The organism is Nitrosomonas mobilis, from assembly GCF_900103035.1.
In the GTDB taxonomy this organism is placed as follows: Bacteria; Pseudomonadota; Gammaproteobacteria; order Burkholderiales; family Nitrosomonadaceae; genus Nitrosomonas; species Nitrosomonas mobilis.
In genome coordinates this window covers 1-95,350 of sequence record NZ_FMWO01000092.1, presented here as the reverse complement: position 1 = coordinate 95,350, position 95,350 = coordinate 1, and the positions used below count along the sequence as shown (strand labels likewise).

78 protein-coding genes, 1 tRNA gene and 7 pseudogenes are annotated in these 95,350 nt (G+C 47.1%); 43 read left to right on the top strand and 43 right to left on the bottom strand.

From position 1 onward, the window contains the following. Positions 1-1,041 (top strand): hypothetical protein (locus tag NSMM_RS13400; protein WP_342671796.1); only part of this gene is annotated, 1,041 nt, incomplete at its 5' end. A 696-nt stretch (positions 1,042-1,737) separates the two neighbouring features. On the opposite strand, the gene NSMM_RS13395 is transcribed toward NSMM_RS13400, so the two are convergent. The 4 genes from NSMM_RS13395 to hemC all read right to left on the bottom strand — a co-directional run bounded on the left by NSMM_RS13395 (position 1,738) and on the right by hemC (position 5,686). Beyond that, positions 1,738-2,904, bottom strand: coding sequence for a heme biosynthesis protein HemY (locus NSMM_RS13395; protein ID WP_090288199.1), 1,167 nt, complete (start codon positions 2,902-2,904; stop codon positions 1,738-1,740). Further along, entirely contained in the window at positions 2,901-3,938 is a 1,038-nt protein-coding gene (locus tag NSMM_RS13390) for a uroporphyrinogen-III C-methyltransferase (RefSeq protein WP_143001954.1), read from the bottom strand. The genes NSMM_RS13395 and NSMM_RS13390 overlap by 4 nt, the downstream gene beginning before the upstream one ends. 20 nt (positions 3,939-3,958) lie before the next feature. Continuing rightward, positions 3,959-4,663 carry a uroporphyrinogen-III synthase gene (locus NSMM_RS13385; protein ID WP_090288195.1) on the bottom strand — a complete coding sequence of 235 codons (705 nt, stop codon included), beginning with the start codon at positions 4,661-4,663 and terminating at the stop codon, positions 3,959-3,961. 84 nt (positions 4,664-4,747) lie between these two features. Then, positions 4,748-5,686 (bottom strand): hydroxymethylbilane synthase, encoded by a 939-nt coding sequence (gene hemC / locus NSMM_RS13380; RefSeq protein ID WP_090288193.1) that lies wholly within the window; start codon positions 5,684-5,686, stop codon positions 4,748-4,750. Positions 5,687-5,825: 139 nt separating this feature from the next. Between hemC and ppc the strand changes: the two genes are divergently transcribed. Both ppc and NSMM_RS13370 read left to right on the top strand, forming a co-directional pair. Continuing rightward, on the top strand, positions 5,826-8,636 hold the full coding sequence (ppc, locus tag NSMM_RS13375; protein ID WP_090288191.1) for a phosphoenolpyruvate carboxylase: 2,811 nt from the start codon (positions 5,826-5,828) through the stop codon (positions 8,634-8,636). 75 nt (positions 8,637-8,711) lie between these two features. Beyond that, positions 8,712-10,619: a GumC family protein gene (locus NSMM_RS13370; RefSeq protein ID WP_176753978.1), complete on the top strand. Its 1,908-nt coding sequence runs from the start codon at positions 8,712-8,714 to the stop codon at positions 10,617-10,619. Between the two features lie 207 nt (positions 10,620-10,826). On the opposite strand, the gene NSMM_RS13365 is transcribed toward NSMM_RS13370, so the two are convergent. From NSMM_RS13365 to NSMM_RS13355, 3 genes are read right to left on the bottom strand one after another with little or no spacing between them, the layout of a single operon-like run. Continuing rightward, on the bottom strand, positions 10,827-11,099 hold the full coding sequence (locus NSMM_RS13365; RefSeq protein ID WP_090288189.1) for a GNVR domain-containing protein: 273 nt from the start codon (positions 11,097-11,099) through the stop codon (positions 10,827-10,829). Beyond that, on the bottom strand, positions 11,092-11,400 hold the full coding sequence (locus NSMM_RS13360; protein ID WP_218121137.1) for a hypothetical protein: 309 nt from the start codon (positions 11,398-11,400) through the stop codon (positions 11,092-11,094). Before NSMM_RS13360 ends, NSMM_RS13365 begins: the two co-directional genes overlap by 8 nt. 30 nt (positions 11,401-11,430) lie before the next feature. Next, entirely contained in the window at positions 11,431-11,979 is a 549-nt protein-coding gene (locus NSMM_RS13355) for a hypothetical protein (RefSeq protein ID WP_090288186.1), read from the bottom strand. A 15-nt stretch (positions 11,980-11,994) separates the two neighbouring features. Between NSMM_RS13355 and NSMM_RS15800 the strand changes: the two genes are divergently transcribed. After that, positions 11,995-12,216 (top strand): hypothetical protein, encoded by a 222-nt coding sequence (locus NSMM_RS15800; protein WP_090288185.1) that lies wholly within the window; start codon positions 11,995-11,997, stop codon positions 12,214-12,216. Between the two features lie 450 nt (positions 12,217-12,666). On the opposite strand, the gene galE is transcribed toward NSMM_RS15800, so the two are convergent. From galE to trhP, 5 genes and pseudogenes are all read right to left on the bottom strand, one after another. Beyond that, entirely contained in the window at positions 12,667-13,677 is a 1,011-nt protein-coding gene (gene galE / locus NSMM_RS13345; protein ID WP_176753979.1) for a UDP-glucose 4-epimerase GalE, read from the bottom strand. 966 nt (positions 13,678-14,643) lie between these two features. Further along, positions 14,644-14,814, bottom strand: a pseudogene (locus tag NSMM_RS16635) (IS21 family transposase); the annotation flags it as partial. A 92-nt stretch (positions 14,815-14,906) separates the two neighbouring features. After that, positions 14,907-15,500, bottom strand: coding sequence for a shikimate kinase (locus NSMM_RS13335; protein ID WP_090288179.1), 594 nt, complete (start codon positions 15,498-15,500; stop codon positions 14,907-14,909). Positions 15,501-15,579: 79 nt separating this feature from the next. Then, positions 15,580-16,107: an MliC family protein gene (locus NSMM_RS13330; protein ID WP_090288177.1), complete on the bottom strand. Its 528-nt coding sequence runs from the start codon at positions 16,105-16,107 to the stop codon at positions 15,580-15,582. A 14-nt stretch (positions 16,108-16,121) separates the two neighbouring features. Continuing rightward, complete coding sequence (gene trhP / locus NSMM_RS13325; protein WP_090288175.1) at positions 16,122-17,486, bottom strand: prephenate-dependent tRNA uridine(34) hydroxylase TrhP; 1,365 nt, start codon at positions 17,484-17,486, stop codon at positions 16,122-16,124. Positions 17,487-17,615: 129 nt separating this feature from the next. Between trhP and dnaE the strand changes: the two genes are divergently transcribed. After that, a complete protein-coding gene (gene dnaE, locus NSMM_RS13320; RefSeq protein WP_090288173.1) occupies positions 17,616-21,104 on the top strand; it encodes a DNA polymerase III subunit alpha in 3,489 nt (1,162 codons plus the stop codon). A 56-nt stretch (positions 21,105-21,160) separates the two neighbouring features. Then, the gene (locus NSMM_RS13315) at positions 21,161-21,529 is read left to right on the top strand and encodes a YajD family HNH nuclease (protein ID WP_090288171.1); all 369 of its coding nucleotides are present in this window, start codon (positions 21,161-21,163) and stop codon (positions 21,527-21,529) included. A 387-nt stretch (positions 21,530-21,916) separates the two neighbouring features. Here the strand turns inward: NSMM_RS13315 and NSMM_RS13310 are convergent, their stop codons facing one another. After that, on the bottom strand, positions 21,917-22,699 hold the full coding sequence (locus tag NSMM_RS13310) for a hypothetical protein (protein WP_143001952.1): 783 nt from the start codon (positions 22,697-22,699) through the stop codon (positions 21,917-21,919). A gap of 378 nt (positions 22,700-23,077) precedes the next feature. On the opposite strand from NSMM_RS13310, the pseudogene NSMM_RS13305 reads away from it, so the two are divergent. The 15 genes and pseudogenes from NSMM_RS13305 to NSMM_RS13235 form a co-directional block, all read left to right on the top strand. Further along, positions 23,078-23,399: pseudogene (locus NSMM_RS13305) on the top strand (transposase); the annotation flags it as partial. A 30-nt stretch (positions 23,400-23,429) separates the two neighbouring features. Further along, positions 23,430-24,914: a sensor histidine kinase gene (locus NSMM_RS13300; RefSeq protein ID WP_090288165.1), complete on the top strand. Its 1,485-nt coding sequence runs from the start codon at positions 23,430-23,432 to the stop codon at positions 24,912-24,914. Beyond that, positions 24,914-25,585, top strand: coding sequence for a response regulator transcription factor (locus NSMM_RS13295; RefSeq protein ID WP_090288163.1), 672 nt, complete (start codon positions 24,914-24,916; stop codon positions 25,583-25,585). The genes NSMM_RS13300 and NSMM_RS13295 overlap by 1 nt, the downstream gene beginning before the upstream one ends. 144 nt (positions 25,586-25,729) lie before the next feature. After that, entirely contained in the window at positions 25,730-26,170 is a 441-nt protein-coding gene (locus NSMM_RS13290) for a hypothetical protein (protein ID WP_143001951.1), read from the top strand. 526 nt (positions 26,171-26,696) lie between these two features. Next, positions 26,697-26,784, top strand: a tRNA-Ser gene (locus NSMM_RS13285). Positions 26,785-26,932: 148 nt separating this feature from the next. Next, on the top strand, positions 26,933-28,096 hold the full coding sequence (hpnH, locus tag NSMM_RS13280) for an adenosyl-hopene transferase HpnH (protein ID WP_090288159.1): 1,164 nt from the start codon (positions 26,933-26,935) through the stop codon (positions 28,094-28,096). Positions 28,097-28,164: 68 nt separating this feature from the next. Next, entirely contained in the window at positions 28,165-29,283 is a 1,119-nt protein-coding gene (locus tag NSMM_RS13275) for a glycosyltransferase (RefSeq protein ID WP_245654812.1), read from the top strand. After that, positions 29,276-29,911, top strand: coding sequence for an ABC transporter substrate-binding protein (locus NSMM_RS13270; protein ID WP_090288156.1), 636 nt, complete (start codon positions 29,276-29,278; stop codon positions 29,909-29,911). The genes NSMM_RS13275 and NSMM_RS13270 overlap by 8 nt, the downstream gene beginning before the upstream one ends. Positions 29,912-29,983: 72 nt before the next feature. Next, positions 29,984-32,641, top strand: coding sequence for an MMPL family transporter (locus NSMM_RS13265; protein ID WP_090288212.1), 2,658 nt, complete (start codon positions 29,984-29,986; stop codon positions 32,639-32,641). 209 nt (positions 32,642-32,850) lie between these two features. Next, positions 32,851-35,391, top strand: coding sequence for a DNA gyrase subunit A (gene gyrA / locus NSMM_RS13260; RefSeq protein WP_090288154.1), 2,541 nt, complete (start codon positions 32,851-32,853; stop codon positions 35,389-35,391). 167 nt (positions 35,392-35,558) lie between these two features. Further along, complete coding sequence (gene serC / locus NSMM_RS13255) at positions 35,559-36,665, top strand: 3-phosphoserine/phosphohydroxythreonine transaminase (RefSeq protein WP_090288153.1); 1,107 nt, start codon at positions 35,559-35,561, stop codon at positions 36,663-36,665. Further along, entirely contained in the window at positions 36,658-37,869 is a 1,212-nt protein-coding gene (locus tag NSMM_RS13250) for a 3-phosphoglycerate dehydrogenase family protein (RefSeq protein ID WP_090288151.1), read from the top strand. The genes serC and NSMM_RS13250 overlap by 8 nt, the downstream gene beginning before the upstream one ends. A 48-nt stretch (positions 37,870-37,917) precedes the next feature. Then, positions 37,918-38,985, top strand: a complete 1,068-nt coding sequence (pheA, locus tag NSMM_RS13245) for a prephenate dehydratase (RefSeq protein ID WP_090288149.1) — start codon at positions 37,918-37,920, stop codon at positions 38,983-38,985. Between the two features lie 37 nt (positions 38,986-39,022). Then, positions 39,023-40,141, top strand: a complete 1,119-nt coding sequence (gene hisC / locus NSMM_RS13240; RefSeq protein ID WP_090288147.1) for a histidinol-phosphate transaminase — start codon at positions 39,023-39,025, stop codon at positions 40,139-40,141. A gap of 156 nt (positions 40,142-40,297) precedes the next feature. Continuing rightward, entirely contained in the window at positions 40,298-41,191 is an 894-nt protein-coding gene (locus NSMM_RS13235) for a prephenate dehydrogenase (RefSeq protein WP_090288144.1), read from the top strand. A gap of 124 nt (positions 41,192-41,315) precedes the next feature. On the opposite strand, the gene NSMM_RS15795 is transcribed toward NSMM_RS13235, so the two are convergent. Next, complete coding sequence (locus NSMM_RS15795) at positions 41,316-41,522, bottom strand: hypothetical protein (protein WP_090288142.1); 207 nt, start codon at positions 41,520-41,522, stop codon at positions 41,316-41,318. Between the two features lie 140 nt (positions 41,523-41,662). Here NSMM_RS15795 and NSMM_RS13225 point away from each other — a divergent pair, with 140 nt between their 5' ends. Continuing rightward, the gene (locus tag NSMM_RS13225; protein WP_090288140.1) at positions 41,663-43,237 is read left to right on the top strand and encodes a fused MFS/spermidine synthase; all 1,575 of its coding nucleotides are present in this window, start codon (positions 41,663-41,665) and stop codon (positions 43,235-43,237) included. 18 nt (positions 43,238-43,255) lie between these two features. On the opposite strand, the gene NSMM_RS13220 is transcribed toward NSMM_RS13225, so the two are convergent. Genes NSMM_RS13220 through NSMM_RS13180 form a run of 9 tightly spaced genes read right to left on the bottom strand, consistent with a single transcriptional unit; the run spans position 43,256 to position 49,823 of the window. Next, positions 43,256-43,510 carry a BolA family protein gene (locus NSMM_RS13220; protein WP_090288138.1) on the bottom strand — a complete coding sequence of 85 codons (255 nt, stop codon included), beginning with the start codon at positions 43,508-43,510 and terminating at the stop codon, positions 43,256-43,258. A gap of 44 nt (positions 43,511-43,554) precedes the next feature. Next, positions 43,555-44,310: an ABC transporter permease gene (locus NSMM_RS13215; protein WP_090288136.1), complete on the bottom strand. Its 756-nt coding sequence runs from the start codon at positions 44,308-44,310 to the stop codon at positions 43,555-43,557. After that, positions 44,307-45,227 (bottom strand): ABC transporter ATP-binding protein, encoded by a 921-nt coding sequence (locus NSMM_RS13210; protein WP_090288134.1) that lies wholly within the window; start codon positions 45,225-45,227, stop codon positions 44,307-44,309. The genes NSMM_RS13215 and NSMM_RS13210 overlap by 4 nt, the downstream gene beginning before the upstream one ends. Before the next feature lie 58 nt (positions 45,228-45,285). Beyond that, complete coding sequence (locus tag NSMM_RS13205) at positions 45,286-45,576, bottom strand: STAS domain-containing protein (RefSeq protein WP_090288132.1); 291 nt, start codon at positions 45,574-45,576, stop codon at positions 45,286-45,288. A gap of 16 nt (positions 45,577-45,592) precedes the next feature. Further along, positions 45,593-46,207 carry an MlaC/ttg2D family ABC transporter substrate-binding protein gene (locus tag NSMM_RS13200; protein WP_090288130.1) on the bottom strand — a complete coding sequence of 205 codons (615 nt, stop codon included), beginning with the start codon at positions 46,205-46,207 and terminating at the stop codon, positions 45,593-45,595. Between the two features lie 33 nt (positions 46,208-46,240). Then, positions 46,241-46,699 (bottom strand): outer membrane lipid asymmetry maintenance protein MlaD, encoded by a 459-nt coding sequence (gene mlaD, locus NSMM_RS13195; protein WP_090288128.1) that lies wholly within the window; start codon positions 46,697-46,699, stop codon positions 46,241-46,243. Next, entirely contained in the window at positions 46,699-47,499 is an 801-nt protein-coding gene (gene mlaE / locus NSMM_RS13190; RefSeq protein ID WP_425412384.1) for a lipid asymmetry maintenance ABC transporter permease subunit MlaE, read from the bottom strand. Before mlaE ends, mlaD begins: the two co-directional genes overlap by 1 nt. Before the next feature lie 12 nt (positions 47,500-47,511). Next, a complete protein-coding gene (locus NSMM_RS13185; protein WP_090288126.1) occupies positions 47,512-48,333 on the bottom strand; it encodes an ABC transporter ATP-binding protein in 822 nt (273 codons plus the stop codon). Positions 48,334-48,371: 38 nt separating this feature from the next. Beyond that, positions 48,372-49,823, bottom strand: a complete 1,452-nt coding sequence (locus tag NSMM_RS13180; protein ID WP_090288124.1) for an alanine/glycine:cation symporter family protein — start codon at positions 49,821-49,823, stop codon at positions 48,372-48,374. 49 nt (positions 49,824-49,872) lie between these two features. On the opposite strand from NSMM_RS13180, the gene NSMM_RS13175 reads away from it, so the two are divergent. Beyond that, a complete protein-coding gene (locus NSMM_RS13175) occupies positions 49,873-50,754 on the top strand; it encodes a thermonuclease family protein (protein ID WP_090288122.1) in 882 nt (293 codons plus the stop codon). A gap of 14 nt (positions 50,755-50,768) precedes the next feature. Here the strand turns inward: NSMM_RS13175 and NSMM_RS13170 are convergent, their stop codons facing one another. Together NSMM_RS13170 and NSMM_RS16235 are read right to left on the bottom strand one after the other, a co-directional pair. Continuing rightward, the gene (locus NSMM_RS13170) at positions 50,769-51,461 is read right to left on the bottom strand and encodes a TIGR04211 family SH3 domain-containing protein (RefSeq protein ID WP_090288120.1); all 693 of its coding nucleotides are present in this window, start codon (positions 51,459-51,461) and stop codon (positions 50,769-50,771) included. 48 nt (positions 51,462-51,509) lie between these two features. Further along, positions 51,510-51,701, bottom strand: a complete 192-nt coding sequence (locus NSMM_RS16235; protein WP_090288118.1) for a hypothetical protein — start codon at positions 51,699-51,701, stop codon at positions 51,510-51,512. Positions 51,702-51,857: 156 nt separating this feature from the next. Here NSMM_RS16235 and cutA point away from each other — a divergent pair, with 156 nt between their 5' ends. The 3 genes from cutA to NSMM_RS13150 are packed head-to-tail and all read left to right on the top strand — an operon-like array spanning position 51,858 to position 54,757. Then, on the top strand, positions 51,858-52,199 hold the full coding sequence (cutA, locus tag NSMM_RS13160) for a divalent-cation tolerance protein CutA (RefSeq protein WP_090288117.1): 342 nt from the start codon (positions 51,858-51,860) through the stop codon (positions 52,197-52,199). 16 nt (positions 52,200-52,215) lie between these two features. Next, complete coding sequence (dsbD, locus tag NSMM_RS13155; protein ID WP_090288207.1) at positions 52,216-54,159, top strand: protein-disulfide reductase DsbD; 1,944 nt, start codon at positions 52,216-52,218, stop codon at positions 54,157-54,159. Between the two features lie 52 nt (positions 54,160-54,211). Next, complete coding sequence (locus tag NSMM_RS13150; RefSeq protein WP_090288115.1) at positions 54,212-54,757, top strand: TlpA family protein disulfide reductase; 546 nt, start codon at positions 54,212-54,214, stop codon at positions 54,755-54,757. 9 nt (positions 54,758-54,766) lie between these two features. Here NSMM_RS13150 and NSMM_RS13145 read toward each other — a convergent pair whose 3' ends face one another. From NSMM_RS13145 to NSMM_RS13130, 3 genes are all read right to left on the bottom strand, one after another. After that, the gene (locus tag NSMM_RS13145) at positions 54,767-55,954 is read right to left on the bottom strand and encodes a MalY/PatB family protein (protein WP_245654811.1); all 1,188 of its coding nucleotides are present in this window, start codon (positions 55,952-55,954) and stop codon (positions 54,767-54,769) included. Further along, complete coding sequence (ovoA, locus tag NSMM_RS13140) at positions 55,951-58,068, bottom strand: 5-histidylcysteine sulfoxide synthase (RefSeq protein ID WP_090288111.1); 2,118 nt, start codon at positions 58,066-58,068, stop codon at positions 55,951-55,953. Before ovoA ends, NSMM_RS13145 begins: the two co-directional genes overlap by 4 nt. A 419-nt stretch (positions 58,069-58,487) precedes the next feature. After that, positions 58,488-59,963 carry a sensor domain-containing diguanylate cyclase gene (locus tag NSMM_RS13130; RefSeq protein ID WP_090288107.1) on the bottom strand — a complete coding sequence of 492 codons (1,476 nt, stop codon included), beginning with the start codon at positions 59,961-59,963 and terminating at the stop codon, positions 58,488-58,490. Positions 59,964-60,237: 274 nt separating this feature from the next. On the opposite strand from NSMM_RS13130, the gene NSMM_RS13125 reads away from it, so the two are divergent. The 7 genes from NSMM_RS13125 to NSMM_RS13095 all read left to right on the top strand — a co-directional run bounded on the left by NSMM_RS13125 (position 60,238) and on the right by NSMM_RS13095 (position 71,114). Further along, entirely contained in the window at positions 60,238-61,734 is a 1,497-nt protein-coding gene (locus NSMM_RS13125) for a leucyl aminopeptidase (RefSeq protein ID WP_090288105.1), read from the top strand. A gap of 11 nt (positions 61,735-61,745) precedes the next feature. Next, positions 61,746-62,168, top strand: coding sequence for a DNA polymerase III subunit chi (locus NSMM_RS13120; protein ID WP_245654810.1), 423 nt, complete (start codon positions 61,746-61,748; stop codon positions 62,166-62,168). A gap of 11 nt (positions 62,169-62,179) precedes the next feature. Next, on the top strand, positions 62,180-62,569 hold the full coding sequence (locus NSMM_RS13115) for a hypothetical protein (protein WP_090288103.1): 390 nt from the start codon (positions 62,180-62,182) through the stop codon (positions 62,567-62,569). Positions 62,570-62,651: 82 nt separating this feature from the next. Further along, positions 62,652-65,417, top strand: coding sequence for a valine--tRNA ligase (locus tag NSMM_RS13110; protein ID WP_090288101.1), 2,766 nt, complete (start codon positions 62,652-62,654; stop codon positions 65,415-65,417). A 39-nt stretch (positions 65,418-65,456) separates the two neighbouring features. Further along, on the top strand, positions 65,457-66,527 hold the full coding sequence (hemE, locus tag NSMM_RS13105) for a uroporphyrinogen decarboxylase (protein WP_090288099.1): 1,071 nt from the start codon (positions 65,457-65,459) through the stop codon (positions 66,525-66,527). A gap of 469 nt (positions 66,528-66,996) precedes the next feature. Next, positions 66,997-68,052: an efflux RND transporter periplasmic adaptor subunit gene (locus tag NSMM_RS13100; protein WP_218121136.1), complete on the top strand. Its 1,056-nt coding sequence runs from the start codon at positions 66,997-66,999 to the stop codon at positions 68,050-68,052. Then, entirely contained in the window at positions 68,049-71,114 is a 3,066-nt protein-coding gene (locus tag NSMM_RS13095) for an efflux RND transporter permease subunit (protein ID WP_090288095.1), read from the top strand. The genes NSMM_RS13100 and NSMM_RS13095 overlap by 4 nt, the downstream gene beginning before the upstream one ends. 139 nt (positions 71,115-71,253) lie before the next feature. Here NSMM_RS13095 and NSMM_RS13090 read toward each other — a convergent pair whose 3' ends face one another. Both NSMM_RS13090 and NSMM_RS15790 read right to left on the bottom strand, forming a co-directional pair. After that, positions 71,254-71,775 carry a CAP domain-containing protein gene (locus NSMM_RS13090; protein WP_245654809.1) on the bottom strand — a complete coding sequence of 174 codons (522 nt, stop codon included), beginning with the start codon at positions 71,773-71,775 and terminating at the stop codon, positions 71,254-71,256. A 645-nt stretch (positions 71,776-72,420) separates the two neighbouring features. Next, positions 72,421-72,567 (bottom strand): hypothetical protein, encoded by a 147-nt coding sequence (locus NSMM_RS15790; RefSeq protein ID WP_176753976.1) that lies wholly within the window; start codon positions 72,565-72,567, stop codon positions 72,421-72,423. Between NSMM_RS15790 and NSMM_RS17215 the strand changes: the two are divergent. From NSMM_RS17215 to epsL, 3 genes and pseudogenes are all read left to right on the top strand, one after another. Next, positions 72,550-72,867, top strand: a pseudogene (locus NSMM_RS17215) (integrase core domain-containing protein); the annotation flags it as partial. The gene NSMM_RS15790 and the pseudogene NSMM_RS17215 overlap by 18 nt on opposite strands. Before the next feature lie 271 nt (positions 72,868-73,138). After that, entirely contained in the window at positions 73,139-73,972 is an 834-nt protein-coding gene (gene epsG, locus NSMM_RS13085) for a chain length determinant protein tyrosine kinase EpsG (RefSeq protein WP_090288093.1), read from the top strand. 188 nt (positions 73,973-74,160) lie between these two features. Beyond that, positions 74,161-75,324: an XrtB/PEP-CTERM-associated polysaccharide biosynthesis outer membrane protein EpsL gene (gene epsL, locus NSMM_RS13080; protein WP_090288091.1), complete on the top strand. Its 1,164-nt coding sequence runs from the start codon at positions 74,161-74,163 to the stop codon at positions 75,322-75,324. Between the two features lie 35 nt (positions 75,325-75,359). On the opposite strand, the pseudogene NSMM_RS13075 reads toward epsL, so the two are convergent. Next, positions 75,360-76,021 (bottom strand): annotated as a pseudogene (locus NSMM_RS13075) (IS256 family transposase); the annotation flags it as partial. A gap of 4 nt (positions 76,022-76,025) precedes the next feature. Continuing rightward, positions 76,026-76,979 carry an IS1595 family transposase gene (locus NSMM_RS13070; RefSeq protein ID WP_090288089.1) on the bottom strand — a complete coding sequence of 318 codons (954 nt, stop codon included), beginning with the start codon at positions 76,977-76,979 and terminating at the stop codon, positions 76,026-76,028. Positions 76,980-77,322: 343 nt separating this feature from the next. On the opposite strand from NSMM_RS13070, the gene NSMM_RS16625 reads away from it, so the two are divergent. Continuing rightward, on the top strand, positions 77,323-77,424 hold the full coding sequence (locus NSMM_RS16625; RefSeq protein WP_245654808.1) for a type II toxin-antitoxin system RelE/ParE family toxin: 102 nt from the start codon (positions 77,323-77,325) through the stop codon (positions 77,422-77,424). Then, positions 77,421-77,702: a helix-turn-helix domain-containing protein gene (locus NSMM_RS13060; protein ID WP_090288087.1), complete on the top strand. Its 282-nt coding sequence runs from the start codon at positions 77,421-77,423 to the stop codon at positions 77,700-77,702. Before NSMM_RS16625 ends, NSMM_RS13060 begins: the two co-directional genes overlap by 4 nt. A 258-nt stretch (positions 77,703-77,960) precedes the next feature. Here the strand turns inward: NSMM_RS13060 and nadS are convergent, their stop codons facing one another. The 7 genes and pseudogenes from nadS to NSMM_RS13025 all read right to left on the bottom strand — a co-directional run bounded on the left by nadS (position 77,961) and on the right by NSMM_RS13025 (position 81,712). Continuing rightward, the gene (gene nadS / locus NSMM_RS13055; protein ID WP_090288086.1) at positions 77,961-78,251 is read right to left on the bottom strand and encodes a NadS family protein; all 291 of its coding nucleotides are present in this window, start codon (positions 78,249-78,251) and stop codon (positions 77,961-77,963) included. 1 nt (position 78,252) lies between these two features. Beyond that, a complete protein-coding gene (locus NSMM_RS13050; RefSeq protein WP_218121135.1) occupies positions 78,253-78,624 on the bottom strand; it encodes a type II toxin-antitoxin system RelE/ParE family toxin in 372 nt (123 codons plus the stop codon). A gap of 590 nt (positions 78,625-79,214) precedes the next feature. Further along, a pseudogene (locus tag NSMM_RS13045) lies at positions 79,215-79,364 on the bottom strand (transposase); the annotation flags it as partial. A gap of 159 nt (positions 79,365-79,523) precedes the next feature. After that, the gene (locus tag NSMM_RS13040; protein ID WP_090288082.1) at positions 79,524-80,177 is read right to left on the bottom strand and encodes a recombinase family protein; all 654 of its coding nucleotides are present in this window, start codon (positions 80,175-80,177) and stop codon (positions 79,524-79,526) included. After that, positions 80,165-80,539 carry a type II toxin-antitoxin system VapC family toxin gene (locus tag NSMM_RS13035; protein WP_090288080.1) on the bottom strand — a complete coding sequence of 125 codons (375 nt, stop codon included), beginning with the start codon at positions 80,537-80,539 and terminating at the stop codon, positions 80,165-80,167. The genes NSMM_RS13040 and NSMM_RS13035 overlap by 13 nt, the downstream gene beginning before the upstream one ends. Positions 80,540-80,541: 2 nt before the next feature. Beyond that, on the bottom strand, positions 80,542-80,796 hold the full coding sequence (locus NSMM_RS13030; protein ID WP_176753975.1) for a ribbon-helix-helix domain-containing protein: 255 nt from the start codon (positions 80,794-80,796) through the stop codon (positions 80,542-80,544). A gap of 238 nt (positions 80,797-81,034) precedes the next feature. Continuing rightward, a pseudogene (locus tag NSMM_RS13025) lies at positions 81,035-81,712 on the bottom strand (IS6 family transposase). A 184-nt stretch (positions 81,713-81,896) separates the two neighbouring features. Here NSMM_RS13025 and NSMM_RS16620 point away from each other — a divergent pair. Both NSMM_RS16620 and NSMM_RS13010 read left to right on the top strand, forming a co-directional pair. Then, positions 81,897-82,391: pseudogene (locus NSMM_RS16620) on the top strand (IS6 family transposase); the annotation flags it as partial. Further along, on the top strand, positions 82,360-82,794 hold the full coding sequence (locus tag NSMM_RS13010; protein ID WP_218121134.1) for a DDE-type integrase/transposase/recombinase: 435 nt from the start codon (positions 82,360-82,362) through the stop codon (positions 82,792-82,794). The pseudogene NSMM_RS16620 and the gene NSMM_RS13010, both read left to right, overlap by 32 nt. 90 nt (positions 82,795-82,884) lie before the next feature. On the opposite strand, the gene NSMM_RS13005 is transcribed toward NSMM_RS13010, so the two are convergent. From NSMM_RS13005 to NSMM_RS12995, 3 genes are all read right to left on the bottom strand, one after another. Continuing rightward, positions 82,885-84,453: a chymotrypsin family serine protease gene (locus NSMM_RS13005; protein ID WP_090288075.1), complete on the bottom strand. Its 1,569-nt coding sequence runs from the start codon at positions 84,451-84,453 to the stop codon at positions 82,885-82,887. A 340-nt stretch (positions 84,454-84,793) separates the two neighbouring features. After that, positions 84,794-91,054: an nSTAND1 domain-containing NTPase gene (locus tag NSMM_RS13000; protein ID WP_090288074.1), complete on the bottom strand. Its 6,261-nt coding sequence runs from the start codon at positions 91,052-91,054 to the stop codon at positions 84,794-84,796. A gap of 157 nt (positions 91,055-91,211) precedes the next feature. Continuing rightward, complete coding sequence (locus NSMM_RS12995) at positions 91,212-91,889, bottom strand: IS6 family transposase (protein ID WP_090288071.1); 678 nt, start codon at positions 91,887-91,889, stop codon at positions 91,212-91,214. 160 nt (positions 91,890-92,049) lie between these two features. Between NSMM_RS12995 and NSMM_RS12990 the strand changes: the two genes are divergently transcribed. The 3 genes from NSMM_RS12990 to NSMM_RS12980 all read left to right on the top strand — a co-directional run bounded on the left by NSMM_RS12990 (position 92,050) and on the right by NSMM_RS12980 (position 94,616). Continuing rightward, the gene (locus tag NSMM_RS12990) at positions 92,050-92,334 is read left to right on the top strand and encodes a ribbon-helix-helix domain-containing protein (RefSeq protein ID WP_090288069.1); all 285 of its coding nucleotides are present in this window, start codon (positions 92,050-92,052) and stop codon (positions 92,332-92,334) included. Next, positions 92,318-92,623: a type II toxin-antitoxin system RelE/ParE family toxin gene (locus NSMM_RS12985; protein ID WP_090288068.1), complete on the top strand. Its 306-nt coding sequence runs from the start codon at positions 92,318-92,320 to the stop codon at positions 92,621-92,623. Before NSMM_RS12990 ends, NSMM_RS12985 begins: the two co-directional genes overlap by 17 nt. 217 nt (positions 92,624-92,840) lie before the next feature. Next, complete coding sequence (locus NSMM_RS12980; protein ID WP_090288066.1) at positions 92,841-94,616, top strand: hypothetical protein; 1,776 nt, start codon at positions 92,841-92,843, stop codon at positions 94,614-94,616. 39 nt (positions 94,617-94,655) lie between these two features. Here the strand turns inward: NSMM_RS12980 and NSMM_RS12975 are convergent. Continuing rightward, positions 94,656-95,350: IS1595 family transposase (locus NSMM_RS12975; RefSeq protein WP_090285594.1), on the bottom strand; the 695-nt coding region annotated here is incomplete at its 5' end.

The following is a 95,350-nucleotide window of genomic DNA, read 5'->3' as shown; positions in this document are numbered from 1 at the left end:
CATTTCACAAGGGTTTCAAATATTGCAGCCACTTTCAGTTTTAGTGCGAATGCAGGGGCAACTCCTGCGCTGACAGGAGATAGTGGTAGTCTGTTGGCACCAATATTTGGAGGGGGCGTTTCAGAAAATCCTACTTTCAGCATTGATCCAATTTCAGGAGAAGAATTTACGAAACGACTCCTGACCCCATTCAGTCAACATAAACTGACTTTGTTGCTTCGTCAGCACTTTGATGTTGACCTTATGTTGCGGATGATGGCGCAGGAACTGCGCTTGTATCACACGGAACAAAAAACTGCTATTCGCAATAATCCAGGATCTGGGGAGCGAGGTCACCAGCGGCGCTTGCGCCATGGCTCAAAACAGAGAACTGTTTCTCCAAATATCTTGGATACAAAAAACCAGGATATCTATTATCAACTTCCCGGCATTCAATTGACCCAAGAGCAGAAGCATCGCCAACGCAACCGGCAGCGCGCACATTTGCAACAAATCACCTATCATAATAGCCCATCAGATCAAGATGGTTACGAGATGTTTCGTCGTGTCGCGCTCCATCTCTCAGCCATTCAAGATCAGAAAAAACTGTATGCTGAGCCGTTGACACTTGAGCGCAACTGGACTATACCTGCTGGTGCGGTTTCGGCGGAAGGACTGTTTCAGGCCATAGAAAAAGATTTTAGTGTGACTTACGACCAGCAAAAAGGCACGTATACGCTAAGCAAACAATTGTTGGGCCCTATTCTCATCACAAACTACGATCCAGATATACTCTGTTGTGAAGAGCGCGCAGAGTTATACGACTTGATCAATCCCTGGATAGAAAATGATGTCGCTTTCGATATCAGACCAGGCTATCCTGGTGGTGAATGGCCAATAAGAGGCTCTTTCCGACTCAGAAGTTTCCATACAATTCTCAACTTTATCTCTCATTCTCTGAGTGAAGAAGCAGAATATTACGTTGAGAAAGATCCGCGTACACCACCCATTGCCAGAGATGAGAATCCCAGCCATACCTTAGGGCTTTATCATCGCAGATAAACTCCCGCCCGATGTTAATCTGTCCACTTATTTACATGGAAAATATTACGCAGTGGATACAACAGGGTCGCATTCCCACTGGAATCTCAATGCATTTCAACTGCTCTACATCTTATTCAGATTGACGATCACTGACGCAAAATCTCTCGGTTTACCTATTACCATTTCCAAGTAATTTTTTCAAAACGCCGCCGAATTTAGCATTGACGGAAAAATCACCAAACTGAGCCGCGCAGAAGAACAATAGAATTTACTGTTCTAGGAAAAATCAAATGAACTCAATTGAAATAATCACAGCAAGGTCTATAGCGTCGGTGCGTCCGCTGTGCAGATTGCGTAACGTCGACCGGAATACCGGCCGGCGAGCTTGCGGTGTTGCTAGGTCCCTCCCGGCAAGTCGACATTGCTGAATATCATCGTTCCGAGATAGCGAAAGCCGGGGGTTTTGTGGCGAGGGACGGTGTCGCAATCCTACAGTAAATCAATATTGGCCGAAACAACGGTGTCGAAGCCCAAGTTCTTGGTGGAATAGAAGTAGGTGAAAATGTTGTTCTTTATCTTTCTTCGCAGTTAACCGACGGCGCAAAAGTCACGCAGAGAACACTTGAATGATCAGCGCTATCAAATACGGGGCGGAATTAACTAGATATCAGTTTTCTTTCGCTAATGCGACAGAGCCAAAATAAGAGCTCTAATTCAGCCGTCGATCTGTTTCAGCGCAAACTGTAAACCCTGACGATAATGTTCATTGGCAGATGCCTGTTCACCAAGTTGCTCATTTAACTGTGCAAGCGCAAGATGCGCAGGATAGCTTGGTTCGATTGAAAGACTGGCTTCCAAATAATTCTGCGCTTTTCCCCATAGCTCTCCGTAAGCGCATAATTTTCCCAGTGTAAGCAGCAGTTCTGCATTATTGGGATACTTGATCAACCATTTCTCTGCATGCTGTATCTGCCAGCTAACGCTGCCGCTGCGGCAATCAGCATATAGCCTGAACAATGTAGTATCAGGTTGTTTATCCAGATTATGCTCGATAATTTTTTGTGCCCAAGCGTGATCACCCAGCGCCATAAAGCTGCTGGCGGCAGCGGCGGCAAACTGGCTGTCCTGTTTATCCTCCGAGGAAAATTCCTGCCAGTATTTTTTGAGTAGCTCAAAATCTGTGCTGTATTTTTTAATATTCTGCAAATGGGCGGTATGTCGTAATGAACTAATCAGCGATTGATTAGCCGATCTGCGCTTGGAGAGTATATCTACCAGATCGAGCACTGCATCCCAATTTTGCAGCATTTCCTGTATCTTTAACTCAAGCTGCAGCACCGCAGTACTTTGCCAGCCACCAGTAGAATATAAAGCCTGCAAGGCAGTCAAAGCTTCTGTATAGCGCCCATCTTCCAGCTTTAACTCTGCTTCTGTTATCAACCTTAGCGCATCTGTGTCCGCTCTCTGTCCGGCAATAGCGGCTAATAATTGATCACGCTGCGCCACTTTTCCTTGCCTATGCGCGGAACGTGCCGCAATGACGGCATTTATTGCTTTGATATCCGGTGCATCTGCCAGACGAAATGCCTTCTCAGCCGCTTTTTGTGCCTGATCGAAACGCGTTTCCAGGAAAGCATTCAAGCCAGAAAGCATGAACTGCTGGGCTTTACTGGCTCGTACATTTAACAAGCCAATCATGACTCGCACCATATAATAAAATACGATGAAAGCAAGCAATGATCCAATGATAAAGATGTTGAATGCCAACTCGACGGTATAGGGCGGTACGGTAAACAGAACCGTTCCATTATTATAGTAAGCAGCCAGAACAACTGCTGCAGAAATGGCAAATAATACCAGTGCCCATAACATCAGCCTCATTCATTCCCCCGTTCTAGTTTCATTTGCACAGACTGCAGCGCCTGCAGCGACGCCAGTAAATCAGGATAGACCATTTCTTCCGCCATCTCCTTATACTGTTTCAATTTAACCTGCGTTTCAATAACATTGGATTGTTGCGTATCAAAATACCTATTGATCAAACCAAGCGCCGTTTCCAGTCCCCGCACAAAAGTATCATGATCTCGAGTAAGCAGGGCTAGCTGTGCCTGTTTCAGTTGCAATTTTACATTACTATGCAAAAGCTGTACTTGAGATGGGGACAGAAGCACCATTGTTTCACTGTCCAGCTTTTTTATTTGAACCAGCTGACACAGATCCTGCCAGATCTCCACAAAAAAATGTGACCAGAATCCTGAATCGGCTGTTTCTGTTTGTGTTTTTGAAAGGTTGATCGTCTGCAGATGTGCATTCATGATGAGTGGCAGCTGATCAATTTGTTCAGCATGGCGACTAATTTCCTGGTAAATATCTGCCCTATTAAAATGACTGACTTCTGCAAGTTGCTGTATATCTTCAGCTAGCGCAGTCTCGATTTCTGTATTCATCAATTGTTTACTCGATTGTACCCATGCCAACGCCTGCTCGAGCACGGCCTGCGTATTTTCAGTGTCTCCGGTCAGCTGCAAAAATTGGTTCGCGGAATAAATCAAATAGGTTACAGCATCTAAAATTTTTTCATCCTGGCCGTTACTGTCAATCGCTCTAATGTTATTTTGTGCAATGGCATGTCGTTGACTATCAATTGATAACAAACTTGCCGCAAGTTGATCCAACCTTTGATTGGTTTCGAATTGAGTAGAATCAATTTGTGCAATCATTGTTCTGGTGCGACTGCCAAAAATATCTGCATCAGTCAGATACTGAATGACGGCCTGTTGTAAATTGGCAACATAACCTTGATTTTTTGCCCAATTCCATCCCATGACAGCAATGGCGATTAGCAATAGCATCAATAACCAACGTGCAAAACGGCGAGCAGATCTTGAGGAAGAATACTGGACGTTTGTGTTCATGAGAAAGTCGTTAGTCAGAATCAAGAGTGATTGAAATAGCTCAGCAAACCTTGAATAATTCCGTTATCACCGCCTGGTGTACAGCATACTGTTGCGATGCCAAGTTCTCTCGCCTTTTGAGCAATGCGTTCGTGCGCAGTAAATAGCGGTGTGATCCTCAGCAATTGTTGACCAGTTTCACCAAGCATGTCAAACAAATTATTCAGTCCTTCACTGCTGGTAATAACGACTGCATGAATCTTGTGATCACGCCAGCCCGCCAGTAATGGTGCAACATCAGCCGCTGGCTTAGAACGCCGGTAACAAGCGATATATTCAACATCCGCTCCACGCTCGCTTAATGTATCTCCGAGCAGTTTGCGGCCTTCTTCTCCCCGAAAAATGACAACACGCTTGTCTGCCACCTGTTGAAAGAGTGGCATACCCAGCAATGCTTCGCTATCCGATCCGTCATTTGGCGTAACAATTGTTTCAACACCGTACGATTTGAGCATATTTGCGCTCCCCTGCCCAACCGTTGCCGCTATCAGCAGTGGCGGCCAGGTACCACACTGTTTGATAAGCAGCATGGCTTTATCAACTGCATTTGGGCTGACGAAGATTGCTATATCAAAACTGCTTAGCCGCGCAATCAAGTCAAGCAATGGCTGCTTATCATCGATATCAGTAATGGCCAGCACAGGAAATAACCAGGGAGCACCGCCAAGCTCAGCAATTTTATTCATCAGGTAGTCTGCTTGATGTTCTGGACGGGTAATCAGCACCCCTACCTTATTTAATTGATACTGAAATGTCACTACTTTTTTGTCTCAATTCGGATCAAGATCCAGCGAATCGAGAATCGCCTGCGCGCCTTGCTGCTTCAAGTTTTCTGCAAGCTGTTCTCCGATTATTTCACCGGCCTCCGGTTTGCCACTCGATTTGTCCGCCACGATTCTGCTTCCATCCGGTGTGGCAACGAAACCACGCAACGTCAGAATATCTTCACTGATTTCAGCATAACCACCTAGTGGTACCTGACAACTGCCACCCAGCACCCGGCTCATAGCACGCTCTGCTTTCACGCAGGCGCTGGTCACCGGGTCATGCAGAGGTTGCATCCATTCGACCAGATCGGAGCGGTTGTCACGACATTCTATTCCCAGTGCGCCCTGTCCTACAGCGGGCAGACTGGATTCCGGGGATAGTACTGCGCTGATACGGTAGCCTAGGCCCAGTCGAATCAACCCTGCTGCCGCCAGAATTATGGCACTGTATTCACCTTCATCCAGCTTGCGCAAACGGGTCTGTACATTTCCACGTAGCGGACGTACTTCAAGGAGTGGAAAATTTGCTCGTATCTGTGATTCCCGACGCAGACTGGATGTGCCAACAATGCTACCCTCTGGCAAATCTTTTAATCGGTTGAAATTATTGGAAACGAATGCGTCACGAGGATCCTCTCGCTCGGTGATCGCTGCCAATATAAATCCCCGGGGCAGATTCATGGGAATATCCTTCATCGAATGTACCGCAATATCAGCACGCCCATCTTCCAGTGCTTGCTCAAGTTCTTTGATAAACAAACCTTTCCCTCCGATTTTCGATAGGGAAGTATCAAGTATCTGGTCTCCTTTCGTTGTCATGCCGAGTATGGCGATTTCGGTTTGCGGGTATAATTGGACTAAACGATCGCGAATGAAATGCGCTTGCCACATGGCAAGCTGGCTTTCGCGTGAAGCAATAATAATTTTCTCAGGATTGGGCATGGTTGCACATAGAATTTAAAGAACACGGTAATTCTAGCACGGCCAGCCAACAGCAAATGATGGCCTGCTGTTATCCATTATCTGCGCCACTATCATCGAGCAATACCAAAAATTACATGCTGACAGGAGAACCACACTGATGAGTACGCCTACTCAAGCCAATACCGCCGAACAGAGTCTACCCAACGAAAAAGATCATCCATTGCGGGAAGATATCCGCCTACTTGGCCGCATGCTGGGCGATACCATACGCGATATCGAGGGGGAAAGAATCTTTGACCTGGTTGAAAACATTCGCCAGACAGCGGTTCGTTTTCGTCGCGAACAGGATCAGGAGGCACGTTGGGAGCTCGAGACAACTCTCCATCATTTAAGCCATAAGGAAACCGTCGCGGTTGTTCGTGCATTCAGTTATTTTTCGCTGCTTTCCAATATTGCTGAAGATCTGCATCATAATCGCCGTCGTCGCGCGCATCTACGTGCCGGCTCCGCGCCGCAGGCAGGCAGTGTAACGCTTGCGCTGGAGCGGGTTATTGCCAAGGGAATCAGTGCTGAAGCACTGGAAAATTTTTTTGCCGGCGCACAAATTTCACCGGTTTTGACTGCGCATCCGACCGAAGTGCAGCGCCGGAGTATTCTTGATTATCAGCTCAAAATACAGCTGTTACTGAAGGCACGTGACCGCACCCAGCTCACGCCTAACGAACTGCGCCACAATGAAAACAGTTTACGTGCTGCCATCCAGACCCTTTGGCAAACGCGCATGCTGCGTTCGGTCAGGCTTACTGTACAGGACGAGATTGAAAATGGCCTGATTTATTATCATTACACTTTTCTAAGCCAGATTCCTTATGTTTACGCCAAGATCGAAGATCTGCTGGAAAGGCATATGGGTAAGTCCGCTCCCAATGTAGCGTCCTTCATGCGTATTGGCAGCTGGATTGGTGGTGATCGAGATGGCAATCCATTCGTGACGCATCAGATCATGCTGCATGCTGCTGAGCGACACTCCGCATTGATTCTGGATTTTTATATCAAGGAAACCGCAAAGATCGGACAAACAATGAGTTTGACCAGTCGCCTGGTCAAAGTTACCAATGAGCTGGAAGGGCTGGTTTCGATTGCGCCTGATTTGCCTGCCAGCAGAATTGATGAACCCTACCGACGCGCATTTCTTGGCATCAACGAACGTTTGATTGCTACCAGCATAAAACTTGGCCATTTTCCCGATACCAGTGGCCGCTTGTCCCGTGTCATTGAACCCTATGCTGATAGCGCTGAATTCGTGCATGACCTCGATATTGTTATCAACTCACTCAATCAGCATTATTCATCCTGGCTGGTTAAGGATGCTTTACGTGATTTACGGCGGGCGGTAGATGTGTTTGGTTTTCATCTCGCTCCTCTGGATATGCGCCAACACAGCAAAGTGCACGAAGAAGTAGTCGCGGAACTTCATGATCGCAGTTTAGTTAAGGAATCACAAAGTGGGCTGCGTTACCTGGCGCTTTCCCATCAGGAACGACTGCAGTGGTTGCTTGCGCAGATCAACAGCGCCCGTCCGCTGATTTCACCTCACGTCCACTATTCTGATAATACACAAAGTGAACTACGTATTCTGCGAATGGCAGCTGAAGTTCAACGCCGCTTCGGTCACGCCGCCTTGCCAAATTATGTAATTTCCATGACTAGCAGTGCCTTAAACATACTGGAAGTTGCGTTACTACTAAAAGAAACCGGTTTGCTACAAACTGGGACTCATCCGCAGTTGGGTTTGAACATTATTCCACTTTTTGAAACTATTGATGATTTACGCGGTTGTACCACTATCATGGAAGAATTGTTTTCGCTGACTGATTATCGCAAGATGCTCCAGTCTCGTGGAAATGTTCAGGAAGTGATGCTGGGCTATTCTGATAGCAACAAGGATGGTGGGTTTGTGACATCCAACTGGGAAATTTACAAGGCTGAAATAGAACTTACCCGCGTTTTTGATCGGCATGGTATTCGCCTGCGACTGTTTCATGGACGCGGGGGTACGGTTGGACGTGGCGGTGGGCCGAGTTATCAGGGCATTCTGGCACAACCTCCTGGCAGCGTGAATGGTCAAATCCGGTTAACCGAACAGGGAGAAGTGATTGCCAGTAAGTATACCGACCCTGAGATCGGTCGGCGTAATCTGGAAACGCTCGTAGCGGCAACTATTGAATCTACTCTATTGAATCAGCAAGCGGACCAGTCGCAGATGTCACGCTTTCACGAGGCATTTGAGCACCTGTCTGCTTATGCATTTTCTGCTTATCGCAATTTGGTGTACGAAACACCAGGCTTCAAGCGGTATTTTCAGGAATCAACGCCCATCCGTGAAATTGCCGGACTACACATAGGTAGTCGCCCTACTTCACGCAAACCATCCGATGCTATTGAAGATCTACGGGCTATTCCCTGGGTATTCAGCTGGAGCCTTAACCGCTCAATCATCCCAGGATGGTACGGATTTGGCTCCGCTGTAGAGAAGTTTTCCCATGAATCTGGACAGGAAAAGACCCTCCTCTTGCTGCAGGAGATGTATCAGAATTGGCCATTCATGCAGGCGTTGCTCTCCAATATGGATATGGTGCTGGCAAAAAGTGATCTGGGAATTTCTTCGCGCTATGCCGAATTGGTCACGGATATGGACGTGCGTCAACAGATTTTTTCTCGTATCGAAGCAGAATGGAAGTTATGTATCAAGTGGCTGTTTGCGATTACCGGGCACACGGAACTACTGCAGGAAAACCCAACACTGGCGCGCAGTATTCGTATCCGTACTCCTTATATCGATCCACTTAATCATTTACAGGTCGAACTGTTGCGACGCTACCGTTCCGGAGATGACGACGATTCGGTTCGCCGTGCAATTCATATGACGATTAACGGTGTTGCTACCGGACTTAGAAATAGCGGATAATGAAAGCGTAAATAAACAGAAAAGAATAATGATACAGGCCAAGGCTATGCAACCGACAGGAAGGGAGGTAATTCCATGCTTAGATTCTTGGATTGGCTTAAACCTAATAGACTGACGATTTTTCTGGTCACGTTTCTGGTCGTGCTTGTGATCTCGATGAGTTATGTTTTTTCACGGCCTGCAATTTATCAAAGTTACGCTACGCTGTTGACTGTTCCAAGAACAGCGATTGATCAAATCAGTCGGGAAGCGGATATCCAGCACGTCACTATCCAGCGCCAGGTATTGCTCGGTTCCGAATTACTGACTGGTACTGCGCGCAAGTTGCAGGATACAGACAGCGAGTACCCGGCTAATTTAACTCCTGCCGCGATTCGGGCCATGCTTGATGTGCGTCCAGTGGCTGACACCAATCTAGTGGAAATGATTGCCGAAGGAGCAGAACCTGCGTTGCTACCCGTACTGATCAATGCTTGGATCGATGTTTATTTGGCTGCGCGCGCCGAGGAAGTCGCCAATTCTACTGGAACAACCAAACAGGCTGTTCAGGATGAATTATCCGGCCTGAATGAAAAGATCGAGCAAAAGCGAATGGAGTTGGCACAGTTCAGACAGCAGTATGCAATCATTTCGACGGGACGGGAGGAAAATGAAGCACTGGCTAGACTTAAGGGCCTCAATGACGCACTCAATACCGCCAGTGAAGAAGAAGTAAAGGCAAAATCCAGACTAGATGCCATTCGCAAAGCAATCGAGCGAGGAGAAACCGTTGTTCCGCAAAATGATTCACGAACCTTGAGTACACTGGAAAAACGGGCACAGGAATTGCGGGAGGAACTGGAAGAGCTTGATCGGCAATATACCCGAGAATTCATGGCGCTAACGCCTTCACTTAAGGTTATTCCAGAAAAACTGGCAGCGCTGGAAAAAGAAATTCTCACTATGCGCCAAAAAGGTCAGGCGACCGTTCTGACTGATGCTCAGCAGGAATATGCCGCTGCCCGGCAAACCGCAAGCGTCATTCAGCAACAACTAAAAGACCATCGCCAACAGGCAGCGGAATTCACCTCTCGTTTTACCGAGCATGATGCTCTGAAAAATGACCTGGAAGCGCTGGAACAGCTTTATCGGGATACGCAGGATCGCCTGGCGCAGATTGAAACGCGGCACACAGGGAAATACCCTTACGTAGATGTCATTGAGCGCGCTTTTCTTCCCCTTGTTCCAATCAAACCGGATTATCAGCGTGATGCGCTGATCGCTCTGATGGTCTCGCTATTTCTCGGATTGGCTGCTGTATGGCTGGTTAGGTTTTTAACACGCGAGGAGCAGGAAAGAATTGCCATTCATCTATCTGATGTACACATGCATGATGAGGAAAACCTACCTCGCCCTATTCTTGACGCGCTGCGCGCGCCACAAAATGTGCTTGCGAAGAAGGCACAAACGATACAGGCCATCACGCAGCAACCAGTAGTTGCCGCACTACCCGATGACCAGATCAATAAGCTTTTTCAGGCAGCAAATGTTAAGGAGAAGCAATTATTGCTGCTATTGCTCAGCGGCTTGAGCCTCAACGAAATTACCGAACTACGGGCAGGTAGTTTCGATCTCGAGCAAAACTATCTGATCATTCAGGGCGATTCACCCAGAAAGGTACCGCTGCATCCCGTCTTAAAGCGTTTACATGGCGCGCATGGATACAGCCTGACTGATTCAGCGGGCAAAAACCTGAATGTTGCGGATTTGCAAGCATTGCTGGATTGCTTACAAATCGACGCCGGCTTTTCTCCCATCAGCCTCTCTGAAAAATTACGCCAAACATACATTCTTTATCTGGTAAGGCAAGGCGTTCGTTTGAGTGAACTGGGGTCAGTAATAGGTTATGTTCCACCTGCTGAGTTATCTGCTTACGGTGCTTATGCGCCAATGGGAGAAAAGAAACCACTTGCAGCAATCAACCTGATATATCCCCAAACTTAGACACTCATCTGCGCTAGAGATTTGGCACCTAGCGGCTAGAGCATTTTTAATTTACTTGAAGTGATTAAATTTGGCGCTGTGTGTTGTTAGAATTAGACAATTTGCCGACAATTCAGCGTCCAGAGGCGGAAGCTACAACGAAAACAGGAATATCCAACGTTTCAGAAACATCAAAGGCAGATCACACTCTACGATCCATCAATTCTGCTAATAATGCAGAGCCCACACTAGCATAGTTCCAAGGAAAATCGATGAAATCATATTCAGTAGTAATCTTGGCTTAGTGTGTTTTGAGGGTGGTAAAGCAGAATTCAGGACAGAGATATTCGTTTGATTCATTTCGCTTTCCATTCTGGTTTGTCCCGCACGCTGCATGGCAACATCGTATGCCCGCTGAGCGTTTTCGACCTCACGCTTATACATCGCTATTTCATCATACTGTTCTTTTAGCTTCAATACTTTGGCTTTCTGTTCAGCCAATGCTTATTGCCAATAAACTGTCACGCTGAATAGAAGAGGTGGCTTCACTGTTGATGCTGCTTAGCACCATTTTGATTTCTGACCGAAGTTTCTGTTGAAGGCTGTTAACTTCAGCTTTAGCTTGCTTATATAGTGGATGATTTTTACCAACTCGCTTGGCTAATTCAGCAAAACTAGCGTCTGCGCGTGCTAATTTCGACTTTAACGACTGGATCAAATAACTACTCAACACCTCCTGTAAAGATTGAGTTTCTCCCACTTTATCATCCATGGTTGCCAGCAGATTTTTTCTGGATTGCAATTCGCTAGTGCGTCTCTGGCTATCCACCAACTACCTCGATAGATCAGACAGACGAGTATTTTCTATATCAAAATGATTATTATCAGTCGCGACGATACCATGTAGTTGTTCATAGGTAGAAAGCACGGATTGCGCTCGCTCCAGATGCTCTCGCAATGAGGCTATTTGCAAGTCGAGCCAGTCGACACTCAGTTTTGCTGGCTGGACACGCATTTCGATACTGGTATCTATATATGCATCAATGAAGGCATTAGCTGCAATCGTGGCAAATTGTGGGTCAATAAACGTAAAGTTGACTTCCACTAGACTGGTTCCATGTAAATGTCTAACATCCAAATGTTTCTCCAAAAACAAGTCTGCAGCCCAGTCACTGAAGTTTCCAGATTGTTTGGTTTTTTCAAAGTCTTTTGTCAGGAGCGAACCTTCGTCGAGTCTTAGTTTTTCTACCACCTTGAGAGCGACATGATGACTGGCAATCACATCGCTCTGAGTTGCCACATATTCCAGCATCAGCTTCAAAGGCACATAGCCTGGTATCGCATTCAGCTCAAGGTCTTGTGCAACCAACGGTACAATCATTCTCGCGGATTAAGGTTGTGGTCCCATCCAGATGGCGTTGTACAACGCGTCAATAAAAAAGAATTTCACGCGGTTCCTGCTGAATTGTTCAGAATCAACTGGCAGCGTCAAATGGCAAGTAAGTTTTCACATAATATAGTTGCTTTTAGTATTCCGAATTACATGATGCCCATAGCTGGCAGTTCAGGTAATGCTCTCTATAACAAGTATTTGGAGGATATTGAAAAAGAGAACTAATCCCCTATAAGAACTGGGGCTATAAAGAAAATCATCCATATTTTTATTTCAAGGGGCTGTAGTAGACCAGCTGCACGTCGTCAAATCTATAGAGTCTAATGGGGTGTTTGAAATTAAAGATGGTCTGTTAGTCAAATTTTTGCAGTTATATTCTTTATTTCTCAATAAATACAAATGTTCGTGTCACATAGAAACCAAAATTTGAAGTGCGGTGGGTATATAACGGAGATTTGGTTGTGAGGTATTAAATTAAATTTTTCTCGCCCAAAAACCTGCCAAGTGTTTTTTTTTAAATATTTTGGAAGGTGAATAAATACAGTTATTTGATAGAAATACAACAAAAACCGTTAGTCTAAAAAGTCCAGAGAATTGAATCATCGGTTCATAGAAAAAGAGCGTGAAACTTTAGTACATAGATACTTTTGGTGTAGCGTTTAGCACACGCCGAAATTAATTGCCGTAGCCATTGGGATTGCTGCTTTGCCAACGCCAAGCATCTTGGCACATAGTTTGTAGATCTCTCTTAGCTTGCCAACCGAGTAGGGCTTTGGAATGTGCTGGGTCGGCGTAGCAGGCCGCTACATCACCAGGACGCCTAGGTAAAATCCTGAAGGCTACCTGTTTGCCACTAGCCTGCTCAAAGGCTCGCACCATGTCCAGCACACTGTAGCCTACGCCAGTTCCCAAGTTGACTGCGACGCATTGCGTCCCGGTTTGCAGGTGCTTGAGAGCTGCTAAGTGACCCAATGCCAAATCGACTACGTGAACATAATCACGCACCCCGGTGCCGTCAGGCGTGGCATAGTCTCTGCCCCATACGTTTAGAAACTCACGTTTTCCCGCCGCTACCTGCGCTACAAATGGCATCAGGTTGTTGGGCACACCTTGTGGACTTTCACCAATCAGCCCGCTGGCGTGCGCACCCACCGGGTTGAAATAGCGCAAGATGCTAATGTGCCAGGTTGGATCGCTGGTGTAGAGGTCGCGCAGCATGTTCTCGATCACCAGCTTGGTTTGCCCATAGGGGTTAGTCGCTGACAGCGGATGGTCTTCGGTTAGTGGCAAGTACTGCGGGTCACCATACACCGTGGCAGATGAACTAAATACCAGCGTCTTCAGGCCGTGTTCCGTCATGGCTTCCAGCAAGCGTATGGTTCCCACCACATTGTGGTCATAGTAGGCCAGCGGCTGTACAACTGATTCGCCCACCGCCTTTAAACCGGCAAAGTGAATCACGGCACTAGCATCACTTTGGCGTAAAACGGCGCTCAAGGCAGCACGGTCGCGTATGTCGCCTTCAAACAGCTGCATTTGTTTGCCGGTGATGCGCTCTACCCGTGCCAGCACCTCGGGCTGGCTATTGCTGAAATTATCAAATACCGTAACTTGATGCCCCTCATTTAGCAGCTCAACGCATGTGTGTGAGCCAATGTAGCCCGCCCCACCTGTAACCAAAATCATCATGTTACGGAATCCCTTGTAGTTTGCAGGGTATATTTAGAAATTTGAATTTCGTTACAGTTACAATATCTCATAGAAAACAAAATCTTTTACTTATATATCATCAATATAAATACGGTCTCAACAATTTCTATTCATGTTGCATCTTGTTTAGAATGTGCTTGTCCGGCTGTTACACCCACCCACTACCGGTAGTATATCGAGTATCTGCATCAACCTGAGGTGATCAAGGCGATTGAAGTCGTCGAAGCCACTGGAACAAGGTGCTTACCCAAGGGCGTACAGGTTTGGTGGTGCCTGCCGGAGATGTAAGAAGTTTGATGATTGCGCTAGCTGATTTGATAGATGGCAAGTACAATTGGCGCAGTATGCGAGAGGAAGCCTACAGGGCTACAGGGTGCAAGTGGGGCGTTTCTCGGACCGCAGTATGGCGAAGAGAGTAGCCCACGTTTACGATGAAACGCTTGGGATATGACTGTTGCTACGTGCCTCGCTCCCAATTATAGGTAACCGCCCAACGCCATCATCTGAGCAATCGTAATTCCTTACGTTATCATCTTCAGCATTACATTACAGGGTTCTGCCGCATTAAACGAGATCATTGATACATCGTATAGACTGCCGATTTTGAAAAAGTGGGAGGCTACATGCTGGTTGTAAAAGGAATGCGCTTTCCGATTAGGGTGATTCTAGTGTCTTGATTGCTGGGAGGCCCGCCAACCGGTTGAGCATGTTTTGTTTTCTTACGCTGCGCCCTGCCTGCCGCCTCAGTCCGGAGTAGCCCTTCCAGGAAGTCGCTATAGGCTGTTTTCCTGCTGCGCGGCTTCCTGTGTGGCCATCGGAATGCCTGCGCCACGCACGGCAGGTTGAGCGTCTCACATAGCAACAGTATTCTTTCGTGTTGGAGATTTTATGTCGGCACCCCTTGCTCATCGCAGATTTGCTCAAGGAGTTGCTCGTATATCGCCAGGTAGCGGGTAGCGGTTGCAAGTATTCATCGGGCATCCGTTCGGTAAGCCACACTTGCGTCGTACCACGAATACGTTCGTTGGCGATGTCTTTGAGTCAAATACGCACATGGATATTGACGGTTACTGCACCCAGTGTCAGCCCGGCTTGCTTGAGTTGTACCACCAGCCGATAAAACAGGTGGTCGCCCCTAAAGATTCATATTCCGATACGATAACATTTCGCTACTCACAAAAAATGTTTCCTTACATATCAATAATTTAATCATTAGATGGCATAATAGGCCGTGATAAATGGTACGCCTCCAATTTTTTTATTAGAGTCTGCACCAACACACGTACACTTTGCCGGCCACTATCGAGAATGATGTGGGCGGTTTGCTGATAGAGTGGATCGCGCTGATTGAACAACTCAACCAATCTTGCCTGGGGATTAGCGGTTTGCAGCAAGGGGCGGTTTTTATCGAAACGGGTACGGCGTTTCAATTCATTGACAGGTACACGCAAATAAATGACGGTTCCACTTTTTCGTAACAATTCACGATTCTCTTCACGCAAAACTGCACCTCCGCCGGTTGCCAGTACAATATTGGACAACCGTGCTACGTCCTGCAGTACTTCCACCTCTCGTTTACGAAAACCTGCTTCCCCTTCAAATTCAAAGATCAATGGAATATCTACGCCGGTACGCCGCTGGATTTCGTGATCTGAATCAATAAAGATTTTGCCCATGCTGTTTGCGAGCAATTTACCGATCGTCGTCTTGCCAGCTCCCATCAGGCCAATTAGAATGATGTTATCAACGTACGGCCTATTGTTATGCTCAGCACGATTAGAGAAGTTGCCGCGTTGCATGTCTTGACCTAAAGAGAAACGGCAGGGGAAGACATTCTACTCAATAAATTTGCAATAGTTATACAATTATGACGGGCTCTTAGCGACATTCCTCAGCACCCTCAAAAATCTTTTTACCTTGTTTCCAGTAGGTAGCTGCCCTGCCCTTCACCCAGAAAATTTCATTCTCATCCTGATTGAATCGTACGCCTGAAGCAGCAACCGATTGAGGTAACATGACTTTACGACCAGCGAAAATAATGGTGGCGACTGTGGAGGATTTATCAAAGAAAACCGCTAGACGTTCACCATCAATAGAAATATAAACTTTATCTGCTGTGGCAAGTAACTGCCTATTAAAAACTTTGTAGTGCAGCGCGTTGATCCATTCATTCGATCCAAGGTCTGGCCCATGGCCATCCCCGTCGACGAGTCCATACTGATGACCAATTGCCTGCATCCACTCATGGCTGCCAATTTCGGTACCGACGGTATTATTGTCCTGTATCTTTGCAGCAATATCAACCTGTTCCAGCCAGTCAGCAGAACCCGGAATTGGAATTCCTCGTTCTTTTACACTGGCACAACCAGTCAAAAGGAAAAACAGTAACAAGAGAGTAAAACGCATTTCGAGAAACCCCCTCAAAGAAAACGGGCAACGAATGCTTTGTTGACTTTGCCCGTCAGCGGAATTCTGACCCTATGCCCGCTTCCGGGAGCAGCCGTGATTGGGTTACCATGTAGATCCTCCATGGTTTTCAGCTGGATGATACGATTCCCATCCGGATGCACGATTTCAAGACGATCGCCAACCACAAAACGATTTTTGACCGCCACTTCAACCATGCCATTGGCCGCATCAATCTGCTCAATATCACCCACATACTGACTGCGGGCGGATTCTGAATGACCACGCAGGTAGTTCTGCGTTTCCTGGCTATGATGGCGCTGGTAAAAACCGTCTGTGTAGCCGCGATTGGCCAGCCCTTCCAGTTGCGCCAGCAGTGATGGGTCAAACGGACGTTGCTGAATGGCATCATCGATTGCCTGACGGTAGACCTGTGCAGTGCGTGCAACGTAATAAGCCGATTTGGTGCGCCCCTCCACTTTGAGTGAATCAATACCGATTTCAGTCAGTTGTGCAACATGCTCCACTGCACGCAAATCCTTGGAATTCATGATGTAGGTGCCGTGCTCATCCTCCATGATTGGCATCAACTGGCCGGACCGTTGTCCTTCTTCAATCAGATAGACTTTGTCTGCCGCGGGATGCCGGGGAATGGAGAGGTTACCATCCATTAAAGCTGAGTTTGCAGTCGACAGCGCCTGATTGAAATCAAAATCGATCTGCTCAACTGGTTCAATGTCACCACTGGCACTTTCCACGGCATTCTTGACCTTGTAATCCCAGCGACACGAATTGGTGCAGGTTCCCTGGTTGGGGTCACGGTGATTGAAATAACCAGAGAGCAGGCAACGCCCGGAATACGCAATACACAAGGCGCCATGCACGAATACTTCCAGCTCCATATCCGGACAAAGTTCACGGATTTCACGAATTTCTTCGAGCGATAACTCGCGCGATAGAATCACGCGGGTTAATCCTATTGATTGCCAGAATTTTACTGCTGCATAGTTGACCGTATTGGCTTGAACCGACAGATGAATGGGTATTTCCGGCCATTTCTCTCTGACCAACATGATCAACCCGGGATCCGCCATGATCAACGCATCAGGTTGTAAGGCAATCACGGTCTCCATGTCAGCCAGATAAGTCTTAACCTTGGCGTTATGCGGCATCAGGTTACTGGTGACAAAGAATTTTTTGCCCAACTGGTGTGCTTCGGCGATACCGGCATGAATCTGCGGTAATGTAAATTCGTTATTACGTGCACGCAGGGAATAGCGTGGCTGCCCTGCGTACACCGCATCGGCGCCAAACGCATAAGCGGCGCGCATTTTTTCCAGTGAGCCGGCAGGCAAGAGCAATTCAGGAGTTTTCATCATGATGTAAAATGTAGAGGTTAACTACGGGGTAGTTCAGAATCAGAAGCCATCCTCGAATCCATCAGGTTTCCTGCCCCGGTGTGCTCGACGTATTATCCTTATCTGTCAAATTCTCGGAATTGTATCATCATGGCAGTAAACCCGGCCTTTGTTCACTTGCGCTTGCATAGCGAATATTCCATCGTAGACGGCATCGTGCGTATTGATGAAGCGGTGGCTGCTGCGTGTGAAAACGTTATGCCTGCACTGGCATTGACTGATTTATCCAATATGTTCGGGCTGGTCAAGTTTTACCAGACAGCTTGTCGAACCGGTATCAAGCCGATTGCCGGCTGCGATGTTTGGATCAGCAATGATCACGAGCCGGACAAACCTTATCGTACCCTACTATTGTGTCAGTCATTATCTGGTTATCTTCGTCTGTGCCGGTTGTTATCGCAAGCTTATCGTCTGAATAACCACCATGGTCGCGCAGTACTCAAAAAATGCTGGCTTGAGACCGAAGCTATCGGCAGCGAAGGCTTGATCGCTTTATCCGGAGGAATATCGGGAGAAATTACTCGGTATCTTTTACTGGCAGATATCGTAGCAGCAGAAGCAGCTGCACGCGATTGGGCACGCTTATTTCCAGACAGATTTTATTTGGAAATTCAACGTTGTGGTCAACCCAATGAGGAAACCTGGGTACGGGCAACTCTTCACCTGGCTTCCAGACTGGAATTACCGGTGGTGGCGACACATCCGGTGCAATTCATGCAGCCTGATGATTACAAGGCGCATGATGCGCGCGTTTGTATCGCGCAAGGCTATGTTCTTGGTGATCGGCGCCGCCCAAAGGAATTTACCTCAGAGCAATATTTTAAAACCCAATCACAAATGGCTGAATTGTTCAGCGATGTTCCCGCTGCCCTGGCCAATAGCGTAGAGATTGCACGACGCTGCTCGCTGCTGCTGGATCTGAATATTACCCGGCTACCCACTTTCCCTACACCGGCAGGCGTCAGTATTGAACAATACTTGCACGAGCAGGCGCAGACAGGTCTGGAGGCTCGTCTTAAACAACTTTTTCCCCAGCCGGAGATTCTTGACAGCAAAAGGCCGCTCTATCAGTCACGTTTAAATTTTGAAGTGGATACAATCATCCAGATGGGATTCCCAGGCTATTTCTTAATTGTGGCAGATTTCATCAACTGGGCAAAGCGTCACGATGTACCAGTCGGCCCGGGACGTGGTTCCGGAGCAGGTTCCCTGGTAGCTTATTCGCTAGGTATTACTGATCTGGATCCGTTACGTTACGATTTGCTGTTTGAACGTTTTCTCAATCCGGAGCGCGTATCCATGCCGGATTTCGATATTGATTTCTGTCAGGATCGGCGTGAACGAGTAATCGAATATGTGCGTAATCGCTACGGCGCTGACAGCGTGGCGCAAATCGTTACCTTTGGCACGATGGCAGCCAAGGCAGTCGTACGTGATGTTGGTCGAGTACTGGATCTGCCGTATAACTTTGTCGATCAGTTGGCAAAACTGATTCCATTTGAGCTCGGCATGACACTGCATAAGGCTCGTGAGCTCGAACCCATGCTGAATCAGCGTGCCGCAGCTGAAGAAGACGTGCGTAATTTGCTCGAACTCGCAGAGCGCCTAGAAGGTTTGACGCGTAACGTCGGCATGCATGCTGGCGGCGTCCTAATCGCGCCTGGAGAGATCACCGATTTCTGCCCGATTTATTGCGCAAATGCCGGTGACGCAGTGGTCAGCCAGCTCGACAAAGATGATGTCGAAAAAATCGGGCTCGTCAAATTTGATTTCCTGGGATTACGCACACTGACGATTCTGGATCGGGCGGTTGATGACATTCGCCGAAATTGGAAAGAAACTGCCGAAAGTTCTTCCTCTTCTCAATTCTCGCTGGATACTATTTCTCTGCAAGATATGGCTACGTTCAGCCTGATGGCCAAAGGCAATACCGTTGGTATCTTCCAGTTTGAATCACGCGGCATGAAAGATCTGTTGCAGAAAGCAAAACCCGACCGATTCGAAGATCTGATTGCCCTGGTGGCACTTTACCGGCCCGGCCCAATGGACCTGATCCCTGATTTTATTGAACGCAAACACGGTAAACGCGTCGATTATCTCGACCCGAGGCTGGAGCCGATACTGAGCGCAACCTATGGCATCATGATCTATCAGGAGCAGGTCATGCAGATTGCCCAGGTTATCGGTGGCTACAGCCTGGGTAGCGCTGATCTACTCCGGCGTGCCATGGGCAAAAAGAAAGTCGAGGAAATGGCACAGCAACGGGCTATTTTCGTCAAGGGTGCCATCAAGAACAACGTCAGCGAACAGAGCGCCATCCTGCTGTTCAATCTGATGGAAAAATTTGCTGGATATGGATTCAACAAGTCCCATGCTGCCGCCTACGCTCTGATTGCCTATCAGACCGCCTATCTCAAGGCACATTACCCTGCTGAACTGCTGGCTGCCTGTCTTTCGGGAGACATGGATGATACCGACAAGGTCAACGTGTTTTATGAGGATTGCAGATTAAACGACATCACGCTGCTGCCGCCGGACATCAATCAGTCCATTTATCATTTTGTACCAGTTGATGCCCGAACGATACGCTATGGTCTCGGTGCGATCAAGGGAACCGGAGAAGCGGCGATCAATACAATTGTGCAGGCACGGCAAAGCAAGGGAGCTTTCACCGACCTGTTCGATTTATGCCTGCACGTTGATCGGCGCATCGTCAATCGTCGCGTGATGGAAGCGATGATTCGCGCTGGCGCACTCGACTGTCTCGACACCAATCGGGCAGCACTGATGGCTTCTGTTGGTATCGCAATCGAATATGCCGAACAACGAAGTCAGGCTGCCAGGCAATTGAGCTTATTTGGTGATGATCAGACTGTCAACCAGTTACCCGGACTGACTGCCGCGCCTATCTGGCCGGAAAGAGTGCGTCTGCAACATGAAAAAACTGCTCTGGGATTCTATCTGAGCGGCCATCCATTCAACAGCTATGCAGCAGAGCTCAAACGGTTTATTTCAACCCGACTCAATCAACTCAATCCGGGACGCGAGCTTCAGCTCATCGCCGGTATTATTTTTGCTATCCGCATTCAGATGACGCGGCGCGGAAAAATCGCAATCGCCCTACTGGATGATGGTCTGGCACGAGTGGAAGTCGTGATTTACAACGATCTATTGAATGAACACACTACTCGCCTGAAAACAGATGAACTATTTATTGCCAGAGTAGTGGTCAGCCAGAATGGGCGCGATGGTGGTGGAGAATCACGTGTCGTAGTAAAAGAAATTATGGATTTTGCTGATGCGCGCTCCAGTTATGCAAAGAAATTGAAACTTACCATCAATAGATCAGGATTACCAGATGGTACAAAATTGAGGGAAATACTCATCGCTCACCGCCCACCCGCAACCACACCCGGCATGGCTGGTATGCCAGCTTGCCCGGTTACGATTCAATTTCGCAATTCTCAGGCAAGCTGCGAAATCAACCTGGGGGACCAATGGCGTGTTCGTCTGCAGGAAACTCTGATTGACATGCTTGCGGAAATTTTGGAAATGAAGAATGTAGAAATCATCTATTAGGAATTTTTTTCGGATCCATCCAAGATCGCAAACCGTTTCTCTTAAAGGAGTCCGTGATGACCAAAAAAGAAATCAGTAAGCTGGATAGCGCCCTTCTTGCCGCACGTCAACATGCGGAGAAACGCGCTCAAGGTTACCGGGAGCAAGCATTGAAATTATTTCCCTGGATATGTGGTCGTTGTGCGCGAACGTTTGATCACAAAAACCTGCAATTACTCGAAGTGCATCACAAGAATGGCAACCATGACGACAATCCTCCGGATGGCAGTAACTGGGAGTTACTGTGTACCTACTGTCATGAGAATGAGCACTCAAAGATCAAAGATTCGATGGGGCGCGCTGACAACCACTCCACTGCGCCCACTTCCACTTTTAATCCCTTTGCCAATCTGAAAGATATGCTCAAGCAGAAAAATCAGTCGTAATCAGTCATTAATACAACTGAGACACTAAGAAACCACCGATCAAAGCAGGTGGTTTGAACCTTGTGATGGACAATAAAATACAGTGTTCCATTTCACATTATGCGGCACGGTAACAATCATCAAGCTTGTTTCTTTGTTGAAAAGGACTACCGTTTTTATCTAGTCGAAAGCATTTCGGAATCCCACTGTCAAAGCGAATCCGGCAACAGGAAGTACCGTAATTACATTCGGAAAAGCACTGAATTGCATAATACTAAATGGCGCCTCAAACAAAAAATAAACCGTGCAAGCGGCTGCCGGGAAAAATACGCAGCGCGCAGGATGCGGGGCATATGACGGTTTCTTGAGACGCCAGCAATGAACGATATCAGCTGCTGAATCTGCCGATTAAGGCGCTGGCCAGACTTGGAGGCCGTCAAACTTGACCGGGAGGTCACGATTAAGTTGCTCGGCCGATGGATAAATCCGCACTGCAACGCCCTCGCCACAGCTGGCGGGCAACGGATTGCTATCAAGATTACGCGTCACAGTTATTGGCGCAGGGAAGTTCCAGGCTGGCGCATCAAAATTTGGATGGCCAGCATCTGGTGCAGTCCAGAAATCAACGTCAAGCCGATCAGAATCCTTCCCATTAATTTCAGCCAGACTGGTTAGCTGGCAGACATTGGCAATGGCGGGTACAAGTATCACCTTGCTGGCGCAGGATTCGGGCACGATATTAACAGCCGAGATCCGTACTGGCAATTTCGCCACCCAGTTGCTTGGCGGTATCGATCCGCCCGCTGACCAGACACCAACCGGGTTACCGTTGCCATCGCGGATCAGTTCGCTTACACTGAAAGTATCCCTGCTCTGGATACCGGCTATGCTAATACCCTGTACGAAGTTAGTGGCGAGCTGCTCAGAGCGAGCGAAAGTCTCGGCGCCAACAGCGGCATTGGCATCATCTGAAATATCGACAAGTGACATGCCGACATCTGGAAAAACGGTGATTGCACCAATTACCGGTTGATCGGCACAGCCATGCGGGATCATCACATTGTTATCGGATCTTGCGCCTTCTGGAATAGTCGCGATTTCAAAACGGGTGTGTGCCTGCGCATTACCCCATGCAACGGCCAATACAGCAGCCATTGCCGACAGCGATAAAATTTTATTTTTAATAATCATAGCAATAATATTCCTGTTAAATTGAAATAGCGATTTTATGTTCAGGGAAGTCAGGTTTGATTGCATGCTCATCCCCCTCCCTTTCAGTTATCAGATTGTTTTGTCTCTATATATGGAAAACAAAGAATCAAGTTCCAAAAACAATCTGTCGACATTATCAAGTAGTTGATATTAAATTACAATGCGACAAATTGTCGCACCCCTCTCCTTTAAGCTCTGGCATTTTCTCTACTGATGTGCGGTAAAATGAAGACAGGCTAGGAAAAGGCGGTACGTACAGACGGTCATTTGTATGGAGAATTAAAGCGCCTGAAGAAAGAAAATGCTCGCTTAACCGAGGAGTGTGGTTTATTAAGGCTATGAACTAGCTCATCGACGGCTATCTGGCAGAGAAGGCCGTTGAATGGTTTATTGCGGCATAGTGACTGCGGTAGTCAATATGCATCGGAAAGCCATCAGGCGGCATTAAAACAACGCGGCGCCCGGCAGAGCATGAGTCGCAAAGGTAACTGCTGGGATAATACAGTGTCGGAAAGCTTCTTCCACACCTTGAAAATGGGGCTGACGCATCATCAGATTTATCAGAATCAAGATCAGGCCAAACGAGCTGTATTTGAGTGCATTGAAATCTTCTACAGACTGTACAGCCGATGGCTATTTGTCGCCGGTAGACTTCGAATTGCAGCACAAAACTGCTTGATGTTATATCCAGAAAAGCGTGACACATAAAATGAGAGAAAAATCTGAGCAATTTCCAAAAGAATTGATTCATACGGAAATCGAGTTACGTGAGCAACTCAAGGAAATCACTTCTCTCTATGAAATATGTCGTAGCTTGACACCTGATTTATCATTGGGCACTATTTGTCAGAACATTTTCAAATACTTGATACCTGCGATGCGGTATCCGGAGAGCACGACTGTCGTGATCGAGATTGATGGAAAACGAATTGCCTCTGCGCATAGCAATTCAAGCACCACACATGAGTTGAAATCAATTATTCATGTGAATAGCAAGCCCCATGGACACTTAAGTGTTTGCTACCCTAAAGAAAAATCGTTTCTGATGCCAGACGAACAGCGATTTATCGACACAATTGCGAGTTATCTTGCAACCTGGCTTGAGCGCAAACAGATCGATCAATTATTACACGAGCGGTTGAAGGAAATCACCTGTCTCTATGAAATTCGCAGCGGCATGGAGCGGGAATTGGTAGTAGATAAAGCCTGCCAGAATATTTTTGGACATCTTATACCAGCAATGCAATTTCCAGAAATTGCCACTGTAGTGATCGAACTAGACGGGTGGAAATTTACTTCCGGAAAATGTAGCTCAGGTATTGTTGAAGTGCCATATGCAAAATCCAGAATCAGCCATAAAGTGCGTGATTATTGGCGTGCAGAACGAGACCCGGCCTGTACAATTCAAGCTGAAATCATTGTTAATAGCAAGATTAGTGGGCAATTGCGGGTATTCTATGAAGGGGGCAACATACCGATGATGCCTGAAGAGCAAAAGCTCGTTAGCGCTATCGCAAGGGATTTGGGGAGCTGGGTTGAGCACAAGCACCTAGAGCAGACGCTTGTTTCCATAGCAGAGCAGCAGCAGCGCGCTATCGGTCAAGAGCTACATGATAATCTGGGGCAACAGATAGCTGCGATTGGTTATCAAGCCAGTGCATTATCAAAAAAATGTATTGCTATCGGGGACGAGAGCATGACAGTAGTAGCTGATTCAATTGCGGCACAAGCACAAACTGCTGTAATACAAGTTAAGCAGCTCGCACAAGGATTGCTGCCGTTTGAACTGGAAACTAATGGCCTGGTAGCGTCGTTACGTGCATTAGTATCAAGAATATCAAATATATATACTGTTTCTTTAGATTTTTTATGTGCAAATGATCTCGATATCAATGATACTGGCAAGGCGCTTGATCTTTATCGAATTGTCCAGGAAGCTATTAATAATGCAATACGTCACGGCGGTGCGAAGCATATAACAATTTTCTTAGCTATTGAAGGGAAAACACTTCACCTATCCATATACGATGATGGCTGCGGATTTGTTGGAAGTGGCACGAATCATACTTCGGTAGAGGGGGGGATGGGCATAAGAATTATGCAATATCGTGCCAAACGACTCGAAGCAAAATTACAATTTATATCGCGTACCGTAGGTGGTACGGAAGTGCGCTTAAAGATGCAGATGGCTTAATGGCTACATTAAAAAAACAAGTTATGTTGGTGGACGATCACCCTCTAATGCGGCATGGCATGGTGATGCTCATCAATATGGAACCTGATCTACAAGTATCTCTCGAAGCCAATGACGGTAATGAAGCACTGGCATTACTCAAGAAGAACGAACATATCGATATTGTTTTATTGGATATAACACTCAAAACAATTTCCGGGTTTGAGGTTATCAAAAGTATACATGCCATTATTCCCAAGCTGCCTGTGCTTTTTGTTTCCATGCACGATGAGAATGTATATGCCGAACGAGCGTTACGAGCCGGTGCACGCGGCTATGTCATGAAACAAGAACCAGGTGAAGTGCTTGTTTCAGCTATTCGCGATGTATTAAAGGGCAATATTTATTTAAGCAAGCAAATGCATGCCAAGTTGCTGAATAGAATTGTGACGGGACACTCGGATAGTGAGCAACTCATCAACAATCTAACGTCCAGTGAGTTCGAAGTGCTGCGTTTGATCGGATTAGGGCACAGTAGCCGTGAAATAGCCAATTTGTTACGTCGAAGCATTAAAACAATCGAGACCCATCGCTTCAATATACGCACCAAACTCAAGCTGAAAGATAGCGCTGATCTGATACGTTATGCCACGCTCTGGGTTTCTGATGAGCATCAGCAGACTTTAGTGTAAATCCACTGCACAGTAATCTCCAAACAAGCCTTCTCAAGAAACCGTCTAATGGTTTCCCTTACCCAAAAACAATGGTTACCCCAATATACTTTAGATTGCTGAAAACTTATGCTAAGTCATACCATTTTATGGAGAATGACCGAAATGAGAACAAAAGCCGATAAATATTTTTTTGAAACTTTGTTGATATTCTTTTTGTTAATCGCCATTCTGCCAGTAAAAACCTCTGCATCTTCCCAAGATGAAGAAGTATATTTTTCCGCTCAGTCAAGCGAAAGGAATTCTGAGCATAAAATTTTGGCAAGACAATATGAGAATTTAGCTCGGAAAGCGGAATCTAAAATTCATGAATTAGAAGAAACAATTAATCACAAACCACGCTCAAGTTTTTATGGTTTACATGGCCAGCATGTAAAATCGAGAGTACGATCTAAAATCATAAGCTATAAAAAGGCTATGGAGGAAAATCAGGAAAAGGCTGAATATCATAGAAAAATGGCAGTTAGTCAGAATCATCAAACATCAGATATAAGCTTGAAACAAAGCGTTCACATTAAGCATATGCCGAATATATCGGATAATTAATGCTGAGTGAGGGAAAAGCCTTTGTTTTTACTGCCGCTCGGTGTCGAATCTTAACGAACTCGCTGAAGTTGAGGATAGTAAATTAACTCTGATTGAGCTGCTTGAATGCTTCAGGTGGCTTACTCATACGAATACCTCGACACCGCGTCTTGAAGAAATTATATGGCGCGGTGCATATCTATACTATCTGACCAAAATAGTAGAAAATCAGATGTCATAAAATTGTTAGAATTTATGGCTTGTCTGCAAATTCATACCGGGTCTTATCCCGAAAAACTGACTATTCACTGAAAAATTACATTAGGGCACCTCTAAACTATATTGCTTATAAAAAACATTCCCTTGCATATCTCATGCATGCCTCGCCAGCATTTTTTATTCACGCCTGGTTTTGTTTAGAATTTTTAAAGGCACCCTTTATTTGAATTAAGTTATGCTGTAGTACACCATGATGTTTTATGGAAAATTCTTTTACAAAAAGGTATGATACCGCTTTGCTCCTGAAAAAAAGACTGGCAACAAGCACGGAAGAGTGGCCGAGCGGTTGAAGGCACTGGTCTTGAAAACCAGCAACGGGAAACTGTTCGTGGGTTCGAATCCCACCTCTTCCGCCAATGCAATCATAGAGTGCCTGAAGTACTCTTTATAAAAAACAAAATGCGCATCAAATAGCGCAGTAAGTCATGGTAACCATAAGAACAGCAGCCCGGCTGGTCACAAAACATGCCGAATAAAACTCAAATCGGAGATGGAGAAATATAGATGAGCGTTCCTTTTTTGCAACAGTATCGAGTTGGTAGCTACCTGTTAAAACAGAAACTTTTGGGAAACAAACGTTATCCACTGGTATTGATGCTTGAACCGCTGTTTCAATGCAATCTGGCATGTGCAGGATGTGGCAAGATTGATTACCCTGACGAGACGTTGCGCCGCCGCTTGAGTACCAAGGAATGCCTGGATGCTGTGGACGAATGTGGCGCACCGATTGTTTCTATCGCAGGCGGTGAACCGTTGATTCATAAAGAAATGCCACAAATCGTCGAAGGTATCATCAAACGCAAAAAATTCGTTTACCTGTGTACCAATGCCTTGCTGCTTGAAGACCGCATGGACGACTATCAGCCATCATCCTATCTGACTTTCTCTATCCATCTGGATGGTAACAAGGAACATCATGACAAGTCTGTTTGCCGGGATGGCGTCTATGATAAAGTGATTCCTGTCATTAAACAGGCAGTTGCTCGCGGATTTCGTGTAACCGTTAATTGCACGCTGTTTCAGAACGAAACAGCAGAAGAAGTCGCCGAATTTTTCGATACTGCGTCCGGGCTGGGAATAGAAGGAATTAATGTCTCGCCTGGCTTCAGTTACGAGCATGCACCGCGTCAGGATGTTTTTCTGCAGCGCTCAGTGAGCAAACGGCTCTTTCGCGATATATTCAGATTAGGAAAAAAACGTAAAACTCCTTGGAAATTCAACCATTCCAGCCTGTATCTCGATTTTTTGGCCGGCAATCAAAACTACCAGTGCACTGCTTGGGGTAACCCCACTCGAAATTTATTTGGCTGGCAACGCCCCTGCTATTTGCTGGTTGACGAAGGTTACGCGAAAAGCTTCCGTGAGTTGATAGAGGAAACTGATTGGGACCAGTATGGCGTCGGCAACAATCCAAAATGTGCCAATTGTATGGCACATTGCGGATTTGAACCAACTGCCATCAACGATACATTTTCGCACCCTATTAAGGCATTGCGTGTCAGCATGAGGGGCCCGCTGACCGATGGTCCGATGGCACCAGACCCATTACAAACAGCTGCTCCATCCCGTGCGAATGGAAACAAACAGGTGAATTTCCCCTTGCCCGTCACTGTCGAGCATAAATCTTCAGCAACTTCTACCGACAACTCGTCAGACGCTAGCCGCTAAAAAAATTTTTTACTCAAAAATAAAAAGATTGTGTGTGGTCATGCAAGCTATACGCAATCTTATTATCAGTGATTTACTTCGCTTTTATCGGTCTACTTTTATGGTGGGGGATTGTACTCGCGCCATGGCGCGCCTGGAGCACAAGAGAATCGCTTGTACCACTGCCAAACTCTACCGCTCAACCACCCTTTGGAACCGTTACGGTTCTGATTCCTGCGCGCAATGAAGCGGAAACAATCACGCAAACCTTAAATGCACTGCAAGCTCAGAATGTCAATTTACGCATCATCGTTATCGATGACCAGTCGGAAGATAACACCGCACTAATTGCTAGGCAGCACGGTACAACTGTTATATCTGGCACCGTGCCACCAGTAAACTGGAGCGGAAAATTGTGGGCGTTACAACAAGGCTTACAAGCAACACAAACCCGCTATACCCTTTTGCTGGATGCAGACATTACCCTTGCACCCGGCGCCTTGGCGGCACTCCTGCTTCATGCGCGGAAAAATGATCTGGCACTAGTATCGTTAATGGCCACTTTGCCGGTCGAACGTTTTGTGGAACGTTTGTTGATTCCGGCATTTATTTTCTTTTTTAAACTGCTCTATCCATTCAGTCTTGCCAACAACCCGGCCTCGCGCGTGGCAGCGGCGGCAGGCGGCTGCATTCTGGTTGAAACTGAAGCGCTGAGATCTGTTAACGCATTTGAAAGCATTCATGGCACGTTGATTGATGACTGCACCCTGGCTGCCAGAATTAAGCATGCCGGCTATAAAACTTGGATCGGCCTAAGCCATGGTGCATACAGTCACCGGGGCTACGACAATCTTTTCCAAATCTGGAATATGGTTGCACGAACAGCATTTACACAGCTCAATTATTCCCTGGTTTTATTGCTGGTATGTACCTTGATTATGACCAGCATGTTCTGGTTGGCGCCAGCATTGGCAATTATTTGCACTGATAGCGCCTGCCTACTTGCCTGGATACTCTCCTGGATGGCTATGTGGATCGTTTTTACGCCCACACTCAGGTTCTATCAACGCTCTCCCCTGTGGGCAATCACTCTGCCGCTGATTGGCACGCTCTATTTGCTGATGACCTGGACTTCGGCGTTTCGTTATTGGCGTGGGGAACGAGCACAATGGAAAAGCAGACGATACGGAGTTACCAAATATGATTAAAAATATCATTTATATACTGGGAGTAATTGCCCTGCTGCTGGCTACCACCTCAACAGCACAGGCACGAACCGAGGAGCAAACGCATTCTGACGAGCCACAGCAAATTATTGGCATATTGCAGAATGCACTGATCAAAGCCATGCAACAGGGTAAGGAAATGAGCTACCATGATCGTGAAACATTCCTCGCGCCTGTTCTTCAGCAAACACATGATCTGGAAACCATAGTACGCACTATATTAGGCGCGCACTGGGTAACGCTGGACAAGACGAAACAGCAGGATATGATCAGCGCATTTTCACAAAACAGCACAGCAACCTACGCCGACCGGTTTGACCAATACGACGGCGAACGTTTTGAGATCATCGAAAATCGACTTCTGCCGCGTGGGCGTATGTTGGTTCGCAGCCAGTTTATCAAGGCTGACAAAGGTGTAATCAGCTTTGACTACGTCCTCCATCAGCAAAATGAACATTGGCGGATCATCAACATTGTAATCGATGGCGTCAGTGATCTCGCCCTGAAGCGGGCAGAATATAACGCCATCATTCAACAGGAAGGGATTCAATCCCTGATTAACACTTTGCAAAACAAAACCAACCAGATCAAACTTGGCCATCAGCAATAATTTCCTTCGTCAGCAGTTCGGATTATCCAGAAAGTTTATTGCTGTTCCCCAGTCCTCTTAACAAACATGGCAATGCCACCCGATCAATACGCATTACTTTCTCAAAGCAATCGCTTCCTTTCTGACTGGATTGCTTTCGCGTATCGCCATACTGTCTGGATCATGTTGGCATTATTATTATGCGCAGTTCTGGCAGCCAGTTATACCATGCGGAATCTTGGTGTGAATACCAATACGGCAAACATGCTCTCTGAAGAGCTGCCTTTTCGTATCAACCTTGCCCGTTTTGAAAAAGCTTTTCCCCAATACGAGGAAATACTGGTGCTGGTTCTGAATGCGCCCACACCAGAACAGACTTACCTTGCTGCTACGCAATTGAGCGCCTATCTATCCGAGAATCAGGAAACCTTTGGGACGGTACTGTATTTGAATGGTGAGTCTTTTTTTCAGGCTAATGGGCTACTTTATAAATCGCAGAATGAGATCCGGTTGCTGGGGGACCAGCTTTCCAATGCACAGCCATTAATAGCTGGAATTATCCGTGACCCGTCGCTGTTTACTTTTTTTAATCTGCTGCAGGAGGCTGTAACAGAGCTGCTCAGTGGCAGAAAACTCGAAATAGATGCCCTGATGTATGCGGTAGCATCAACCATTGATTCCAATTTGAGTGGACGCCGACAGGCACTATCTTGGCAGACCTTACTGCAGGATGAAACCGGCAATTCTCCTCATCGCGAATTCATTATCTTGCGGCCAAAACTAGATTTCAGCCAGATATTTCCAGCAGAGCAGGCCATGACTACCATTCATCAGGCTGCCAAATTCCTTGATCTGGAAAATCAATATGGCGCCCGACTGAGAATAACCGGTGATGTCGCACTGGCGCATGAGGAACTCACCAGTGCCATGCTGGGTGCGCAGGACGCCGGCATCATCGCTATCATCGGTGTTGCCATCATCCTGCTGATCGCGCTGCGTTCTGCCGGTTCAGTCATCACTGTCCTGATCAGCCTTATGCTCGGGCTAATTTTCACCGCAGCCTTCGCCACGCTAGCTGTAGGTCATCTCAATCTGATCTCTATTGCCTTTGCCGTGCTTTATATTGGTCTGGGCGTGGATTATGCTATCCATCTACTATTACGCTATGCCGAATTAGGTAAAATTGGCTTGTCGCAATTAGACATGCTTCTGACCGCTGGTCGTGATACCGGCAGATCACTAATAATTTGCGCCATCACTACCGCCATTGGTTTTTATGCCTTCATTCCAACTACTTATCAAGGTATTGCCGAGTTAGGGATAATTTCGGGTACTGGCATGCTCATCAGTCTGGTAGTCACACTTACCGTCATCCCGGCACTGCAACGCTATGTACCTATCCAGCCACAATCTTTTCAACCTGAAGACTGCTCATCACGCTTACCAATTTACTGGCTTCGCTATCCAAGAACAGTATTACTCGTTACAGTCCTGGCCGGAGGCGTGTCGATCATGGCACTACCAGAAGTAAAATTTGATCACAACCTGCTTAATATGAATAATCCGAATGGCGAAGCAGTGCAAACCTTTCGGGAATTACTGGCAGATCCAGAGCAATCTCCTTGGTTTGGCGCAATTCCGGTCGATAATCAGCTCGAAGCAAAAAAATTGACTCAAAAACTGGCGCCATTACCGGAGGTAGAGAAAGTTGTCAGTCTCGCCGATTTTATTCCGACAGAACAAACTGAAAAACTTGTGCTACTTGATGAGATTTCATTGGCACTTGGCCCGGATTTCTTTACTCCGGTTCAGCCAGCGAACAAACATTATACGACTGCACAGCAGCGCAGCGCACTCACCCCACTACTGCAATCATTACAACTATTAACGCAGGATACAGATCACGCTATTATTGCCACTGCAGCACAAAAGCTGACAAATTCTCTGCTAGCTTTGCTATCCGCTTTGGACAGCACCCGCCCCATTGACAGCCAACAACTGCTGGCCAATATCGAGCAGGATCTGTTCGCGCTGTTGCCCGAAACATTGGCGCGCCTGCAGACTGCGCTGACCGCCAGCGAAGTGGATGTTGATTCCCTTCCCGAATCGTTACGTTCACGCTGGCTGAGTCCAGAAGGTAAATATCTGGTCGTGGCTTACCCTGCCAGCAACATCGATGATAATGAAGCATTACGAAAATTTGTACGCGCCGTACAGCGCTATGCGCCGCAAGTCAGCAGTGCACCCATTATTATTCTCGAAGCGGGCGAAGCAGTAGTCGATGCTTTTATTCAGGCTTTTACACTGGCGCTTATCGGGATTCTGTTTGCACTGTGGTGGTTGCTGCGTAATATGCTATCAATCTTACTGGTTTTAATTCCCTTATTGCTGGCTGCACTGTTTACGGTTGCCGCCACCGTCATCCTGCATATCCCCTTCAACTTTGCCAACATTATTGCCCTGCCGCTATTACTTGGCATCGGCATCGACAGCAGTATCCATATGGTCACGCGTGGTCGCCATCAACATCAGACTGATGCTCATCTGCTGCATACCAGTACAGCACGAGCCATTTTTTTCAGTGCCTTGACCACCATGGTCGGTTTCGGCAGCTTGATCCTTTCCTCACACCCTGGTACGGCCAGCATGGGTTTATTGCTGAGCATCGGTATCACGTTCATTCTGCTGTGCGTTTTCCTGGTATTGCCCAGCTTAATGCAGTTATTTTCACGAAATCAGGCCCAACCTTAGTCTGCCTAAATGGTAAGGGGGTTTGTGGTAAGATACAGTGCTGTAAAAACCTGAAAATAGCCCGCCCGCAAACATTTTCCAGTCACACAAACAAATAGACGTATACCGCACACTATTTCTGCTTTTCTGCTGGAAATTAACCATCATTTGCCATCGATTATTTAGATAAATCCTGATTCTTATTTAACTGATACTTACCCCAAAACATTATGGATCAATTCGCAAAGGAAACCCTGCCCATCAGTCTTGAAGATGAGATGAAGCGTTCCTATCTCGACTATGCGATGAGCGTTATTGTCGGCAGAGCGTTACCTGATGTGCGCGATGGGCTCAAACCGGTGCACCGGCGCGTACTTTTTGCCATGCATGAATTATCCAACGACTGGAATCGGCCTTACAAGAAATCGGCACGTATCGTAGGGGATGTCATCGGTAAGTACCATCCTCATGGCGATACCGCTGTCTATGACACTATCGTGCGTATGGCACAAAATTTCTCGTTACGTTACATGCTGATCGATGGCCAAGGTAATTTCGGCTCGATCGATGGCGATAATGCGGCAGCGATGCGTTATACCGAAATACGCATGTCACGCATTGCGCACGAGCTACTGGCGGATCTTGACAAGGAAACCGTTGATTTCGGGACAAACTATGATGAATCTGAACGCGAGCCACTGATTCTTCCTGCCAAAATACCCAATTTACTGATCAATGGTTCGTCTGGCATCGCCGTAGGAATGGCAACCAACATCCCGCCGCACAACCTCAATGAAGTCATTGATGCCTGCCTTTTGTTACAAACCAAGCCGGAAGCGGATATTGGCGAGTTAATGACCTGCATCGTTGCACCGGATTTTCCGACCGCAGGGATTCTCTATGGCGTTGCTGGCATTCGTGATGGCTACCGTACCGGTCGCGGCAGAGTCGTAATACGCGCCCGTACCCATTTTGAGGATATGGAGAAAGGCAGTCGTCAAAGCATTATTATTGACGAGCTACCTTATCAGGTGAATAAGGCCAATTTACTGATACGTATTGGCGAGCTGGTGCGTGACAAGAAAATTGAGGGGATTTCCGAGCTGCGTGATGAATCTGACAAATCCGGCATGCGAGTGGTAATCGAATTGAAGCGTGCCGAGAATCCAGATGTCATCCTGAACAATCTGTACAAAGAAACACAAATGCAGGATACATTCGGAATGAACATGGTCGCACTCGTCGATGGCCAGCCACGTCTGCTCAATCTGAAGCAGATGCTGGAATGCTTCCTGCGCCATCGCCGCGAAGTAGTCACACGGCGCACAGCATTTGAGCTCAAAAGAGCGCGAGAACGTGGCCACTTGTTGGAAGGACTTGCGGTAGCGTTATCCAACGTGGACGAAATCATTGCGTTAATCAAAGCTGCGCCTACGCCTGCTGACGCGAAACAAGGCCTGATGTCTCGACCATGGCATTCGCAACTGGTCGAAGAAATGCTGCGACGCGCAATGATCGATGCCGAAAGTCTGCGACCCGATTCGCTGACCGCTCATCTGGGTTTAACCGCGCATGGCTATCTATTATCAGACGTTCAGGCACAAGCCATTCTTGATTTACGCCTGCAACGCCTGACCGGCCTCGAACAGGAAAAGATTGTCTCCGAGTACCGCGAAGTGATGAATAAGATTATGGATTTTCTGGATATACTGGCCAACCCAGCTAGAATCACCGTCATTATTACGGAAGAACTAATCGCGATTAAACAGCAATTTGGTGATGCTCGTCGCAGTGAAGTCGTGATTGATGCGGAAGATTTACAAACCGAAGATTTAATCACTCCGGCCGATATGGTGGTAACGCTATCCCATGCGGGTTATATCAAATCCCAGTTGCTGGATGATTATCAGGCACAAAAACGTGGTGGGCGCGGCAAGCTCGCTATCACGACTCGTGAGGATGATTTCATCGATAACCTGTTCATTGCCAATACTCACGATTATATTTTATGTTTTTCCAGCCTCGGCCGTATTTATTGGATCAAAGTATATAATGTGCCACAAGGTGGTCGATCCGCGCGCGGCAAGCCAATCAATAATCTGCTGCCATTGGTGCAGAACGAAAAGATTAATGCTGTTTTGTCTGTCAAATCCTTTGATGACACGCACTTTATTTTCATGGCAACCGCACTCGGAACCGTTAAAAAAACGCCGTTAACCGAGTTCTCACGTCCACGTAGCAGCGGGATTATTGCCATTGGACTGGATGAAGGTGATTACCTGATTGGCATTGCCCTCACGGATGGTAAACATGATGTCATGCTATTCTCTGATGCCGGTAAAGCGGTGCGATTTGATGAAAATGATGTCCGGCCCATAGGCCGTCAGGCACGCGGCGTCAGGGGAATGAAGCTCGGCGCTGGTCAAAAGGTAATTTCGCTGCTGGTGGCTGAAAATGAATCCCTAACAGTGCTGACTGCAACCGAAAACGGTTTTGGCAAACGCACCCCCATCGGAGAATATACCCGCCATGGGCGCGCTACGCAGGGAATGATTGCAATCAGCACCAACGCACGCAATGGCAAAGTTGTAGCCGCACAGCTTGTGCGGCCGGAAGATGAAATCATGCTGATCACGACCGGCGGCGTCATGATTCGGACGCGTGTCAGTGAAATCAGGGAAATGGGTCGCTCTACCCAAGGTGTGACGTTAATCAATCTGGGGCACAATGAAAAACTGGCCGGACTGGAAAGAATTGTCGAAACCGAATAAAGTGCGTCTCTAGAAATTCATATTTCGCCACAATACCCTGTTGCTTATAAAAAATGTTTCCTTACATACCAATTGGATACCGCGTCAATATTTTTTATTCGCATCTGGTCTTGCTCAGAATCCTGAATTTTTAGTGGTGCCCTAAAAGACTAAATAAATCATAACTTATGCGAAAAATATTCAATTTTAGTGCAGGTCCTGCCGTATTGCCGGAGGTCGTTCTCCAGCAGGCTCGCGAGGAAATGCTAGACTGGCACGGCAGCGGAATGTCTGTCATGGAAATGAGCCATCGTGGCAAGGAATTCATGACTATTGCCCAGCAGACCGAACAGGATTTGCGCGATCTGGCCAATATTCCCGATCATTACAAGGTACTATTTCTACAGGGTGGCGCATCTGGCCAATTTGCGATGGTGCCCATGAATCTGCTCGGCAATAAGAAACATGCTGATTATGTTCATACGGGTCAATGGTCGGAAAAAGCCATTGCTGAAGCATCAAGTTACTGCCAGGTGCATATCGCCGCCAGCGCGGAGAAAAGTGCTTTCAACTCGGTACCAGCCATTGATCAATGGCAAATTAGCCAGGACACCGCATACGTGCACTACACTCCGAATGAAACCATTGGTGGCGTCGAGTTCCAGTGGACACCCGATTTATCGATGATCGCTGGCGGAAGCTCGGACATTCCCCTGGTTGCAGACATGTCATCCGATTTTCTGTCTCGTCCGTTTGATATCAACAAATTTGGGTTGATTTATGCTGGCGCTCAAAAAAATGTTGGCCCCGCAGGATTGGTGATTGTCATTGTGCGTGAGGACTTACTGCGAATTGACCCACTTTCCGGTACGCCGACCATGTATCGCTACAAAACACATGCAAAGAATGATTCGATGTACAACACACCGCCAACTTATGCTATTTACATTATGGGTCTGGTGATGCGGTGGCTGAAACAGCTCGGTGGCCTGTCCGCAATTGAGCAACGCAATCTCACTAAAGCAAAGCTTATTTATGATCTGATCGATGCCAGCCAGTTTTATCGCTGCCCGGTTGTGACGCCAGACCGTTCACGAATGAACATTCCTTTTACCTTGGTTGATGCAGCACTTGATAGCATTTTTTTACAACAAGCCGAAGCACGTGGATTAATTCAGCTTAAAGGTCATCGTTCCGTAGGTGGCATGCGAGCATCGATCTACAATGCCATGCCAGTGGAAGGCGTGCAAACATTGGTTACCTTCATGCAGGAATTTGAGAAAAATCATGCCTGAATCATTAGATAGAAAATTTAACATTCTGACACTTAACGCCATTGCCGCTATCGGACTCAATCGTCTGTCGGCAGACCGTTTTCAGATTGGCAGCAACATTGCTGATCCTGACGTCATCCTGCTGCGTTCGCATAATATGCATGACATGCCTATTCCCAAGAGTGTAGTTGCCATCGGCCGTGCCGGTGCAGGAACCAATAATATTCCGGTCAACCAAATGAATGCGCGTGGTGTTCCGGTATTCAACACCCCTGGCGCCAATGCCAATGCTGTCAAGGAGCTGGTGCTGGCTGGCATGCTGCTCGCTTCGCGCAACATCATTCCGGCCATTCGTTTTGTCGAGAAACTGCAAGGGGATGATACTGCCTTGCACCAACAGGTTGAAGCTGAAAAAAAACGTTTCTCAGGACTGGAACTGCCGGGACAAATGCTTGGCATCATCGGACTCGGAAAAATTGGACGGTTGGTTGCCGATGCCGCCATCAGGCTGGGAATGAAGGTGTCGGGTTTTGATCCCAAAATCACGGTTGACGCTGCCTGGAGCCTATCTGCTGAAGTCAGGAAAGTAAATGAGATAGAAACACTGGTACATCGCAGCCATGTCGTTTCGCTGCATGTTCCGCTAAACGACTCGACGCATCATCTTGTCAATACGGACCTCGTGGCCAAAATGCAAAAAAATACGATATTGCTGAATTTTTCACGCGATGAAATCGTGGATGAAGATGCGATACTTGTTGGTATCGAAAAAGGGTCGATCAAGAACTATATCTGTGATTTTCCAAGCCAGAAACTGCAGCATCACCCTGCAGTCATTGCCCTGCCCCATCTTGGCGCTTCCACCAAGGAAGCCGAAGAAAATTGCGCCATTATGATTACTGACCAGATCAAGGATTATCTGATCAATGGCAATATTCTGTACAGCGTTAATTTTCCTGATGTTACGATGGAACGGGAAGTACCCTATCGAACAGCTATTGCCAATGCCAATGTACCAAATCTACTTGGGCAGATATCAACTTGTATGGCCAGTATTGGCTTGAATATTCATAACATGGTGAATAAATCGCGTGGCGAAATCGCTTATACCCTGGTGGATACTGATAAACCCATCCCACGGGAAATCATTAATGCAATCGAAAACATTACCGGTGTATTGATGGTACGTTATATTCCCAAATTATCCAGTAACGAACGACAGTAATCCTTTGCTTTGATGCCCAGGGAGAACTGAACGCTGCCAGAGACAAGCATGATCGAAGACCTGAAACATTTGCGTAATAAAATTGATGCTATTGATGATGAATTGCTTGAGTTAATCAATACGCGTGCACAGCTTGCGCAGGAAGTGGGGCGACAGAAATCCGGTGCCGTCTATCGCCCTGAACGGGAATCGCAGATTTTTACCCGCCTACAGCAACATAATCATGGCCCACTCAGCCAGATACAAATCCAGCAGCTGTTCACTGAAATCATTTCTGCTTGCCGTGCACTGGAAGATCCATTCACGGTCGCCTACCTGGGGCCAGAAGGAACCTTTTCCGAGGAAGCGGTCAACAAACGCTTCGGCAAGGCCGTCAACGCGTTACCCAGCCGTTCGATCGATGAAGTGTTTCGTCAAGTGGAATCTGGTACCGCCAATTTTGGCGTAATTCCAGTTGAAAATTCGACCGAAGGCGCGGTTGGCAGAACCATGGATTTACTGCTCCAGACACCACTCCTGATTTGTGGCGAACTGGAACTGGCCATTCACCAGTGCTTGATGGCAAAACAGGTGGATCTGAGTAAAATTCGCAAAATTTATTCACATCCACAGTCATTTGCCCAGTGCCACTCCTGGTTGATAGAGAACCTGCATCACCTGCAGGGAATCGAATGTATCAATGCCGCCAGTAATGCCGACGCCGCACGACTTGCAGCCAATGACGAGCACGCTGCAGCTATCGCCAGCAAGAAGGCGGCAGAAGTATTCGGTTTAATGCTATGTGCCTGTAATATACAAGATAACTCAAATAACACTACACGGTTTCTCATCATCGGTTCGCAAGCTGTTGCTCCTTCCGGCCGGGACAAGACATCTCTCGTCATGGCGACCAGTAATCGCCCTGGCGCGGTACATGAATTGCTGGCGCCGCTCGCACGTCATCAGGTCAGCATGACCCGCTTGGAATCACGCCCTTCACGTGCTAATTTATGGGATTACGTTTTTTTTGTCGATATTGAGGGGCATCAACAGGACGAAAATGTTGCCTTGGCGTTGCAGTCACTCCGCCATAATGCAACTTTCTTTAAGCTGCTCGGTTCTTATCCCTTAGCTTGATCATTCTTTATTTCCTAACGAGGAAGTACCAAATACCATGAAGTTATGTGAACTCGCACCAGAATATATTCGGGCAATTCAACCCTACCGTCCCGGAAAACCGATATCCGAACTGGTACGTGAACTTAGTCTTAATAAAGATGAAGTCATCAAGCTTGCGTCTAATGAGAACCCCCTAGGCACCAGTCCAATGGCCAAAGAGGCCATGATCCGTGCACTCAGCGAAGCTTCCCGCTATCCGGATGGCAGTGGTTTTGAATTGAAGGGGGCACTCTCCGAATATTTGGGCGTGCCCACTGAACAGATTGTGCTGGGCAATGGATCCAATGACGTACTGGAGCTGGCTGCGCGTATCTTTTTACGTCCCGGGGCTTCAGCAATCTATTCACAATACGCATTTGCTATTTACCCGTTACTGGTGCAAGCAGTTGGTGCCACCGGAATTTCTGTGACCGCACGCAATTTTGGCCATGACTTGGCGGCTATGCTCGATGCGACCACAGCGGATACGCGTGTCGTCTTTATCGCCAATCCCAATAATCCGACTGGCACCCTATGTGAAGGACGGGATCTGCTGCGTTTTATGGAACGTATCTCTCCGGACATCTTGGTGATTCTTGACGAGGCCTATGACGAGTATCTACCGGAGGCCAACAAGGCGCACAGTATTGCCTGGCTGAAGGATTTCCCCAATCTGGTGATTACCCGCACTTTTTCCAAGGCGTATGGTCTGGCAAGTGTGCGCGTCGGTTTTGCGCTGGCGCATCCAGATATCGCCAATCTGATGAATCGTATCCGTCAACCATTCAATGTTAACAGTATCGGCCAGGCTGGCGCATTGGCGGCGCTCCAGGATGTCGAGTTTGTCAAGCAAGCGTACACCACTAATCGAAGCGGAATGCTGCAGATGACAAATGGGTTACGGCAACTGGGAGTTGAGTTTATTCCGTCCTATGCTAATTTTGTCAGCATCTACATCAATGGAGAATCCGTCAATGCCTTGAAAGTTTACAAAGACCTGCTGCACCAGGGAGTGATCGTGCGGCCTTTGAGCAATTACGGCATGAATCATCATTTGCGCGTCACGATTGGCCTTGAAGCGGAAAATTACAAATTTTTAGTTTCACTGGAACAATCTCTGAAGGAAATCGCCTGACCAGTTTTCTTAAGAGTACCTCTAAAAATTCAGAGTTCTAAGCAAGGCCAGGCGCGAATAAAAAATGTTGGCGCAGCATATAATTGATATGTAAAGAAATATTTTTTATCAGTAACATAGTATTGCGGCGAAATGTGAATTTCTAGAGAACCCTTAATGATCAAATGTCTTGACAAACTTGTAGTAATTGGTGTTGGACTGATTGGCGGTTCATTTGCACTTGCGCTGCGTCAGGCGGGACAAGTTTCGCACATCACCGGAATCGGGCGCAGTCGACAGAATCTGCAGTGCGCAATCGAGCTGGGCATTATAGATGACTACACCAATGATTTTCCTAAAGCTTTATCGGGAGCGGATTTCGTATTGCTGGCGACCCCGGTTGGACAGAATGCTCGTATTTTGCAACAAATTGCCCCTCATCTGGAAAAACATACCATCGTATCCGATGTGGGTAGTACCAAACAAAATGTCATCAATACTGCCCGTGAGCATCTAGGCAATCATTTGCCCTTTTTTATCCCTGCCCACCCAATTGCCGGCACTGAATTCAGTGGTGCTGGGGCGGCAGACCCTGCTCTTTTTAAAAACAAACCTGTTATATTGACTCCGCTGCCAGAAAACCACGCAGCAGCCATTGATCAGGTTGCATTTCTCTGGCAACAGTGCGGTGCAGTTGTCTCCAGCATGACCCCTGCACAACATGACCAGGTACTTGCCGCGATTAGCCATTTGCCACACCTGCTCGCATTCGCGCTCATGAACCATATCAGCATGGTTAGTGGAGATCAAGCCATGGCAAACCTGCAACTGGCAGGTACCAGCCTCATCGATATGACCCGTATCGCGGGCAGCTCACCTGAAATGTGGCGTGACATCTGCCTGGATAACCGTGACGCGCTGATTGATAAAATTACGGTCTATCAACACCTGCTGACAAATTTGCAAGACCTGTTGTGTCAATCCAACCATACGGCACTGGAACAGTTTTTCACCCAGGCGCGAGACACCCGCCACCAATGGCAGGCCACTAGAAAACCAATCGTCAAATAGTATTTTCGTCATCATATCGCAGGATGCCTGACCAGGCTGACCCACAGAATCAGATAAAATTGGCTTGTTGGTGCTGATTCTGGCAGATGCCGGCTGCCGATTATTGAGTAAATATCAGTATTCTTTACGTAGGGTAATATATTGAAAAAACAATATATTCTCTTCTACAACTATCCTGTACTCCGCCAGTCTGTTGCCCATCGCACCCACGCTGAAAGTTGGATTCGGGCGCTGCATCAATATGCTGCGCATACCGGTAACCGATACCACAGACCATCTGTCCAGGTAGATGCAAGACGGTGCCTATAGCATCACTTTCGCGTTTGTTCATTTAAGGTTGACTAAACTTCCATGTATCGGGATACATGGATTTTCGTTAGCCGCTGAGATGCGACAATTTGTCGCATACCAACAGCAATCAATCGTTATACAATCTGTCGATTACCCATTTTCAATTATTTGGAAAATCCCATGAACTCTCCTGCTGGACAGAAACTGCCATATTGGTGGCTTTATTGCACCGTTTTCCTGACCGGCGCTTCGGTGATGGTAATCGAGCTACTGGGTACGCGCCTGATTGCTCCGTTTTATGGCGCGAGTCTCTATGTGTGGGCATCACTGATTTCGGTGACAATGATTGCGCTTGCCATTGGCTATTATGCGGGTGGGCATTGGGCGGACCACGCAAAACGAACCGGGCTCGCGCTGATCATTGCACTGGCGGGTTTGCTAACACTGCTTATCCCGTGGATGACGGCGCCGGTGCTGCTGGCAACGGATTCGCTGGGACTACAAATGGGAACATTTACCAGTACGCTGATCCTGTTTACGCCCAGCCTTATCATGCTTGGCATGGTCGGCCCGTTCGCCGTCAAACTGGCGACTGACAGTCTTAGCGGGGTCGGCGCGAGTACCGGTTCAATCTATGCGGTCAGCACGGTCGGCAGTGTGGTCGGCACCTTGTTACTCGGTTTCTACCTGTTCCCGCGCATTGGTTCACGTGAGATTTTTGTGGGCGTTGGCCTGGGACTATTTGTGCTGGCGACGCTGGTCGCTTTCTTCGAGCGCAAGCATATTTCCCTGCGGTACTCGCTGATCCCTGTGATTTTATTGGCGCTGCCTGGCGTTATGCTGTCTCCCGGTGGACTTTCCCCAAGTAATGCAGCTAACTTGCCAGCAAACGCGGTCGGCCATGCCGCACAACCTTATCAAGTGCGTTTTGAACGCGAAAGCCTCTATGGCTGGGTGCGAGTATTGGATAACTCTGTCGCAAACATGCGGCTGTTGATGGCGGATGCATCCACAATTGGTGCAGCCAGTATCAGTCATGGTGAGAATCTGATGACTTATCAGAAAATCGTTGAACTGATTCCGCGGCTGGCGCCGGGTATTGAACGCGCCCTGCTCATCGGACAAGGTGCGGGGCACATGGCAACCGATCTATTACAGTTCGGCATCACGACTGATACCATCGAGATCGACCCAGCAGTTGCCGAGGCCGCACAGAATTACTTTGATTTCAAGCCTACCGGCAACCACATAATTGGTGACGCACGCTATGAGATCCGTAAATTGCAGGGTAGCTACGACCTGATCATTCTGGATGTATTTACCGGAGGCGCCGAGCCAGTGCACTTGTTGACCGAGGAAACGCTGCAACAGATCGATGATCTGTTGAGTAAGCGAGGAATATTGGCGCTGAATTTTGTCTCGTTTCTGGATACGGGGGAGAATATCGCTTTAGCCTCGGTTGGCAAGACGCTTGCGCAAGTTTTTATGCATCAACTGATATTCATCTCCGAACTGGGAGTAGATTTCAACGATTTTATCTTCATCGCGTCGCAGCATCCCTTGCGTATTGAGGATGAGCAGCTCTCCAGAACACAGCAAGCCTGGCTGGAGAGCCGGCTGCTCACTATCGATAACAGTCGTGGACTCATTCTGACCGATAATTTCAATCCGCTGGAAGCGCTGCAGACTCGCAAGTCTGAACATTATCGACAGCTTATTGTGGAAACTGTCGGCACCAGTCAATTTGTACGTTAGTTAGTATGACTAGTATTTTTATGTGTGCGATTTATTGACCGCCTCCCACTGGGTAATGGTATAAGTTTTCATTGACAGCGCGTGAATTTCCTCACGCATCCGTCCACCGAGTGCGCGGTACACCAGTTGATGCTGCTGTATCATGCTCTTGCCTTCAAATTGGTCACTGACAATAACGGCATTGAAGTGATGACCGTCATCTCCTTCCACGCTGACCCACTCGCATGGCAGGGAAGCTCTGATAGAGTGTTCAATAGATTCTGCGGTAACCATATTGTTTCCTTTGAGTTTAATAGATTAAAAATAGTAACACGTGTTCAGTGTCGAATTTTATAGCCGCTTCGTAACATCCACAATGCCCACCCGGAAATAACGACGAGGCATGCCAGAATAATCAACAGACTGATATAGGGTGAGAAATCAGAAAAACCAAAAAAGCCGTAACGAAATCCATCCACCATATAGAAGAACGGATTAAGATGGGATAAAAACTGCCACGTGGACGGCAGCGAATGAATCGAATAGAAAACACCAGAAAGAAAGGTCAACGGCAAAATAATAAAATTTTGAAACCCTGCCAGCTGATCAAATTTGTCTGAAACAATACCGGCGATCAGTCCCATCACTCCCAGTATGGCGCTGCCAAGCAGCGCAAACACAATAACCCAGCCAGACAATTGAGGAGAAACCGGATAAAACCAGGCGGCCACCAGATACACCCCGAGCCCGACTACCAATCCGCGCAGCATGGATGCCACAACGTAGGCAAGAAATATCTCCAGATACGATAATGGCGTCAGCAGGATAAACACCAGATTGCCGGTAATTTTAGACTGAATCAGGCTGGAAGAAGAATTGGCGAATGCATTCTGCAGGATAGCCATCATGACCAGACCCGGTATCAGAAAAGCTGCATAGCTCACGTCAGCATACACTTGTGCGCGTTCAGCCAGCACATGGGAGAATATCATCAGATATAACAGACTGGAGAGTACTGGCGCCAGCACTGTCTGAAAAGCAACTTTCCAGAAGCGTAGCAATTCCTTGTACAGCAGGGTATAAAAACCCGTCATAAGGCGACAGCCTGATCCATTTCCATGGTTTTGACAAATACATCCTCAAGATCAGGCTGCCGCAATTGCAGATCAATGATTTGTATACCTGCCTCACGCAGCAGCGACAGAATGGTTTCAATCTCGGTATATTCCTTGATACTGATGCGGTATAACTCACCAACCGGATCGTGCTTAACTGTCCATGACTGCAATCCATCCGGCAGGATATTGGTAGACAAACGCAACAGCAGCGTATAGTCGCGGATGGTGCGCACCAGGTTCTCGATACTGTCGAGCACGACAACCCTACCCTGTTTGAGCATTGCAACTCGGCGACATAATGCTTCCGCCTCTTCCAGATAGTGTGTGGTTAGCACGACTGTATGACCATCCTGATTAAGCTGTTGCACAAATTGCCATAAACTTTGGCGTAAATCGACATCCACTCCCGCCGTAGGTTCGTCGAGAATAATCACGGGAGGTTTATGTACCAAAGCCTGAGCAATCAGTACCCGCCGTTTCATCCCGCCGGACAACGCTCGCAGATTGACATGGGCCTTATTGGCGAGATCAAGCCGAAACAGAATTTCATCGATCCACACATCGTTATGCTTGATGCCAAAATAGCCAGACTGCATGACCAGCATTTCACGCACGTTAAAAAAAGGATCATAGACCAGTTCCTGCGGAACAACACCCAGTCTCTGGCGCGTTTGCTGATATTGCGACTGGACATCATACCCCATTACCCTGGCGGTGCCGCTGGTTGGCTTGATCAGGCCGGCGAGTATACTGATTAACGTGGTTTTACCCGCGCCATTTGAGCCAAGTAACGCAAAAAATTCACCCTGCTCGATTTTCAGGTCGATATCATCCAGTGCAGTCAGCGCTCCATAGCGTTTGGACAGTTGCTGGACTTCAATAGCAGGTGTCATCAGACGAGATTACCCGACGATAAAGATAATGTGGGTAAATAATCGTTATTTAGCAAAATCAGCAGGATTCAAACGGTAGTAATTCGGTCAAATCATATAGCTTGATGAGACTTGCCATATTTTGCGGTAAATTGATCACCCGAAGTTGCTGACCATGTTGTTGAGCGGCACGCAGCCACGCCAGCAACATGCTGACCGCGGCAGAATCAAGCTCTGTAATTTTTGCCAGGTCAACAACAGGTTCCGGCTGACTCATAACCGTCAGTCCGGCGCGGGTTATCTCGGCCACGTTGGCAAATGTCACGGACCCGGAAACGCTTAACTGATTATTATTAATTTTAATATTCATGAAGGTGTTCTAAACATTACTGCCCAAGAAGGGAGGTGTTTTTTTCTGAAAGCGTAGCGATCAAACCATCTATGCCACCATCGCGGATTTGACTGTTGAACGAACCTCGATAATTGGTTACCAGACTGACCCCCGCCACGGTCACATCGTAAACTTTCCACCCTGAAGCAGTTCTTTCCATGGAATAATCGATTGGTACCGGCTGCCGCCCACTTCCCTGAATAACCTTGGCTTTGACCGTCGAGCGAGTGGCGGCGGGGTCAATTATGGTCTGTTCAATCTCAATAACTGCATCACGGTAATTGGTTAACGAGTTCGAGTAGGTGCGTACCAGCAATGTACGGAACTCATTCACCAACACTTTTTTCTGTTCATTGGATGCTTTCGACCAGTTCCTTCCCATGGCCAGTTGTGTCATACGAGGAAAGCTGAAATGCGGCAGAATTTTGTCCTGGACCAATGCCAGAATTCTGTCCTGATCACCCGCCTTGATGCCGTCATCCTTGCGAAGAATTTCTGTTACTTCATCCACCGTGCGCCGGATAATACCGTCGGGCGAATTATCCTCGCCAAATACGGGCAAGGTATGAATTATCAATGATAACAGTAGAATTTTTATGAGTTGTTTCATGGTTAAATAACTCGTTGATTGTTAAAAATGACTCTAGTCGCCAGCTGCCTTGTTGAACAAGAAACGTCCAATCATTTCTTCCAGCACCATCGCCGAATTGGTTTTAATAAAGCGCTCACCATCCTCGAGCATGGCCTCATCTCCACCGGGCAACAGGCCGACGTACTGCTCCCCCAGCAAACCCGACGTCAGGATACTGGCAAAGGTGTCCTTTGGAAAACGGTAGCGACTATCCATGCTCAAGGTGACAACCGCATCATAGGTTTCCAGACTAAACTCGATATTCGCCACGCGACCTACCACGACTCCGGCGCTTTTGACTGGCGCACGTATCTTCAGACCACCGATATTTTCAAAATTTCCGAGCAGAGCGTAACTGTCCCCGCCCTGATAACTCGTCAGATTACCAACCTTCAGACCCAATATCAATAATGCGCCAATACCCGCCATCACGAACACGCCCACCCAGAAATCCATCACCGTTCGCTGCATTAAGCTACTCCTCTGAACATGAACGCTGTCAACACAAAATCGAGCCCCAGGATCGCTAGTGAAGAAGTCACGACGGTCCTGGTGGTCGCCATTGATACACCTTCTGCAGTTGGTGGGGCATCAAATCCCTCAAATACCGCAATAGCAGTGATCACCACACCAAAGCAGCAGCTTTTGATCACACCATTGACGATGTCGTAGCGAAAATCTACTGCATTTTGCATCTGTGACCAGAATGATCCTTCATCCACACCAATCACCACGACCGTCACCAGATAGCCGCCAAACACGCCCATAACTGAAAACATGGCAGCCAATAACGGCATGGAAAAGACTCCCGCCCAGAATTTGGGTGCGACCACTCGTGCAACTGGATCAACTGCCATCATGCCCATTGCTGACAATTGTTCGGTTGCTTTCATCAAGCCAATTTCCGCAGTCATTGCCGAACCCGCGCGACTGGCAAACAACAATCCGGCAACCACCGGCCCCAGTTCTCGTACCAATGACAAGGCAACCAGCGTACCCACTGCAGATTCCGAGCCAAATTTCTGCAAAGTCTCATAGCCCTGTAACCCTAGCACCAGACCAACGAACAGCCCCGACACCAGAATGATGACCAGTGACATTACGCCGGCATAATATATTTCACGCGTGATCAGACGGGGGCGGGCAAAACTAGTCCAGGATTTGAGCAAAACCAGTAAAATAAAGTGACTAGCGCAGCCCAGCCGCCAGATGCTGTTAATCGTTCGATGGCCTATTCGCTGGATAACCGCAGCAGTCTGTTTGATCAAGATAACGTCCACAATTTAATTCCCACCTGACTGAATTCCAAGGTCATCAGCATAGGCCCTTGCCTGATAATGAAAAGGCACCGGACCATCAACCTCGCCGTGGATGAACTGATGGACGAATGGCGCATCAGACTGCCGTACCTCATCAGGCGTGCCGTGTGCGACAATTTTACCATCGGCCAGAAAATAGACATGATCAACAATCTGCAGAGATTCCTGCACATCATGCGTCACCAGAATTGAAGTCATACCAAGCGCGTCGGTTAGTCGCCGAATCAGACTGCCGATAACGCTCAACGAAATTGGGTCGAGCCCGGTGAATGGTTCATCAAACATCATCAGCATTGGATCGAGCGCAATCGAGCGTGCCAGCGCCACCCGGCGGGCCATCCCACCTGAGAGTTCTACCGGCATCAGATGATGTGCGCCCCGCAACCCGACGGCATGCAGTTTCATCAGCACCAGATCGCGGATCATGTCTTCAGGCAAATTGCTATGTTCGCGCATCTGGAAAGCGACGTTATCAAATACCGATAAATCGGTAAACAGCGCGCCGAACTGAAATAGCATTCCCATTTTGCGACGCATTGTGAACAGTGCGTTGCGGCTAAGTTCGTGTACGACTTCACCGGCAACATGAACGGTACCGGCAGTTGGTCGGATTTCACCACCAATCAGACGTAGCAACGTGGTTTTACCCGATCCGCTCCCTCCCATGATGGCAACCACTTGCCCACGAGGAATTGCAAGGTTGGCACCTTTCAGAATAGGCGTGTTTCCATAGGAAAAACTGACATTGTCAAACTTGACCAGTGTACTTTCAGCAACAGTCGACATTCGTTAGGATAATCGGTACGAACAGAATGAGTGATGATTCATGGATGTAAAGTTCCATTCTTGTGGCGCAACAGGTATTCCTTGAGATCTTGCCTAATTTCCGGGGCCAGCATAAAAAGACCAATGATGTTGGGCACGGACATTGCCAGCACCATTGAGTCCATAAACATCATAACATTGGATAGCTCTGCAGAGGCTCCAACCACAATTGCAAAGCAGAACAGCAATTTATAGATTATTTCGATACTGTCCCGTTCGCCAAACAGATAAGTGACACATTTCAGGCCGTAATAAGACCAGGAAATCATGGTCGAGTACGCAAACAGAAATACTGTCGCAGCCAGTGCATAGGGAAACCATGGCAACCCGATGGCAAATGCCCGCGAGGTAAGCGCAACCCCTTCCATACCGTTACTTTCGGAATAAGCGCCGGAAATGACGATCACGAGCGAGGTGATTGAGCAAATGATAACCGTATCAATAAAAGGTCCCAGCATGCCGACTATTCCCTGGCTGACCGGTTCACTGGTTCTGACCGAAGAGTGGGCAATGGCCGAGGAGCCGAGCCCAGCTTCATTGGAAAAAGCAGCTCGCTGCACACCAACCAGCAATGCACCCAGCAATGCACCCATCCCCGCCTGTGGATATAGCGCCATTCCGATAATGGTCTGAATTGCCGCAGGCAATGCCTCGATGTGCATACCAATCACTATGCAGCCCATCAGAATATAGATAATAGCCATCAATGGAACAATTCGTCCAGCAACTGCAGCAATCCACTGAATACCACCCAGTATAACCAAACCAACCAGTAGTGCGGTTACCAGTCCAAACAACCAGCCATGGCTGACCAGAAAGCCGCTATCAGCCCCCCCCGTAATGACCAGCGCCTGATGGTATGCCTGATTAACCTGAAAGAGGCCACCTGCACCCAGCGTGCCGCCAATGCAGCAAACGGCAAATGTAGCAGCCATAAAACTACCCAGACGTGGGTGACCGTAGCGGTCAAAAGCACTGCGCAGGTAGTACATCGGTCCCCCCGAGATTTTCTCAGGGTGGCGTTTCGAACCATGCTGGCGGTATTTCACACCAAGTGAAACCTCAACCAGTTTGGTTGACATCCCAAACACACCCATGACCGCCATCCAGAATGCCGCACCCGGCCCACCAACAGAAATGGCAACTGCCACGCCGGCGATGTTGCCCAGTCCTACTGTACCGGAGAGCGAAGTCATCAACGCCTCAAAACGGCTGATTTCCCCATCCGTATTTTTGCTGTCATTCGTGTCACGCAGTAAACGTATCGCGAGTGCAAAATAACGTACATTAGCGAAACCCAGATACAATGTAAAAAAGAGCGCGGCCGCTACCAGCCATAGTAATACGAGCTGAATTTCCATACCCATTACGGATACACTAAAAAGCACCACTGCGGAAACGAGACGAGATAATGGCTCGAACGCAGCGTTGATCGCCTGGTCAATCTCCATAACGGATTTCTTTTATCACCAAAATTAAGTTAACGGAAACGTAATATTCATGCATTTTAGCAGATCATGCCAGAAACACCCGGTCTCACCGACGATGATGTGGATAAATCGATGGTTGGTCTGTTTCGCCATCATTCTGCTGTCAACCTCCCTGGGTCTGGCAAGCACTATTTACCGTGCGCAGGATGCCGAAGGCAATGTTACTTACTCGGATAAGCCAACTCCTGATGCTCGCCCACTGAAGCTGGATTCCCGGCCATCACGCATTGCCTACCAGGTGATCAAGGTAATCGATGGCGACACGGTTACCCTTGAAGGCGGCTTGCGTGTCAGATTACTGGGAATCAATGCGCCTGAAATTGATAGCCGCAATCGCACCGGCGAACCAGGCGGTACTCAGGCAAAAAACTGGCTGCGTGACAAACTGCAGGGGCGTCATGTGTATCTGGAATATGATCAACAGGAACAGGACCATTATCAACGTAAGCTCGCCCACCTTCATCTGGCCAGTGGTGAACATATCAATCTCTCCCTGGTGGAAAAAGGCTTGGCTACTGTCGTTATCATCCCACCCAATATTCGCTATGCCGATACAATGATCAGGGCACAACGACAAGCCGAGAAACAGCGCCTTGGTATCTGGGCAATGACACATTATGCACCTCGTTCACTTGCCAAACTGACTGAAAAACCAGCCGGGTGGCAGCGCTATCACGCCAAAATCAGCAAAGTAGATCGCAGTAGACGCTTCAGTCGATTGATTGTCAGTGACAATATCGATATCCGTATTGCCAACAGCGACCTGGCGCTGTTCCCGCCACTACAGCAATTTCTGAACAAACGTATCGAGGTACATGGCTGGATATCACGCAGCAAGGATCATTTTTCCATTCGGGTGCGCCACCCAAGTGCGTTTATTCTGCTCGAATAAGTAAGTATATAGTTTCAAAAGTCACTGAAGCGTGATCGTTTCCGCCACTGAACACGGGGAATGAGCAGCCCGAGCAGCAGGCCGGTAAACAGCACGATTGCACCAGCATAGAACCAGTCTCGCTGGATATGACTACTGAGTGTGGCGTTTTCCTTTTCAAGCTCCACGAGTTTCGCTTCCATTACCGTGTTTTGCTGTAACATTTCCTGATGCTGGCTTTCCAGGGCAATAGCGTCGGCAGCAGTTTGCCTGATATTAATCAGGTCCTCCAGGAGGACCTGATTATCTTTTTCTACAGCAACAATCTGTTTAGTTAACGTCTCGAATTCCAGCCTGATCAGACTGGCCTGTGCCCCCGGGCCATCCACTTTGCTCTCTGCACCGGATATCTGTAAACTCAGATCCTCCAGCAACTCTCGTGCAGACGGTTCCGCCATCAAATGGCGACTTAACACCCAGCCTTCCGAACCACCTTTGGCTCTTACCCTGCTATATCCTTTGGCCTTGTCGCGCTCCAACACCTCCACCGCATCTCCACTTTTAAGCATACGCACGATGGCATGCTGATGACTCGGTCCCGTGCGCAGCAACACTTCAACCTGGTCACTGGCGTAACGTTTCTCGGCATGTACAGTCATCGTCATTATAAATAACAACAGAAAAATCAGGACAGCCTGAAAGAGGCATGATTGTTTATTAATTGTCATGGTGATGGAATGAATAGCAATTGCTGCGTGGCGTTATCTTCAGAAAACTTATTTATCTTCAAAGTCCGATAAAAAGAATCTGATCAAGAGCGACATGAAGAATGGAAAGGCGCTTAATGCAGTCACCAGATAGTGCTCAAAGGTAAACTGATCACCTTCGTCCATAATAATATAAGTAAAAAAAACTCCAATTGGAAATGTGATGGTGAGTAATTGCAGAAACAGAAAAAGTTTTCTCATGACGCGTATTTTTTAGAAGCAGTTTGGAAGTCGCAAAACTTTACAGACAAATTAGCATCATAATTAGCCATGTGACCTGCCTGGGTTTCTAAATTGCATTGATTAGGTTTACAATAGAATAACATACAATCTTTTAACATCGAGGGGTACGCACAGATGTCTGAAAAAATAGTGGCATCGCAATCGCTCATGGTCCTGACAAACTATCCAGACGAGGCGAGCGCAAAAGTACTGGCAGAAAGTCTGATTGGCGATCGGCTGGCTGCATGTGTAAATATCTTTCCTGTCTGCCGTTCACTGTATCGTTGGCAAAGTCAACTCAGAGAAGCAGAAGAAGTTCCTGTCATGATTAAAACTACTACGCGTCACTACAACGCAGTGGAGAAAACTATTAAGGCTCTGCACCCTTACGAACTCCCCGAAATTCTGGCAGTCTCATTTGATAAGGCGTCGCCTGCCTATTCACAATGGGTTATTGACGAAACAAGCAACGGATAACGGGGTGATCATTGATATGCATTGGTTGAAAACCATTTTTATTGTTTTCCTGTGCTTTACCAGCACATATGCGTTTGCAGAAGAAAAAAAATCCTCCAGCTTATTGTCTGTTCTGGAAAAATTGGGGGCAAGTTTTGGAGAATCGCAGCAGGAATTGCTTCCACCTGATGAAGCTTTCAAGCTGTCACTGGAAGTACGTGATGCCAATACGTTAATTGCCCGCCTGACACCAGCGAAGGACTATTATCTTTATCGGGAAAAAATAGCTTTTGAATCCAATAGTGAAGGCATTCGCATCGACAAGGTCAGCCTACCAGCGGGGAAAATTAAGGACGATCTTACGTTTGGACAGACCGAAGTTTATTATCAGCCTCTACAAGCGATTATTTCGTTGCGACGCGATGGAGCCGCAACCAATGAATTGACGCTTGCAGCTACTTATCAGGGCTGCAACGAACCGGTTGGGGTTTGTTACGCCCCAATCAACAAGGTCAACAAGCTTATCTTGCCCGCTGCCTTGGCTGCGGTTGATGCCACTGCCGAAGTAAGCCCAAATGCAGTTGCGTCAACCACAAATGACGCGGCCGCCCAATTATTTCAAACACCATCCTCGTCATCTGCTGCTGCTCCAATTTTTGAAACAGAAACCTACAAAATTGAACAAATGTTTGCCAGCGGTAATTACTGGTTGATTCTAAGCGGGTTTTTCGTCATCGGCTTATTGCTGGCTTTCACGCCGTGTGTATTTCCGATGTTTCCGATTTTATCAAGCATTATCGCCAGCAAAGGACAGCACCTCTCTAAAGCACGTGGTTTTATACTATCGCTCGCTTATGTGCTAGGTATGTCGATCACCTACGCCATCATTGGTGCATTAGCCGGGCTATCCGGCTCGATGCTCTCGGCAGCCCTGCAAAATGCATGGGTATTGGGTTCATTTGCTCTCATATTTGTACTGCTGTCTTTTTCCATGTTCGGTTTTTATGAGCTGCAGCTACCGTCGTCACTGCAGAATAAATTAACAGTTGAAACGGGGCAGCTAAAGGGAGGACATTTAACCGGCGTATTTGGTATGGGTGCGTTATCCGCTCTGATTGTCGGCCCTTGTGTCGCCGCGCCACTGGCTGGTGCGCTGCTCTATATCAGTCAGACGCAGGATCTGGTACTAGGTGGATCCGCCTTGTTCGTCATGGCGCTCGGCATGGGTGTGCCGCTGCTGCTGCTAGGGGTTTCTGCCGGAGCATTTTTACCGCATTCCGGCGCCTGGATGGAGTCCATCAAACAGTTCTTTGGTGTATTATTGCTCGCGGTTGCGATCTGGCTAATTTCCCCGGTAATTTCCGAAGTAACGCATATGTTGCTGTGGGCAGCACTGCTGATCATTTCCGCAATCTACCTACATGCGCTCGATCCGCTTCCCGCACAGACAAGTGGATTCAAAAAGCTATTCAAGGGAGTGGGTGTCATTTCGCTGTTAACCGGGGTGGCCATCCTGATTGGTGTACTCTCCGGCAGCCGCGATGTGCTGCAGCCGCTCTCCAATTTCAATTTTTCTGCCGGAACCACTGGCAATCAATTCATAGGAGGCAGAGAAAACAAAGCGTTGCCATTCCAAAAAATCAGAACTGTTGCGGAGCTGGACGAATTTATCCAACAATCCCGCGGACGTCACGTCATGATCGACTTCTATGCCGACTGGTGTGTCTCTTGCAAGGAAATGGAGCGGTTTACCTTCAGTGATCCCAGTGTCCAGGCGCGCCTACAAGATGTTGCACTGGTAAAAATTGATGTGACCGCAGGCAGCCAGGATGATGCGGAACTGCTCAAGCGCTTCAATCTTTTTGGCCCGCCAGGGTTACTGTTTTTTGACCGGCAGGGGCAGGAAATTCCGAGGGTCCGGGTTATCGGCTACCTGAACAAGGATGATTTTCTAACCGTTCTTGATGCGGTGCTGATCTGATCTTTTTTAGAGACGCCCTATCTTCTGTCTTACTAATTTTTATGGATCAAACATGACTCAATCGAGCAAATTTTCATTTTATGTCGTTGTTGCCATTCTGTCACTGGCAGCTGGTTTTGCCTACAAATCCCGGCAGATCGACAACAGCCTGCTTATGACCAGTGACCAGAAACAGGCGGGTGCTGAAGCGTTCTTCAATGCCACATTGACTGATGTAACGGGTGTCGCTCAGCCAGGTGAACAATGGCGGGGAAAAATTATCGTCGCCAATTTCTGGGCAACCTGGTGTGCGCCCTGCCGTGACGAAATTCCGGAGCTGATTGATACTTACGCCAGTTACCGTAATCAAGGGGTCGTGGTAGTAGGTATCGCCGTTGATGACGCCAAAAAAGTAGCTGCTTTCAGCGAGGAATTCGGAATCAATTATCCGGTAATAGTCGGGGAATTCGATGCTTTCACTCTTGCGGAAGCCATGGGCAACCCGCAAGGAGCTTTGCCTTTCACAGTGACCATAGATCGGAACGGCAGCATCGTCAATGCCCATCTTGGCCGCATTAAAAAGAAACAGATAGAGGAAGTTATCCGCGAACTGCTCTAAGCTGAGAGCTCAAATCCGGCCTTGTTGGTGTCGACGCACCGCTCCAAACATATTATCCAGTGCCTGTCTAATTTTGTGACGAGGAGCAGCTAGATTCATGCGCATGTAACCGCTGCCTTGCGCACCAAACAGAATACCTGGGCTCAGGCCAATACCTACCTCAAAAACAAAAAAATGGTGCAGTGCATCATCATTCATCCCCAGCGCACAACAATCCAGCCACAGCAGATAGGTTCCCTGTGGCGGAATCAGCCTGATTTCCGGCAGATATTCCGACAGAAAACACTGCACCATATCTCGGGAATGCGCCAAATAAACCATCAGAGAATCCAGCCACGAACTACCATGCTGGTAAGCTGCCTCAAATGCGACCAGACTGAATGGATTGGTGACACTGATATGCAGCTTGTTTAAATAAGAAGTAATGGCATCACGATACTCAGGGTTGGGAACAATCAATGCCGACAGGTTTAAACCGGGAATATTGAAAGTCTTGCTCGGAGCCACCGCCGTGATGATTTGTTGCGGATTATCCGCCAGCGCCCCCAGAATCTGATGATCATGCTCAGGATATACTAGGTCTGCATGAATTTCGTCACAAACGATGATCAGCCCACGCTGCTCACAGACCGCCAGCAAATCAAGCAGCTCCGGTTTCTGCCAGACCCGGCCAACCGGGTTGTGCGGAGAACAGAACAACAGCATCTGTGCCGATTTTGCTTGCGCTGATAACGCCTCAAAATCAATATGATAGGAAAGATTATTTTTTCGCAGTGGATTTTCCAGCAAACGCCTGCCCGTTTTTGTAACGGCTGAAAAAAATGGGAAGTACACCGGCGGCTGCACAATCACATGCGCATCCGCTTCGGTCAGCGTTAGAATGCTCGTGACGAGAGAGGGTACGACACCCGGACAAAACACGATCCATTCACGCGCCACTTCCCAGCCATGGCGCTGTTTCAGCCAGTTGATCAACGCGGCATAGGCACTATCCGGTGCCTGAGTATAGCCATAAATGGGGTGTGCCGCACGTGCACGCAAGGCATCGGTAACTGCAACCGGCGCAGCAAAATCCATATCGGCTACCCACAGCGGCATTACATCGGCATGACCGAATACCGCCTGACGAGCATCATACTTGGTACTGAAAGTGCCAGACCGATCAATCTCGCGGTCAAACAAGTCCAGATCTGTCAAATTTTCTCCCAGATCGTGGCTTCAGACAGGCTGTGCTGAAATTTGCGGGAGGTTTCGCGAATCACGAATGGAACGGATTCAGGACCTTTGATCAATCGGAAATGTTGACCAAGTATGACCTTGAGTCCATCCAATGTGCTGAAACTTTCACCATCACGCTTGAAACCACCGATCCATGCAGATCGCTTGGTATGCTCTTCCAGCCACGTATAAGGTGAAGCAATCAGTAGCAGTCCGCCTGCATTCAGCCGTTCGTGAACACACTGCAGAAACCTGGCGGGATCATATAAACGATCGATCAGGTTAGCTGCCAGAATCAGATCGAAACCGGTCAGTATCGGCTTAAGATTACACGCATCCCCCTGAAAAAATGTAACTTTGTTTCTAACCGCTTCCAGTTCAAGCCCCGCTAACGTGCGCTCCCGATAAAACACCAGATCCCCTTCATCGGCTAACGTATAACGCAGTACGCCCTGTTGGGCAAGTTGTACCCCTTGATTGATGAAACGAGCGGAAAAATCGACACCGGTGACATGATTGAAATGCCTGGCGAGTTCAAAAGTAGTTCGACCGGAAGCACACCCCAGATCGAGCGCCGTGCGCATCGGTCGGTTTCCCATTGCGGCAATGGCCAGTTCCGCCAGTGCTTTTGGAAAATTCGGTACATCGAAATAAGTATCACCATAGTGGAATTCGGCATATTCCGACAGGAGTTTGTCCGTCTCGTAACGTGAACCGAGTGGAATCGCCGACGACGTTGAAATCACATAGCGAAATCCAGCGTGCTGGAAAAAATGCCGCCGAAAAGCGTAACGTGCTGCCTTGAGTGACTCATTTCCACAGGCGACCCAGGAACCTCCCTTGATGAGATTATGCTGGTCATCAAAAGTTGGCGTAGTGAAATCGTCATATAACGGATGCACATCGAACCCTGAGAACGGATACATTGGCGTTTCTGTCCATTGCCAAACATTACCGACAATATCGTAAAAACCGCCTTGCCGGAATTCATCCACCGGACAGCTCGATGCATAAAAATCCAGGTGGAGGTTCCCCTTGGCAGGCGCATCATGCGCTATCTCGGTCAAACCGGCAGCTTCATACAGACGATACCATTCGTCTTCAGTCGGCAGGCGTACTGGCTGCCCAGTCGTTTTTGCTTTCCAATTACAGAATGCTTTGGCTTCATGATAATTGGTCTCCACTGGCCAGTTCCATGGCATCGAGACTTCTTCAGTCATGAGACGCAGCAGCCATTGATTCGCCTTGCGTACCCAGAACGTAGGATGCGTCACCCCTGTATGCCGTCGCCAGGCGAGCCCTTCTTCTTCCCAGAATTCATCTGCCTGGTATCCACCGGCCTCTACAAAAATTAAAAACTCCTGATTGCTGACCAGATAGCGGCTTGCCTGAAAAGCGTCAACTTCAGCTTCATGATACCCATATTCGTTATCCCACCCATAAAAGGAATCCGTTGTCCTATCCTTGCCGATTGTCACACTGCCCGCTGCCACCGCCACCATCTGGTTTTCCGGGGCTTTTCCACTGACACGGCACGGTTGCCATGACGGATGGGGCTTGACATGCTCAAGCCTGTGCTGACGGATCAGCACCGAAGAAGTCTCCAGATGAATGCGTTCGTGCTCCACACCCATTAAAATCGCCCACCATGGGCTATCCCAAGTAATGGGCAACGACAACGGCAAGGTGCTGATAAGTGCATCCACCCTGCTGCGCATCGTGCGACGATAAGCCATAACGCTTTCCACCGTTGGCCACTCATAGTGGGTCGTATCCAGATCATCCCAGCTCATTTCATCGACACCGACGGCAAAGATCGACTCCAGATGTGGATCAATCCGCTCGGTAAACAAGCCAGCCAGTATGAATTTGTTGGTAAAGAAAGTGGCGGTATGACCCAGATAAAATATCAGCGGATGACGCAACGTGATTGGTTTGATGTAATAAGCGTCATCATTATGCAAGGTTTCAAACAACTGCTCATAACGATCAAGTGTGGTATGAAAGTAGCAGCGGATTTCTTCACGCTTGGCAGAAATATCCTCGCCAGTAAGCAGGGGGGGGCGTTGGAAAAGCTCAGGTTTTGAAGTCATAGTTCATTCTTAGAAACATCCTGTTTTTATCGATAAAATGGATTATACCGCCTTCAACTGCCCGGGTCATTGATAGCGGGAAAGGCATTCATCCTTAGTATGTACAAAAAATTAGACGCGGCGTTATGGAGCAACAAAATACTCAATCCACAAATACGGGTTAGCGTGAGATTGAAGCGCAAGCTGCGGATCGCGCTTATCGTATTGACCAGCAACATATAATGTGCAGACTCATCGCCTCATTACCCGAACCTCATTTGAGAAATGGGGTCGACGATGTGATTCAATCCAAACACGACCTGGCTGATCTAACGGTGGGGACGGGAGAGAAATGGATAGGCAATCTCAACAATACGCTGTTAAAAACGATATTTTTAGTCTGGGAGAGGTTTGATTTGAGAGTATGACGGGTGTTTTGATCATCGTTGCGTATGCGAAACCAAGGAGGGATTCCATTCCATAATTCGGTCGCGCCCGCTATGTTTGGCCGCATATAGCGCACAATCAGCTGCATCCAGCATTGCGCGCTCATCCATAAAGGATTTTTCACGATCCATATTGACCGCCAGGCCAATCGAAGCAGTTACTTTAATGATATGGCCACTATCCAGTTTATAGGCAATCGCCTGAATGTTTTCCTGAATTCTTGTCAGTAGATGGCGGGCATCATTAATCGACGTGCCGGGGAGAATCAGCGCGAATTCTTCGCCACCATAGCGGCACAGCACATCCGTTTGTCTGATCTGCTCAGAAATAGTTCTGACAATCGCCACCAGAATACCGTCACCGGCGATATGGCCATAGGTGTCATTAACAACCTTGAAATGATCAATGTCGATCATGGCCAGCGCCAGCGGTGTTTCCTGCTGGCAGGAGAACAGAAATTCACTGCGCAGAGCGTCATCGAAATAGGAACGGTTATGCGCGCCGGTCAAGCCGTCATGCTGCACTTTATTTTCCAGCTCACGTATTTTGATGAGTGTGCGTGTTGTCAGAAGCTCGCGTGCTTCATCAACGAGACCGTTCAGCTGGTTGCTATTGAGAATGGAGATGGCAAACAATTCCTCGACATGCTGCAGCTCATTTCTCATGTCTTCCAGCACTTCCATCAAGGCAAATTTATCCAGCCCCAGGCTGCTGTAGGTTACATCGATTGCCGCCGCAATTCTGGTTTCATCTCCGGGCATCAGAAAATAATCGGTAATACTGCCTGACGCGGCAACACATTCGTTGATACCGGGCTGATTCGAACCAGCCATATGATGACTGCGCTTACATGCGTCAATAATATAGATTGGCAACTTCCAATGCGCAAGTAGCGCCCCACCCAGCTCGTCGTGACCAAGCTCAAATTGATTGCGCTCCATGTTATAAATTTCTTCATGACTGGTGGCAGTGTCTATGATGCTGGAATAGTCCTCCGGCAACAGTGCGCAGAAAGCAAGAATACCGATGTCCTGTAATAATGCCGCCAGAAACAGGTCATCCAGCAACCTACTCATACCCAACCGCTTGCCCAATGCGCGGCAAGCCAGTGCGGAAGTAATCGATCGGCGCCAGAATAACCCGCTGCTAGCAGGATTCATCATATTTCTGGATTGCTTCATCAATGAGTCTGTCAGTGAAAACGACAATGCAATCGTCATCACGCCATGCATGCCAAGAATATTGACTGCCTGGCTGATATTACTGATCGGGTGGCGAGACTTGTACAGCGGTGAATTAGCGGTTTTAACGATTCTGGCAGCCAGCGCGGGGTCCAGAGAGATATAATGATTAATTTGGTTAAGGTTGGTATCAAGCCTGCCCGCAAGGTCGATGATCTTTAGAGCGATCGAGGGCAAGCTGGGCAGATTAGTGCAGAACCGTAACTGAGAGAGCAAAGTATCTTTCATTCAGTACCTATGGTTATTGGAATAGCAAATACAATCCGCCAATCTAGCTTTATTTTTGTAATTTCTTTTCAAAGTTTTCGAATAGAATCTATTTTATCGGAAACAACTCATCATGATTATTAAAATAATCGGATAAAACAGGGTTATTTGATTAGAATCAAATTTTGTTTGAGATACAGAATTGCTGATCTTTCACAAAATTTATATTATTCTCGCCCCATGCCTTACTTACTCAAATTTTCCCATCATCGAACAATAAACGACAGGAGTATCTATGGAATTTATTACCAAACCCGTTAATCTGGACAAATATCAGGGAGACAGTCTCGTGGTGGGTGTATTTGAGCCTCGCAAGCTGACCGAAGCTGCCAGGCGACTGGATGAAGTTTCAAATGGTTATTTGAGCAAGCTGCTCGCGCAGGGTGATATGAATGGCAAGGAGAATTCCACCTTGCTGCTCCATCATGTGCCGAATATCAACAGTAAACGGGTGTTGCTGGTGGGGTTAGGTAAGGAAAAAACATTCAGCGAGAAAACTTTTTCTGCAGCGATCAGTGCAGCATTTAAGGCACTGCATCAGACTGGCGCGAAAGATGTCTGTTTTTGTCTCGCCGATTTAATCGTAAAAAAACGGACAATTGAATGGCGTGTACTGCAGGTCGTGCTGCTCGCACAGACAAGCATCTATCGCTTTGATCGTCTCAAAAGTACAGCGGAATCAAAAGCGCCCGTGCTGGAAAAAGTTGTCATTCCGCTCGAGAACAAGGCCGACTTGCCAGTAGTAGAAAGTGCGTTACAACAGGGTATAGCCACCGCCTGTGGTATGAACGTGGCCAAAGATCTGGGTAATCTTGCTCCTAATATCTGCACCCCCAGTTATCTGGCTGAGCAGGCAATAAGTATGGCAAAAACCTATGAGCTGAAATGCACTGTGCTTGAAGAAAAAGACATGGAAAAGCTGGGCATGGGCGCATTGCTGGCAGTCTCACGTGGCAGCCGGCAACCGGGCAAACTGATCGTACTCGAATACCGTGGCCGAGAAAAAATGGAAAAGCCAGTGGTACTGGTTGGCAAAGGGATTACGTTTGACACTGGCGGTATTTCGATCAAACCCGCGCCGGACATGGATGAGATGAAATACGACATGAGTGGCGCCGCCAGCGTATTGGGTACACTTACTGCTGTGGCCGAAATGAAGCTGCCAATCAACGTAGTCGGCATCATTCCAGCAGCAGAAAACATGCCCGATGGCCAGGCATCGCGTCCAGGAGACGTCGTCAAGACCATGTCAGGCATGACTGTTGAGATTCTGAATACTGACGCTGAAGGCCGCCTCGTTCTGTGCGACGCTCTGACTTACGCGCAACAGCAGTACAAACCTGAAGCCATCATCGATATCGCCACTCTGACTGGTGCGTGTGTCATTGCGCTCGGTCACAATGCCACGGGTTTATTTGGTAATGATGAGTCACTTATTCAGACTCTGCTGCAGGCAGGCGAGCAAACCTATGACCGTGCCTGGCAATTGCCGCTTTGGGATGAGTATCAGGAACTGCTCGACAGCAATTTTGCCGATATCGCCAATATGGGCGGCAGATGGGGCGGCGCCGTCACAGCGGCCTGTTTTCTGTCACGCTTCACCGAAAAATGCCACTGGGCACACCTCGATATCGCCGGTACAGCCTGGAAATCGGGTAAAGAAAAAGGCTCGACCGGACGCCCGGTTCCGCTGCTGACTGAGTTCCTGGCAGCACGCGCCAAACAGAACTGATTCCGGTTTGCATGGTGACACGGGTAGATTTTTATACTGGGGCAACAAATAAACTGCTGATTGCCTGCCATCTTTGTGAAAAAGCTTCGCAACAAAAATTGAAAACGCTGGTTGATGTGACCGATACCGCGGTCGCCAACCAGCTCGACAAACTGCTGTGGACATTTTCGCCAACCAGCTTTGTGCCACATTGCTTGGCAAGTAACAAACTGGCCGAAGTAACGCCGGTGGTGTTGTGCACCGAACTCGCGCAAACTCTCGCTATCTACTATGATGTCCTGCTCAATCTCGGTACTGGAGTTCCTCCTGGGGGGGCGTTCGTAAAACGCATCATTGAAGTGGTCAATGAGACTGATCTGGACAAGCAACTGGCGCGAAAACGCTATCGCTATTATCAGGCACAGAAATATGAAATTCACCATCACCGCTTATAGTTGTCAGGTATATGACCGATAGCGACGCTGAACAAATTGCAGATCCTGACGAGGATGGTCTTCTAGTCAAACTGGATGAGGTGCTACTACGTTATCAGCACGAAAACCGCTCGCTTGTTCAGAAACTGCAACCATCAAGTGATGGCAACCATGCCACACAAGAAGAAGTGGTATCCAAGCAACAATCGCCATTCCTGTCACCAGCCGAAAGTGACGAGATCCCACTGCTGATTGAAAAAGTTGAACTTACGACAAGTAATTGGCCTGTGGAAACCGGAATCTCCGAATTGTTATGCTTCGCTTTTGATCATGCCATCCGCGAGGCGCAAATAAAATTGGACCCCCTCGCCAGGATAACCCTGCTGCAAGCACTGGCCAAACGCCTGCCTAAAAACTTTTAGCGGGGAATACGCTTCTGGCTAGAGATGAGCGGGTTATAATGGCGAGCCTTATTTCTCCAATTTATTGACCTGTTCGAGCATCATGCAATTAACCAAGAGTTTTGATCCAGCCGACATCGAAAAACGCTGGTATGCCACCTGGGAGTCAGCGGGCTATTTTTCTCCCGATAACCGGGATAAAGCTGACGCTTATTGCATTATGCTTCCCCCACCCAATGTCACCGGTACACTGCATATGGGGCACGCCTTCCAACATACCTTGATGGATGCGTTGATCCGCTATCATCGTATGCTGGGCGACAACACCCTGTGGCAGCCAGGTACCGATCATGCCGGTATCGCCACCCAGATTGTGGTTGAACGTCAACTGGATCAGGCTGGCATCGACCGCCGCCAGATCGGACGAGAAGCTTTTCTGGAAAAAGTCTGGCAATGGAAGGAAACTTCCGGTTCGACCATCACCCGTCAGATGCGGCGCATGGGAACATCGTGCGACTGGTCACGTGAACGCTTCACGATGGATGAAACACTGTCGCGTGCGGTCACCGAAGTATTCGTGCGTCTGTACCGAGATGGGCTAATTTATCGCGGCAAGCGTCTCGTCAACTGGGATCCGGTTTTGCAGACGGCGGTATCCGACCTAGAAGTAATCTCAACCGAAGAAAACGGTTCGCTGTGGCATATTCTCTACCCGTTTGAACCGGCTGAAACCAGTGCAAACAACAAACTGGAAGGGCTGATCGTTGCAACTACACGTCCGGAAACCATGCTTGGCGATATGGCAGTCGCCGTTCACCCCGATGATGAGCGGTATCGGAATCTGATCGGTCGCCACCTGCGCCTACCACTGAGTGAACGCACCATTCCCATTATTGCCGACGATTATGTCGATCCAGCCTTTGGTAGCGGTTGCGTGAAGATTACCCCAGCGCATGATTTCAACGACTATCAGGTAGGGCTGCGGCACAATCTGGTGCCGCTCAATATATTCACTCTGGATGGCAGGATCAATGACTGCGCACCAGCTGAATATCAGAACATGGATCGCTTCGACGCCAGAAAGAAAATTCTGGCGGAACTTGAGGCACAAGGGTTAATGATTGAAACGCGACCACACAAAATGATGGTGCCACGTGGAGATCGTACCCAGGCGGTAATCGAGCCCATGCTGACCGATCAGTGGTATGTGGCGATGGCTGGACTGGCACAACAGGGATTGGCAGCAGTCGAACGAGGTGACGTACGCTTTGTACCGGACAACTGGGCCCACGTCTACCGTCAATGGCTGGAAAGCATCCAGGACTGGTGTATTTCCCGCCAGCTATGGTGGGGACATCGCATTCCTGCCTGGTACGATGACGATGGCAACGTGACGGTTGCACACAGTCAGGAAGAAGCACGGCGTTTAGCCGGCAAACAGAATCTGCGTCAGGATGAGGATGTGCTGGATACCTGGTTTTCCTCGGCGTTGTGGCCTTTTTCCACGCTTGGCTGGCCGGAAGATACGCCTGAGCTTAAAACTTTTCTGCCAGGCTCGGTGCTGGTAACCGGCTTTGATATCATTTTTTTCTGGGTGGCGCGCATGGTGATGATGTCGCTATATTTCACGGGAAAAGTACCCTTCCGCGAGGTTTACATCACGGGGCTGATCCGTGATGCTGAAGGGCAGAAAATGAGCAAGTCAAAAGGTAACGTGCTCGACCCGCTCGACCTGATCGATGGCATTACGTTGCCGGAGTTGATCGAAAAACGTACCGCTGGCCTGATGAATCCCAACCAGGCGCAGGCAATCGAGAAAACCACGCGTCGGCAGTTTCCGAATGGTATTCCCTCATTTGGTACCGATGCGCTCCGGTTCACGTTTGCCAGTCTTGCTTCGCATGGGCGCGATATCAAATTCGATCTACAGCGCTGCGAAGGTTATCGCAATTTCTGCAACAAGTTGTGGAACGCAACCCGCTTTGTCCTGATGAACTGCGAGGAAAAGGACACCGGACTCGATGAGTCGCTGTCAGTCAATTTTTCGGCAACGGACAAATGGATCACCGGTCGTCTGCAACTAGCAGAGCAGGCAGTTACAAAGCACTTTGCCGAATACCGCTTCGATCTGGCCGCACGCGAAATATACGAACTGGTGTGGGACGAATACTGTGACTGGTATGTTGAGCTTGCCAAGGTACAGCTCAATAGCGATGACCTGTCGCGGCAGCGTGCCACCCGCCGCACACTGGTGCGCGTGCTGGAAGCCATACTGCGCCTGGCTCACCCGATCATTCCGTTCATTACCGAAGAACTGTGGCAGGCGGTTGCACCGCTTGCCGGAAAAAAAGACGCTAGCATCATGCTGCAGCCCTACCCTACAGCTGATCTGAGCCGTCTCGATGAACAGGCGAACATTCATGTGGCTCGCCTCAAGGAAATCATCAATGCCTGTCGCACCCTGCGTAGCGAAATGAAGCTGTCACCAGCAGAACGCGTGCCACTACTGATTACCGGGGAATATCCCGAGCAACTGGCCGATTTTTCTCCTTATCTGTGTGCGCTGGCAAAACTATCTACTGTCGAAATTTTACCGACAGGCCTGCCGGATACCGACGCACCTGTCGTCATCGTTGCGCAATGCCGCCTGATGCTCAAAATAGAGGTGGATATGGCAGCGGAACAAGAGCGCCTGCAAAAGGAAAGATTGCGCCTGGAAGGCGAAATCAGCAAAGCTGAAGTCAAACTTGCCAATCCTGATTTTATCGAACGCGCGCCAGCAAAGATAGTCGCACAGGAAAAGGAACGGCTTACGGCATTCAGTGCAACACTGGAAAAAGTAAACGAACAGATCGCCAAACTAGGCTGATTCTCCATTTTTTAAAATTCATTGGCCCATACCCATACTATGTCAAAACTCGATAACGATACCTTTATCCGCGCGCTGCTGCGCCAACCAACCGACTATACCCCTGTATGGATGATGCGCCAGGCAGGGCGTTATCTGCCGGAATACAACCAGACGCGCGCCCGTGCCGGTGACTTTCTCTCGTTATGTAAAAACCCGGATTTTGCGACGGAAGTAACCTTGCAACCTTTGGCGCGTTTTCCGTTGGATGCGGCTATCTTGTTCTCCGACATACTTACGATCCCGGATGCGATGGGACTGGGACTCTATTTTGCTGCCGGTGAAGGGCCAAAATTTGAACGTCCGTTACGCGAGGAATGGGAAATACGCGATTTGACGGCGCCCGACCCGGGTACCCATTTACGCTATGTTATGGATGCGGTCACCCAGATCCGCAAGGCACTCAACAATCAAGTGCCGCTGATCGGTTTTTCTGGCAGCCCGTTTACCCTCGCCTGCTACATGATCGAAGGCGAAGGCAGCAGCGATTTCCGCCAAATCAAAACCATGCTGTATGCACGCCCCGATCTGCTGCACCATATTCTCGACATCACCGCACAAGCGGTTACTACTTATTTAAATGCCCAGATCGAAGCCGGTGCACAGGCAGTCATGATTTTCGATAGCTGGGGAGGCGCACTCTCGCATGCTGCCTATCAGGAATTCTCCCTGCACTACATGCAGCAGATTTTGTCTGGCCTTAAACGTGAACACCACGGCGAACGCATACCCAACATCGTTTTTACCAAAGGTGGCGGATTATGGCTGGAATCCATCGTTGCCAGCGGCTGTGACGCAGTGGGTCTCGACTGGACCATCGACATTGGTGAAGCCCGACGCCGGGCGCAAGACAAAGTGGCGTTACAAGGCAATCTTGATCCAGCCGTATTGTTTTCGCCGCCTGAAACTATCGCGGTTGAAGTCGAAAAAGTGCTGGCAAGCTATGGTTACGGGCACGGTCATGTCTTCAACCTCGGTCATGGCATCTCCCAGTTCACTCCTCCCGAGCATGCTGCTGCGCTGGTCGAAGCCGTGCATGCCGCCAGCCCGCGCTACCATACTGACAGGTAGTATTATTAATTCATCCTGCAAGATTTAAGGACATACATGGATGCTCACGCTATGACAAGCTTTTAATCAATGATTTTGAGCAGCTAAAGATTACAGCTATACAGTCTGGACTTTATACGAAAGTATTGCCTGTGCAATCGATAGCAATCTTTCTTCTTAAACTCGTCTGTAATGCAACATTTCCAGTGTGTTTCCATGCAATGATCACGATCAACGAACCGCAGCAGTTACTACCATAGTGTGGGAGTAAGTTCGATGATATGGCTGGCTTATAACTATTAACGCCATCTGGCATAAGCCAGTAATACCCATTTAAAGAACTTTGTAAGCCGCTGGACAAGAACGTGTCCCTTCAGTATAAAAGTATCTGGGGCATTTCAGCTCATTCAACAGTGGCAGTGGCTTCTGTCAAACAATCTAATTAAATAATATGGTTAGGCGTATATTTTTTGTCTTCATGTTTTGCTTGATGATTTTCGGCGGTCTGTTTGGTTGGAAGTTTTATCAGGATCAGCGCGCCGAGAGCAAGAAAAAAACACCTTCTCCTGTGGTTGTGGCAGTGACGGAAGTCAAACAGGAACAATGGCAACCCTACCTGACCAGCGTCGGAAGCCTGATTGCTGTAGCCGGTGTTGATGTTAGCAATGAACTCGCCGGTACCGTTACCGCTATTCATTTTGAGTCGGGGCAATCGGTCAAGAAAGGCCAGTTGCTTATCAAGCTCGATACCTCAACTGATGAAGCGGAGCTCAGCGGTTTGCGGGCTGACGCGTTTTTGGCACGAATTAAGCTTGAGCGCAGCAAGCAGTTGCTGAGCAAAAAATTTATTTCTCAAGCTGCTTATGATCTTGATCAGGCACAGCTTACCCTGGCTCAATCAGCTGTCACGGCGAAGTTGTCCGTAATCGCTAAAAAGCAAATCCGCGCGCCGTTTAGCGGCAACCTCGGCATCCGACTGGTGGATGTTGGCCAATATCTGGCGGAAGGATCGGCGATTGTTCCCTTGCATGTGCTCGATCCCATTCATGTCGATTTCATGCTGCCTGAACAGCATCTGGCCGACCTGACTGTCGATCAGGATCTGACCATCACGGTACAAGCTTATCCGGATAATATTTTTCATGGCAGGATTAGCGCAATTAATCCTGGCATCGATATTGGAACCCGCTCGGTAAAAGTACGAGCAACACTAACCAACTCCGAGAAAATTCTGCGGCCTGGCATGTTTGCTGAAGTACAGATTCTGTCTAGCCAGGACAAGGAAGTACTGACACTGCCTGACACAGCCATTACCTATAATCCATACGGAGAATCCGTATTCGTGGTCGCGCCAGGGGAACATGGTCTTATAGTACAACGCCGGCAAATAGAGGCTGGAGAAACGCGCAATGGCCGCGTGCAGATTGTCAAAGGTCTGCAGGCTGATGAGCGTGTAGTCAGCGCTGGTCAGGTCAAGTTACGTAATGACGCGTTAATCGAAATCGACGATCTGCCAGCACCAGGCGAACGGGAGACCACGCCGTGACATTTACCGATATTTTCGTCCGGCGACCGGTGCTGGCAAGCGTCATCAGTCTAATGATTCTAGTCATCGGTTTCCGATCAATACTACTGCTGGATGTGCGGCAATATCCCAAAACCGAAGATACTGTCGTCACAGTCACTACTGCCTACCCGGGCGCCAGCAGTGAACTGGTGAAGGGCTTTATCACGACACCTCTTCAGCAGGCCATCGCGGAAGCTGAGGGGATCGATTATCTATCTTCGGTCAGCCGTCAGGGCAGTTCCACGATCGAAGCACGCATGCGCTTAAATTACGATCCCAATGCGGCAGTGGCTGAAATTCAGGCCAAGGTCGCCAGCCAACGCAATGTACTGCCAGCGGAATCCGAGGATCCGGTGATTATTTCCCGGACTGGAGATCGGACTGCATTGATGTATCTGGCTTTTTATAGCGACACAATGGCACCGGCACAGATTAACGACTTTTTATTACGTGTCGTGCAACCCAAGCTGCAGGCCGTTTCTGGCGTAGGCAAAGCACAATTACTGGGGAATAAAACCTATGCTATGCGCATCTGGTTGGATCCTCTGCGCATGGCTGCACTGGGTGTCACCGCTGATGATGTATCCGAAGTACTGCGTACCAATAATTACCTCTCGGGTGCAGGGCAAACCAAGGGCGAGTATGTCATGGTGGATCTGAGCGCCACAACAGATGTCGCGCATGAAAAGGATTTTCAGCAATTGGTTGTGAGCAATCGTAATGGCGCATTGGTTCGTCTGAAGGATATCACGCAGAGCGAAATGGGTAGCGAAGACTATGATTCGGTCAGCTGGTACAAAGGCAAGGCCGCTATTTTCATGGCGATTGAGCAAGCACCAGGTGCTAACCCATTGGTTGTCGCTCAGGATGTACGCAAGGCTATGGCAGATATCGCGCCGGAATTGCCTGAAGCGCTTGAAGTACTGGTACCGTATGATGCCAGCCAGTTTATTCAGGATTCTATCGATGAAGTTCTTTTTACGCTGGTAATTGCGATCATAATCGTATTAGTGGTTATTTACCTGACCCTGGGGACAATTCGCGCAGCGCTAGTGCCTGCTGTAACTGTACCGCTGTCGTTGATTGGCAGCCTGTTCTTGATGCTCATGATGGGCTTTTCGATCAATCTCCTGACCATGCTGGCCATGGTGCTGGCTATTGGTCTGGTTGTTGATGACGCCATTGTCATGGTAGAAAACGTGCATCGGCATATCGAGTTAGGCAAATCTCGCTTCCAGGCTGCGATTGACGCCGCACGAGAACTGGTGTTGCCGATTATTGCGACTACCGTGGCATTGGTTGCGGTCTATCTGCCGATCGGGTTTATGGGTGGCCTGGTGGGCACCTTGTTTACCGAATTTGCTTTTTCGCTGGTCGGCGCAGTAGTCATCTCAACCATCGTAGCACTCACGCTGGCACCCATGCTTTGTTCAAATATATTGAAGGAAAAAGGCAAGGCCGGTCGGTTTGAACAAAGCATTGAGCATTTTTTCAACGGACTTTCCGGATATTATCAGCGACTGCTGCACACAGTCCTGGAATTTCCATTAGTTCTACCAGTATTCGCTCTGGTCGTGCTGGGCAGCATATATTTTATGTTTGCACTGGCACAAAAAGAGCTCGCACCAACCGAGGACCAAAGTATTCTGTTTTTTATGGCCACAGGCCCTCAAACCGCGACGTTGAAATATAATGAAACTTATACACGTGAACTAGTCAGCGCCTTCGAAACTTTTCCAGAATACAATGAGAGTTTTCTCCTGCTCGGTTTTGGTGGCGATGACAATGTTGTATTTGGTGGCTTTAAAATGCCGCCAACATCACAGCGGGAACGCTCACAAATGGATATCCAGCCGAAACTGCAAGACAAGGTCAATGGCATTGCTGGATTCAAGACAGCCGTAATTCCACGCCCAAGTCTACCTGGATCCGGTGGCGGCTTATCGCTGCAGTTTGTGATTAAATCCGATGCTGATTATACGCAAATTGATGAAGTCGCTGATCTACTGGTTAACGCAGCGATGGAAAGTGGGCAATTCTCCTTCCTGCAAAAAGAAGTGGAATTTACCAGACCTAAAGCTACGCTCGTTATCGATCGTAACAGGGCTGCTGACCTTGGCATCTCAATGGAAGAAATCGGCCGTAATTTGGCCGCCCTGTTGGGTGATGGTTATATCAATCGTTTTAATCTGCAAGGACGCAGCTACAAGGTGATTCCACAAGTGGACGATCCGGCGCGGCTTGACACCAGCAAGTTTTACAATTATTACCTCCGCACAGCTTCCGGTGGCCAGGTTCCTCTTTCTTCTCTAGTGCATATCGAAAAATCAGTCGAACCCAGCAAGCGGACTCAGTTTCAACAACTCAACAGCATAACCGTATCAGGCTCCCCGGCACAGGGCGTCGCCCTCGGTGATGCCATGGGTTATATAGAGCAGCTTGCCAATGAGTTCTTTCCGCGCGGCTACAGTTTTGACTACACAGGCAACTCGCGCCAGTATGCACAGCAAGGCAGTGATCTGATTATTACTTTTTTTATGTCACTGCTGATTATTTACCTGGTGCTCGCAGCGCAATTCGAGAGCTGGCGTGATCCGCTCATTATTTTAACTTCAGTTCCTATGTCTATTGCCAGCGCACTGGCTTTCCTGATGCTGGGATTCGCCTCGCTCAATATTTATACACAAGTTGGGCTAATCACTTTGATCGGACTAACCGCTAAAAATGGCATACTAATTGTTGAATTTGCCAACCAACTGCAGATTCGGGAAGGCTTGTCCAAACGAGATGCCGTGGAGCAGGCTGCTGCAATTCGTTTGCGGCCTATATTGATGACAACGATATCCACCATGGTTGGCATGGTTCCTCTGCTCATCGCCTCTGGCCCCGGTGCGGCCAGCCGTTTTGACATCGGCCTGGTAATCTTTAGCGGTCTCGGTATTGGCGGTGCGCTGTTTACATTGATCGTCGTGCCGACTTTTTATTTATTGCTGGCGCGGGACCGGCATCAGGAACAGCTGACGGCCAGGGAATTTATGTAGTTTATGTAGTGCCTGCCCGGAACCCCCTCTATCACCAATAAAAAAGGTTCTGTTGCATTAATCGTTCCTCATCAAAATTATTAATTGATTCCATTGAAGAAAGATTTCAAAGAATTTTTAAGGCGACAGCGCCCGATTATCAATAAGGTTTTTCACCAGCCATATTTCCTGCAGGTGCATAATTGCAAACCCAAACTTGAGTGCTATCATCACACACTGCAGTTCCACAGCCGATTTCAGTTGTTTCGCTCCAAACCACTTGCGTGTAATGCCCACATATTTTACCGTCTCTGCAACTATTGGAACTGTAGATGTAATCCGCTTTTTCACTGCCCCACGAATCAGTGACCTTTGTTGGGGTAACATCTTGTTTCCCTATTTTTCCATCTGACCAGGTTACTGCACCCGCCCAGAATATGTTTTCTCCAAGTCCACTCCCCTTGCTATGTTCAAGGTTACAGCTTTTATTTGTTTTTAAATTATCTGCCCAAGCTTGTGCAGTAGTGGCTAAGCTACCAGAATACTTAATAGGCGGTGCGCCAACCTCTGCCCGATATATATTGTGTGCGACAACCATTTCAGCTTGCTGTGCGACATTCAATGCGTAAGCAGGAAAAGACATGATAACTATGATTGATACCATAATAATTTTATGCGACATAATAACCCCTCGGATAAACAGTTGATTGTCAAGTGACAATGAAAGTCTATACTTATAAATAATGCGCTGCAAATAAATTATGACTATGTCCTAGTTAACCGTGGCGTTATTGTTGAATAAACCGATCTGTCGGTAAAAGATGGTACATCTGGCGATTCTGTCGCGCTATGCATCTTTTATCCAAATCTATAATTAATTATATTTAAGAAAAATTCCTAATAATTTGCTTAATGCGACGGAACTGATTTGTCTGTCGCTTGATGATTCCATGGCTTCTTCCATTAGCACTTGCCAGTACGAATTATTTATTCATTCCAGCCGCCACAGCATCCGACAATGCCTTGCCTGGTATGGATTTAACGACTTTTTTTAACGGAAATTGTCATGGTTCCACCAGTTGCCGGATTGCGCCCCTCTCTACTGGCCTGACGCGCTACGCCACTAAAAAGTGCCAAATCCTACTATACCCACTACACCTCAAATTCCGGCACTCGAACGCAATTGATAATCTGAAAACTATAAGTCAACAATGAACGTAGCGTATCCTTGCAGCTGCTCGGAAGCAGCAAAGAAATCATCGCAAGCTCACTTGAACGTGGGAAAGATTCCGTAGTATTTGTCATACAGAATTTTTTAGAAAAACCGTCAATAGCGCTCAATCAGGTCCGGATTGCTTGCATAGGGTGGCAGGAAGATCGGTTCGATTTTCGAATCTGACAAGTATTCAATGACGATCACGCGAGTGATAATAGCAGGCACATGGAATACCAGGCCATATTTAATACCGATCAAGATAGCTAGTTCACCAGCGATGCTTTTACTGGCGTGCTTAAGGCGCGCGGAATTGCCATTAACACAGACGGGCGCGGCAGGGTATTAGATAACACCTTTGTGGAACGACTCTGACGTAGCGTTAAACATAAACACGTGTATCTGAAGGGTTACACCACAATTCTGATTTAGCAGTTGGTCTGACAGAATCCTTTATGTTTTACAATGCGGAAAGGGTACACCAATTGCTAGGCTATTACCTCGCCGGATGAGGTTTACCTGACAGTGAGCGGGGGCGGCGCAAGGATTGTGGATAAATACAGAAATGCAGAAATACAGAAGAAACTCCATCAGAAATGGAAGCAAAAAATAGAAAATAAGGGCAGCGCCGTTCCGCTACATGTGACAGGTTACTCTCTTAAACTGGATACATTGTTGTCTTGACTGATGGGTCCACTTTACTCGTCACTAAGCATCAAGCGGGGTATCACAAACTCGTTTTATTGATGACATAGAAGCCTCAATATTACAAGCATGTCTGTATTTATTAAATAATTACCGAAAAATGTAAACAGACCCCAGGAAATAAACCATGACAAAAAATCCTATTTCTATCGGATCTATATTATTAGATTCAGGAAAAATCAAGGCCAGCGATGAAGATCGCATTATTTTTTTACAAAAACAGAAAGGTATCCGTTTTGGTGATGCAGCAAAGGCGCTGGGGCTAATCAATGATGACGATATACAAAAAGCCTTGTCTTCTCAATTTGACTTTCCTTTTCTAGCTGCGGACGAAGATTGTTTCAGCCAAAAACTGGTTGCAGCATACCGACCCTTTAGTTCTGAAGTTGAATCGCTCCGAGTCCTACGGGAACAGTTAATGCTACGTTGGTTTATCGATGATCATAAAACTTTGGCGTTGGTTAGTCCTGATCGTAGCGAGGGGCGCAGCCATTTAGCGGCCAATTTGGCGATTGTTTTTTCTCAGCTGGGCAAACGTACGTTGTTAATTGATGCTGACTTGCGACAGCCACGGCAGCATCAATTATTTAAGCTGAAAGGTGTTTATGGCTTGTCGGATGTTCTAGCCGGGCGGGCTGATCTTACGACCATCACACAAATTCCGATCTTTCGTGACTTATCGATCTTGCCAGCAGGCACGCTACCGCCAAATCCAGGAGAATTGATTAGCCGAGGTATAAAAAACTGCCTGCAACAATTGCAAATACAATTTGATGTTATCTTGATTGATACCCCTTCAGCAGAACAAGGGATGGACGCGCACACTGTCGCCTCCAATTGTGGAGGTGCTCTGTTAGTGGCGCGACAACACCATACCCGGCTGAATGACTTGCGTTTACTAAAAGAAATTTTACAAGCTGGCGGTAGCCAATGCCTTGGCGTCGCATTGGTAAATTATTGAACGAAAAACCAGAGATAAAGACTTGTCATGACTTTAACAAGTAAACAGTATTTTCAGCGTCTCTTGAGTCGCCCAGGGCGGCTCTGATAACAGTGTTGCTAAATTTTGATTGTTTTCAATATGGGTATAAAAAAATTACATCAAAGAATCGGTGCTTATTGTTGTGCTTTATTTTCCTGATAGGGGAAATGCCAGAAAATAGCTACGCTACGTCAGATGATTCCTTTAAGCCTTATGTTGCTTCCATGTTGCTATATGACAGTAATTTCTTGAGAGCGCCTAATAATATTGGTTCGGATAATTTTAGTGACAAAAATCACAAAAGTGAGTTTCTCAAACAAATTGCAGCTGGATTTAATATGGACTGGAGAATTAGTAGGCAGCATTTCATCATCAAGGCAAACGTAAACGAGAACTGGTTTCAAAATTTTAATAGCCTAAATTATCTTGGCTGGAATACTGAGGCTAATTGGAACTGGAAAACCGGGAGTAAACTAAGTGGCGAAATCAGTTATGCCAATATTCAAGAATTAGCTAATTTCAACTTTTTAAATAGGCTAGTAAACAATTTACGGAATCAACAGAATTTTTTTGTCAGTGCTGGTTATCTGTTCCATCCCAATGGGAGAATCAAGTTTGATCTGTTTAGAACGGAAAGCAAGTTTGACGATAACAGTCGGCGATTTAATACCAACATTGAAAATAATGCCAAAATCAATTTGCAGTATTTAAGCCCCACCGGTAGTTCTTTGGGATTACAGACAATCGCAACCGACGGCAAATTTCCAAATCGGGTATTAACGGCCGGGAGTACCTTTGATAATACTTATACCCGAATGAACTATGCTGTTACTTGGAATTGGCTTATCAGCAGTAAAACGGATATTGGTGGATTAATCGGCTACACGCATCAAAACTACCAACATTTTAGTGCTCGGGATTTTTCCGACGTAATCGGGGTGTTTAATTTAAATTGGCGACTCACCGACAAAACGCGGTTAAAGCTGTCTACAAGGCGCGAAATTGAACAATTTGTTGACCTAGCATCTGACTTTTTGCTAAATCAGGGTGTATGGCTTGATATTTCTTGGCAATTTAGCCCGAAAATTTACTTGACATTGCCCATAGGGTACCAACATCAACAATTCCTGGGAAAATCTGGCATCGGTAATGCTGATTCTAATCAACGCAAAGATGATGTTGGTAATGTCGGTCTTAACTTAAGCTACCATTTATTGGACAGCATCAATACGAGTGTCATATTTAATTACGAGAAGCGCAGATCCAACGAGCCGTTTAGAAATTACCAAACCCTATCGGCTACTGTCAATTTACAAGCCAATTTTCATTAAGTCTGAGGGTGTCCTAGATTTTGTGTAAATGGTGGTTAATATTGCCTGGGCATTCTTTCGTTAAACTGAATAGTAAACCTGTTTAGTGCAGGTTTCCAATCTCTTATTGGCCTAGACCATCTTTTGACTATATTGCTGAGCGCCAAATAGAACAATTTGATCACGGCGTCATCGTTAGGAAACGATCCCCGGATTTTGCTGACTTTGCGTAGACTCATATTGACTGATTCAATCGTATTGGTTGTATAAATGATGCGCCGTATCTCAGGCGGGTAGTCAAAGAATGGAATGATGCGCTGCCAATTATTGCGCCAAGATAGGGAAATTGGTGGATAAGCCTTGTTCCATTTATCTTCAAAGTCTGCTAGCGCTTGCTCAGCCTCATCAATCGTGGCGGCGCTGTAGATCAAGCGTAAATCAGCAACTACTTCCTTGCGTTTATTCAATCCGGCGTAGTTGAGACTGTTACGCACCATGTGCACGATATAGAATTGCATTATGGATAGACCGTTTCAATCACTTCAGAGAAGCTCTTTAAACCATCAACGCAGGTGACAAAGTTACCCTACACGCCACGGTTCTTGAGTTCAGTGACAACGTTGAGCCAGAATTTGGCACCCTCGGCCTCAGCAACCAATAGACTCAGGATTTCTTTATGGCCTTCCATATTAACGCCGATCGTCAGATAAATTGCTTTCTGATTAGCAACGAACGTCAGCCATTCGAATAGAGTGCAAGGGCTGCGGAGCGGTCGAAGCAGCGGCGATCAGCAATCGTTCGTGCAGTGAGCAAAGATCAAAACGCCGGTTGAATCGGTAACTGAAGGCGGCAAGATAGCGAGCGGCATACTTGCGGAAGTTGAAAGCATGGTAACAACCCGACAAGCTGGTCTTGAGATTGCCGAGGATAGTGTTGATCCACCGGAACTCGGGAGTCTCCTTTGGTTTGCGTCCGGCGATAACTGTAAAATGGTGGCTACAGCCAATTTTGGTGACGGCACCAAAGCAGGCCAAGGCATCCGAGAACACCGTGCTGCCGGGTGCCAGACAATCCTTTGCCCAGGCTGAAATTGCCTTTAGCGTAAATCCCGAGACTGGGGTAAGCCTCACGCGCAAAGGGTGATCATCCTCAGTCAGAGACACAGCGGCAACAATGGGTACCTTATTCTCTGAACCTCTGCCCGCTTTTCCTCCCGCACGCTCTCCACCAAGATAAGCATCATCGACCTGGATTCTGCCATCCAGGACATAGCGCTCCTCACGATTAGCCATCGCCTGCATCAGTTTGTGATGTATCAACCATGCCGTAGGATAGCTCACTCCCAGCTGGCGCTTGAGCGCCAGGGATGACAAACCGGTCTTGGCCTGACTAACCAGATAAATTGCCAAAAACCAGACGGTCAACGGTAGTTTAGTGCCCTGAAAAACTGTCCCGGCAATCAATGAGGCCTGATGTCGGCAGGCTCTGCATTGAAAAACCTTGCGTATACCATCACGTATGGCATAGTAAGCAGTACCGTTACAGCGTGGACAGTGAAACCCATCCGACCAACGGGCAACCTCCAGCGCTAGCTCGCACTGCACCTCCGTACCAAAGCCCTTGAGAAATTCCAGCATCGACAGTCCAGATTGAAATTGAATTCGATTCATCGCCATGATCGATCACTCCTTGTATCATTTAACAGCCATGACTTTTATGTCGCAACAAACCCAATAAGAGCGGGCTCAGCGGTGTGGAGGCTAAAAAAACGGTTAACGGCAAATAGCGTTAAACCTTAATTGTAAGGGCTCACGAAAATCACTTACCATATTATACAATATTTTGTATAATACAGGCGTGAGGCTGGCCATCAACTTGACCAGGTGCAGTGCGGCCAGGACCCGGACGACTGAAAGCCTATAGGTACCGTGGGTCGAGGGGTAAAGGAGATCCGAGTCAGAGTATGCAGCCGGGGCGTTTCGGGTTATCTACGTTGCCAGGTTTGCTGATGCTGTCTATGTGCTTCACTGCTTCCAGAAAAAGACCGAGAAGACAAGCAAGACTGATCTGGACTTGGCCACCAAGCGTTATCGAGATTTATTGAAGGAACTAGACCAATGAGCAACGAACAATTTGCCAGCGTCTGGGATACCATCGAGGCCACCCCGGAAGAAGCGGAAAACATGAAGCTGCGTTCCGTCCTGATGACGGCCCTGAAAAACCACCTTACGCGGACTGAAATGAGCCAGATGCAGGCAGCCAAACTCTTGGGCGTGACTCAGCCACGTGTCTCTGACCTGAAGCGCGGCAAAATCGATCTATTCGGCCTTGATGCACTGGTGAACATGGCGACCGCCGCCGGCCTTCGTATCGAAATACGAGTGCTTGAAACTGCCTGACCGGGGGTATTCAGATTCTTTATGATTCTATCGTACTGGCATCGCTTGTTTCCGGCTGCGCTTTAATCCCAAGTAGTTCTTTCTAGCTTTCTGATTCGAGACGTGGACCCAGGATATTAAGAATCTGCTCTGAAAACTCGCCTTTATTCTCAATGTAATCCAATATTATTGCACCAGTAAGCATGCATTTCTGAGTCACTTTTTCCTTTGCTTTTTTTTGTTCAAGCTTAATCTCCTGATCTACAGGATGGATGCCTTCTAGCTTTCGAGTGCAACCTGCGTCTCTACTGGTAATTTTTCAATGACACTCAGATACGCAGCTACGGTTGCGTCAGGCTGACGCCGTCCTTGTTCCCAACCCTTGAGCGTTGCCAGAGGAATACGATATGTTGAAGCAAAGGTTTGTTGCGACATTTTGAGCCGTTCACGCAGGCTACGTACATCAGGTACTTCTACTACATGCACCTGCGTCGCTTTTGATTGTCCTTTTGCGTAATCTACTGCCTGGTTCATACTCTCAATCAAATCGTCGCCAAAATTCGTTCCCATTTCAATCTCCTTTTACACTATGCCGTTCTTTCAGCAGTACGGTCAACTTTCTCACCTGTTGCTTCTGATCCAGGGTCAAGTCTGTGCTTACGGCCTTGGCATAGGCCAGCAACATATAAATCGGGGCGTCAGCATGGCAATAAAAATAAACCACACGTGCACCACCACGTTTACCAATACCCGCTCTGCTCCATCGCAGTTTTCGAACACCACCCGTTCCGGGTATGAGATCTCCACTTTCCGGATTCCGTGCGACATAATCAATTAATTCTGCCCGTTCGCCGTCAGTCCAGACCAGCCTGGACAGATTCAGGAATGAGGGAAGCTCGACAACGGTAATGGGCCTCACTTTCATCGCTTTATTGTACGTCATTGACTTCTATTCAACAAGAAAAATCTATCCTTGATGCAGTATTAATACCCTTGCGTAGCGATTATGGATTAGAACGGCGAACTATCGAGTATTTCTCGGCAGTTACTGATATATCAGTAACTGATGGTCCCAATGCCCTCCGCAGCTGTAATCAGGTTAGGGTATAGCTCAAGCTGACACACCGATCACAAATATTCCTGGAAATAGGGAATAACATAGGTCATAACGTCCGTAAATATACTCAGTGAGGACAAAATGAGTCACGCCCAATCACTTGAACTTCTGAAGCAGGCACGAAGCCGCTTTACACAACGTGAGATTTCCGAGCGCGTCGGAAAGCGTCATTTTCAGAAGACGGCTGCATTAAACGTCAGGAGTTGACTTCACTGCAACAGCGGAGGGCATGGGGTCCATCAGGCTATGACGGCTGGTTGGCGCCATGGTCAGCAGTGTGGTATTGCACAAAGGGTCAGACAATGTTATGTGGAGAGCATATAAAAATGAGGTATAACTATAACTGGTTATCATGATAACCATGAGCTATAAAATATTAATTTTTTGGTTCATCCGGAAAGTGCGTGCTTCTGTGTTCAACCGACCAACACATATTTAGTTTCATGTGGCGTTATAATTTTCAGTTTAAAAAATTCGATATCTCTGAAGCCATAAGCCATTTTATGCAACGATTGGATTTTGTTATTAGTGCCTTCCATTACTCCAGTTGACAAGCCATCGAAGTCGAAATAAGCAAGGTGCCTGAGCGGTGAGTAGCAAGGCGTCCTAGAGAATTAAGGGCTCTGTCGCATTATGCGTTTTTTGTCAAAATCCCTCATTGATTGCATTGAAGGAAAATTGCCAAGAATTGCTTAATGCGACAGAGCCTGAAGAAGGTTACCCTCTTAAACTCGATGCATTATTGTCTTGACGGAGGGGTCCACTATAATCTTCGCAGCATCCTTTACATGTACCAATCTATAGATATAGAACGTACTGCGTGAAATCTGCATCTGTTTGCAGATTTCTTTCACATCCAGTCCTTTATCTTCATGCAAAGTTTTGGCCATTTTTACACGAGGATTATTAGGGTCTAATGGCTTGCGGCCACCTGTTCTTCCTCTGGCTCTGGCAGCTTCAAGCCCTGCGCGTGTGCGCTCCTGAATAAGCCGCCGCTCAAACTGGGCAAGGGATGAGAAAATATTGAATACCAGCTCACCACTTGCTGTGGTGGTATCAATAGCACCGTCACAGATAGAACGAAACCCAATACCACGCTGTCGCAATTCTTCAACGAGGCTTACCAAATGAGGCATAGAACGACCAAGCCGGTCCAGTCTCCAGACGAGAAGGGTATCTCCTTTTTTTAATTGGAATAGGCAGGCATCAAGGCCAACGCGCTGAGATGTTGCGCCAGAAATTTTATCGGTAAAGATATTCTTATTATTACAACCTTCATTTTTTAAGGCATCAAGTTGCAAGGCCAAGTCCTGATCGCCTGTACTGACTCGCGCATAACCGTAGAGTGCGCCTGTTTCTTCTTTTCTTAATAAGGACAATACACACTCTCCATCATGGGAAAATGTTTCACATTACATGTGGCAAGGACAAGGTTTTTGCATTCAGCAGAAGAAGCAAGTAGCGCGTCAACAATTCCAACACCATGACTTTTTCCATACTGCCGCCGATATAGGCCGCCTTTAATAGCTGCTTCATCATTTAAAGGGATCACAGGAAAATGCTGCACCAGATTATCAAGCAAGGTGCGTTCCTTGCCTTCTCGAACACCTGCATATAGTTCAGCAACGGTGAGGGCTGACAGGAAAGGAGGGGTCTCCAATCCTTCCAAAAACTGCGCAGCCTTTTCATTGCCACGGAAGAAATCAATTAAGATGCAGGTATCTATAAGGTAATGTGCCATTCCTAACGATCAAACTCCTGGCGAATGGTTTGCATACGCTGCTCAGCGTCTTCATCATCCGACCACATGCCTTTCATGTCATGCAAGGCTTGCTTCCACTGGCCTTGCAATGCGTTTTTTTCTGAAAGCAATAAATCAACCGCCTCACGAATAAGCTCGCTTTGGCGAGTTCCAGAGGTGAGGGCAAGGGACTTGAGAGCTTGCTCTTGTTCCTTGGATAGATAGACCTGTGTGCGCACCATAGAATCTTGTTTCATATACATTACTGTATATGTTTTAAATGGGTAATGCAAGTCTTATTTGATAATTGTCTTATTTATTAGCGCACTCAATGAGTTTAAGGGACATTGATTTATGAGACAACAAAACGGAACAGTTTTATGGGTGTTTTGAGGGATAAAAAGGGTAGGGCGGTAGTGTCCGGTTCTGTCGCATTAACGAAAGAAAGCTGATATTTTCTTGATTTTATCGAGTGTACAGTTGGTCTTGACGTAATTATCTTGCTAGAGCATAAAATTGTTCAGCAAAAGACATCTCGTCAGTTTCTTCCATCATCATCTGTCCTTTGCGAATCATATGCATTAATTCTATGCCAGCCAAGATACTTTTAGCTGACTGAAAAGATTTGAACCCGAGCATTGGCTTTGTTATTCGTTTCACTGCCCGATGGTCTTGTTCCACAATATTATTGAGATATTTGACCTGACGAACCACCATGGGTATGTCCCTGCTAGCATTGATCTCATCAATCGCTGCTTTATTGGCGCCACTCTTATCCATCGTGACCTTTTCAGGAACGCCATTGGCTTGCATGGCTTTGTCAAAGAAGCGTTTGGCAGCGGCCTTATCGCGTTTGGCCGTTAATAGAAAGTCGATCGTTTTACCATCCCTGTCCACAGCGCGGTAGAAGTATTTCCAAACGCCTTTGACCTTGATATAAGTCTCGTCCATTCGCCAGCTTCCACCAACCGGGCGCTTGTACTTTCTGAAAATCTTTTCCAGTAATGGTAAAAATCGGATCGCCCAACGGCTCACTGTTGAATGATCCACAGATACACCACGCTCCTCCATCATTTATTCCAGGTGCCGGCAACTTAACGGGTACGCTGCGTACCAGCGCACACAAACCAGAATTATCTCAAGCGGAAACCGCATTCCTTTCACATCAAGCATGTAATCTATCCATTTATCTCAATCATAATAGTCTACAAGACTATGAGGTCAGTTTTCTTAATGCGACAGAACCGTTTATGTGGTAACAGTCAGCACATCGCCAGAATATGCCTGGATACATGATCGTTGGCCTAGATTGGTTCGGCTAGATCAATGCAAGGAACCCTGATTTTGACAATAACTCTGGCGAGTAGATGAGACTTATGTAAAAGTTAAAGGAAAATGGACGTATTTATTCAGGATTGTCGACAAGTGCGGTCACACAATTAAGTTTTATTTGTCGTCTACACGCAGTGCTAAGGTGGCTAAGCGGTTCCTCAGCAAAGCGCTCAAGTCCATAAAACCATGAGCACATCCAATGACGATCAATACAGACAAAGCGCTAGCTTTTGGTTCCGTCATTGAGGAACTGAAAATGGAAGAAAAATGCCTAAAATATACGGTAAACCGGCAGGTGGAATATCTGAACAATATTGTCGAAGCCGATCACGGCAAACTCAAACGCTTGATAAATCCTGTACGTGGATTTAAATCCTTAGAGACTGCCTATGCAACGATCAAGGGGTTTGAAATCATGCGCATGTTTAAGAAAGGACAAATGAATGCATGGGCACGCGGACAAGGTCTTGTAGGAGAAATTCGTCTTATTGAAAGACAATTCTATACTTACACAGCGTAATCCAATATATCAGATACTTATCCCTGGCCAAAGATATTTTTTGCAACAGAGCCAGGCGGAGGCTAAACGCTTTTTTGACAAAGCCGTGCAAGACAATGACATTCCTGAAAAAGTCACGATGGATAAGAGTGGCACCAATAAAGCGGCGATTGATGAGATCATCAAGAATAATGATACTTCCATTGTCGTTAGGCAGGTCAAATACCTCAACAATATCGTGGAACAAGACCATCGAGCAGTGAAACGAATAACAAAACCAATGCTTGGATTCAAATCGTTTCAATCAGCTAAAAACATCTTAGCTGGCATCGAACTAGCGCACATGATTCGCAAAGGTCAGATGATTATGGAGGGAGCGGACAAGATGTCTTTTGCTGAGCAATTTTATGCGTTGGCAAGATAATCGCGTCAAGACCAATTGTACACTTGATAAAATTAACCAGATATCAGCTTTCTTTCGTTAATGCGACAGAACCCTTGCCCCCATTATCGGCTAATAGTATTCAATTTTTACATTAAATTCAGCTAATACTTTATCATCATAAAGGTCTTTTCGAAGAACATCTAAGGCTATTTGCAAATGGGGACTACCATACTTCTGATATCTCTTGAGCAGATCATCTATTACTTCAAGATCGGCGTGATTAATTTCCACAGACAAGCCTTCCAACATGGCATTGAACAATGGTCTCTGGCTTTGAAAAACTTTGGCTGTGCGTAAAAGAAGTTTTGGGTTGGTGGCAGCAATGCGTACAGCTTCATCCGTGATTTGGTAATAGATGTTTTTATATTGCTGACCCCGAGAAGACTTCTCCAGAACCTGTTCGCGAAACTTATGGCCCAGAGAAACAGCTATTTCTGGATCGGACAAAGTATTAGCCATTGACGTAAATAAACAATCCTGTAAACAGCTCGAGACATCCAAGGAGAGATTGAGGGCTGCCAACACGTGTTTTATATGATTTGCATAGTTATGTAGTGTGTTGCCATCGTTATTGTCAGTAGATTCGGCGACTGCAAAGTTCAGACCCACAATGTTATAAAAAGGCACATTCCCACCCCCCTGGGCCGGCCTATCGCTTAGAAGCGCAGAGCCTGAGTCACCACCCCTCATTACTGTTCCGTCAGTAGTTACCCACTCAATTAAACCCTTCATCGTGATGTCGTCGCAGCAACCAGTAGCATACTTCCTGGACACATTCATATGCACAATCGTTCCGCGAGTGTCACCAGTTGTGCGGCCACTTTTACGCACAGGGTCTCCAATCATTGGAGAACCTTCCCCGCCGGAAAAGCCAATGTCGCGAAATATAAAAAAGGTTTGCTCTGAAGAACTCTCTATTTTAGTCGCGTCTGCCAAGTTGCTGTTCGAATTACATGATAGCGGTGCATGCCCTGAAACTTTACCGATCACATCGCATAAGCCATCGGTTATACATGAACCTGAGTTTACGTCCCCTAGACCAGGGTGTACCCAAGTACTACCCATTGGCGCCATCTCGCAGGTTGTTATAGACTGGTTGCAGTGTGAATTAGTTACAAACACTATTTTCTGAGTGCCGAGATCGCAAGCCTTGAACCCAAGACTGCAAGCTATTGGTGCTGAAGAACTATTCCACCCTCCAGAATTCCCCATCTCCACAGGCAAGGGCTGTCGGTCAGCGTGACATTCAGCAGTTCCCGCAGCTCCGCAGGGCGGGAATCCGTCTAAAAGCTGGATTGGGTCTCTGAGCAGCACCCAGACAGGAATGCCGCCGATTATCTTCGGTAGTGCGGGAGCCGGTTCAGATTTATCAATAAAGACGCTGAAGTGGAGGCCGTTCTCAGATCGGCCGATGCCGATGCCTAGCACTCCAGGGATGTCTAAGATATCATCCTCATATTGAGATTGTATTCTTTCGAGCTGTTCTAATTGTTCCTCAAGCGAAAGGGGCAAGGAAGTTTTTTTTGGAAAGCAGGATGAAAGCATAAGAATGGTGAGGAGTAAAACTACCATACCTATTAAATAAATGGCCCGTCTATTGTTCAATAAAGTAACGTTTAACAAGTCTTTAAATTTCATTTTTTATGGTCGAGTAGAATCCCCTTTGCTGAGATTTAAAAGTACTGGTTCAGGCGCTATTGAAAAAATTTATTTTCGATAAAAAATAAATTTAAAAGATGTTGAAAAAGAGTTAGATGAAAAATGTAATATAGCTGTTTTTTTATTTTTTGCAACAGAGATAGCTTTTCAATATATATATTTGATGAGGGTTAATAGGACTTTTTTTGCTTTTTTACCAGGTCTTTTTTGCAGATTATTGTTGTTCTTCAAGTGCGATTATTTTCTCGGAAATGCCGAATAAATCGATCAAGCCGCATGTTTTTTCTGATAATGCGACAGAACCAAATAACAGGGCTTATTATTTTAATCTTGCCTGCTCAGCAGCCCATTCATAAACCTGATCAAACTTGCTCTGACCTAAGCTGGGCGGGTCTAGCAATGGACGGATGCGATCTTCATGTTCGAAGAAATAGTCATTATGCGTATATAGCCTTGGCTGTCGGGGGCTTTCGATGATATTAGAACCATCCACCTTACGTTGCCATAATAATTCTACTCCTTGCTTCATATGGTGTAGAATGGCGCGCTGTTGTTTGTCCTTAGCCGTGAACAAATCCAGAAGACGCATATCAAGTGGCCAAACAAACACGCCAGAGTCGAGTTGTCCATTTTCAAAAATTCCAGCTGTAAATGTTCGTCCATCTGGAGCAAAACTAAAAGGGTTCGATCCTTGTAGTTCATGCAGTTTGTGACCGGTTTTTACATCCCATAATGCTAGAATAGAATTGCCATATTTTGTTGCGATAATTCTACCATCTGAACTGAAAACCCCTTCAGTCTTATCTTTCATTATATGAACATCAGGAAAATTATACTTGAGCTTGCCATTTCCAGTGTCCCATAGATTAACTCCCTTTTTTTCGGTATTAGTAGCAAGTAAATCATTATTGGGACTGAACACTGGGGAACTGTTGTCCTTTATCACAAGCCGAAGAGAAAGTGTATGTACATCCCACAGACGTACTTCACTTTCTTGAAATTCGTTACTCGAGGCCAATATGGTGCCTTCGGAATTAAATGTCAATCTGCGGACTGGGTCTTTACTCTCGGTCAATAAAGTGCCAACAAGCCTTCCATTTTTTACATTCCATATTTTTATGGACTCATATCCGCCCGATGCCAGCAGTTGGTTATTAGGGCTAAAGGCCAGACTGGTTACGTTGTCTTTGTGGCCAATAAGCTGGTGTTTTATCACCCCCTCTTGGATACTCCACAACTGAATCGATTTATTTTCCAAGCCTCGTGAGGCTAATAATCGGCCATCTGGACTAAAAACAATATCTTCGGGCCTTGCAGTATGGGAGTGGCCACCCGCTTCAATTGTGTCATTAAGTAACTGCCCTGTTTCGATATCCCACAAATGTAATGAATATCCAAGATATTGAGCAATCAGCTGTTCTCCATCAGGTGTAAACACCAGACACTTAAGAGTGGCGTTTTGAGTCTTGATTTCCTGAATGACCTGGTCAGTATTTAGGTCACTGATTTGTAAAGAATCGTTATTATCATCACTGCTCGCCAACATTTGATTGCCCGTGCTAAGTGCACCTACACTACCACTTGATGTGGCGTTACCTTTTTCATCAAAAAGCAAGATCCCTTTATTAAAATTTGGCAGAGCAAAGCGACCTGACAATTTATTTGATATGTTTAAAGCCATTGCACTCAGTGCCTTTTCCGGTTTTATCCATTCTTTTGTTTGGGTATTCAATATCCGTAATGGTCCATTGTCAAAAATTGCCAATAATGGTGAATCAGGAAAAAAAGATAACGCAGTAATGAAACCTGCCTCAAATGAATCTATTTTATTACCGGAAGCAGTGTCCCATAAATTCATGGTTGCAGGGCTAACGCCCGTCGACACAGCAACTTGTTTACTGTCAGGCCTGAAACTAAACTGACTTATACCTCGCATGTTATCTTGCTTAAGTATATGTTTCAGATGACCGGTGCCGACATCCCAAAGGGCCGTTTTTTCTCCATCCATTGTTAACAGCGTGCGACCATCTGGACTGAAACCCATCTGAGAAACAACTTTCTCATTCGCGATCGTTAAACCAGGATATCCGTTTTTAACATTCCATAATCGCACTGTCATGTCGTCAGAAGCAATTGCGATTGTTTGAGTATCTGGACTAAAAGCAGAGCTAATAATTTCACCCTGATCCAAGGTGTGACGTAACACACCCTCTTGTATGTCCCACAACCGTACCGACTTATTGTCCGGTGTAGGAATTGCTACAAGCTGACTATCTGAACTGACAATACAGTTATCCCGAGAAGCGAAACCATTACCAATAAAGCGTTGTTTAAGTTCACCGCTAGTAACATTCCAGACGCCGATGGTTTGTGTTACTGAACCGACCGCTAGCCAAGGCTGTGTGGGATGAAACGCTAAGTCCTCATAATAACCATGAACAGGAAGTTTTCGAACAAGACGACCAGTGCTGATATTCCAGATACCTACAGTTTTTCCCTGATCTCCCAATGCTAGCCATTTTCCATCTGAACTGTAGCTAATCTTTCTAACAAAACTAGTTAGCGGTTCTTTAAATGCGAGTATAGGTGCACCGGATGCAGCATTAATTAAGCGTACTGTCTTGTCGGAACATCCTAATGCGAGACTCAGGCCATCCGTTGTAAATGTTAGTGCAGTTATAGGACAATTTGTATCAACAATACGATTAAGCTTGCCACTAGCAGTCTCAACAAAATATAATCTATATCCATTTGATAGTACAATCCATTGCCCATCTGGACTGAATACGATATTTAAAGAACCGTGAAGATCAATAGTATCCAACGGTAATGTGTGTAATAGATTTCCGCTTGCTATATTCCAGACATATAACACGAAATCTCTACTCAGGCTGCCAACTCCTATAGCAAAAAACTGATCAGTTGGATCAAATGCCAAATATGTTCCCGAGTCTTTTGGAACTTTATGACCTTTGAACGTTTGGATACGATTTTTTGATGTCACATTCCAGAAATGTACGGTTTCGTTTTCAATGCTAGCAGCATTAAGCTTATTATTTTCTGCGTTGTATTCAATCTGAATTTCGCCGTGATTACTTTTAAGTTTATACATTAGTTTGCCGCTCTTAGTAGCCCATATATAAACCATTTCCCCGCTACTGGCAGCAAGTGTTTTACCATCCAAGCTAAATGAAATACTTGAAATAACCTGGTTGTCAGGGGTCGTAAATACATGCGACAGCTGATTATTTGCAATATTCCATAGTATTACCGTTCCATCATAAGAACCAGTAGCCAAACTATTACTATCCGGGCTAAAGTCAATTTGAGTAATTGCGCTTTTATGCTTATTAAAAATAGAAACCAACTTACCTTTAGCTGTACTCCAAAGACGCACTGATTTATCGTACGATCCTGTAGCAATCAAACTGCCATTAGGACTAACCGCAATGCTGGATATAATATCGCTGTGACCTTCATCTGGCTGAATTTGTGCATTGGATCTTACATCCCACAAGCGTAAACCATTATTGTTAGAAACCGAGGCAAGGATACTACCATCAGGACTGAACGCAATATCATTAATACCTCGAATATGTTCGCTCAATGTGGCCAGTCGTTGACCGTTATGAGGATTCCATAAATTTATATCGCCTTTATATCCACCGGTAGCCATAATTCCTTTATCAGGACTAAATGCCAGACCATAGATGCCTTGATCATGAGAAAAGGTTCGCAAATGTTTACGGGTTTCAATGTCCCAAATATGTACATTGGGGCCTTCTGCAGTTGCAAGCATATGTTCCTGCGGACCAAAACCAATGTCAAACATTTTAACTCCACCCCTTTCACCGCGAGGCATGTGAGTCACATCGCCAGTTTCTCTTGCATAGAGATGTGCCTTGTTATCAGTTATTGCCGCCAGCCACTTTTGTGACGAATCTATCTCAATTTTTTCAGACATACCTGCCTCTAGCAACTTAAGTGTTGTTATATCAGCCACTTCTGCATCAGGTTTCCAAATTGATATTCCTTGTGATGAAGCAACTGCTAGATGTTTATTATCTGGATAGAATTTGATATCAAAAAATTGATTCGTGCCACCTTCGAGTGTATGTAATAAGTCTCCTTGTTTTGTACCCCAGAGGCGAACACTCCCATCACTGGAAGCTGAGGCTAGTTTGTGGCTGTCCGGAGAGAATGCCAAACCATTAATATTTTCATTGTGAGCATCGATTCGATGAACCAAGCGGCCACTGGCAACCTCCCATAGTAAAAGTTGTGATATTTTGCTCACATACAGCTTTGAACTTTGTCCCGCAGCCAGCCAACGCCCATCCGGGCTATAGGCAATCCTGCGCAAGCTAGGATAAAAATATAATACAGGTGATGTCCAGTATTCGTTAAATGCATCACGTGTTAAATTTCCCAGCAACAATGAACCTAAAGTTTCACTAGAAAGCGCTTGTTTATCAACCGGTATATCGAGTAAAGCTGCTTCTGATGCATATAACCAAGCTGAACGATAACTTTCACTATTGCCACTTTCCTGTGCTTTGGCAAGTGCATCCAACGCCCTTTCTTCATAAAATTTGGCTGAGTTGAAATTAGCCGTCAGTAAATTCTGTTGTGCTTCTTGCTCAGACATGAGTGCCCAACCTAGAAAAGCAGCAAGTACAACAATTACACTCACAAAGATTCCTGCTCGAACTTGTGTGTTACGTTGCTGGTGTGCAAGTGAGCGCTGTATATATGGTTTAATATCTGCAACTGGAATATCTTTGGCCACGTGCAGCAATTTGCGACCATCTTCCAATTCACTGCCTCGTGGCAATAGACGGTCATTGCGATTATTATTTTCTTGCCACAACCGCATACGCTCCCGAATTCGTTCTCGAATTCGCAGATTGTCACGATTGGATTCAATCCATTCACGTAAACGGTTCCAACGTTGCAACAGGGCTTCATGCACGATTTCGGCGTGGCGCACGCCGTCTTCATCACCTGATAGGGTGATCAGGCGTAACTCGGTTATATGGCTGGCCGGATTAATGGTGGTTCCCGCCAAATGGAGCAATACTTTTTCAAGATGAACCGGGTCGTCACTGTCAGCAATCAGTTCATCGATCTGAATTCGCTTGCGTGTATCCGGTGTGTTTTCCCCAATCTGCACCATCGCCAGTAGTGCATGCCGAGCCAGATTTTGTTCTGTTTCATTCAGCGCCATGAACAAATTTTCAGCCTGTTCATGTAAAGCGCCACCAACCCCACCAAGTTTGTGCAGTGTTTCTTCAGGTTGCGTGCCCTGTTTCATGCCCTCCCAGATGGCGCTCAATGTTACTTGCAGCAGTGGCAACGCACCATCACGATCAAGTGTTTGTGCTACTAATTGATCAATGACAATATCACTTAAAGGTGAACCAGCGCGTGCAGCAGGTACGGAAATAGCCTGTCGCAGTCCTTTCTCGGTCGGCGGACCGACCAGTGATTTTTGTTCGGCACAAATACTAGCCAGTGTTTTGTGCCGGTGTGTGAGTTGTTCAAAGAAGTCACTACGCAATGTGATAATTACTGCTATTCGGCCTTCCCGGTCGCTCGCAGCCTCCAATAGATTGGCTACAAAGATATCCGACTCGGTATCGATTGATTCCTGATCAGAATAACGATCTGTTAGCGTATAAAGTTCTTCAAATTGATCAACAACTAATAAAAAATGTTGATTAGCTTCTGCCGGCGCACCGGAGATTATTGCATCGACTATGTTTAGCAACCCACAAAATCGTCCATTTGACGTTTGCTTCAGTAGAATCTCGTAGTCATTGATACATGTTGCTCTGTTCTTTCCTTCCAGACTTAAACGTGCCAGTTCTATTGTTAATTGACGAAGTGGGCGGCTGCGCGGTGAAAATACTAGAGTAGTGAGTGTGCCATTTTCTGCATCACCAATTACTTTACGAATACGTGGCAGCAGACCAGCCTGCACTAATGAGGATTTGCCGCTACCTGAAGGACCGAGAACAGGTAATATGCGTACTGGCGTCTGGTCATTCAGTGGTGTCGTCAGGCTCAGAAATTGGCGAAGAAACTTCTCGATTTCTTCATCGCGTCCAAAGAAGCGTTCTGCATCTTCTTCTTTGAATACCGCCAACCCTTTGTAAGGGTTTTCTCCAATTGGTAAGGGTGATGCGGTTTTATTCAGGTGTTGCCGCAATGCTTCAATGAGCTTTGTTAGACCTGAATTATCAGTGCCGTTTCTCCAACCTGTCAGATCTGCGGTCTGAATGCGACTGAAACCGTACGGTGGCTCTACTTGCTCAATATAAATAGGAAACAGAAGATTGTTACGTTTTCCATATTCAGCTTCTTCAAGTACGAAATCGCTCTCACGCGAACTGACGGACCATAGCACCACAACAGCTTTAGCAGCATGCAACTCCTTTTCGATGTCATGATGCCAACGGTGTCCAACATGGATTTGCCTGTCGATAAAAACAGTCCAGCCTGCCTCATGCAAGTGCTGGATCAATCTATCAGCAATCGCAAGATCTTTCCTTGAATAACAGACGAAGATATCACGCATGGAACACGCCACCTTTAATAAGCTGTTGAAAAACCGCGTTCAGTCTGAGATTCTGTTTTAAAAGACTGCGAACATTTCGATTCGGGTTCTGTCGCATTAACTATAAAAATGCATATTTCAAGAGAGCAGATGTACCGGCTTCTGTCACTAGACGGATTTATTCTGCTAACGCATAAAATTGCTCAGCAAAAGACATCTTGTCCGCTCCCTCCATCATCATCTGACCTTTGCGAATCATGTGCATGAGTTCGATGCCAGTCAAGATGTTTTTAGCTGATTGAAAAGATTTGAATCCGAGCATTGGTTTTGTTATTCGTTTCACTGCTCGATGGTCTTGTTCCACAATATTATTGAGATATTTTACCTGACGAACCATCATGGATATCTCCCTGTTGGCATTGATCTCATCAATCGCTGCTTTATTCGCGCCATTTTTATCCATCGTGATCTTTTCAGGAATGTCACTGGCTTGCATGGCTTTGTCAAAAAAGCGTTTAGCCGCGCCCTTATCGCGCTTGGCCGTTAATAGAAAGTCGATCGTTTTACCATCCCTGTCCACAGCGCGATAGAGGTATTTCCAAACGCCTTTGACCTTGATATAAGTCTCGTCCATCCGCCAGCTCCCACCAACCGGGCGCTTATACTTTCTGAAAATCTTTTCCAGCAATGGTAGAAACCGGACCACCCAACGGCTCACTGTAGAATGGTCAACCGTAACAGCACGCTCTTCCATCATCTCTTCCAGATGCCGGCAACTTAACGGGTACGCTGCGTACCAGCGGACACAAACCAGAATTATCTCAAGCGGAAACCGCATTCCTTTCACATCAAGCATGTAATCTAACCATTTATCTCAATCATAATAGTCTACAAGACTATTAGGTCAGTTTTCTTAATGCGACAGAACCTGAAATTTTACTAATTTTTCTCAAAAAATAGTGCTCAAATTACCCGTTATGGGGTAAGATCAGGGTATATAACTTGGAGAAATTACCATGATGAAAGTATCTTTTGCTGAAATAGATGAAGCCTACCTTCGTAACAAAGTTGAGAATGGCTATTATAGTAGCTTGTCCGAGGCTATACGCGATACTGTACGCAAACAAAGGGAAAGTGAACAAAACCGCTTGCTTGCTGCTTTAGAGGCTGGGGAGAGAGCGATACAAGAAGGTCAGACACAACCATTTACCCGTGCATTATTCGATCAAGTAATACAGGATGGAATATCAAAAGCAAAAAACAGTGAGATAGTTGTAAACACAGATGTCATCACCCAATAATTACGAACTTATTATCACCGATCCTGCGCGAGACGACTTAGGAGCTATTGCAGCTTATACTTTCACAAAATGGGGTGAAGAACAGTCCACTAAGTACACAGAAGGGCTCTATAAAACAATAGTAAACATAGCCAATGATCCAGATACTGGAAAATCTCGTTATGGCGTTCCAAAAGTTATCAAAGGCCGTAAATCAGGGCGACATGTCATTTTTTTTCGTATTATCGGTCAAATAATTTTTATTATGCGAATTTTGCACGAAAGCATGGATCACGGCAGACATTTATAATGGATCTTAGTATTCTTGGCTCTGTCGCATTAAGCAATTCTTGGCAATTTCTCTTCTATGAAATCAATGAGAGAATTGGATAAAAAACGCTTAATGCGACAGAACCATTATTGGCATGCGAACTGACCCACCTGAAATAGCCTACCCCACCGCAACCCCGGCTTTGCCAGAGGTATGTGACTTATAAATGAGAGCGCGGGTTTCCATTTTGATTGTTATGATACGAGTGATCATCGTGCTGATTGTGCTATTGCTCTTAGCCACGTTTGCTTACTACTGGCCCCGTACAATACTGTTAACAGTCTATCTACTTGTGAGCGGTGCCCTGGTCGCACGCTACAGCCGCGATGCATTTTCCGAGTCAGAGCGGGCAAGCGCATGGAATACCATGCTAGCAAATTTTGCCAATGCCCATCTGCGAGCGGATCCAACGCTCACCCGTCTGCGCCGACGCTTCTCCGCTATGCTACTGATCCTTGCGGAAGCACTGTTGTGGCCGCGCCAAGCTATCATATCGCTTGCTGGCCGACCGCTCTTGCGACGCAACTCGGTCGGGCAATTGATTCCGCGTAGATACCGGCCTACGACACTTTTCTACGTTTTTTACTTGGTAAGCGCAGCTTTATTCGCGTTGCTGCCATTCACCGTTCTGTGGTTCTCGGTCAACGAACGCACCGCCGAGCCGATCGCACTCACCTTATTCTGCTTGCTCGCTGTCAGTCTGTTCGCGCGTCATTTCGCAATGCTGATCTTCCCGCACGACCTGAAGGCCTCAATGCGTCGCACGCCTGGTGACCCGCGTATTTTTTTCGCCATCTACCTGTGTATCGACACTTTTGCGTTTGCCGTGTTGGTGCAATTCGTCGGCATACAAGCCGGAACGTCTTTACTTGGCCTAGGTGGTTTCAAAGACGCGCTCGTCAACGTACTATCGATTTCGGAGCTTCGCGCGCTCATACAAGAACTCATGCAGGTATTTAATATCGAGTTGTCGCAGATCGCTGTCAACATGCTACAAACTTTGGCGCAAGTAACAGCGCTACAGGCGTTCGAGATGCTTTGCTCCGGCCTGGTCTACCTCAACATTGTACGCATGCTGTTACCGTTCAATTCATGGGAGCAAACCGACGAAGACTTAAAATTAATCGCGCGCAGGTTGCTAATCGGTGGCTGCGCCGAGGAAGCACGAACCACACTTGCCAAGATCAAAAATTACGATGACGAAACGGCACAACTGGATGCTTTGCTTACCGCACACCGTGGCAATCTCAATGCGGCGGTGAAGAAAATGCGTTGGGCGCATGCGCGTAACGACCTGCCAGAGGACGCAGATTTGATCTTTATGGATGTCATCGGCCAGTTGATGCTCATCCCCGAGAGCAATCTAAGCACAGCTCAGATGATCAATTTCGTTCTCGACAATAATGTCAGTGACACTACTCTCGTGATGTTCTTGTCTTTGTCTTTTTCTTTTGGTCTCGTGAGCGGGCACATCGACCCACTTGAGACGTTAGAGATCATCAAGAGTAAGGAACGCCTGGGCGATTATCCATTGAGTGCAGCGTTAATCGAAATTGGTGAAGGAGACCTGGCAAGCGCCCGCGCCAGACTGGAAATATACGCACCCGCTGACGTAGTATCTCGTTGCGCGATGCTGCTGATTAAGGAGATAATCGCCGCACCCTCACCAGCGCCATCGATAAATCAGGCGGCTGAACAGGTGGTTGTCGCCATCGATGCAGTAGTGTTCGAAGAACTGACCTTGGCCCAGCAACTGACGTTGGTCTCGATCTTGATCTGTTTTCGTTGTGCCATTGCTTCACGCGGCGAGACCGCTCCTGCGCTCACCGCACTGACCTCGAAGACCCTCGCTAACATCCGTGAGTTTTATCCAAGCCACCGCAACGTCTCCCTACTGGAGAACTACAGCCGTATCGTCGAGGCTCAAGCCAGACGGAAAAATTCACCTACTCCGACAGTACTTACTGCATAACCGAGCGGCCGCCTGAAGCTCTTTCGATAAAATAAAAGGCTATGTCTGCATTAATAGTTGAAACTGATTTTCTCGTCCGAGAGCGGCCTGGAGACCAATGATTGGCGAGTTGTGCCCACCCCAACGTTCCAGCCATCTACGCCAGCCTAGGTACCTTTCCAGGTATTTGGTTGCGACCCCATGAAATCTTTTCATCCACTGTTTAAGTCTGCTGTCGTAGGCATTAACATTCTGGATATGGTAAACACCAGCAATGACTCGAATTCCAGCAGAGAGATTGACGGGGTGATGGGTAATTCCGAGGCTATGAGCCACAGACCGGTAGACGGCAGCGCCATCACTACAGAAAATGGCATCTTTTGCCAGGATAGCCCGCAAAGGAGGCTCAATTGTCTTCTTATCAAGCGCATTCAACATGAAATCTGCTGTTGCACCAGAGCGGTCGCGTACTACCAGCACCGGCACCTGATCTTTGCCTGTTCCACGTACATGGATTTGCTTACCGCGTTTACGCGGTGGACGATTCAGGTGACGTTGACCTTTGCAGGAAGAGGGAAAAAAGGTCTCATCCGCCTCAATGATTCCTTGCAAGTGGTTGGCTTTAGTAGCCGCCGGCAAAGTCAGGAACCGATGGCGCCAACGAAAACTGGTGTTTTTGTCTATTCCGCATTGCCTGCCGCTAGCTCGCACGGTCAAACCTTCAATCAACGCTGCACTGTAATTCAACCATTGCT

Coding starts and splice junctions, on each gene's coding strand:
- NSMM_RS13335 (WP_090288179.1), bottom strand. CDS start 15,500: ATGCAACGCGGCAACTTCTCTAATCGTGCTGAGCATAACAATAGGCCG.
- dnaE (WP_090288173.1), top strand. CDS start 17,616: ATGGCAGTAAACCCGGCCTTTGTTCACTTGCGCTTGCATAGCGAATAT.
- dsbD (WP_090288207.1), top strand. CDS start 52,216: ATGCATTGGTTGAAAACCATTTTTATTGTTTTCCTGTGCTTTACCAGC.
- epsL (WP_090288091.1), top strand. CDS start 74,161: ATGCCAGAAAATAGCTACGCTACGTCAGATGATTCCTTTAAGCCTTAT.
- NSMM_RS13390 (WP_143001954.1), bottom strand. CDS start 3,938: ATGAACACAAACGTCCAGTATTCTTCCTCAAGATCTGCTCGCCGTTTT.
- nadS (WP_090288086.1), bottom strand. CDS start 78,251: ATGGGAACGAATTTTGGCGACGATTTGATTGAGAGTATGAACCAGGCA.
- NSMM_RS12995 (WP_090288071.1), bottom strand. CDS start 91,889: ATGCTTGATGTGAAAGGAATGCGGTTTCCGCTTGAGATAATTCTGGTT.
- NSMM_RS12985 (WP_090288068.1), top strand. CDS start 92,318: ATGTCATCACCCAATAATTACGAACTTATTATCACCGATCCTGCGCGA.
- NSMM_RS12980 (WP_090288066.1), top strand. CDS start 92,841: ATGATACGAGTGATCATCGTGCTGATTGTGCTATTGCTCTTAGCCACG.
- hisC (WP_090288147.1), top strand. CDS start 39,023: ATGAAGTTATGTGAACTCGCACCAGAATATATTCGGGCAATTCAACCC.
- NSMM_RS13225 (WP_090288140.1), top strand. CDS start 41,663: ATGAACTCTCCTGCTGGACAGAAACTGCCATATTGGTGGCTTTATTGC.
- NSMM_RS13315 (WP_090288171.1), top strand. CDS start 21,161: ATGACCAAAAAAGAAATCAGTAAGCTGGATAGCGCCCTTCTTGCCGCA.
- NSMM_RS13235 (WP_090288144.1), top strand. CDS start 40,298: ATGATCAAATGTCTTGACAAACTTGTAGTAATTGGTGTTGGACTGATT.
- NSMM_RS13385 (WP_090288195.1), bottom strand. CDS start 4,663: ATGAATAAAATTGCTGAGCTTGGCGGTGCTCCCTGGTTATTTCCTGTG.
- pheA (WP_090288149.1), top strand. CDS start 37,918: ATGATCGAAGACCTGAAACATTTGCGTAATAAAATTGATGCTATTGAT.
- NSMM_RS13170 (WP_090288120.1), bottom strand. CDS start 51,461: ATGACAATTAATAAACAATCATGCCTCTTTCAGGCTGTCCTGATTTTT.
- hpnH (WP_090288159.1), top strand. CDS start 26,933: ATGAGCGTTCCTTTTTTGCAACAGTATCGAGTTGGTAGCTACCTGTTA.
- NSMM_RS13000 (WP_090288074.1), bottom strand. CDS start 91,054: ATGCGTGATATCTTCGTCTGTTATTCAAGGAAAGATCTTGCGATTGCT.
- epsG (WP_090288093.1), top strand. CDS start 73,139: ATGACAAAAAATCCTATTTCTATCGGATCTATATTATTAGATTCAGGA.
- gyrA (WP_090288154.1), top strand. CDS start 32,851: ATGGATCAATTCGCAAAGGAAACCCTGCCCATCAGTCTTGAAGATGAG.
- NSMM_RS13060 (WP_090288087.1), top strand. CDS start 77,421: ATGAGCAACGAACAATTTGCCAGCGTCTGGGATACCATCGAGGCCACC.
- NSMM_RS13090 (WP_245654809.1), bottom strand. CDS start 71,775: ATGTCGCATAAAATTATTATGGTATCAATCATAGTTATCATGTCTTTT.
- NSMM_RS15795 (WP_090288142.1), bottom strand. CDS start 41,522: ATGAACAAACGCGAAAGTGATGCTATAGGCACCGTCTTGCATCTACCT.
- NSMM_RS13180 (WP_090288124.1), bottom strand. CDS start 49,823: ATGGAGATTGACCAGGCGATCAACGCTGCGTTCGAGCCATTATCTCGT.
- NSMM_RS13130 (WP_090288107.1), bottom strand. CDS start 59,963: ATGAAAGATACTTTGCTCTCTCAGTTACGGTTCTGCACTAATCTGCCC.
- NSMM_RS13370 (WP_176753978.1), top strand. CDS start 8,712: ATGCTTAGATTCTTGGATTGGCTTAAACCTAATAGACTGACGATTTTT.
- ovoA (WP_090288111.1), bottom strand. CDS start 58,068: ATGACTTCAAAACCTGAGCTTTTCCAACGCCCCCCCCTGCTTACTGGC.
- NSMM_RS13120 (WP_245654810.1), top strand. CDS start 61,746: ATGGTGACACGGGTAGATTTTTATACTGGGGCAACAAATAAACTGCTG.
- NSMM_RS13270 (WP_090288156.1), top strand. CDS start 29,276: ATGATTAAAAATATCATTTATATACTGGGAGTAATTGCCCTGCTGCTG.
- NSMM_RS13030 (WP_176753975.1), bottom strand. CDS start 80,796: ATGAAACAAGATTCTATGGTGCGCACACAGGTCTATCTATCCAAGGAA.
- NSMM_RS13100 (WP_218121136.1), top strand. CDS start 66,997: ATGATTTTCGGCGGTCTGTTTGGTTGGAAGTTTTATCAGGATCAGCGC.
- NSMM_RS13005 (WP_090288075.1), bottom strand. CDS start 84,453: ATGAAATTTAAAGACTTGTTAAACGTTACTTTATTGAACAATAGACGG.
- NSMM_RS13200 (WP_090288130.1), bottom strand. CDS start 46,207: ATGAAACAACTCATAAAAATTCTACTGTTATCATTGATAATTCATACC.
- NSMM_RS13175 (WP_090288122.1), top strand. CDS start 49,873: ATGCATTTTAGCAGATCATGCCAGAAACACCCGGTCTCACCGACGATG.
- NSMM_RS13300 (WP_090288165.1), top strand. CDS start 23,430: ATGAGAGAAAAATCTGAGCAATTTCCAAAAGAATTGATTCATACGGAA.
- NSMM_RS13395 (WP_090288199.1), bottom strand. CDS start 2,904: ATGAGGCTGATGTTATGGGCACTGGTATTATTTGCCATTTCTGCAGCA.
- NSMM_RS13310 (WP_143001952.1), bottom strand. CDS start 22,699: ATGATTATTAAAAATAAAATTTTATCGCTGTCGGCAATGGCTGCTGTA.
- NSMM_RS13355 (WP_090288186.1), bottom strand. CDS start 11,979: ATGATTGTACCGTTGGTTGCACAAGACCTTGAGCTGAATGCGATACCA.
- NSMM_RS12990 (WP_090288069.1), top strand. CDS start 92,050: ATGATGAAAGTATCTTTTGCTGAAATAGATGAAGCCTACCTTCGTAAC.
- galE (WP_176753979.1), bottom strand. CDS start 13,677: ATGATTTTGGTTACAGGTGGGGCGGGCTACATTGGCTCACACACATGC.
- NSMM_RS16235 (WP_090288118.1), bottom strand. CDS start 51,701: ATGAGAAAACTTTTTCTGTTTCTGCAATTACTCACCATCACATTTCCA.
- NSMM_RS13290 (WP_143001951.1), top strand. CDS start 25,730: ATGAGAACAAAAGCCGATAAATATTTTTTTGAAACTTTGTTGATATTC.
- NSMM_RS13265 (WP_090288212.1), top strand. CDS start 29,984: ATGCCACCCGATCAATACGCATTACTTTCTCAAAGCAATCGCTTCCTT.
- NSMM_RS13215 (WP_090288136.1), bottom strand. CDS start 44,310: ATGACGGGTTTTTATACCCTGCTGTACAAGGAATTGCTACGCTTCTGG.
- NSMM_RS13125 (WP_090288105.1), top strand. CDS start 60,238: ATGGAATTTATTACCAAACCCGTTAATCTGGACAAATATCAGGGAGAC.
- cutA (WP_090288117.1), top strand. CDS start 51,858: ATGTCTGAAAAAATAGTGGCATCGCAATCGCTCATGGTCCTGACAAAC.
- NSMM_RS13220 (WP_090288138.1), bottom strand. CDS start 43,510: ATGGTTACCGCAGAATCTATTGAACACTCTATCAGAGCTTCCCTGCCA.
- NSMM_RS13110 (WP_090288101.1), top strand. CDS start 62,652: ATGCAATTAACCAAGAGTTTTGATCCAGCCGACATCGAAAAACGCTGG.
- NSMM_RS13050 (WP_218121135.1), bottom strand. CDS start 78,624: ATGACGTACAATAAAGCGATGAAAGTGAGGCCCATTACCGTTGTCGAG.
- NSMM_RS13210 (WP_090288134.1), bottom strand. CDS start 45,227: ATGACACCTGCTATTGAAGTCCAGCAACTGTCCAAACGCTATGGAGCG.
- NSMM_RS13250 (WP_090288151.1), top strand. CDS start 36,658: ATGCCTGAATCATTAGATAGAAAATTTAACATTCTGACACTTAACGCC.
- NSMM_RS13205 (WP_090288132.1), bottom strand. CDS start 45,576: ATGAATATTAAAATTAATAATAATCAGTTAAGCGTTTCCGGGTCCGTG.
- trhP (WP_090288175.1), bottom strand. CDS start 17,486: ATGATGAAAACTCCTGAATTGCTCTTGCCTGCCGGCTCACTGGAAAAA.
- NSMM_RS13035 (WP_090288080.1), bottom strand. CDS start 80,539: ATGGCACATTACCTTATAGATACCTGCATCTTAATTGATTTCTTCCGT.
- hemC (WP_090288193.1), bottom strand. CDS start 5,686: ATGCCCAATCCTGAGAAAATTATTATTGCTTCACGCGAAAGCCAGCTT.
- NSMM_RS13115 (WP_090288103.1), top strand. CDS start 62,180: ATGACCGATAGCGACGCTGAACAAATTGCAGATCCTGACGAGGATGGT.
- NSMM_RS13330 (WP_090288177.1), bottom strand. CDS start 16,107: ATGCGTTTTACTCTCTTGTTACTGTTTTTCCTTTTGACTGGTTGTGCC.
- NSMM_RS13150 (WP_090288115.1), top strand. CDS start 54,212: ATGACTCAATCGAGCAAATTTTCATTTTATGTCGTTGTTGCCATTCTG.
- serC (WP_090288153.1), top strand. CDS start 35,559: ATGCGAAAAATATTCAATTTTAGTGCAGGTCCTGCCGTATTGCCGGAG.
- NSMM_RS13070 (WP_090288089.1), bottom strand. CDS start 76,979: ATGGCGATGAATCGAATTCAATTTCAATCTGGACTGTCGATGCTGGAA.
- hemE (WP_090288099.1), top strand. CDS start 65,457: ATGTCAAAACTCGATAACGATACCTTTATCCGCGCGCTGCTGCGCCAA.
- NSMM_RS13185 (WP_090288126.1), bottom strand. CDS start 48,333: ATGTCGACTGTTGCTGAAAGTACACTGGTCAAGTTTGACAATGTCAGT.
- mlaD (WP_090288128.1), bottom strand. CDS start 46,699: ATGCAGCGAACGGTGATGGATTTCTGGGTGGGCGTGTTCGTGATGGCG.
- NSMM_RS13295 (WP_090288163.1), top strand. CDS start 24,914: ATGGCTACATTAAAAAAACAAGTTATGTTGGTGGACGATCACCCTCTA.
- ppc (WP_090288191.1), top strand. CDS start 5,826: ATGAGTACGCCTACTCAAGCCAATACCGCCGAACAGAGTCTACCCAAC.